The 115,343-nt window shown below is 47.9% G+C and carries 115 protein-coding genes, 4 tRNA genes and 9 pseudogenes (1 of these 128 only partly in view); 50 read left to right on the top strand and 78 right to left on the bottom strand.

Features of this window, described 5'->3' with window-relative positions:
• Positions 1 to 325, top strand: the 3' portion of a protein-coding gene (locus D791_RS05080) for a LysR family transcriptional regulator (protein ID WP_036508579.1). The gene continues 581 nt to the left of window position 1, outside the view; only the last 325 of its 906 coding nucleotides appear in the window; its start codon lies off the left edge, out of view; it ends in the stop codon at positions 323 to 325.
• A 24-nt stretch (positions 326 to 349) separates the two neighbouring features.
• Here the strand turns inward: D791_RS05080 and fdxA are convergent, their stop codons facing one another.
• Complete coding sequence (fdxA, locus tag D791_RS05075) at positions 350 to 673, bottom strand: ferredoxin FdxA (protein ID WP_036508576.1); 324 nt, start codon at positions 671 to 673, stop codon at positions 350 to 352.
• A 321-nt stretch (positions 674 to 994) separates the two neighbouring features.
• Here fdxA and D791_RS05070 point away from each other — a divergent pair, with 321 nt between their 5' ends.
• The gene (locus D791_RS05070; protein ID WP_157682238.1) at positions 995 to 2,080 is read left to right on the top strand and encodes a phytanoyl-CoA dioxygenase family protein; all 1,086 of its coding nucleotides are present in this window, start codon (positions 995 to 997) and stop codon (positions 2,078 to 2,080) included.
• A 300-nt stretch (positions 2,081 to 2,380) separates the two neighbouring features.
• Here D791_RS05070 and D791_RS05065 read toward each other — a convergent pair whose 3' ends face one another.
• The 6 genes and pseudogenes from D791_RS05065 to D791_RS21360 form a co-directional block, all read right to left on the bottom strand.
• Positions 2,381 to 2,821 carry a hypothetical protein gene (locus D791_RS05065; protein WP_036508574.1) on the bottom strand — a complete coding sequence of 147 codons (441 nt, stop codon included), beginning with the start codon at positions 2,819 to 2,821 and terminating at the stop codon, positions 2,381 to 2,383.
• A 2-nt stretch (positions 2,822 to 2,823) separates the two neighbouring features.
• Positions 2,824 to 3,252, bottom strand: coding sequence for a hypothetical protein (locus D791_RS05060; protein WP_036508572.1), 429 nt, complete (start codon positions 3,250 to 3,252; stop codon positions 2,824 to 2,826).
• Between the two features lie 670 nt (positions 3,253 to 3,922).
• Positions 3,923 to 6,355 carry a CehA/McbA family metallohydrolase gene (locus tag D791_RS05055; RefSeq protein WP_036508570.1) on the bottom strand — a complete coding sequence of 811 codons (2,433 nt, stop codon included), beginning with the start codon at positions 6,353 to 6,355 and terminating at the stop codon, positions 3,923 to 3,925.
• A 501-nt stretch (positions 6,356 to 6,856) separates the two neighbouring features.
• Positions 6,857 to 8,127, bottom strand: a pseudogene (locus D791_RS05050) (O-acetylhomoserine aminocarboxypropyltransferase/cysteine synthase family protein).
• A gap of 121 nt (positions 8,128 to 8,248) precedes the next feature.
• Positions 8,249 to 9,175 (bottom strand): serine O-acetyltransferase EpsC, encoded by a 927-nt coding sequence (gene epsC / locus D791_RS05045; protein ID WP_036508568.1) that lies wholly within the window; start codon positions 9,173 to 9,175, stop codon positions 8,249 to 8,251.
• 21 nt (positions 9,176 to 9,196) lie between these two features.
• On the bottom strand, positions 9,197 to 11,449 hold the full coding sequence (locus D791_RS21360; RefSeq protein WP_051514217.1) for a methyl-accepting chemotaxis protein: 2,253 nt from the start codon (positions 11,447 to 11,449) through the stop codon (positions 9,197 to 9,199).
• Positions 11,450 to 11,698: 249 nt separating this feature from the next.
• Here D791_RS21360 and D791_RS05035 point away from each other — a divergent pair, with 249 nt between their 5' ends.
• The 3 genes from D791_RS05035 to D791_RS05025 are packed head-to-tail and all read left to right on the top strand — an operon-like array spanning position 11,699 to position 13,608.
• Positions 11,699 to 12,415 (top strand): energy-coupling factor ABC transporter ATP-binding protein, encoded by a 717-nt coding sequence (locus D791_RS05035; RefSeq protein ID WP_036508567.1) that lies wholly within the window; start codon positions 11,699 to 11,701, stop codon positions 12,413 to 12,415.
• Positions 12,412 to 13,023: an energy-coupling factor transporter transmembrane component T family protein gene (locus tag D791_RS05030; protein ID WP_036508565.1), complete on the top strand. Its 612-nt coding sequence runs from the start codon at positions 12,412 to 12,414 to the stop codon at positions 13,021 to 13,023. The genes D791_RS05035 and D791_RS05030 overlap by 4 nt, the downstream gene beginning before the upstream one ends.
• A 36-nt stretch (positions 13,024 to 13,059) precedes the next feature.
• On the top strand, positions 13,060 to 13,608 hold the full coding sequence (locus D791_RS05025; RefSeq protein ID WP_036508564.1) for a biotin transporter BioY: 549 nt from the start codon (positions 13,060 to 13,062) through the stop codon (positions 13,606 to 13,608).
• Between the two features lie 35 nt (positions 13,609 to 13,643).
• On the opposite strand, the gene D791_RS05020 is transcribed toward D791_RS05025, so the two are convergent.
• The 4 genes from D791_RS05020 to nadC all read right to left on the bottom strand — a co-directional run bounded on the left by D791_RS05020 (position 13,644) and on the right by nadC (position 18,655).
• Positions 13,644 to 16,706, bottom strand: coding sequence for an efflux RND transporter permease subunit (locus D791_RS05020; RefSeq protein WP_036508561.1), 3,063 nt, complete (start codon positions 16,704 to 16,706; stop codon positions 13,644 to 13,646).
• Positions 16,703 to 17,059, bottom strand: a complete 357-nt coding sequence (locus tag D791_RS05015; protein WP_157682236.1) for a hypothetical protein — start codon at positions 17,057 to 17,059, stop codon at positions 16,703 to 16,705. Before D791_RS05015 ends, D791_RS05020 begins: the two co-directional genes overlap by 4 nt.
• Positions 17,041 to 17,697 (bottom strand): efflux RND transporter periplasmic adaptor subunit, encoded by a 657-nt coding sequence (locus D791_RS05010; protein ID WP_036508556.1) that lies wholly within the window; start codon positions 17,695 to 17,697, stop codon positions 17,041 to 17,043. The genes D791_RS05015 and D791_RS05010 overlap by 19 nt, the downstream gene beginning before the upstream one ends.
• 115 nt (positions 17,698 to 17,812) lie before the next feature.
• Positions 17,813 to 18,655: a carboxylating nicotinate-nucleotide diphosphorylase gene (gene nadC / locus D791_RS05005; protein WP_036508553.1), complete on the bottom strand. Its 843-nt coding sequence runs from the start codon at positions 18,653 to 18,655 to the stop codon at positions 17,813 to 17,815.
• A gap of 61 nt (positions 18,656 to 18,716) precedes the next feature.
• Between nadC and ampD the strand changes: the two genes are divergently transcribed.
• From ampD to D791_RS04990, 3 genes are read left to right on the top strand one after another with little or no spacing between them, the layout of a single operon-like run.
• Complete coding sequence (ampD, locus tag D791_RS05000; RefSeq protein ID WP_036508550.1) at positions 18,717 to 19,277, top strand: 1,6-anhydro-N-acetylmuramyl-L-alanine amidase AmpD; 561 nt, start codon at positions 18,717 to 18,719, stop codon at positions 19,275 to 19,277.
• An 8-nt stretch (positions 19,278 to 19,285) separates the two neighbouring features.
• A complete protein-coding gene (gene mnmC / locus D791_RS04995) occupies positions 19,286 to 21,211 on the top strand; it encodes a bifunctional tRNA (5-methylaminomethyl-2-thiouridine)(34)-methyltransferase MnmC2/FAD-dependent 5-carboxymethylaminomethyl-2-thiouridine(34) oxidoreductase MnmC1 (protein WP_036508548.1) in 1,926 nt (641 codons plus the stop codon).
• 50 nt (positions 21,212 to 21,261) lie between these two features.
• The gene (locus D791_RS04990; RefSeq protein ID WP_036508545.1) at positions 21,262 to 21,915 is read left to right on the top strand and encodes a CBS domain-containing protein; all 654 of its coding nucleotides are present in this window, start codon (positions 21,262 to 21,264) and stop codon (positions 21,913 to 21,915) included.
• 3 nt (positions 21,916 to 21,918) lie between these two features.
• Here D791_RS04990 and ligA read toward each other — a convergent pair whose 3' ends face one another.
• The 13 genes and pseudogenes from ligA to D791_RS04935 form a co-directional block, all read right to left on the bottom strand.
• A complete protein-coding gene (ligA, locus tag D791_RS04985; protein WP_420329335.1) occupies positions 21,919 to 24,051 on the bottom strand; it encodes an NAD-dependent DNA ligase LigA in 2,133 nt (710 codons plus the stop codon).
• Positions 23,961 to 24,287, bottom strand: coding sequence for a DNA ligase LigA-related protein (locus D791_RS21975; protein ID WP_420329334.1), 327 nt, complete (start codon positions 24,285 to 24,287; stop codon positions 23,961 to 23,963). The genes ligA and D791_RS21975 overlap by 91 nt, the downstream gene beginning before the upstream one ends.
• A gap of 33 nt (positions 24,288 to 24,320) precedes the next feature.
• Entirely contained in the window at positions 24,321 to 25,661 is a 1,341-nt protein-coding gene (gene zipA / locus D791_RS18805; protein ID WP_051514214.1) for a cell division protein ZipA, read from the bottom strand.
• Between the two features lie 42 nt (positions 25,662 to 25,703).
• Positions 25,704 to 26,954 (bottom strand): c-type cytochrome biogenesis protein CcmI, encoded by a 1,251-nt coding sequence (ccmI, locus tag D791_RS04975; RefSeq protein WP_036508542.1) that lies wholly within the window; start codon positions 26,952 to 26,954, stop codon positions 25,704 to 25,706.
• The gene (locus D791_RS04970; protein ID WP_036508539.1) at positions 26,951 to 27,460 is read right to left on the bottom strand and encodes a cytochrome c-type biogenesis protein; all 510 of its coding nucleotides are present in this window, start codon (positions 27,458 to 27,460) and stop codon (positions 26,951 to 26,953) included. Before D791_RS04970 ends, ccmI begins: the two co-directional genes overlap by 4 nt.
• Positions 27,457 to 27,993 carry a DsbE family thiol:disulfide interchange protein gene (locus D791_RS04965; protein WP_036508537.1) on the bottom strand — a complete coding sequence of 179 codons (537 nt, stop codon included), beginning with the start codon at positions 27,991 to 27,993 and terminating at the stop codon, positions 27,457 to 27,459. Before D791_RS04965 ends, D791_RS04970 begins: the two co-directional genes overlap by 4 nt.
• Before the next feature lie 9 nt (positions 27,994 to 28,002).
• The gene (locus tag D791_RS04960) at positions 28,003 to 29,958 is read right to left on the bottom strand and encodes a heme lyase CcmF/NrfE family subunit (RefSeq protein ID WP_036508534.1); all 1,956 of its coding nucleotides are present in this window, start codon (positions 29,956 to 29,958) and stop codon (positions 28,003 to 28,005) included.
• A gap of 3 nt (positions 29,959 to 29,961) precedes the next feature.
• A pseudogene (ccmE, locus tag D791_RS04955) lies at positions 29,962 to 30,422 on the bottom strand (cytochrome c maturation protein CcmE).
• Positions 30,419 to 30,601: a heme exporter protein CcmD gene (gene ccmD, locus D791_RS19535; RefSeq protein WP_081763734.1), complete on the bottom strand. Its 183-nt coding sequence runs from the start codon at positions 30,599 to 30,601 to the stop codon at positions 30,419 to 30,421. Before ccmD ends, ccmE begins: the two are co-directional and overlap by 4 nt.
• A 1-nt stretch (position 30,602) precedes the next feature.
• The gene (locus D791_RS04950) at positions 30,603 to 31,364 is read right to left on the bottom strand and encodes a heme ABC transporter permease (RefSeq protein ID WP_036508531.1); all 762 of its coding nucleotides are present in this window, start codon (positions 31,362 to 31,364) and stop codon (positions 30,603 to 30,605) included.
• An 8-nt stretch (positions 31,365 to 31,372) separates the two neighbouring features.
• Entirely contained in the window at positions 31,373 to 32,110 is a 738-nt protein-coding gene (gene ccmB, locus D791_RS04945) for a heme exporter protein CcmB (RefSeq protein WP_081763733.1), read from the bottom strand.
• The gene (ccmA, locus tag D791_RS04940; RefSeq protein WP_036508529.1) at positions 32,107 to 32,745 is read right to left on the bottom strand and encodes a cytochrome c biogenesis heme-transporting ATPase CcmA; all 639 of its coding nucleotides are present in this window, start codon (positions 32,743 to 32,745) and stop codon (positions 32,107 to 32,109) included. The genes ccmB and ccmA overlap by 4 nt, the downstream gene beginning before the upstream one ends.
• Positions 32,746 to 33,258: 513 nt before the next feature.
• The gene (locus tag D791_RS04935) at positions 33,259 to 33,846 is read right to left on the bottom strand and encodes a hypothetical protein (RefSeq protein WP_157682234.1); all 588 of its coding nucleotides are present in this window, start codon (positions 33,844 to 33,846) and stop codon (positions 33,259 to 33,261) included.
• Here D791_RS04935 and fliK point away from each other — a divergent pair.
• On the top strand, positions 33,830 to 34,768 hold the full coding sequence (fliK, locus tag D791_RS04930; protein WP_157682232.1) for a flagellar hook-length control protein FliK: 939 nt from the start codon (positions 33,830 to 33,832) through the stop codon (positions 34,766 to 34,768). The genes D791_RS04935 and fliK overlap by 17 nt on opposite strands.
• A complete protein-coding gene (locus tag D791_RS04925; protein WP_036508521.1) occupies positions 34,765 to 35,034 on the top strand; it encodes an EscU/YscU/HrcU family type III secretion system export apparatus switch protein in 270 nt (89 codons plus the stop codon). Before fliK ends, D791_RS04925 begins: the two co-directional genes overlap by 4 nt.
• Here the strand turns inward: D791_RS04925 and D791_RS04920 are convergent.
• The 15 genes and pseudogenes from D791_RS04920 to D791_RS20715 form a co-directional block, all read right to left on the bottom strand.
• Positions 35,031 to 35,456 (bottom strand): SufE family protein, encoded by a 426-nt coding sequence (locus D791_RS04920; protein WP_036508519.1) that lies wholly within the window; start codon positions 35,454 to 35,456, stop codon positions 35,031 to 35,033. The two genes, D791_RS04925 and D791_RS04920, sit on opposite strands and share 4 nt — an antisense overlap.
• Positions 35,457 to 35,479: 23 nt before the next feature.
• Positions 35,480 to 36,001, bottom strand: a complete 522-nt coding sequence (gene sufT, locus D791_RS04915) for a putative Fe-S cluster assembly protein SufT (protein WP_081763732.1) — start codon at positions 35,999 to 36,001, stop codon at positions 35,480 to 35,482.
• 14 nt (positions 36,002 to 36,015) lie between these two features.
• Entirely contained in the window at positions 36,016 to 36,378 is a 363-nt protein-coding gene (locus D791_RS04910; protein WP_036508514.1) for a HesB/IscA family protein, read from the bottom strand.
• A 19-nt stretch (positions 36,379 to 36,397) separates the two neighbouring features.
• The gene (locus tag D791_RS04905) at positions 36,398 to 37,618 is read right to left on the bottom strand and encodes an aminotransferase class V-fold PLP-dependent enzyme (protein ID WP_036508512.1); all 1,221 of its coding nucleotides are present in this window, start codon (positions 37,616 to 37,618) and stop codon (positions 36,398 to 36,400) included.
• Positions 37,619 to 37,635: 17 nt separating this feature from the next.
• Complete coding sequence (gene sufD, locus D791_RS04900; protein ID WP_036508509.1) at positions 37,636 to 38,946, bottom strand: Fe-S cluster assembly protein SufD; 1,311 nt, start codon at positions 38,944 to 38,946, stop codon at positions 37,636 to 37,638.
• 2 nt (positions 38,947 to 38,948) lie between these two features.
• A complete protein-coding gene (gene sufC, locus D791_RS04895) occupies positions 38,949 to 39,698 on the bottom strand; it encodes a Fe-S cluster assembly ATPase SufC (RefSeq protein WP_193364992.1) in 750 nt (249 codons plus the stop codon).
• A gap of 31 nt (positions 39,699 to 39,729) precedes the next feature.
• A pseudogene (gene sufB, locus D791_RS04890) lies at positions 39,730 to 41,174 on the bottom strand (Fe-S cluster assembly protein SufB).
• A gap of 35 nt (positions 41,175 to 41,209) precedes the next feature.
• Positions 41,210 to 42,367, bottom strand: a complete 1,158-nt coding sequence (locus D791_RS04885; RefSeq protein WP_051514210.1) for an IscS subfamily cysteine desulfurase — start codon at positions 42,365 to 42,367, stop codon at positions 41,210 to 41,212.
• Positions 42,368 to 42,409: 42 nt separating this feature from the next.
• Entirely contained in the window at positions 42,410 to 42,910 is a 501-nt protein-coding gene (gene iscR / locus D791_RS04880) for a Fe-S cluster assembly transcriptional regulator IscR (RefSeq protein WP_036508505.1), read from the bottom strand.
• 85 nt (positions 42,911 to 42,995) lie between these two features.
• Positions 42,996 to 43,791, bottom strand: a pseudogene (cysE, locus tag D791_RS04875) (serine O-acetyltransferase).
• A 20-nt stretch (positions 43,792 to 43,811) separates the two neighbouring features.
• Positions 43,812 to 44,564 (bottom strand): tRNA (cytosine(32)/uridine(32)-2'-O)-methyltransferase TrmJ, encoded by a 753-nt coding sequence (trmJ, locus tag D791_RS04870; RefSeq protein WP_036508706.1) that lies wholly within the window; start codon positions 44,562 to 44,564, stop codon positions 43,812 to 43,814.
• 224 nt (positions 44,565 to 44,788) lie between these two features.
• Entirely contained in the window at positions 44,789 to 45,070 is a 282-nt protein-coding gene (locus D791_RS04865; protein WP_036508503.1) for a type II toxin-antitoxin system RelE/ParE family toxin, read from the bottom strand.
• On the bottom strand, positions 45,067 to 45,339 hold the full coding sequence (locus D791_RS04860) for a CopG family ribbon-helix-helix protein (protein WP_036508501.1): 273 nt from the start codon (positions 45,337 to 45,339) through the stop codon (positions 45,067 to 45,069). The genes D791_RS04865 and D791_RS04860 overlap by 4 nt, the downstream gene beginning before the upstream one ends.
• A gap of 107 nt (positions 45,340 to 45,446) precedes the next feature.
• Positions 45,447 to 45,686, bottom strand: a complete 240-nt coding sequence (gene brnA / locus D791_RS04855) for a type II toxin-antitoxin system BrnA family antitoxin (RefSeq protein WP_036508499.1) — start codon at positions 45,684 to 45,686, stop codon at positions 45,447 to 45,449.
• 89 nt (positions 45,687 to 45,775) lie between these two features.
• Positions 45,776 to 45,940, bottom strand: a complete 165-nt coding sequence (locus D791_RS20715; RefSeq protein ID WP_237748522.1) for a BrnT family toxin — start codon at positions 45,938 to 45,940, stop codon at positions 45,776 to 45,778.
• A 205-nt stretch (positions 45,941 to 46,145) separates the two neighbouring features.
• Here D791_RS20715 and D791_RS04845 point away from each other — a divergent pair, with 205 nt between their 5' ends.
• Together D791_RS04845 and D791_RS04840 are read left to right on the top strand one after the other, a co-directional pair.
• Positions 46,146 to 46,391, top strand: a complete 246-nt coding sequence (locus tag D791_RS04845) for a type II toxin-antitoxin system CcdA family antitoxin (protein ID WP_036508704.1) — start codon at positions 46,146 to 46,148, stop codon at positions 46,389 to 46,391.
• Positions 46,301 to 46,708, top strand: a complete 408-nt coding sequence (locus tag D791_RS04840; RefSeq protein ID WP_237748521.1) for a CcdB family protein — start codon at positions 46,301 to 46,303, stop codon at positions 46,706 to 46,708. The genes D791_RS04845 and D791_RS04840 overlap by 91 nt, the downstream gene beginning before the upstream one ends.
• A 189-nt stretch (positions 46,709 to 46,897) precedes the next feature.
• Here the strand turns inward: D791_RS04840 and D791_RS04835 are convergent, their stop codons facing one another.
• The 3 genes from D791_RS04835 to D791_RS04825 form a co-directional block, all read right to left on the bottom strand.
• Positions 46,898 to 48,538 carry a transposase gene (locus D791_RS04835; RefSeq protein ID WP_036508497.1) on the bottom strand — a complete coding sequence of 547 codons (1,641 nt, stop codon included), beginning with the start codon at positions 48,536 to 48,538 and terminating at the stop codon, positions 46,898 to 46,900.
• Positions 48,539 to 48,726: 188 nt separating this feature from the next.
• Positions 48,727 to 49,014, bottom strand: a complete 288-nt coding sequence (locus tag D791_RS04830; RefSeq protein ID WP_000221356.1) for a type II toxin-antitoxin system RelE family toxin — start codon at positions 49,012 to 49,014, stop codon at positions 48,727 to 48,729.
• Positions 49,004 to 49,255 (bottom strand): type II toxin-antitoxin system Phd/YefM family antitoxin, encoded by a 252-nt coding sequence (locus D791_RS04825; protein WP_001250181.1) that lies wholly within the window; start codon positions 49,253 to 49,255, stop codon positions 49,004 to 49,006. The genes D791_RS04830 and D791_RS04825 overlap by 11 nt, the downstream gene beginning before the upstream one ends.
• 410 nt (positions 49,256 to 49,665) lie before the next feature.
• Between D791_RS04825 and D791_RS04820 the strand changes: the two genes are divergently transcribed.
• Positions 49,666 to 50,706, top strand: a complete 1,041-nt coding sequence (locus D791_RS04820) for an IS110 family RNA-guided transposase (protein WP_036508488.1) — start codon at positions 49,666 to 49,668, stop codon at positions 50,704 to 50,706.
• 293 nt (positions 50,707 to 50,999) lie between these two features.
• On the opposite strand, the gene D791_RS04815 is transcribed toward D791_RS04820, so the two are convergent.
• Together D791_RS04815 and D791_RS04810 are read right to left on the bottom strand one after the other, a co-directional pair.
• The gene (locus D791_RS04815; RefSeq protein WP_237748520.1) at positions 51,000 to 51,554 is read right to left on the bottom strand and encodes a methyltransferase; all 555 of its coding nucleotides are present in this window, start codon (positions 51,552 to 51,554) and stop codon (positions 51,000 to 51,002) included.
• An 85-nt stretch (positions 51,555 to 51,639) separates the two neighbouring features.
• Positions 51,640 to 52,314, bottom strand: a complete 675-nt coding sequence (locus D791_RS04810; RefSeq protein ID WP_036508486.1) for an SHOCT domain-containing protein — start codon at positions 52,312 to 52,314, stop codon at positions 51,640 to 51,642.
• Between the two features lie 423 nt (positions 52,315 to 52,737).
• Here D791_RS04810 and D791_RS04805 point away from each other — a divergent pair, with 423 nt between their 5' ends.
• Entirely contained in the window at positions 52,738 to 53,541 is an 804-nt protein-coding gene (locus D791_RS04805) for an inositol monophosphatase family protein (protein ID WP_036508483.1), read from the top strand.
• Positions 53,542 to 53,616: 75 nt separating this feature from the next.
• Here the strand turns inward: D791_RS04805 and D791_RS04800 are convergent, their stop codons facing one another.
• The 11 genes from D791_RS04800 to D791_RS04750 form a co-directional block, all read right to left on the bottom strand.
• Positions 53,617 to 54,918 carry an adenylosuccinate synthase gene (locus D791_RS04800; protein WP_036508481.1) on the bottom strand — a complete coding sequence of 434 codons (1,302 nt, stop codon included), beginning with the start codon at positions 54,916 to 54,918 and terminating at the stop codon, positions 53,617 to 53,619.
• Between the two features lie 37 nt (positions 54,919 to 54,955).
• Positions 54,956 to 56,128 carry an ATP phosphoribosyltransferase regulatory subunit gene (locus D791_RS04795; RefSeq protein ID WP_036508478.1) on the bottom strand — a complete coding sequence of 391 codons (1,173 nt, stop codon included), beginning with the start codon at positions 56,126 to 56,128 and terminating at the stop codon, positions 54,956 to 54,958.
• 97 nt (positions 56,129 to 56,225) lie between these two features.
• A complete protein-coding gene (hflC, locus tag D791_RS04790; protein WP_036508475.1) occupies positions 56,226 to 57,098 on the bottom strand; it encodes a protease modulator HflC in 873 nt (290 codons plus the stop codon).
• Positions 57,098 to 58,309 carry an FtsH protease activity modulator HflK gene (hflK, locus tag D791_RS04785; protein WP_036508472.1) on the bottom strand — a complete coding sequence of 404 codons (1,212 nt, stop codon included), beginning with the start codon at positions 58,307 to 58,309 and terminating at the stop codon, positions 57,098 to 57,100. Before hflK ends, hflC begins: the two co-directional genes overlap by 1 nt.
• Before the next feature lie 67 nt (positions 58,310 to 58,376).
• Positions 58,377 to 59,681 carry a ribosome rescue GTPase HflX gene (gene hflX / locus D791_RS04780; RefSeq protein ID WP_036508470.1) on the bottom strand — a complete coding sequence of 435 codons (1,305 nt, stop codon included), beginning with the start codon at positions 59,679 to 59,681 and terminating at the stop codon, positions 58,377 to 58,379.
• Positions 59,682 to 59,690: 9 nt separating this feature from the next.
• Complete coding sequence (gene hfq / locus D791_RS04775) at positions 59,691 to 59,930, bottom strand: RNA chaperone Hfq (RefSeq protein WP_036508467.1); 240 nt, start codon at positions 59,928 to 59,930, stop codon at positions 59,691 to 59,693.
• Between the two features lie 124 nt (positions 59,931 to 60,054).
• Positions 60,055 to 60,999 (bottom strand): tRNA (adenosine(37)-N6)-dimethylallyltransferase MiaA, encoded by a 945-nt coding sequence (gene miaA / locus D791_RS04770; RefSeq protein ID WP_036508454.1) that lies wholly within the window; start codon positions 60,997 to 60,999, stop codon positions 60,055 to 60,057.
• On the bottom strand, positions 60,999 to 62,909 hold the full coding sequence (mutL, locus tag D791_RS04765; RefSeq protein ID WP_036508453.1) for a DNA mismatch repair endonuclease MutL: 1,911 nt from the start codon (positions 62,907 to 62,909) through the stop codon (positions 60,999 to 61,001). Before mutL ends, miaA begins: the two co-directional genes overlap by 1 nt.
• Positions 62,909 to 64,273 carry an N-acetylmuramoyl-L-alanine amidase gene (locus D791_RS04760; RefSeq protein WP_081763730.1) on the bottom strand — a complete coding sequence of 455 codons (1,365 nt, stop codon included), beginning with the start codon at positions 64,271 to 64,273 and terminating at the stop codon, positions 62,909 to 62,911. Before D791_RS04760 ends, mutL begins: the two co-directional genes overlap by 1 nt.
• Positions 64,274 to 64,282: 9 nt before the next feature.
• Positions 64,283 to 64,756 (bottom strand): tRNA (adenosine(37)-N6)-threonylcarbamoyltransferase complex ATPase subunit type 1 TsaE, encoded by a 474-nt coding sequence (gene tsaE, locus D791_RS04755; protein ID WP_036508447.1) that lies wholly within the window; start codon positions 64,754 to 64,756, stop codon positions 64,283 to 64,285.
• Entirely contained in the window at positions 64,749 to 66,278 is a 1,530-nt protein-coding gene (locus D791_RS04750; protein ID WP_036508444.1) for an NAD(P)H-hydrate dehydratase, read from the bottom strand. The genes tsaE and D791_RS04750 overlap by 8 nt, the downstream gene beginning before the upstream one ends.
• Positions 66,279 to 66,337: 59 nt before the next feature.
• Between D791_RS04750 and queG the strand changes: the two genes are divergently transcribed.
• Positions 66,338 to 67,447, top strand: a complete 1,110-nt coding sequence (gene queG / locus D791_RS04745) for a tRNA epoxyqueuosine(34) reductase QueG (RefSeq protein WP_237748519.1) — start codon at positions 66,338 to 66,340, stop codon at positions 67,445 to 67,447.
• Here queG and orn read toward each other — a convergent pair.
• On the bottom strand, positions 67,437 to 67,979 hold the full coding sequence (orn, locus tag D791_RS04740; protein WP_036508441.1) for an oligoribonuclease: 543 nt from the start codon (positions 67,977 to 67,979) through the stop codon (positions 67,437 to 67,439). The two genes, queG and orn, sit on opposite strands and share 11 nt — an antisense overlap.
• 96 nt (positions 67,980 to 68,075) lie before the next feature.
• On the opposite strand from orn, the pseudogene rsgA reads away from it, so the two are divergent.
• The 8 genes and pseudogenes from rsgA to D791_RS19970 all read left to right on the top strand — a co-directional run bounded on the left by rsgA (position 68,076) and on the right by D791_RS19970 (position 74,620).
• Positions 68,076 to 69,100: pseudogene (gene rsgA, locus D791_RS04735) on the top strand (small ribosomal subunit biogenesis GTPase RsgA).
• Positions 69,101 to 69,136: 36 nt separating this feature from the next.
• Complete coding sequence (locus D791_RS04730) at positions 69,137 to 70,759, top strand: HDOD domain-containing protein (protein ID WP_081763728.1); 1,623 nt, start codon at positions 69,137 to 69,139, stop codon at positions 70,757 to 70,759.
• Between the two features lie 2 nt (positions 70,760 to 70,761).
• On the top strand, positions 70,762 to 71,424 hold the full coding sequence (gene asd, locus D791_RS04725) for an archaetidylserine decarboxylase (RefSeq protein ID WP_337588603.1): 663 nt from the start codon (positions 70,762 to 70,764) through the stop codon (positions 71,422 to 71,424).
• A gap of 74 nt (positions 71,425 to 71,498) precedes the next feature.
• Complete coding sequence (locus D791_RS21690) at positions 71,499 to 71,627, top strand: hypothetical protein (protein ID WP_337588602.1); 129 nt, start codon at positions 71,499 to 71,501, stop codon at positions 71,625 to 71,627.
• A 91-nt stretch (positions 71,628 to 71,718) separates the two neighbouring features.
• Positions 71,719 to 72,753, top strand: a complete 1,035-nt coding sequence (gene ygfZ / locus D791_RS04720) for a CAF17-like 4Fe-4S cluster assembly/insertion protein YgfZ (RefSeq protein WP_051514200.1) — start codon at positions 71,719 to 71,721, stop codon at positions 72,751 to 72,753.
• Positions 72,754 to 72,889: 136 nt separating this feature from the next.
• Positions 72,890 to 73,561, top strand: coding sequence for a hypothetical protein (locus D791_RS04715; RefSeq protein ID WP_036508436.1), 672 nt, complete (start codon positions 72,890 to 72,892; stop codon positions 73,559 to 73,561).
• A gap of 10 nt (positions 73,562 to 73,571) precedes the next feature.
• Complete coding sequence (locus D791_RS04710; protein WP_051514198.1) at positions 73,572 to 74,129, top strand: FlgO family outer membrane protein; 558 nt, start codon at positions 73,572 to 73,574, stop codon at positions 74,127 to 74,129.
• A gap of 173 nt (positions 74,130 to 74,302) precedes the next feature.
• Positions 74,303 to 74,620, top strand: a complete 318-nt coding sequence (locus tag D791_RS19970) for a hypothetical protein (RefSeq protein WP_157682228.1) — start codon at positions 74,303 to 74,305, stop codon at positions 74,618 to 74,620.
• Here D791_RS19970 and ung read toward each other — a convergent pair.
• The 6 genes from ung to D791_RS04680 all read right to left on the bottom strand — a co-directional run bounded on the left by ung (position 74,556) and on the right by D791_RS04680 (position 79,373).
• A complete protein-coding gene (gene ung / locus D791_RS04705; protein WP_036508433.1) occupies positions 74,556 to 75,239 on the bottom strand; it encodes a uracil-DNA glycosylase in 684 nt (227 codons plus the stop codon). The two genes, D791_RS19970 and ung, sit on opposite strands and share 65 nt — an antisense overlap.
• A 4-nt stretch (positions 75,240 to 75,243) precedes the next feature.
• Positions 75,244 to 76,743, bottom strand: a complete 1,500-nt coding sequence (lysS, locus tag D791_RS04700) for a lysine--tRNA ligase (protein ID WP_036508431.1) — start codon at positions 76,741 to 76,743, stop codon at positions 75,244 to 75,246.
• A 32-nt stretch (positions 76,744 to 76,775) separates the two neighbouring features.
• The gene (prfB, locus tag D791_RS04695) at positions 76,776 to 77,870 is read right to left on the bottom strand and encodes a peptide chain release factor 2 (protein ID WP_089503603.1); all 1,095 of its coding nucleotides are present in this window, start codon (positions 77,868 to 77,870) and stop codon (positions 76,776 to 76,778) included.
• 140 nt (positions 77,871 to 78,010) lie between these two features.
• Positions 78,011 to 78,451 carry a c-type cytochrome gene (locus D791_RS04690; RefSeq protein ID WP_036508428.1) on the bottom strand — a complete coding sequence of 147 codons (441 nt, stop codon included), beginning with the start codon at positions 78,449 to 78,451 and terminating at the stop codon, positions 78,011 to 78,013.
• 62 nt (positions 78,452 to 78,513) lie between these two features.
• Positions 78,514 to 79,026, bottom strand: coding sequence for a flavodoxin (locus D791_RS04685; RefSeq protein WP_036508686.1), 513 nt, complete (start codon positions 79,024 to 79,026; stop codon positions 78,514 to 78,516).
• A gap of 17 nt (positions 79,027 to 79,043) precedes the next feature.
• A complete protein-coding gene (locus D791_RS04680; protein ID WP_036508425.1) occupies positions 79,044 to 79,373 on the bottom strand; it encodes a phasin family protein in 330 nt (109 codons plus the stop codon).
• Positions 79,374 to 79,496: 123 nt separating this feature from the next.
• On the opposite strand from D791_RS04680, the gene gloA reads away from it, so the two are divergent.
• The 3 genes from gloA (at position 79,497) to D791_RS04665 (ending at position 81,400) form a co-directional block, all read left to right on the top strand.
• Positions 79,497 to 79,889: a lactoylglutathione lyase gene (gene gloA, locus D791_RS04675; RefSeq protein WP_036508422.1), complete on the top strand. Its 393-nt coding sequence runs from the start codon at positions 79,497 to 79,499 to the stop codon at positions 79,887 to 79,889.
• A gap of 193 nt (positions 79,890 to 80,082) precedes the next feature.
• Positions 80,083 to 80,880 carry a tetratricopeptide repeat protein gene (locus tag D791_RS04670; protein WP_036508420.1) on the top strand — a complete coding sequence of 266 codons (798 nt, stop codon included), beginning with the start codon at positions 80,083 to 80,085 and terminating at the stop codon, positions 80,878 to 80,880.
• A 67-nt stretch (positions 80,881 to 80,947) separates the two neighbouring features.
• Positions 80,948 to 81,400 (top strand): RDD family protein, encoded by a 453-nt coding sequence (locus tag D791_RS04665; protein ID WP_051514195.1) that lies wholly within the window; start codon positions 80,948 to 80,950, stop codon positions 81,398 to 81,400.
• A 38-nt stretch (positions 81,401 to 81,438) separates the two neighbouring features.
• Here D791_RS04665 and lptG read toward each other — a convergent pair whose 3' ends face one another.
• Complete coding sequence (lptG, locus tag D791_RS04660; RefSeq protein ID WP_036508418.1) at positions 81,439 to 82,503, bottom strand: LPS export ABC transporter permease LptG; 1,065 nt, start codon at positions 82,501 to 82,503, stop codon at positions 81,439 to 81,441.
• A complete protein-coding gene (lptF, locus tag D791_RS04655; protein WP_036508414.1) occupies positions 82,500 to 83,609 on the bottom strand; it encodes an LPS export ABC transporter permease LptF in 1,110 nt (369 codons plus the stop codon). The genes lptG and lptF overlap by 4 nt, the downstream gene beginning before the upstream one ends.
• 97 nt (positions 83,610 to 83,706) lie before the next feature.
• Here lptF and D791_RS21685 point away from each other — a divergent pair, with 97 nt between their 5' ends.
• The 3 genes from D791_RS21685 to D791_RS04645 are packed head-to-tail and all read left to right on the top strand — an operon-like array spanning position 83,707 to position 85,657.
• Entirely contained in the window at positions 83,707 to 83,994 is a 288-nt protein-coding gene (locus D791_RS21685) for a M17 family peptidase N-terminal domain-containing protein (RefSeq protein WP_337588601.1), read from the top strand.
• Positions 83,995 to 84,029: 35 nt separating this feature from the next.
• Positions 84,030 to 85,223 carry a leucyl aminopeptidase gene (locus D791_RS04650; protein WP_337588600.1) on the top strand — a complete coding sequence of 398 codons (1,194 nt, stop codon included), beginning with the start codon at positions 84,030 to 84,032 and terminating at the stop codon, positions 85,221 to 85,223.
• Positions 85,223 to 85,657 carry a DNA polymerase III subunit chi gene (locus D791_RS04645; protein ID WP_036508411.1) on the top strand — a complete coding sequence of 145 codons (435 nt, stop codon included), beginning with the start codon at positions 85,223 to 85,225 and terminating at the stop codon, positions 85,655 to 85,657. Before D791_RS04650 ends, D791_RS04645 begins: the two co-directional genes overlap by 1 nt.
• Before the next feature lie 101 nt (positions 85,658 to 85,758).
• Here D791_RS04645 and D791_RS04640 read toward each other — a convergent pair whose 3' ends face one another.
• The gene (locus tag D791_RS04640) at positions 85,759 to 86,220 is read right to left on the bottom strand and encodes a YccF domain-containing protein (protein WP_036508409.1); all 462 of its coding nucleotides are present in this window, start codon (positions 86,218 to 86,220) and stop codon (positions 85,759 to 85,761) included.
• Positions 86,221 to 86,315: 95 nt separating this feature from the next.
• On the opposite strand from D791_RS04640, the gene D791_RS04635 reads away from it, so the two are divergent.
• Together D791_RS04635 and D791_RS04630 are read left to right on the top strand one after the other, a co-directional pair.
• Positions 86,316 to 86,684 (top strand): hypothetical protein, encoded by a 369-nt coding sequence (locus D791_RS04635; RefSeq protein ID WP_036508407.1) that lies wholly within the window; start codon positions 86,316 to 86,318, stop codon positions 86,682 to 86,684.
• A gap of 112 nt (positions 86,685 to 86,796) precedes the next feature.
• Positions 86,797 to 89,633: pseudogene (locus D791_RS04630) on the top strand (valine--tRNA ligase).
• Positions 89,634 to 89,847: 214 nt separating this feature from the next.
• On the opposite strand, the gene D791_RS21355 reads toward D791_RS04630, so the two are convergent.
• Complete coding sequence (locus D791_RS21355; RefSeq protein WP_272944811.1) at positions 89,848 to 89,979, bottom strand: hypothetical protein; 132 nt, start codon at positions 89,977 to 89,979, stop codon at positions 89,848 to 89,850.
• 185 nt (positions 89,980 to 90,164) lie between these two features.
• Here D791_RS21355 and D791_RS04625 point away from each other — a divergent pair, with 185 nt between their 5' ends.
• Positions 90,165 to 90,359 carry a hypothetical protein gene (locus D791_RS04625; protein WP_036508405.1) on the top strand — a complete coding sequence of 65 codons (195 nt, stop codon included), beginning with the start codon at positions 90,165 to 90,167 and terminating at the stop codon, positions 90,357 to 90,359.
• A 28-nt stretch (positions 90,360 to 90,387) separates the two neighbouring features.
• Here D791_RS04625 and D791_RS04620 read toward each other — a convergent pair whose 3' ends face one another.
• The gene (locus tag D791_RS04620) at positions 90,388 to 91,506 is read right to left on the bottom strand and encodes a DUF3541 domain-containing protein (protein WP_051514192.1); all 1,119 of its coding nucleotides are present in this window, start codon (positions 91,504 to 91,506) and stop codon (positions 90,388 to 90,390) included.
• A gap of 332 nt (positions 91,507 to 91,838) precedes the next feature.
• Between D791_RS04620 and D791_RS04615 the strand changes: the two genes are divergently transcribed.
• From D791_RS04615 to D791_RS20705, 6 genes are all read left to right on the top strand, one after another.
• Complete coding sequence (locus tag D791_RS04615; protein WP_036508402.1) at positions 91,839 to 92,099, top strand: hypothetical protein; 261 nt, start codon at positions 91,839 to 91,841, stop codon at positions 92,097 to 92,099.
• Positions 92,100 to 92,184: 85 nt separating this feature from the next.
• The gene (locus D791_RS04610; protein WP_036508399.1) at positions 92,185 to 92,811 is read left to right on the top strand and encodes a paraquat-inducible protein A; all 627 of its coding nucleotides are present in this window, start codon (positions 92,185 to 92,187) and stop codon (positions 92,809 to 92,811) included.
• Complete coding sequence (locus D791_RS04605) at positions 92,804 to 93,433, top strand: paraquat-inducible protein A (RefSeq protein ID WP_036508397.1); 630 nt, start codon at positions 92,804 to 92,806, stop codon at positions 93,431 to 93,433. The genes D791_RS04610 and D791_RS04605 overlap by 8 nt, the downstream gene beginning before the upstream one ends.
• Positions 93,430 to 95,364: a PqiB family protein gene (locus D791_RS04600; protein WP_036508394.1), complete on the top strand. Its 1,935-nt coding sequence runs from the start codon at positions 93,430 to 93,432 to the stop codon at positions 95,362 to 95,364. Before D791_RS04605 ends, D791_RS04600 begins: the two co-directional genes overlap by 4 nt.
• Entirely contained in the window at positions 95,361 to 95,690 is a 330-nt protein-coding gene (locus tag D791_RS20710) for a hypothetical protein (RefSeq protein ID WP_237748518.1), read from the top strand. The genes D791_RS04600 and D791_RS20710 overlap by 4 nt, the downstream gene beginning before the upstream one ends.
• A 29-nt stretch (positions 95,691 to 95,719) precedes the next feature.
• Positions 95,720 to 96,067 carry a hypothetical protein gene (locus D791_RS20705; protein ID WP_237748517.1) on the top strand — a complete coding sequence of 116 codons (348 nt, stop codon included), beginning with the start codon at positions 95,720 to 95,722 and terminating at the stop codon, positions 96,065 to 96,067.
• 36 nt (positions 96,068 to 96,103) lie between these two features.
• Here D791_RS20705 and D791_RS04590 read toward each other — a convergent pair whose 3' ends face one another.
• Positions 96,104 to 97,102: a hypothetical protein gene (locus D791_RS04590; RefSeq protein ID WP_036508391.1), complete on the bottom strand. Its 999-nt coding sequence runs from the start codon at positions 97,100 to 97,102 to the stop codon at positions 96,104 to 96,106.
• Positions 97,103 to 97,346: 244 nt separating this feature from the next.
• On the opposite strand from D791_RS04590, the pseudogene dapC reads away from it, so the two are divergent.
• The 7 genes and pseudogenes from dapC (at position 97,347) to D791_RS04555 (ending at position 102,617) form a co-directional block, all read left to right on the top strand.
• Positions 97,347 to 98,541, top strand: a pseudogene (gene dapC, locus D791_RS04585) (succinyldiaminopimelate transaminase).
• A gap of 16 nt (positions 98,542 to 98,557) precedes the next feature.
• A complete protein-coding gene (locus D791_RS04580; protein WP_036508389.1) occupies positions 98,558 to 98,917 on the top strand; it encodes an ArsC family reductase in 360 nt (119 codons plus the stop codon).
• Positions 98,910 to 99,941, top strand: a complete 1,032-nt coding sequence (gene dapD / locus D791_RS04575; RefSeq protein WP_036508387.1) for a 2,3,4,5-tetrahydropyridine-2,6-dicarboxylate N-succinyltransferase — start codon at positions 98,910 to 98,912, stop codon at positions 99,939 to 99,941. Before D791_RS04580 ends, dapD begins: the two co-directional genes overlap by 8 nt.
• 16 nt (positions 99,942 to 99,957) lie before the next feature.
• Positions 99,958 to 101,093: pseudogene (gene dapE, locus D791_RS04570) on the top strand (succinyl-diaminopimelate desuccinylase).
• Entirely contained in the window at positions 101,094 to 101,951 is an 858-nt protein-coding gene (locus D791_RS04565) for a putative RNA methyltransferase (protein WP_036508384.1), read from the top strand.
• Complete coding sequence (locus D791_RS04560) at positions 101,948 to 102,253, top strand: hypothetical protein (RefSeq protein ID WP_051514189.1); 306 nt, start codon at positions 101,948 to 101,950, stop codon at positions 102,251 to 102,253. The genes D791_RS04565 and D791_RS04560 overlap by 4 nt, the downstream gene beginning before the upstream one ends.
• Positions 102,228 to 102,617 (top strand): hypothetical protein, encoded by a 390-nt coding sequence (locus D791_RS04555; RefSeq protein ID WP_036508381.1) that lies wholly within the window; start codon positions 102,228 to 102,230, stop codon positions 102,615 to 102,617. The genes D791_RS04560 and D791_RS04555 overlap by 26 nt, the downstream gene beginning before the upstream one ends.
• A 3-nt stretch (positions 102,618 to 102,620) precedes the next feature.
• On the opposite strand, the gene D791_RS04550 is transcribed toward D791_RS04555, so the two are convergent.
• Complete coding sequence (locus tag D791_RS04550; RefSeq protein ID WP_036508378.1) at positions 102,621 to 103,064, bottom strand: hypothetical protein; 444 nt, start codon at positions 103,062 to 103,064, stop codon at positions 102,621 to 102,623.
• 182 nt (positions 103,065 to 103,246) lie between these two features.
• Here D791_RS04550 and greB point away from each other — a divergent pair, with 182 nt between their 5' ends.
• Positions 103,247 to 103,732 (top strand): transcription elongation factor GreB, encoded by a 486-nt coding sequence (gene greB, locus D791_RS04545; protein WP_036508375.1) that lies wholly within the window; start codon positions 103,247 to 103,249, stop codon positions 103,730 to 103,732.
• 130 nt (positions 103,733 to 103,862) lie between these two features.
• Here greB and D791_RS04540 read toward each other — a convergent pair.
• The 6 genes from D791_RS04540 to D791_RS04515 form a co-directional block, all read right to left on the bottom strand.
• Positions 103,863 to 103,938: transfer RNA gene (locus D791_RS04540), tRNA-Lys, on the bottom strand.
• 21 nt (positions 103,939 to 103,959) lie between these two features.
• Positions 103,960 to 104,035, bottom strand: a tRNA-Lys gene (locus D791_RS04535).
• Positions 104,036 to 104,061: 26 nt separating this feature from the next.
• A tRNA-Asn gene (locus tag D791_RS04530) sits at positions 104,062 to 104,137 on the bottom strand.
• A gap of 36 nt (positions 104,138 to 104,173) precedes the next feature.
• A tRNA-Ser gene (locus D791_RS04525) sits at positions 104,174 to 104,261 on the bottom strand.
• 108 nt (positions 104,262 to 104,369) lie between these two features.
• Entirely contained in the window at positions 104,370 to 105,305 is a 936-nt protein-coding gene (locus D791_RS18800) for a sensor domain-containing diguanylate cyclase (RefSeq protein WP_051514186.1), read from the bottom strand.
• Between the two features lie 48 nt (positions 105,306 to 105,353).
• Complete coding sequence (locus tag D791_RS04515) at positions 105,354 to 106,409, bottom strand: AraC family transcriptional regulator (RefSeq protein WP_036508372.1); 1,056 nt, start codon at positions 106,407 to 106,409, stop codon at positions 105,354 to 105,356.
• Between the two features lie 223 nt (positions 106,410 to 106,632).
• Between D791_RS04515 and D791_RS04510 the strand changes: the two are divergent.
• Both D791_RS04510 and D791_RS04505 read left to right on the top strand, forming a co-directional pair.
• A pseudogene (locus D791_RS04510) lies at positions 106,633 to 108,581 on the top strand (DUF1302 domain-containing protein).
• 20 nt (positions 108,582 to 108,601) lie between these two features.
• Positions 108,602 to 109,939, top strand: a complete 1,338-nt coding sequence (locus D791_RS04505) for a DUF1329 domain-containing protein (protein ID WP_081763726.1) — start codon at positions 108,602 to 108,604, stop codon at positions 109,937 to 109,939.
• 60 nt (positions 109,940 to 109,999) lie between these two features.
• Here D791_RS04505 and D791_RS04500 read toward each other — a convergent pair whose 3' ends face one another.
• Positions 110,000 to 110,539, bottom strand: a complete 540-nt coding sequence (locus tag D791_RS04500) for an NlpC/P60 family protein (protein WP_081763725.1) — start codon at positions 110,537 to 110,539, stop codon at positions 110,000 to 110,002.
• A gap of 212 nt (positions 110,540 to 110,751) precedes the next feature.
• On the opposite strand from D791_RS04500, the gene D791_RS04495 reads away from it, so the two are divergent.
• Together D791_RS04495 and D791_RS04490 are read left to right on the top strand one after the other, a co-directional pair.
• Positions 110,752 to 112,107: a DEAD/DEAH box helicase gene (locus D791_RS04495; RefSeq protein ID WP_036508369.1), complete on the top strand. Its 1,356-nt coding sequence runs from the start codon at positions 110,752 to 110,754 to the stop codon at positions 112,105 to 112,107.
• A gap of 182 nt (positions 112,108 to 112,289) precedes the next feature.
• Positions 112,290 to 113,216 carry a histone deacetylase family protein gene (locus D791_RS04490; protein WP_036508366.1) on the top strand — a complete coding sequence of 309 codons (927 nt, stop codon included), beginning with the start codon at positions 112,290 to 112,292 and terminating at the stop codon, positions 113,214 to 113,216.
• A 54-nt stretch (positions 113,217 to 113,270) separates the two neighbouring features.
• Here D791_RS04490 and D791_RS04485 read toward each other — a convergent pair whose 3' ends face one another.
• A complete protein-coding gene (locus D791_RS04485) occupies positions 113,271 to 114,665 on the bottom strand; it encodes a TRAP transporter large permease (protein ID WP_036508363.1) in 1,395 nt (464 codons plus the stop codon).
• A 2-nt stretch (positions 114,666 to 114,667) separates the two neighbouring features.
• Complete coding sequence (locus D791_RS04480) at positions 114,668 to 115,216, bottom strand: TRAP transporter small permease subunit (protein WP_036508359.1); 549 nt, start codon at positions 115,214 to 115,216, stop codon at positions 114,668 to 114,670.
• Positions 115,217 to 115,343 lie beyond the last annotated feature (127 nt).

The following is a 115,343-nucleotide window of genomic DNA, read 5'->3' as shown; positions in this document are numbered from 1 at the left end:
AATGGGTGGGCAGCATCGCGGTTGGAGTTTTATTCGCGACAATAAACGCGTCACCATCAAAGTCTCCGGTAATCTAGACTGCAATGACAGTGAACTGCTCTATGACTGGGTTAAACTCGGACTGGGCATCAGTTGGCGTTCGACTTGGGAAATCCAAAAAGAGCTGAACTCCGGCGAGCTCGTGACTTTTTTAGATGAGTACGCTATGCCTGAATACAATATTCAGGCGGTGTACCCTGAGCAGCGCTTTTTACCCGCAAAGATTGCCTACTTTATTGATTTTTTGAAGCGGACCTATAATGAACCCGGTTATTGGGAAAGTTAGTAGAGAGCTGCACGGCATAGCGCTTTAACGCTTCAGGTACTGCAGTTTGCCTGCCTTGCCATCCCAGTCGGCAGCATCAGCGGGTGCCGCTTTGTATTCGGTGATATTTGGCCATATTTCGGCCAGTTCAGCATTCAGTTGAACAAACTCGAGCTGGTCATCCGGTAGATCGTCTTCGGAAAAAATGGCTTTCGCTGGACACTCTGGCTCACAAAGCCCGCAGTCGATACACTCATCCGGATGAATCACCAAAAAATTAGGCCCCTCATAAAAACAGTCAACCGGGCAGACCGCAACACAATCTGTGTACTTACATAAGATACAGTTTTCAGTTACGACAAACGCCATTTGTAACACTCCAATGAATCGCTGAAATCACATTATATAAACGGGTGAACTTTAGCACACTTTGCCTCCCAGAGCCTCTGACGCCGTGCATTTTACTGGGGAGTACAAACCTCGCCTACCAAGGTCTTAAAGTCCCTTCAACGCTAAACATTAAGACAAGCGATTAAAGAAAAAAGTTGGCCTAGTGTAACAGCACTGTTAAGATTCTCGTTGAAGTCTAACTGAGATTTGACGCCATATTCCAGTTAGCCTATTTACTTTGGATCGTTCATTACAGGAGGTACGCGGCCATCTGAGTTGTCGGCTGTGCGAGACTGTCTTTTGTCAATCTCGAACGTGTCAACCCTACTTACGCGTAACATTATGGAAGCGCTTTCACGTCTTTTATCACCTGCTCTACGTTGGTTTATCTGGATAATTGAACCCTTTACTTGGGCAAAAAGCTTCAGTCAAAACCCAATCCTCGGAAACTATTGGCTCAATCGTTGCGGTTTGCATGTCACACGCGTGGTCATCGCTCAAGCCTTGTTTCATCTAAGACTATGGCTCCTATCGCCTCTTGTTCCAGCCGAGCAGCGTCGTCAGTTTATCCGAGAAGGCTATATTTTAATTGAGAACTACTTGCCACCCGAGCAATTTGAACGTTTGCAATCAGAGGCGGTTAACTACTCAGGCTTGATCCGTGAATTTGTTGAAGGAACAACCCTCACGCAACGCAGCTTTATGACGGAAGATATTCGACAGACCCTGCCCGAGCTGAATGCGTTTACACAAGCCAAACCCCTCGATCGTTTAATGCGTTGGTGTTCTTCAAAAAACAGGCCACCTTTTTTCTTTATTGAGAACCTCTGTAATCACGCCAACGTGGTGCCTCAAGCCGACCCTCAGCGCGACTTGCATGCGGATACCTTTCACCCTTGTGTCAAAGGCTGGTTATTTTTAGATCCGGCCAATGATGATAACGGTCCTCATGTGTATGTCCCTCGCTCTCACCGTTTAACCTGGGCAAGATTAAAGTGGGAATACAAAGAAAGCCTCATTGCTTCGTTAAAAGGCGAGGATCGCCCAGCAGGTCGTTACTGGGATGGATCCTTTAGAGTGACACCGCAAGCACTAGAGGAAATGGGCTTACAAGCCACCGCGCTGCATGTTCCGGCCAATACACTGCTTGTGGCAAATGTGTACGGTTTCCATTGCCGAGGTGTCGCTCAAAAACGCAGTCACCGCATGACGGTCTGGATGCAAGCAAGGGACAACCCTTTCAATCCTATTTTCACACCCTTCCCAAAAGCCGCCAGCCGCATTTTCGAGTGGGTATGGAAAGGCGAACTGGCACGCCAAGATCGGGCAAAAATTAAAGAAGGGATTCAACGCAATTATGAAGGGAAGTTTGATCGGAGCCATTGAGCATCCCCTCTTGCTAGAGTGGCGATTCTATACTTCAGAGCTGACTATACGTAGAGCTGATGAGCGTTAACAGATAGGAATGCTGCTAGGCAATTAAGGGTGATATCCATCGAATTCAATGGACTCACCCCATCCTGTAAACAGGACATTTTTATATAACCAAGCTAAACGGCACACCTTTGAGTGCGCCCCTTAGCTTTTGATTATTAACCCGGCGGCAGTTCCTGTCGGTTAGAGGCTAGCCACCATGCGGCTTTCCAATGACATAGTCAGACCTGAATTGCCACCGGTTTAATAGTCTTATTCAGGATATTCGTTTGGGCATTTTGCGCTATCAGAAAAATCTTTTACGTGCTCAACAAAAACAACATGAATATTGTCAATTAGCCAGCGGCCATCGTTCAAGATGTACTTAAGACTAAATATTAACGGGGCATTTTCTTCATCATATCCATTGATGGTAAGACAGCCTTCTTGCTCATTTTTCATTTCATGGTAACTGAATTCCTCCACCATGTAACTCTTAAATAATAACTGACTAACTGCCCCTAAATTTACTCTATAATCCTCACCCAGAAGTGATGGACTAAAAAAATTACCCGCCACTTCAACAACATTATTTTTATTCACACTATTCTGGTACTTTGAATACTCTTGATACAGCACAGAAGAAGAGGCTTGCATAGATACACAGCCTGTTAGAAATAAGATAAGAATGAAATTAAAAAAGATTTTTTGCATTCTTAATGCCCCATTATTCTCTGCAATTCCATATTGTAAGCACGATCTCTACCTTTAAATGCTCGGGCAGCTTGACACAGTAAACCTGAACAAGATGTCATCAATTCTTCTAAATCAAAATCACCCATTACCGATAACTTTATATATTCCAGATCAAAAGTTGCAGTATAATCAACTTTCATTCCTTCCTCATTACGGAAATTTATATTAATCCGCTTGATTTTAGCACCCACATTTTCTAACACAGGCGTTCCACTGAAGGTTAACATACCTGCTGAGCCAGAAAGTGTTGCATTTCCATTATGATCTACAGTTAATTGTGCATTACCCTTTTCTGCCATAATTTTGGCCGTCATCCCTTTATTTTTTGAATAAGCCAACTCAATCAGCTTTGCAATTGTTATTTTTGCTTCTGTTCTTTTAAAATCCATGTTCTTTATCCTTTATTTGAAAATAATGCGAACAATATATTCAGAATATATTGAGCTTTACTTAGTATCGTCTTTCCCCTTTGTAGGGCAACCCACATTTCAATCTATCTATACTGCAACAGTGAAGTTCGGATAACTGAGTTTACCTATAGTGGGCAAACGCACTCTAACGTAGATACCTCACGGTTTTTTACTTTAACTTGTTTAATATAAAGCTTTTTTTCCGATGGATAAGAGTATGAAGTTATAGGCTACTTCTGTGTCCCTTTACAGAGAAATCCTTTATAAAGGAAGCCGATACTTTGCATAGAAATGGAATAACCACATACGTCCTTATCCTTGGATGCTTGAACAAATCGATCTGCATGTGTCAAACAAACGTATGATAAATGATAAGTTTGATGTTTTCTAGTCAATTATTACATGAAGGCAGGGTGTATTTATGAGCTCGAAGTCAGTTCTTGTCGTTTAGATGTCAGCTAGCAGACATCTTTCAGATGACATCGTCAGATGAATTTCCATAGATGAAATCATCTCCGACAATTTATGACACTCTCTGCGTAATCTAGCAGCCTGTCTTTACCTCGCTAAGTTCGACAGGTTGCTAGATAGGGTTAGAGCGGAAATACTAAGCAAAGCAATTGCATTCTAAAAAGACTAAGACTTTCCTTTAGCCTTTAACATTCACCCAAATCGGATTGGAAATAGCAGGCCTTCCGCTCTTATCTTTCACAATCAGGTTATACCAAGTATTCTGAGCAGGTTGCAGGCTAAACTCGACTTTCTGCCGACCTTCGGTGCTCTCTAGAGACCTGGTTTCCAATGGAGAACCTATCTCCGAACCGCTGGTATAGAGCTCAACGCTCTCAAGCCCATTCACGGCAAACAGCTCCACAGCCAAACTCAGCGCCTCACCATTGGTCACCTCATAGGTCTGACCGAACTCCAACTCCTGCGTGAACATCATGGGTCCCATGGACACATAAGAGCGGCCAGCAGCCACAGCATCAACAAAACCCTCCACCGTCAGGTCATCATCCACCTTCGCCAGCGTTCTAATAATGCCCGAATAGAGTGTAGGTGACGTCACTTCGTGAGTGTCCGTACCACCCGTCAGGTAATACACCTTACTATCTCCCGTCAGACTCTCATCCCAAAAGCGCATTGCTTGTGTCAGGGTACGAGTATCGATATTGTCCGGTTTACTCAGATCAAGGGTTGGCTGTAACTCGATCAGATCGAAGTCAGGACTGTATCCGCCCGGCACGATATCGCGGTTATTGAAGTAGCCATAATCCGAGAAAGGATGATTGACGATCACCAAAGCACCCATCTCATGAGCGGCCTTGATGATATCGGCAACATCCATGCTGGAGTCAATGACTTCGTGATTGATTGGCATATTAATCAGATTGAAGTGCCCCCAGCCAGGCGTCACCTCCAAGCCCGGAATAAAAGGGTACCCCCGCTGAAGTGAAAGATCATGAACCTCAGAGTGATTGCTGACTGCATCATGATCACTGATGTACGTTAAATCTAAACGGCTCGCAAGCTGTGACCTCACCACATCAACAGGAGGTGTATTGGCATCGCCGATATCCGTGTGGTGATGAAAATCAACCGCATACCAACCTTCCTGATTTGGCAGCACATCCGATTTCACCGACAAAACCACGTCGCTGACCTCATTAGAGCGCACCGTGGTTTCACTCCTGACGGGCATTGAATTGAAGTGCGCACCTGACAGGACATTGAAGGCAAACTCACCCGTTGCCAACTGAATTCTCGCCACTCCCACCTCGTCCAGCTCTGTAAAATAGGTACGCCGTCCCAGATACTTCACGGCTGGTACTTCACCCTCAACCTCGATGCGAGCATCCACTGGTTCGCCTGTATCAGTATCCGAAATATTCAGCAGGACGACGCCTCCCTGAACAATAGCGTACTCATCTTTGAAGCTCAGGCTTTGCTGCTCGCCTGCTGTTACACTAATCGACTGTTTCTGCGAGGGAGTAAACCCTGCGTCCAGCGCATAAATCTGATATTCACCCTCTGGCACCTGGAAGCTGAAAGCCCCGTCAGCATCACCTACATGCCAAAACAACGGCTGCATATTGACATGCAACTGATCCGATCCAACATTCTGTGCTCCGACAAACTCACCTTTGTAACGCCCTTCGCGCTCAACCACGATCACAGGGCTGGCGTGCACCTCGCCTTGATCGTTATACACAACACCACTGATGGTACTGGACGCCAAGCCTTTTTTCTCAATCATACGTGCCATGAAGGGACTGGTATGACCCACATCAGCAATCTGCAACTCTCCGGTGAAGGCCATGCTCTCGCCCGGGGCCAGATTGTAATGCTTATGCAAATCCTTATAACCCGTTGTACCACGATAGATATCGGGATCATCCATCTGTACAGTGATCGCATAATCCTCTGTGTAGCTCACGGTAAAATCACCCAATGGCTCATCTGCACCCGCACCAATGTAAATATTACGTGCGCGGATATCCGGTGTGTCATAGCCAAACGGACCAAACATAAAGGCTGACAGAGCACTGAGAGAATAACCACTGCGCAGATCTTCATAACTATCAGGACCTGGGTTGGTCACAAGCGTATGCAATTGCAGTACATTGCTGTCTTTTGTCAGTGTATAAGTGGTTACTACATCCAGCGCATTGTCTTTTCCATCGCCCAACCAAGTACTGGTAGCACGTACAATACCCTCCTCAACGCTCGCCTTGACAACCTCAACATCTGCAACCAAGGACCCACCACTGGCAGTCCAAGAATTGACCAGAAACTCCACATCATTAACGATATTCACACCGAATTGATCACGTCCCTGCATCAAGGCTAGGTTAGAGATGGAGCCATTGGTCATCCCCCAGAAATTGGGACTGCCGACGGCAAAGGTGATTGCGATTTTATCGTTATACAGTGTAATGTCCTCAGGGTGAATCAGCACATCTCCTTCAATTGGGGAAGGGCCCGTAACAACCTTAACGTCCGCCAGTGCTGAACCTGCAACTAATATTGCCAGACTCAGTGTACTAAGCGTAAATCTCTTGAAAAATCGATTACTTTGCATATTCATAACCTCTGTTCCGTTGATCTATTGATCTGTTGTGGATGTTATCTACGCACCAAATCCTTCAGTTAAACACCAATGTATTGAAGCGCTGAATCAGAGTTGCAACCATCAAGCTTTCTGGATCCCAGGATGCAAATCGCTAGACGGCCGCCAGCAGTGAAGAGCCCATCGACTTTTCAACTGAAGCGTGAGAGGGGTTGACCACACATGGCCTGCCTTAACGGCTGACTGAACCATATCAACGGTACACACCCGATTTTAAATTATCAAAAAGTAAACTTTACCAAAGAAAAAATAACTTGATATTCATCAAGCGAAATTGATCATACCTTCTGCAACTAAAGTTTAACTACGCCATTTACGACGTTAACTGATGCATCAGCGTCAAATCACGAAAAGAATTGAGAGAGGGAGGAAGGATGTTCACACCAGAATTGACGAGCCTAAAGCGAGAAAAGCCTAAAGCTCTTCTCGCGGCTTGTCAGATTTACACCTGTTTTACACCTGCTGAAACGCCTGTTCAAGATCGGCAATCAGATCCTCTGGATCTTCCAAACCTATCGACAAACGCACTGTTCCTGCTTCACCCCAGCCGCCGCCAGCTCTTCATCGTTTAACTGACGATGAGTGGTCTCAGCTGGAATGGCTGCCAAGGATTTACTATCCCCGATATTCACCAAGCGTAAGAATATCGCCAAGGTATCGTAGAAACGGCGTGTGGCTTCTCGGTCACCGTCGATGCCAAAACTCAGAATGCCCGATGCTTTTCCACCCAAATACTCTTGAACCAACGCATGGTCTTTGTGAGACTCAAGGCCCGCATAATCAACCCAGCTCACCTTAGGATGCGCTTCTAACCAGTTGGCAATCTGCAAAGCGGTTGTCGATATACGCTGAATACGCAACGAGAGTGTTTCAAGCCCTTGCAACAGCATAAAGGCATTAAAGGGCGATATCGCCGCGCCCATGTTACGTAAGGGCACGACGCGTGCACGACCAATAAAGGCGGCAGGCCCAAACGCCTCGGTATACACCACACCGTGATAAGAAGGGTCCGCTTGATTCAATAATGGGAAGCGCTCAGCATGATCTGCCCAAGGAAATTTCCCTGAATCCACGATAATGCCGCCAACGGTGGTGCCATGTCCGCCAATGTACTTGGTCGCAGAGTGAATAACGATATCGGCACCGTCTTCGATGGGACGCCATAAAAAAGGAGATGGCACGGTGTTATCCACAATCAAAGGCACGCCATGACGATGCGCGATCTCTGCAAGTTTACGCACATCAGCAACGCCACCGGACGGATTGCCAATGGTTTCAGCAAAGACGGCCTTGGTTTTCGCATCGATGGCGTTTTCCAGCGCGGCTAGGTCATTTTTGTTGATAAAGCGAACTTCGATCCCTTGACGAGGCAGCGTGTGTGCAAACAGATTGTAGGTTCCACCGTACAGCTCGCTGGTCGACACGATATTGTCGCCAACTTCGGCCAGCGTTTGGATGGCATAGGTGATCGCCGCCATACCCGACGCGACCGCGAGTGCAGCAATGCCGCCTTCTAGTGCCGCAACGCGCTTTTCCAATACGTCCGTCGTTGGGTTCATGATACGAGTGTAGATATTGCCTGGCACTTTCAAGTCGAACAAATCTGCGCCATGCTGAGCGTTATCAAATGCATATGACGTGGTTTGATAGATGGGTACAGCCACCGCTTTAGTGGTTGGATCTATCTCATAACCTGCATGAAGGGCAAGGGTTTCCAATTTCATTTGTTATTGTTCCTTATTCGATTGATTCAAAGAAACCCATTAAAAAATAGGTCTCATTCGTGTTTACACCCGTCAGGATCATACTCCAACAATAGGGGTTTTCAAGTATTGGAGACTTGATTCACTCGCCTTTTGCGCGCTGTTCTTCGCAGCGCTGTTCATGATTCGCTTGGGTAATTTGGCTGTTCGGCGGGACACTGTGCGTCAACCACACATTCCCCCCAATACTTGAACCGCGGCCAATAGTGATCCGTCCAAGCAAAGTAGCGCCTGCATAAATGACCACTTGATCCTCAATCACAGGATGGCGTGCACCGCCTTTGATTAAACTGCCGTGCTCATCAACTTCAAAGCGCTTAGCCCCTAAAGTGACGGCTTGGTATATGCGCACACCTCTACCAATAATGGTTGTTTCACCAATGACGACACCGGTACCGTGGTCGATAAAAAAGGACTCACCAATCGTGGCACCCGGGTGAATATCGATACCGGTTTCAGAATGCGAAATTTCGGCCATAATTCTGGCCAAAAGAGGTAAACCGAGCTTAAACAGCTCATGGGATAAACGATGAAAAATAATGGCGCGCACCCCCGGATAGCACAAGAGCACTTCATCCATGCTGCGTGCTGCCGGGTCGCCCTTATAGGCGGCTTCGACATCTGTGTCGAGTACACCGCGTATATCCGGTAAACGTGATGCGAACTCCCGAATCGCAGCAATGGCTTTTTCACGCGTTTGTACAAAAGGCTCGGGTGGGTTCTGGCCGAACCTCAGTTCTAAAACAGCTTGGTCCAACAAGGTATTCAGTGCTTTATCGAGGGTATAGCCAATGTAGTGGTCTTCAGCCTTAGGCTTAAGATCCGAAGGCCCAAGTCGCATGGGAAACAGCGCAGCAGCCAAGCCTTCACTCACTTGATGCATCACATCCAAGGATGGAAATTCACGGCCATTGATCTCTGGGTCACGTTGGCGAGCACGTCGCCAATGCTCGCGACGTGCCCTGAGTTCACTTACCAATCCGTCCAAGCCCCAGTCCACATTACTCATAGATACCGCCTTATCGACTTTTTAAAACTCTTCCCACTCGTCATCACGAGCAGTTTGTCTGGATAAAGCATTGAGTTTAGCACTAGATGGCGTTGGTGATGGCAGATTTTTTTGTATTTTAGGCGCAGGAAGTGTCCCTGTATTTGTTAGCCCATCCTCCAATTTGAACAGAGCAACACTCGCTTTCAAGGATTGCGCTTGCTCTTCCAAGGACTCCGCAGCGGCCGCCGCTTCCTCAACTAAAGCGGCATTTTGCTGAGTGACTTCATCCATCTGCAACACGGCTTGATTGACTTGTGCAATCCCCTGACTTTGCTCTTCAGAGGCGGCAGAAATATCGGCCATTAAATCGGTGACTCGCTTAACAGACTCAACAATTTCTTGAATCGTGAGTCCCGTTTCTTTCACCAGGGCATTGCCTGATTTAACAATATCCGAAGACTGGGCAATGAGTTCTTTAATTTCTTTGGCCGCCGCTGCAGAGCGTTGAGCCAAGGCTCTAACTTCACTGGCCACCACCGCAAAGCCTCGACCTTGTTCGCCAGCACGTGCCGCCTCAACCGCAGCATTCAGTGCAAGAATATTGGTTTGAAATGCAATGCCGTCGATCAATGACGTAATGTCAGCAATTTTGTTGGAACTATCGGTAATGGCCTCCATGGTTTTTTCAACCGTACTTGCTTTGATGCCGCCTTCTTCAGCAATACGGCTGGCCGTTTGCGCTAACTGATTGGCTTGGCGCGCATTGTCGGCATTCATTTTTACCGTAGAGGTCAATTCTTCAAGGCTAGATGCCGTTTCTTCAAGGCTGGAGGCTTGCTCCTCGGTGCGTTGTGAAAGGTCGGTATTCCCCATCGCAATTTCGGCAGCGGCCGTATTAACCGCCTCAACCGCCAAACGTATCTGCAAAATAACCTCTTGTAGTTTTTCAGCAGTATGATTAGCCGCCGAGGTCAACACCCCTAAATCACCTGGGTATTGTGTCTCGATTGTTTGTGTTAAATCCCCTTTTGACTGCGCTACCATCACTCGACTGATATCTTCAATCGCGTTATGCAAGGCAACGACAGAGGTATTAATCATTTCTTTCAACTTGAGCAGGTCACCGCTGGCGTCTGCATTAACGCGCTCATTAAAATGACCGGATTGAGTCGCCGACATCACATTTATAATATCATTGATGCTATTTCTCAGCGCTTGGGTTCCCTGCGATGCATTCTCCAGCATACGCCGGAATTCACCACTGACGAGATTGGGATTTATTTGGATATCAAACTCGCCCTGCTTAAGCGATTGCATGACTTTTCCAAGCTCGGTCATGGTCAACACAATCGTATCAGCGCTGGCGTTAATCCCCTCTTTCAACCTAGCCAAATCACCTTCGTAGTGGCGTTTTACTCGCAAACTAAAGTCGCCTGAGGCAAGAGCCGCAACGGTTTCACTGGCCTCTTGCAGCGCTTGCTTTTGTGAATCCAGTAGATGGTTAAAGGACTCCACCACCTCGCCCACTTCATCTTTTTTGGAATAGGCGACTTGATGGCTAAAATCACTGCTTTGACTGACGTGCTTCACAGACGTAACCAAGAGCTGCAGCGGACGGGTAATATCTCGGGTGATGCGTATTCCCAAGATCGCCGACAGCAGAACGCCTAGAATCATTGCAATTAAACTGAGCAATTTTAATTGGGCAGCCTTTGCAAGATCATCTTCAACATTAAGCGCGGCTGCATCCATATTCATCTGCACGACATTGTTCAAATAATTGAAGGATTGCGTTTGATACACCAACGTCTGGCCCATCGTTTGCGCGGCTATTTGCTGCTGCAAACCACCAACATCCGCAAGCGCATTTAAACTAAGCTGACGGTCAACCTGCTGATGCAAAGCTAAAATCGCATTATTGGCCTCAACCCAAGCCGGTAGCGTCTCGGTAAAACGCGCCCACTCTCGTGCTTCGTCTTCTGACTTAGGAAGCTGCTCATAGGCGGATAAGGCTTTGCGATAAGCTGCACGACCTGCTTCAATACGCTCATATTCGCGTTGTTTTTCAGTGAGAGTCGCATGTGTATTCATTAAAGTACGCATGCTCGTGACCACTTCTGCCAACGAGACTTGCATTTCTAACACGCTCTGAACACCTGCCAGGCGCACAAGTCCAAGCTGCTCAATCGACGTCTGACTGCGACTCGCACCAAAGTAACCTAAGCCACCCAGTACCAATGCAATTAACGCAACCGCGCTAAATCCTACAGAAATTTTTGTTTTGATATACATGCAACACTCCGCTGAAAATCTGCCATCGCCATTGATGAACTTTACCCCCTAGACCTTAGCCCAACAGAATAGGGGGAATGATTAGGATCATCATAGACGAGTTTTGCTGATAAAGAGCTGTTTTCGATCAATAAATTTAAAACAAGCTCTGCCTTTTGAGTGATCAAGACGCCATTGAGATTGGCAAGACTGGTAAAAATGACAGGCTCTTCTATATACTTTGCCACTTTACATGGGTACGAGAGTACGATGACGCAATCCGTGGGCCAAGAACAAGGCATTTATCTTCACCAGGTCACACTGGTTCGCAACGAACGTACCGTGATTGACCAGCTTTCCCTGCAACTATCCGAGCCGCGCATTGGCCTGATTGGTCATAATGGCTCAGGCAAAAGCTCGTTGTTGCGCTTGATCAATGGCTTATTGCCTGCCAATACTGGGCAAATTTCAGTCTTTGGGCAAAACCCCAACTCAGGCCCTGAAAACATGTCGTCTCATGTCGGTTTTATTTTTCAAAACCCTGACCATCAAATTATTTTCCCTACAGTGGAAGAAGAGTTGTGTTTTGGCTTACTCAATCAAGGGCTTTCTAAATCCACTGCCCTCGAAAATGTGATGTCATTTTTAAGTGAACAAGGGCGCAGCGACTGGGCAAAACGCCCCATTCACAGCTTATCGGATGGTCAGAAGCAATGGGTGTGCATTGTCGCCATCATTTTAATGAATCCGAAAGTGATTCTATTGGACGAGCCCTTCTCAGCCTTGGACTTACCCACGCGTTACCAGCTGCTAGATTTGCTGCACCATTTACCGCAGCAGATCATCATGATCAGTCACGAGCTCGACAGTTTCACAGACTTTGATCGCATTATTTGGTTAGAAGAAGGCAAAATCCGTCAAGATGGCCCCGCAGATGAAATACTCAAGGCCTACTATGCCGATGCAAAACGTGTGCGCGTCAGATGATTAGTCTGTATCTTGAGCAAACAAGCTACTTACACAGGATGCCCGCAGGGATTAAACTGCTTGCCATGGCGGGACTCAGCCTCGCTCTGTATCCTATTGAACAGCTCAGCCTTCTGTTAGTCCTTGCCCTGCTGACTCTATTGATCTACGCCTCGCTTGGACGTCCGGCTATGCGCGGACTCAAGGTATTTCGTTCGCTGGTACCGATTTTTGCACTGATATTTATCATGCAAGCCTGGTCAGTCGGTGTCTATGAAGCCTTCGCACTGTTACTGAGAATGGCCACACTGGTCCTTATTGCCAATTTAATCACGCTCACAACCAAAATGGACGACATGATGACGGCGATGATGCCCATATTCAGACCGCTAAGGCTGTTTGGTGTTGATCCCAAGCGAATTGCCTTTGCGGTTACATTGCTGATTCGCTTTATCCCAGTGCTGATGGGGGTGACTCAATATTTATTGGAGGCTTGGAAATCCAGAGGGGGTGGACGTCAACTTTGGAAGCTTGCCATCCCGCTCACTATTCAGTCCATTCGTTTATCCGATCACGTGGCTGAAGCCTTGGCGTCGCGTGGCGGTATCCGTTCGGTCAAAAAACCTTAACCCTTTTATCAACTCACTCTGAAGTCGGACGTTTGTATGCAAGATAAATCACTGGTTCAAATCGCCTTATACGCGGCACTCATTGCGGCTTTAGGCCTCATTCCTCCTGTTCCGTTTGTAACGGGCATCCCCATTACCGCGCAAACCCTTGGGGTGATGCTCGCCGGTGTTATGCTGGGGCCATGGCGTGGCGCTTTGTCGATGGCTCTGTTTATTTTTGTGGTCGCATTGGGTGCACCGCTGTTATCAGGCGGGCGCGGAGGCCTCGGCGTGTTCGTTGGCCCTACCGCTGGGTTTGCAATTGGTTTTCCATTTGCCGCCTTCGCAACAGGCTACGTCGCCTTGATGTTACGCAAGTTACCCACTTTTCCTGCCACCTTACTGGCCTCTATCGTCGGCGGTATTTTGGTACTCTATGTGTTTGGTATCACGGGCTTCAAGCTTGTCACTGGGCGTGACTGGCTCGATGCCACCAAGATCATGATTGTGTTCATTCCTGGCGACATTGTCAAAGCCGTGATCGCTGCTGCCGTTGCCCAAGCCGTTGTCAAAGGCCTGCCGGATGCAGTTTATACTCGTAAATAGTCTTCAATCCGCTTAGCACCAAGCCAGCGTCGTGATCACCGAGGGCGATCACGACGTGTAAGCTTGTACATCAAGGGGATGGTAAATAACGTCAAGAGCGTTGAGACACTAATCCCCCAGACAATTGCCGTGGCAACCGGGCCAAAAATCAACGACTTCCCTCCTAATCCCAACGCCAGCCCCATTAAACCCGCCATGGTTGTTGCTGCCGTGATTAAGATGGGCACCATGCGCCGACGCGCAGCATAGACAATGGAGTAAATTACACTCATCCCGTCATTGTATCGACTATTGGCCGCCGCAATTAAAACAATGGCCGAGTTAACGGCAATTCCCGATAAGGCAACCAAACCATACAGCGTATACAAACTCAATGGATTCTGGCTAAACCACAAACCATAGGCAACACCGGTAAATGCCATTGGAATGGTTAAGAGAATAATGAAAGGCTGGAAATAACTCTTAAACTGCGCACCCAAAATCAAATACATCAAACCTACGCCCAGCACAAATAAAATCGCCAAGGCATTTAACGACTCTTGAATATCATCCAGCTCGCCCGAAAAATCCAATGATATACCGGGGTGACGATCTTGATACTCAAGCCATGCGCTTTGAATCCGCTGATTGGCCTGCAGTGTGTCCAACTGGCTGCGATCAAGATCGGCTTCAAGCGTAATCGCACGGCTAAAGTTATAATGACGCAGACTGGCAAAGCCTGTCTTAACCTCAAGATTCAAAAGCTCACTAAGTGGCACACTCTGCCCCGACGGCGTAGCAATGCGTGTCGACAGCCATGCCTCGATGTCTTCGGTTGACGTCTGTTGGCTACGAACACGCAAATCAACACTCTCGCCTCGATCATTCAGCTGCGCTACAACTTCACCGTCCGTTAGCAAACGAAGTGTCCGTGTTACACTTCTAGCATCTAAACCTGCACGCGCGATTGCAGGCAGGTTCAAACGCGTCACCAGCTGTTGAGTGCCAGGCGATGCATCGCTGGTAATATCAACAACCCCCGGTATGCCCTGCAGAATTGCAGTCAAATCATCAACGGCCGCCTGAATCAGCCCATACTCATCCCCCCGCACTTTGATACTGATCGGCATGGAACTTGGCGGACCATCGGAAAGCTTCAAGAGCGTAATTTTGCTGGCAGCAGGTGCATGCAATTGAACAGATTCGCGCAGCCCCTCAATGATGTCATCTGCACTCCGCCCACCTAAGTGTCGAGAGGTTAGACTTACAAAAATTTGCCCGTAGTTATCCCCTAATAAAGGCTCTGTTTCCGTAAACATTTGCCCGGCATAGGAGACCAATGAACGAATTTCTTCAGGCTCCATCCCCGCTCGTGCATGCACTTCGACGTCTAACGTGGCATTGAGCGTTTGACGTAGTGTTGACCCTGATGGCATCTCAACGTTGATGTAAAACACAGAAAGAGTGTCCGCTGCAAAGAAATCACGACTGATACGATCCGTGACAAACAAGCCTATGGCTAGCGTAAATGAGCCGATTAAACACACCAAGGTTACCCAAGGATGACGGAAACTTTTAATCAATACACGGCCATAGAGATTGCGTAAGCGTCGTAAGATGCGTTCGCGCCGAGAGATGCGTTTCTGAGTGGGCAGCGCATGCAAGGCGTGCATTTGTGAGGGTAGCATCCAAAAGGCTTGAATCAAGCTGAAGATCAACGCAAATGTCACCACGGTCGGCACAATACGCATAAAATCACCTAGGATACCGGGCAACAGTATCAGCGGTAAAAACGCTGCAATGGTGGTTAACACCGCGGCGAAAATAGGCCAACCGACTTCACCCATCGCACCGATGGCTGCGTCGATCGCGGCCTCCCCCTGCCCCATGCGTTGATGCATGGCTTCTACCATCACAACTGCAACGTCCACCAGCATTCCCAGCGCGATAATAACCCCCAGCAGCACCGTTAGATTGACCGTTTCACCTTGCAGGTTGAGCAGAATAAACACACCCATCAAGGAAAAAGGAATGGCCAATGCCACCAACACTCCAATCCGCCAGCCCAGAAACAACCAACTCACAAGACCCACAAACAAAAGTCCCTGAATTGCATTGGTCTGCATGATATCAATGGCACGCCGCGTTGATTCTGTTTGGTCATCCGCCAACACCAAGGCCAGCCCTCTAGGAGCGATGGTGGGATTGTACTGATCGATGAAGGCTTCTAGGGTTTCAATCAACACCAAGGTGTTGGCATTCCCCTCCTTCATAACAGACATCATGACAGCAGGCTGCTCTTCGTACATCACCAACTGAGTAGGGTCTTGCCGTCTTCGTTCGACCTGCGCCAAGGTTTCAAGACGTAGCTCGCCTCCGGCCTGGGGAATCCATAGCTGGGCTAAGTCTTCTGGAGACGGCGATTGACCCAAGTGCCGTACAAGCCACTGCTCATTTGAGACCGTTAACTTTCCTGCAGCTAAGTCTTGCCACTGACTTGCGATCACGTCCGAGACCGTCGCAGGATGTATACCCGCAGACGCCAGCAACCCCATATCCAACAACACCTGAACTTCTGGGTCCTGCAAACCCGCCGTATCAACTCGATCTATGCCCTTGATGCGTTCCAGCTCTCGTTTAAGCTGATACGCCTCGCTGCGCAGAATTTCATCGTCGGCTTGGCCTTTCAACACTAAGGTCGCTGCAGGAAAGGCGTTGGCACTGGTTATTTCTAAAATAATCGGTTCAACAATATCAGCAGGTAGCTCATTGCGTTTGCTTTGCACCTCTCGACGTAAATCGGTCACGCGCTTATCAAATTGACGTTCATCCAAATCACGAAAACGTACAAGTATATTTGACAATCCAACTCGCGAGGTACTGGAGACAAAATTGACATCGTTCAGTTTACGCAAGGCATCTTCAAGAGGCTGCGTCACACGCATTTCGATATCTTCAGCGCTGGCCCCAGGCAACGCTGTAACAATAATAATCCAATTAAAATTAATGGTTGGGTCTTTCTGCCGAGGCATCAAATTGTAGGACATGGCGCCGATAATCAGCACCAGCACAAACACCAAATTACTTAGAACGGTGTTATTCAGCAAAGCCCGAATCATTGTGTCCGTCCTAGAGCACTTAAGCGGTGCTGACCTGACGTCACAAGTACTTTAGACTGGATGGATAAAGGGGCTGGAAAAGGTCGCCCTTCTTGAGCACCCGGTAGAGGGTAAAATGTGGGCTGATCGTCCTCTAAAACAAACACCCCCATTTGCCCCTCTCTCATGACCATGGTGTGTGCGGGCAGATACGCCAGTTGGTCATCAAGATACAACTGCCCTGTTTCACCTATGGCCACACCTTCGGGTGCTTGAAACCATGCATGAACAGAGCGCGTTGCCGGATCGGCCACAGGTGACTGTCGTAAAAAGGATACGGGATACTCACGTCCATTCACCTTAAATGTGGCCAAGAAGCATCAAGGCTTGTCCCAATGCGTGCTTGCGGTAACTGCACCGAAATTTCAGCGGGAGAGGTTTGGGTTAGCTCAAAAATCGGGCTGCCAACACTGACCCATTGCCCTTCCCCTGCGCGTTGAGCCACCACCGCCGCTGTAAAAGGGGCCAGCACCTGACAGCGGGACACTTGGCGCTGTGCCATGGCATGTTCAACCGCTAAGGCAGCTAACTGGGCTCTGGCACGCACGACATTGGTTTGCGCATCTTCTCGCGACAAACGATCGGAAAACTGTCGACTTTCTAATTGAGTAAAACGTTGAAATAAACGCTCGGCTTGTTCAAGACTGGCATTCAGCTCGCGCTGACGCGCATCCAAGAGTGAGACTGTGTCTTTCGTGTCTCGACAGTCTAGCTCAGCAAGCAGCTGCCCGGCTTTGACTTGATCCCCAGGGCGCACATGCAACCTTGTGATCTGAGCATTGAGCTCACTGATCATTGGAGTTTGATTCAAACTCACCACTTCGGCCGAAACCTGGAGGGGGTTCACGATCTTAATCTCATCAAACGGCTTCAACTCTAATCCTTCGAGTGTTGAAGCCTTTGAGACACCTGACAAAAACAAAAACGCAAGAGCTATGATCGGTAGTCGCATGATTTTTCTAAGTTCCATCCTAGGGGTTATTATCTAACAGGTCTTACGTGCTACATGGGTACATAGGTCTCGATTCGTAAAATTGCGTTTCAACTGAAGGCTTTTAAACAAAGCGTTAAGCTATAAAGCGCATGGATAAATCAATGGCTCGACAATGCTTGGTCAACGCCCCAATCGAAATATAATCAACGCCAGTCTGTGCAAACTGCAACAGCGTATCATCCGTAATATTGCCAGAGGCTTCCAACTTAGCACGACCAGCTGTCAATTGAACGGCGTTGGTCATATCCTCCACTGAAAAATTATCCAACATAATGATATCCGCCTGTGCAGATAAGGCCTCTTCCAATTGCGCAAAGGTCTCCACCTCGACCTCAACGGGCTTACCCGGATGATTGAGACGAGCCGTTTCAATGGCTTGCGTCACACCACCGCAGGCATGAATATGGTTTTCTTTAATCAAGAACGCATCATACAGCCCGATACGATGGTTGGCACAGCCTCCACAGGCAACGGCATACTTCTGAGCCAAACGTAAACCTGGCAGGGTTTTACGTGTATCGAGTAACGTCACACCCGTGCCTTCAACGCGTTTGGCATAGCTGTGACTTAACGTCGCGGTACCCGATAGGGTTTGTAAAAAGTTCAAGGCAGTACGCTCAGAAGTCAGCAATGCTCTTGCAGAGCCTTTCACCTCAAACAGTGTGCTCCCAGCTGCGACGTAATCGCCGTCACTCACTCGCCACTCCACGTCCAACAGGGCGTCGACTTGCCGAAACACTTCATTCACCCAAGCCACACCGCACACCACCATGTCTTCACGCGTAATAATACGTGCGATGGCTTGATCACCTGCGGGTATTAATTCGGCTGTAATATCTCCGCTACCTATATCTTCCCGTAAAGCTTCACTGACTTGTTGAGCAATCGTGGGTTGGATCATTTCAAGTGTTAGCATAGTGGTTGGATTCAGCCTGTGATTAAAGTAGATTAGCTATTTTAACCAGCAGGATAGGTCTGTGCCAGTCCAACCGTCTATTGAAAACCATCTTTTAACCAGCGCCAAATGGTGCCCTTCACCGAATTACAATCACCGTCCAAGTGGCGCGAACATTTCATTACTGGTGATTCACAACATTAGCCTTCCCCCGCGCCAGTTTGGCGGTGAATATATTGAGTCGTTTTTCCAAAACCGCCTTCCTCGTGAAGATCATCCCTACTTTGCTGAAATCGCTGACCTACAGGTCTCGGCACACCTGTTGATTAAGCGAAGCGGAGAGGTGGTTCAGTTTGTGTCCTTTGATCAACGCGCTTGGCATGCAGGAGTCTCGAGTTTTGAATCCGAAACCAATTGCAATGATTTTTCAATCGGTATCGAATTAGAAGGCTGCGATGATCTTCCCTACACCTCTGATCAGTATACGACTCTAATTCAGGTGACTCGCCTTCTGATGCAACGCTACCCATTGATCACGCCCACTCGAATCGTGGGACACGACCAGATTGCCCCTGGACGAAAAACGGACCCTGGGGCCACATTTGATTGGAAACACTATTTAGACTGTTTAACAGGCGAGTAATAATTGTAATGAAGTGCTTAAAACCTGCGAAGATTGAGTGGCATTTACCCAGCCCCTTTTCCAAAGACTTTGACGATGTGTATTTCAGTGATGATGGTGGTGAGGCTGAGAAGCAACATGTCTTTATTGAAAGCAACCAGTTGCGTGAACGCATTCAAAGGTTAGCGCCCTATGAGCATCTCACGATTGGTGAGACGGGATTTGGAACCGGATTGAATTTTTTATTGACGGCTCGTTTGTGGTTGTCTGAATCCTTGCCCACTCAATGTTTGCACTTCATTTCCTTTGAAAAGTTTCCTCTCAGTCGTGCGGACATGACCAAGCTGATGGAGCAACATCACGCACATCACCCACTAAAGGATGCACTCTTAGCTCAATATCCACCGCTACAAGAAGGCTATCACCCGTTATTTTTCGCCGAAGGCCGCATTCGCTTAACGTTAATTTTTGGTGATGTGAACGACACCCTGCCCGAATTACGAGGATGTGTGGATGTCTGGTATCTTGATGGCTTCTCACCGACAAAAAACCCCGACATGTGGCAAGCCTCGTTATTTTCGCAAATGTATCGACTGAGCCATGCGAACACCCATGTCTCCACCTTTACGGCATCTGGAAACGTGCGCCGTGGACTGCGTGATGCTGGCTTTAACGTCCAGATCAGCCAAGGCGCTGGCCGTAAGCGTGACATGCTCGTTGCGCAGGGGGGTAAAAGCGAAGCACAACCGAGATCCACTTCGTCACACGCAATTGTGGTTGGAGCAGGGCTTGCCGGATGCCATACAGCAAGAGCTCTGGCCGAGCGCGGTGTTCGCGTCACACTGATTGACCAAAACTCGCAAATTGCCCAAGGAGGCTCTGGCAACCCTCAAGGCGCCTTATACGCTAAGTTAGCAATGGAGCAAACACCCAGTAGCGAGCTGCACCTCTTCGGCTTGTTATACAGTGTGAACCTAGTGTCGTCGTTGCTTGAGACTCAACCCAATGTCGGTGCCTTGTGTGGCGTCCTCCAGTTGGCCACCACCGACAAAGAACACGAGCGGCAAACACGTCTTTTACAGGCCAATCTTTTTTCCACTGATATTCTGCAAGCCGTCTCCAGTCATGACGCCTCCGAGCTCGCCAATGCCCTGATTGACAAACCTGGGCTGTTTTTCCCTAAAGCCGGATGGGTGTCTCCCGTTGCTTGGTGTGCCCATCTGATCAACCACCCGCTCATCAACTGCCATTTTTCTGAGCAGGTGACGAAGCTAGACGTTCTATCCGCCCCTCGTCGCTGGCGGATTACAACCAACAAAGACCTTTACGAAAGCGAGAGCGTGATTCTGTGCTCTGCCAGCGACACACAGCGTTTATCACCCGTACAACACTTGCCGCTTAAAGCCATACGCGGCCAAACTTCGCAAATCCCTTCAAGTGGATTACCGGATTTAAAAACCGTCGTCTGTGGTGACGGTTACATTTCGCCTGCCCTAAATGAATCCTATTGTTTTGGTGCCACTTTTGACTTGCACGACTTAAGCCGCGAGGTAAAAGTCAAAGACCACCAACACAACCTGCAAAGCCTAAGCCGCGTTTTACCCGACTTTGCCAAGGTCGATCCCAACCAGTGTAACGGACGTGTTGGCTATCGCTGCAGTACGCCCGATTACTTGCCCTTAGTGGGCGAAGTCGGCGACTATGAAAGCTTCGTCAAAACCTACGCACGATTACGTGTAGACTCAAATTGGAAAGATTTTGAAACACCCTTGATGCATCAAGGTCTATATGTCAATGTAGGCCATGGCTCGAAGGGGTTAATCACCTGTCCCATCAGCGCAGACGTATTGGCTGCAATGATCGCAGGCACCCCTTCCCCCTTACCTAACCGATTAATGGAGCGCCTTGATCCTAACCGTTTTATTTTACGAGACTTAATTCGTAATCGAATTTAATGTTTTTTCGTAAAATGCCGATATACTTCAAATGTATTGAGGAGTGAGTTATGTCGCTGATAGTCATTGACCAAGGTAATCGGATTCAAACTCCGCTGAAAACGCTGTTTAAACCTCGTGGGGTCGAACAGGCGGGAGAGGCTCGTAGTTCGGATGGACTGCCTAATTCCGATGATCCAACTCAACCATCGGGCAAGCGTTCATTTCTACGAATATTGGAAGGCGACTCAGGCCAGCGTCGCAACCCAAACAACGCTGGCGCTCACACAGCCTATGAAGAGGCAAGCAAGGCTGGGAAACCCAAGCAAAAACCCACGTTAAAAGCGCAACAGATCATGACCTTTCCCGTGCAAACGGTCAGCATTAGTGTGTCGCTTCGCCAGGCTTGGTTGCAAATGCAAGAGTATTCTATTGCGCATCTGATTGTGGTGGACGAGGATGAAAAGCCGATAGGACTCCTGTCTAAAGAGGACATTCTTGAGCACGGCACAGACTCAACCGTGACCATCGCAGTGGTGTACCAACGCCAAATGATTGCGGCGGCGGTTGACACTGAGCTTTCTCAAATTGCCTCTGTGTTTGTGAATTATCCAGTAGGGGCTTTACCTGTACTGGGTAACCGTAACGAGCTATTGGGCATTATCTCCAGAACAGACCTTGTCAGACTCCTGATTAACGATGCCCAGGTTGAAAGCTGGGCATGAGTTTTAGCCGATGTAGCCTGCCACCAAGTCAATAAAGGCCTGCTCGTCCAGCACCTGCACCCCCAAACTTTCGGCTTTCGTTAACTTTGAACCTGCACCAGGCCCCGCCACCACACAATGTGTCTTAGCCGAGACACTGCCACTTACTTTGGCACCTAAAGCCTGTAATTTCGCTTTTGCCTCGTCACGCGTCAACGTTTCCAAGGTTCCGGTTAACACCCAAGTTTGTCCCATTAAGGGTTGTGAGGCCGAGGTTTGATGATTCGATTCTTCCGTTGAATCATGATCGCCTCCTGCCATAAAACCAAAGTCTTTTAATTGTTCCAGTAATGCTTTGGCTTGTTCGACCTCAGTAGGCTGTTCTAAAAACTTAAGCACGCCTTGACGCGCTCGCGCACTGATACCCGGAATTTGCGACAGTTTTGCAAAGTCGAGATTAAAAAACGCCTCTGGTGTTTCACAGGCGTCCGCTAATGTCTGCGCGGATTTAGGACCTATTGCAGATATTGATAGGCGTGCAATGCACTCAGACAGTGTCACTTGTCCTCTCAACTGATCCGATACACGGCCTGTTTCTTGAAGGGTCACACCGCCCGCCAATAACGCCTTTAATACCGTTTGATTATGCTCATCCTGCATAAAATTATGTATCTCATTGGCAACTTCCAAGCCCACCTCTGGCAACCAAACCAACAAGCCTGGGAGTGCGCGTTGAATACGCTGCAAGGAACCGAGGTGAATGGCTAAAAGCCGAGCCGTTTCTTCGCCAACCTCTGGGATACCCAACGCATAGATAAAGCGTTCTAAACTAACCTGCTTACTTTTTTCTATGGCGTTAAACAGATTTTCAGACGAAAGCTGAGCAAATCCTTCTAGACTCAAAAAATCATCTACTGATAAACGATACAAGTCAGCAGGAGATCGCACTAACTGCTTTTCTACCAACTGATCAACATTTTTTTCACCCAGGCCCTCAATATCCATCGCACGGCGTGACACAAAATGTAAAATTGCTTGTTTGACTTGTGCTTGACAAGCCAAACGCCCCACACAGCGATACACGGCACCAAAACTTTGAATCGTTGGTTTATTTTTACTGTGTTTGTTGATTTGACTGCGCTCAACATCGGAACCGCATACCGGACAATGTGTTGGGATCTCAATCGGATGACGTGGATAATCATCTTGCTCATCGGGCACCACCCCAACAATTTTCGGAATCACATCACCGGCTCGATGAATAATCACACGATCACCCACTTGAATACCTAAGCGTGCAATCTCTTCCATATTGTGTAAGGTCGCATTACTCACCGTTACACCGCCAACAAAGACAGGCTCCAAACGCGCCACCGGCGTTATAGCCCCCGTGCGCCCCACTTGGAACTCAACATTTTTAAGGCGTGTTACCTCTTCCTGAGCTGGGAACTTACGCGCAATCGCCCAGCGTGGAGCACGTGCAACAAAGCCAAGTGACTGTTGGAGTGATCGCAAGTCAACTTTAAACACGATGCCGTCGATGTCGTAACTCAATCCATTACGCTTTTCAGCCAATTGAGTGTAATAACCAAGGCACTCGTCTAGCCCCTCAACCGTTTTCATCTCTGGGTTGATGCGCAGCCCCCACTGCTGAAGTTTTTTGAGGCCTGCGGCATGACTATCCGGCAACTCTCCCCCCCTAACAACTCCGGTACTGTAGGCACAAAACTCTAAAGGACGCTGAGCCGTTATCTTGGGATCGAGTTGACGCAGACTACCTGCCGCCGCATTACGGGGATTCACAAACAGCTTATCACCGCTAAGGAGTGCCTGCTGATTTAATGCCTCAAAGCCCTGCTTTGGCATGTAAATTTCACCACGCACCTCTAACCATTCCGGCCAATCATCGCCCTGTAACTTCAAGGGAATGTTGCGTATGGTTCGAACATTGTGCGTAATATCTTCGCCCGTATAGCCATCACCACGCGTGGCTCCCCGCTTCAAAAATCCATTTTCATACACAAGGCTCACTGCAATGCCATCTAATTTGGGCTCACAAGTAAAGACTAAGGGGGTAGATGCTGGCAAGCGCTCTTGAACTCGACGTACAAAAGCAGCAAGGTCTTCATCATTAAATGCGTTGTCCAAAGAGAGCATTGGCAGCTCATGCGCGACCTCTGCAAAGCCTTATCGGGTTTTGCTCCCACTCGCTGAGTCGGAGAATCAGGAGTGATCAGCTCAGGATGATCCGTTTCAAGCGCCTGAAGTTCTTGAAACAAACGGTCATATTCAGCGTCAGGAATGCTCGGGTGATCCAGAACATAGTATTCGTAATTATGCTGCGCAATACGCTTGCGCAGCTCCTGGAGACGGGCGGTGATGTCCGAATTCATGAAGGGGGTTACCTGCACTCGTGCAAAAATAGACTAACGGATTCGTGAAGGACGGCGAGTTTCCATTTCAAAGTCACGGATACGTTGACGATAGTGCTCTTTCGTTTGCTCACGCATGACTGAGCGATCTTCGTCCAATAAGTCGCCGTCTAAGTGCTTCGCAACGGTTTCAGCCGTTGCAAGCATGCACTCATAGGCCGTCATTGGATCTTTCGGCTCTCGCATTGACATGAAAAAAGACACAGCCGGTGTTTGCAGGCTGTCCATGTTTTGCACATCAAAAATACCCGGATTAACGGCATTGGCCATGCTGAACTGAACAGGTGTCGCGTGTCCCTTACCTTCGAATCGATGAAAAATCGACATATCACCAAACTCCATGCCACAGGCTTCGACAATGGCATGCAATTTACCGCCGTGAAGATTTTTCTTGTCTTTGCCAACAACGGTAATGACAAGCACTTCGGCAGGATCGGGTAAGTCTTCCAGTGTTTTCTTGGCTTCAACCGACTTACTGACGGGTGGCACTAGCGACTCTTCAGCTCTGGATGGGCCTGAAGAGGCCCCAAACAAATCCTGAGTTTCCTCTTCAATAACGGGCGAAGCCTTCTGAGAAGGTTTCGGGGGTTCAATATCCAAGGGCAAACTAAAACTAGGATTCTCGACCGGTCTGCGCTTTGGCCGATTTAATGCTTTTTCATCCTCGGCATTTCGATCAAAATGCACGGGAGTGCGAACAGACGCCCCGTTACGCTTTACCGGAATGGGCTTATCGAAATCCAAGTCTAACGGTAAGTTGACATCCGTATCGTCTGTCTTTTGTTTATATCTGGATTGCACGGCAGGGATGTCATCAAATAAAGGATCTAATTCGGAAAGATCACGCATGTCGTTTGCAGAAGTAGAACTCGACGCTCGTTCGCGCTCTGGCGCAATATACGACTTCGCCTCTGCGTAAGGGTCTTGCACAGAGTCTGGCGCAATCGGTTTTTCATAGGCGGGTTCTTGCCGCTGTGAAGTTGAGACTTGCGGGCTCGGCTGTTTGGAAACGTTGGGTCTAGGCTCTTTGCTCGGTGCAGGCTCGGCACGCGAGACACCACGCTGACGCTTTGGCTCCTCGGAGTAATCTTCACTGAACTTGGGCTCATCTGGCGTGTGTTCGTCAAAAAAATGATCATTTTCAGGACGAACGCGTGCCCCTCCGTTGGGCAATTCGGGATTGTGATAATCATCACTTAGGTCAGACAGAGTCTTATCGATATCAATGCGTAACTTATTACGATTGACCCTGACCCTGCGCCAGCCATCAAAAAGAATCAGCGCAATTAACAGAACCCCGCCAATGATGAGCCACTCTCGCAGACTGATCTCCATGTTTACCCAGTTTCCTAAAACAAATTGAATGTAGTTAAATATTTAATCGATACGTTCGCTAATAATCAAGCGAATGACTTCATCATTGCTGACTTTAACACTGCTGAGACTTCCTTTGAAGTCACCTGGACCTTCTTCTGCATTTCCGGTCACGCTTATTCTTGCAACCAAATCCACTTCTTCAAAATCCGCTAAACTCATATTAGGCATCAATGTTGAATTTTCATCAAGTCTAACTTCAGCAGGCAGTTGATTTACTTGCATTCTTACTGCCGTAATTGGCATTCTCTGCCCCGCAGGTCGTGCAAACACAAAGACTGTCTGGTCTCCGGTAATTTCAGTGAGTATCGACTCATCTAGGTCAATATAAACGCGAACAAAGGCTCCTTCAATGGCTTGATCCGCTGCATCAGGCGTTGCATTTTGCAATTGCATGCGCGCTCGTTCAATGCCATTGCGCAAAGACTCAGCTGCATTGCCCTCGGCATTGCTCAAAGCCGCCTGCCAATATTCAATGGCGCCCGCATAGTTTTCCGCCTCGAATGCAGCAATCCCCAGCAATCCTAAGGAGGTAATCTCCGTTGGATTACGCTGCAAACTCTGATCGGTCAATGCCAATACCTCATCATCCATCTGCCCGCCTTTGGCAAAGAACAAGGCTTGTGCCTGCTGCCCTAAGACACCCGCTAATTCAGGTGATGTCTCGGGTAAATGCAACGCAGATTGAGCAAAAGCCGCCGCTGCCAAATCAAATTGATTCAGGTTCATACGTGTGGTGGCTAATAGATACCATCCTTCAGCATTTTCCGGCCGACGTGTTAATTCGGCTTCTAACTGAGCGATGGCTTCCTCTAGCGTTAGATCCGGATTGTTCAACGAATCATTCCATGCATTCATGCTCAAAGAGGTTTCTAAATCGACAGCACGACCTAAATACGCATACAAACCAAAAGAACTCGCAGGAACCAGCAATGCAAGTAGCATAATGGTCACCAACTGCGAGGAGCCCATTTTCAGCACGGGATCTTTACGCTGATTGGTTTCAGCATCAATTAACAAATTGCGTTCAAGTTCAAGTTTAAGCTCAGTAAAGGCTTCGTCAGACAGCGTGCCTAGAGCGCACTCTTTTTCAAGCTCTGAAAGTCGTTCTTTAAATATTTCGATGTTTTGCTGAGTCCGATCAACATCCACAGGGTGTTGTTTTGACTCTCGATAATTTTTCAATAATGGCCAAAATACGATTGAAACCGCCATTAACGTTAATACGGCAATACCTAACCAAAGCGCAGTCATTTTTGATCATCCTGTTGCAGTAGTGATTGCAGGCGTTTTCGCTCATCATCCGTTAAACCTTCACTTAACGAAGGGGTAGCCTTTGTTGATGACGAGGCCGATTGAGCGGGTTGTCTAGGCTTACGCTTTTTCGCCACGACAAGAACAACGCCTAGGCCGATCAGCATTAACACGATCGGGCCATACCAAAGCAAATAGGTTTCGGGCGCGATTCTTGGGCGGTAATGCACGAAATCCCCATAACGCGTGATCATAAAATCAAGGATTTGATCATCGGTCTGCTGACTTTCAATCATGCGGTGCAATTCCCGGCGCAAATCAGCGGCTAAGGGAGCATCTGAGTCCGATATGTTTTGATTTTGACAGGTTGGACATCGCAGCTCTCGTGCTAGCTGAGCATAACGTCTCTCCCCCTCAACCGAACTGAACTCATAGGTTTCAAAGCCCGCGTGAGATTTTAGGGCAACGACACTCAACATACAGAGCATTAATATAGCGCGAATCATGCATCCTCCTTTTCAATCGTCTGCATGAGCTCTCTTAGGTGCAACCAAACACTCTCGTTGACTTCACCCACATGTCGATAACGGATAATACCTTTTTTATCAATAATATAGGTTTCTGGCGCACCATAGACACCTAAATCAAGACCCAGATAGCCCTCTTCATCAACAATCACTTTACGGTAAGGATCCAAGTAACGCTCCAACCATTGACGGGCCAATTCTGGATCGTCTTTATAGTTCAGACCGTATATCGTCACGCCCTCCTCTAAGCCAATTTTATTCAGCTGGGCATGCTCTTCTTTACAGGTAGGGCACCAGGTGGCCCAGACATTCAAAAGCGCCACCTCACCCTGTAAGTCCAATTGAGTAAGTGTTTCGTCCATGTTGTACAAAGACGGCAATGAAAACTCAGGAAATGGCTTGTCAATCAAGGCCGAGGGCAAAGTTCTGGGATCCATGAACAACCCCTTGAACAAAAAAATGCCCAATCCTAAAAACGCCACCAGTGGAATAAAGACCAATAATTTACGCATTACACCCTCCTAAGCCGCGGCCACTGCACGATTGTTTTGTCGACGGTAACGCTTATCACTGGCGGACAAAATACCACCGGCCGTCATCAACAAAGCACCCAACCATAGCCAACGCACAAAGGGCTTATACTGTAACCGAATGGCCCAAGCACCATTGTCGAGCTCTTCACCCATGGCAATGTACAAGTCTCTAAACAAACCTGGATCCAACGCCACTTCCGTCATCGACATTCCACGTGCTGTGTATATGCGCTTTTCTGGATACATGATGCGGTAAGGCTCACCCTTATATAAAACGCGAATACGACCCATATCCGAGGTGTAATTAGGCCCTTCAACTTTACGCACACCATCAAAAATAAAGGTGTAGTCCCTAAACTCCAGTTGATCACCCGCCACCATGCGCGCATCGCGATGCTCAACAAAGATAGACACCATCGCCACCCCAACAACCAGTACGGCCACGCCAAGATGGGCAAGTAACATGCCGTAATAACTGCGGGATTGTTTGGTCACGGCGGCCCACAGGCTGTCTCGGTTGCGTGCGCGATTCCAGTAGTCACGCATCCAACTGAAGACAATCCAATAGGCTAGGGTTAAGCCTAGGGTTACCCAGAACTCCAAAATACCACTGTAGGCATAACTGCTGATGACGCCCGCTAGAATTGCAAGCACGGCTGGCAACCAGAGTTGCTTGACCAAATAACTTGGCTCGGTATTCTTCCAGCGACTAACCGCTGCGATGCCCATAAAGACAATCATTAAGGACATAATCGGTACAAACAACGCATTAAAGTACGGAGGACCGACCGAAATTTTACCGAGATTCAAGGCATCCATAACCAATGGATATAAGGTGCCAATCAATACCATAGCGCAGGACACAGTTAGCAATATGTTATTGACCAATAACAAAGATTCTCTTGAGGACAGCGAGAACGTGGATTCACTTTTCACCGATCCAGCTCGAATGGCATAGAGCAGCAACGACCCGCCGATGACAAAAATAAGCATCCCCAAGATAAACAAGCCCCGCTCAGGATCGGTTGCAAAGGCATGCACGGACGTCAAGACGCCGGATCTGACCAAGAAAGTCCCCAACAGGCTCAAACAGAAAGCAGAAATCGCCAATAGCACTGTCCAGCTTTTAAACACACCACGCTTTTCTGTAACCGCCAGACTGTGAATCAGGGCCGTGGCAACCAGCCAAGGCATGAGCGAGGCATTCTCAACGGGGTCCCAGAACCACCAGCCGCCCCAGCCTAACTCGTAATAGGCCCACCAGCTTCCCAAACCTATCCCCAAGCTTAGAAAGGCCCACGCCACGTTTGTCCAAGGACGTGACCAGCGCGCCCAAGCGGCATCCAAACGACCGCTTAATAACGCAGCAATAGCAAATGAAAAGGCAACCGACAGGCCAACATACCCCATGTAGAGTGTGGGTGGATGCACAATCAACCCGAAGTCCTGTAACAGTGGATTCAGGTCGGCCCCTTCCATTGGGTAGCCCGGTAAGAAACGGTCAAAAGGACTCGATGTAAACAGGATAAACAACAAAAATGCCGCCGTAATCATACCCATCACGGATAAAACACGACCAATTATATCCAACGGCAAATTGCGGCTTTTCACAGCAACCGCTAACGTCCACACGGCTTGAATCCAGACCCAGAGCAAAAGTGAACCTTCATGCCCTCCCCAAATAGCGCTGATTTTGAAATACCAAGGCAAAGCGGTGTTGGAGCCATTGGCCACGTACACCACTGAGAAGTCATTGGTTAAAAAGGCATAGGCTAAACACACCATTGCGATGCTCAAGAAAAAGAACACCCCTTTACTCAATGGACGTGCATAATCAACCCATAATTTATTGCCCGTATACGCACCCACCATAGGCACAACAGATAAAATGACGGCCAAGCACAAGGCAAGGATGGTCGAAAACGTACCTAACTCTGGAATCATGTTTTAATAACCTTTTGCGGCTTCTGGCATGGGAGGCATTTTACCGGCCCGGGCTAAGGCTTCAGCAACTTCGGGCGGCATGTAGTTTTCATCATGTTTAGCAAGCACTTCGGACGCAATTAAACGACCGTCCGCCGCCAGCATTCCTTGAGCACTATGCCTTGTCCCTCACGGAACAGATCTGGCAAAATTCCGGTGTACTCAACGGTGGTAGCATGCGCATAATCCGTGATATCAAACTCAACACGCAAGCTCGTTGGATCACGGCGAATGCTGCCTTCAACCACCATGCCACCTGCACGAATCCGCGTGTCTTTGGGGGCTTCGCCCATGTAAATTTCACTGGGAGAATAAAACAAATTGATGTTCTGACTCAGCGCATACGCAGTCAAACCTACCGCAACACTTGCGCCAAGAACAATCACTAGTACGAGTGTCAATCGCTGTTTGCGTTGTGCATTCATGATGACGTTTCCTCCTCTCTGCGTAGACGACGCTGTTGCTCAGTGATCAGACGTTTCCGTGTCAATATCGGACTCAGTACACAGCCCAGCATTACGGCTAGACCCAATGCATAACTGCTCCATACGTAAAGGCCATGACCACCCATGGCTAAAAACTCTGAAAAGCTGTCGAAACTCACGTTAACCTCGCATTTGCAGCAATAATTCTCGAACCCAGCTTGTCCGCCGCTCACGACGCAATATCTCATTGCGTAAGCGCAGCATCAGCACAACGGCAAAGAAGCAATAAAACCCTATCACCATGATTAACAATGGAATCCACATTTCCGGTGGCATTGCTGGTTTTTCCGTCACTTTGAACGTGGCGGGTTGATGCAGAGTGTTCCACCAATCAACAGAATACTTAATGATTGGAATATTGACCAAGCCCACTAAGGCTAATACAGCGGTTGATTGTGCTGCAGTAGACTCACTTTCAATCGCAGAGTTCAGTGCAATCACACCTAAATATAAAAAAAGCAGTATTAACATAGAGGTAAGCCGTGCATCCCACACCCACCAAGATCCCCACGTGGGCTTTCCCCAGATTGCGCCAGTCGCCAAGGCCAATACGGCTAGGGCCGCGCCGATGGGAGCACAGGACTTCGCGACCATGTCCGCCACTTTCATCTTCCAAATCAAGCCAATCGCCCCAGCAATAGCCATTGTCAAGTAAATGGACTGCGCCATATAGGCGGTTGGCACATGAAGATAAATGATGCGAAAACTATTGCCTTGCTGATAGTCTGGTGGAGCAAATGCTAAGCCCCATACCGTTCCGATCATCAACAAGAGCACAGCCGCTATTGCAAATCCGGGCAACAAACGTCCCGTAATTTGATAACACCAACGCGGTGAGGCCAGTTGGTAAAACCAACGCGGCATCCAGTTTTTTCCTGCCATATCGCTATCTACCCACTTACTGAAATTCTTAATGCAGCCGCGATGGCTAAGGGTGCTAAGGTTAACCCCAGCACCAGCATCGCGCCTAACAAAGCTAAATGCCCTGCAACAGGCAAGCCTGTCAGTGAAGCCTCAATTGCGGCAGTGCCAAAAATTAACACCGGGATGTATAAGGGGATCACCAACAATGACACCAAGACCCCACCCTTACGCAAACCAACGGTTAATGCTGCACCTATACCACCGACCAAACTTAAGGTCGGTGTTCCTATCAAAAGACTCAAAACCAATCCGCCCATTCCTTCAAACGGCAAAAACAACATAACACCTAATAAAGGAGCCATGAGAGTGAGCGGTAAACCTGTCATCATCCAATGCGACAGAACCTTGCCCAACACCACAAAATACAAAGGCTGTGGACTGACCAGAATTTGCTCGAGTGATCCATCCTCAAAATCCGACCGAAATAAACTGTCCATGGATAGTAAGGTCGATAACAATGCCGCAACCCAGACGACACCGGGGGCAATCGTAGATAGCAATTTTGGCTCAGGGCTTACCCCCAGTGGGAATAACGAAGCCACCATCAAAAAAAAGATGAGTGGATTCACCCAATCACTTTGTCGCCTAAAGGCCAGTTTAACGTCACGCTTTAATGTCGCCAGCAAGATTTTACCGGGACTAAAGGCTTCAGTTTCAAAACCCGGCTTAAGCTCAGGCAGCTTTTTAGTCTGGAAAGCACTCATTTAGTTCCCACTTGCTTATCTAAATTGACTCTGCGCACGAACTGCCCCAAGTTAAGCTCATGGTGGGTCGTCAAAATAACCGCTCCCCCCCGCTCAGCATGCGCAAGTAACAGCGCCTCTTGTGCGGCGACGCCCTGCTTGTCTATCGCTGTAAAGGGCTCATCCAATATCCACAAGAGCGCTTGGCTCAAATACAAGCGCGCTAAGCCAACTCGGCGATTCTGTCCCGCCGACAACATATGGCAAGGCACATCTTCAAACCCACGCAATCCTACCTCAGTTAAGGCATGGCGTATTTGTCCAACATCAAGACTTGGATGCAAAGCCATAAACCAACGAAGATTTTCTTCTGGGGTTAAGACGGCCTTCACGCCGGGCTGGTGCCCTAAATACAATAAGTCGTTGCGATACGTGAGCGAATCATCATGGATGGACGTGCCTTTCCAATAGATGTCGCCTTCGTAGTGTCGACTTAAAGCACCCAGTATTCTGAGCAAGGTTGTTTTACCACTGCCGTTTTGGCCTTCTATTTGAACGACATCACCCGCAGAGACATCGAAAGAGAGTTGATCAAATAAAACGCGATCATCGCGCTCACAAAATAAATTTTTGACAATCAATAGTGGCTCAGACACTCACTGACCCTTACACTGAACAGATCAAACAGGATGGATGATCAACATACTTAATAAATTACAATCTTGGCCGACATAGCTATATCAGCATATTATAAACTTTAGGCGTTCAAGAGTCAGCGCTACTTAGGGCTTTAAAATACCCTTCCTACGTTGCATTACGAGGTTTTAAGTGTTAGCTAACCTAAACATACAGTCGATGCGACTCCTGACTGAGGGCTCAACACCTCGCGAACGGGACCTGAATCAATTGCTACCCGCAGGTAAAAGCTTACCTGCGACAGTCACGAGTGTGACTCAGCATCCAACCCAGATTTCAAGCTATCGAATTCAGGCCGAACTTGCTGGACGTCTAATCGAGCTGATTACATCAAGACCTTTGCCGCAAGGTAGTCAAGTCACGCTGAGCCGAGACGCTCAAGGCAATTTGCAATTACAACTTGCCAACAGCAGTGCAACGGCACGTCCAATGCCCGAAGCTGCGGCCCAAGCCAGTGGACGCGAGGCTGCAGCTCAGGCCAAAACAAACTTACCCACGTTTATTCTTAACATCAGTACAAGTTCGTTACCCAAAGTTGCGACACTACCCTTAAACACGCCACTACCTGGTGTAATTTTGTCGTCACCACAAGACACAGCGATTCGCCCCACTGCACCCCAGATCACGACACCTACAAATACAGCGAATACGACCCCAGCAAGTACTACGAATACGGCCCCAGCAAACGCTACACCGACTAACGTTGCGACAGCCTCCCCGGCAACGACAGCGCCAGCAAATCCGGCTCCTGCTGCACCGGCAAATCCAGCGCCTATCAACACAGCACCACCTACACCTACACCTACACCTACACCTACACCTACACCTGCTACTGCTACTGCTACTGCTACACCGACAACTACAAATCCAGGCCCACCTGTCTCGACGCCCATACCCTCCGAGACCTCAAATCGTCCGCCAGCGGCAACCTCCAACACTGGCACCACGGAGCCCGCAAACAATCGTCCACTGCCTGCGGCTTTACAACCCTCAACGTCTTTACCACGGCCACAAGGCTTTGCCGTGCGTGTGGCTATCGCGGGTATGACGCTTGATCTCATCGCACCACGCCCGATGCAAGCAGGCCAACAAATCACAGCAACGGTCACAGACAATGGCCGCATTATGATTCAAATGCCACAACCCGCACTGCCTATCGCTCAACAGGCACAGACTCAAGCCGTCATGAATCAAGCCTTACGAGAAGTGCTGCCTACTCAACTGCCACTGGCTGATGGTCTAAACCAACTCATGCAGCTAACGGACCGCACCTCGGTTAAGCAAAACTCCGCGTTAAATCAGCTCATTCATTCCATGCTCAGTTTATTCAGTGTGAAGCCTGGCAGCCCTGAAGCCGGTGAAACCATCGCACGAAACCTGCAGCAAGGTGGGTTATTGACAGAGGGACGTCTTAGCCAAACATCGGGGCAAAATCAGCCTGTCGATTTAAAGCAACAGCTCGGGCAACTGCTCAAACTATCAGAACAGCTACCCTCGCAGGTTCGTGAACAACTGACCCAACTTGTAAACGCATTGCTGTCTCGTTCAACCTCGCAACAGATTAGCAGCTTGCAACAATGGCGTGAGCTGCCAGATGGTGGGCAAGAACGTCATTACCGATTGGACTTACCGATTCAACAGCAGGACAAACTGGACAATGCCGAGCTACGAATCACGGAGCATCGTCGTCGCGACGAACAGGGTGAGTTTGTTACCCTCTGGAGTGTTCATTTGCATTTTAACCTTGAGGAAGCCGGTGCTGTCGACGCTGATTTAATGCTGCGAGAAGACATGTCCTTAAGTGCACGCTTTTGGGCTGAGCAGTCAGATACCCTACAACGAATTCAACGTCGCTTAAGTGATTTTGAAACCGACTTAAGACGACAAGGTTTTACGGTCGAGCCCATGCATGTTCGTTTAGGAAAAGCACACAATCCAGTTGCTCCTCTTTTACAAAAGCGATTGGTGGATCTGCACACATGACGGAAATAGACATCAATAAAAAAGCGGTTGCACTCAAGTACGATCAGGAAAAAGGGGCCGCACCCACCATAGTTGCAAAAGGAAAGGGGCTGATTGCCGAGCAAATACTTGCCTTGGCAAAAGAGAACAATATCCATATCCATGAGAGCCCCGAGTTAATCGAAGTACTCATACGTTTAGAACTGGGAGAGGAAATACCGGAAGCCTTATACAAGGCAATCGCCGAAGTGATTGCCTTTGCGTACAACTTAAAAAACACGTCTTAAGCCGCTTGAGCCGCCGCCGTATCTTGAATACGTTTTACCATTGAGCGCAACCCATTCCCACGGCTCGGACTCAGGTGCCGGATCAGATTTAAGGCATCAAAGTAAGCATCAATATCAAATGCCAAAATTTCACTTGGCGTCTTACCATTGTACGCCGCTAAGACCACAGCCAATAAGCCGCGCACAATATGTGAGTTACTGTCGGCTTCAAAGATCAGCTTACCTTGCTCTTTATGCTCAGCTAACCAAACCAGACTCTGACAGCCTTTGACCTGATTAGCTTCGGTTTGAAGCGACTCTGACATCGAAGGCAGCTCTTTGCCTAAATCAATAATATAGCGGTATCGATCCTCCCAACTGTCAAAAAATGAGAGGGTGTCGATAACCTCATCGGCGCTGATGTCGATGCCGAATTGCTTCATACAGTTTTCCTTCAATGAAATGCTTAGTAGAACATGCCCGTCGCAAGCTGCGCTTCTTCACTCATCATATCGCGTTGCCAAGGTGGATCAAAGACCAACTCCACTTTAACCGACTCTACATTCGGAACCTTTGCCACGCGATACTCAACATCACCCACCAACACTGGCCCCATACCACAACCAGGCGCCGTAAGGGTCATTTGAATATCCACTCGCTTACTCTGTTGATCAAGTGCCACACTGTAAATCAAGCCAAGATTAACCAAATCGACTGGAATCTCTGGATCGTAGATGGTTTTTAAAGCATCCCACACTTGCTCTTCTTGAATTTGATCATTCTCGGGGGCTGGAAACTCAAGTTTTTCTGGCTTTAAACCCAGCATCTGAGCATCCGTACCGTCCACCCGAACCATTTGGCCGCTCCAGGTCAGGGTGTAATTCCCCCCCAACGACTGGGTAATGGTCACAAATGTATCCTTCGGAATAACCACAGGAGTCCCTGCTGGAACGATTCGGGCGGGGCAATCAGCCACCGTGACAACCATGCGTCTTTCCATTCTCAGTCACTCACTGTAAAGCTTTCGCCACAACCACACTCACTGGTGGCATTGGGATTAATAAACTTAATTTGACGGTTGATTCCCTCTCGAACAAAGTCGATTTGGGTCCCCGCCACAATCGGCAAACTGGCTTTATCAACCAATAAACGAATGTCATCAGCCACCATCAGGTCAACATCATCCGTTAAAGACTCAGACACAAAGTCCAAAACATACATATAGCCTGAGCATCCGCTGGGCTTTACGCTGAGACGAACGGCTTGGGCTTCAGGCTTACTGGCAAGCTGCTTACGAAAATGACTCAAAGCAGCAGGTAAAACCGTTACCGTCTGAGTTTGCGGATCAAATGATTCCACGGACATGAAACGTCTCCTTTGCTGTTTAAATCAAAAACTCACGGGCTTTTTCTAAGGCTTCAAATAAACGATCCACTTCAGAAAGCGTATTGTAAAAACTAAAACTGGCTCTAACACTGCCATCAACACCTAAGGCTTCCATTGCTGGCTGTGCACAATGGTTACCCGTCCTGACGGCAATACCCTGCTGGTCCAGCAACATACCGAGATCCGCTGAGTGGACACCGTCTAAAACAAAACTTAGCACGCAGACTTTTTCGTGAGACACGCCCAAAACGCGCATTCCCTCAAAGGCCTTTGCCTTTTCTTCTGCGTAGGCCAGAAGTTGAGCTTCATGATCGATGAGTGCTTGCTTGTCTAAGCCATTGAGGTAGTGGATTGAGGCCGCCAAGGCAATCGCGTCCGCGATATTCGGAGTGCCCGCTTCAAACTTAAACGGCAGCTTGTTAAAGGTTGTCCCTGCAAAGCTGACACTCTCAATCATTTCTCCGCCGCCCAACCAGGGTGGCATCGCCTCTAACAGCTCTGCCTTGCCATACAAAGCGCCTATGCCCGTTGGGCCGAAAAGCTTATGACCAGAGAAGGTATAAAAATCGCAGCCCAACTGCTGCACGTCGGCAAGGAAGTGCCCAGCGCCTTGAGCGCCGTCAACCAACACCTTCGCACCCACGCGATGCGCCATCTCCACCATTTTTTGAACGGGATGGATGACACCCAAAGCATTCGAGACATGGGCAAATGCGACCATTTTCACTCGATCATCGAGCAAGGCTTCATAGGCTTGCAAGTCAATAATGCCTTCGTCCGTAATCGGAATAGGCACCACCTCGGCTCCAACCTCTTGCGCAACCAATTGCCACGGCACGATGTTGGAGTGATGTTCAAGCATGGAAACTAAGACCCTATCGCCTTTTGACAGGTTTTGACGCCCCCAACTGTACGCGACAAGGTTAATGCTTTCGGTGCTTCCGCGAGTCCAAATAACCGATCGACTTTCAGGCGCATTAATGAATTCAGCAAGGGTTTGGCGCGCCGCTTCAAACTTCTCGGTCGCCCGATCACTCAACGCATGTGCACCTCGGTGGACGTTGCTGTTATCCAATGAATAAAAATTCACCAATGCATCAATCATCGCTTGCGGCTTATGTGTTGTCGCACCGTTGTCTAAGTAGACAAGGGGACGCCCATTCACCGTCTGATGCAACGCTGGAAAATCTGCCCTTATTTTATCGATATCCAAACTCACTCAATCACCACCTTTCGCTAATCGATAGATTCATCGTGGATCAAATGACGCACAACGTCATCACTCTGGCCAAACGCTTTCGCCATGCGTGGGCGCAACCACTCTTTAATTTCATCTATGGCAATGTTTTCAACCAGCTCGTTGACAAAACCAAAACTGAGCATGACTCTCGCTTCCGCCTCAGAAATACCACGGCTGACTAAGTAAAATAAGGACTCATCGTTCAATTGACTGATGGTCGCACCGTGCGCACACTTCACATCATCGGCGTAAATTTCCAATTCAGGCTTAGTGTTTATTTCTGCGCGATTTGACGTCAAAAGGTTACGATTACTCATCTCCGCTAGTGTTTTTTGAGCGTCCTGATGAATATGAATACGTCCGTTAAAGACCGCTTTCGCCGTATCCGAAATCACCCCTCTAAACACTTCATTGGTCGTGCAATGCGGAACACAGTGCTCAACATTGGTATGGTAATCGACGCGTTGGTTATGCTTAGGTAAATAAATACCCTGCAAATCAAGATCCGCACCCGACCCCAGATGTCGAACATGGTAATCGATGCGCTTCAAACGACTCCCGGTTGCCAAGGTAAAGCCCGTCAGCTGGGAATTGGCATGCAAGGCGGCATGAACACTGCCCAAATGCAAGGCTTGCTCACTTTCCATGCTGATTCGATAATGTTTAAGTTTGGCGTTTTCACCTAAATCGACTTCGGTCACCGCATTAAACATGGGGCTGGCATCGCTCAACGTCACAAAATGCTCGATGACAACGGCCTCGGCACTGGTTTCCAGTGAGAGCAACAGACGCGAGCCCACATAGTCAGAGGCACCAGATCCCGTGTGTATATGCACCACATACACTGGCTTTTCCAAGCGCTGATTGGCACGAAGGTTTAAAAAGACCCCCTCTCCCAACGCCGCTGTGTTGAGTTGAGAAAACAGGTGCTTTTCAACCTTAGCCACTTGATTAAACTTGGCTAAAATCGCCTGTTGTTCAGCGTCTGACGCTTGGCTAAACAAGCTTAAACTTGCAGGCAATTCTGACGAAAACTGACTGGAGAAGTGCCCATTCACAAACACTACGCGAATTGCATCCAGTGCCATTAATTCATCGGGCAGCGCATCTAATGCTGCATCCGATGGCAAAGTCCAAAGCGTCGACTCCAAGGACTGCAACGAAGTATAACGCCAAGCTTCGGTTTTGCGTGTTGGCCATTTTTCAGTTTGCCATTGATCGGCACACGCCTGTTTCGCCTCGTTAAGCCAAGGAAGCCCTGTAGACTGTTGCGCCAATACCAGCGCATGTGATTGAAATTCACTCATCGTCAAACAGCCTCATTTTCTAACCAGCTATATCCCTTCGCTTCTAGCTCAAGTGCCAATGACTTATCACCGGACTTAACGATACGACCATTCGCCAGTACGTGAACATAATCCGGTACGATGTAATCCAGTAAACGCTGATAGTGAGTGACAACAATAAAACTGCGATCGGCTGAGCGCATGGCATTTACACCGCTTGCAACCACTTGCAACGCATCGATATCCAGACCCGAGTCTGTTTCATCCAAGATGCAAAGCGACGGTTCAAGCAGCATCATCTGCATGATTTCGTTGCGCTTCTTTTCTCCGCCTGAGAACCCCTCATTCACACCACGCTTTAAAAAGCTCTGATCCAGATTAACGGCTTTACAGGCTTCGCGTGCCATTTTCATGAACTCAATTGCAGAGTATTCTTCAAGACCTGCATGTGCACGACGCGCATCAACAGAGGCTTTCAGCAACTCCATATTGCTGACGCCGGGTATTTCAACGGGATACTGAAACGCCAAAAACAATCCTTCTCTGGCTCTAATTTCAGGATCCATGTCTAAAAGATCCTGACCTTTAAATTCAACATGACCTGCTGTGGCTTCATAGCCTGGACGTCCAGACAACACATTGCCCAGGGTACTCTTACCCGCACCATTGGGTCCCATGATGGCATGAATTTCACCTGGCTTTACTTCAAGATTTAGCTGGCGAAGAATTTCTTTGTCTTCTACTTTTGCACACAAGTCATTAATTTTTAACATCGTATCACTCACAAACATTTAAATCGGTTGCTCAGTACGGCTTAGCTACTGACCCTTCGAGACTGACTTCTAACAACTTGCCCGCTTCCACAGCGAATTCCATTGGCAGCTGTTTAAACACTTCTCGGCAAAAACCATTCACAATCATGGAAACGGCTTTTTCGGCATCTAAACCGCGCTGTTGGCATAAGAACAGCTGATCATCACTGACTTTAGACGTGGTTGCTTCATGCTCAACAACAGCAGAAGGGTGTGCACTTTCTATGTAAGGAAAGGTGTGTGCGCCACAACGGTCACCAATCAGCAAAGAATCGCATTGTGTATAATTACGCGCACCTTCCGCCGTTGGCCCCATGCGCACTAAACCACGATAGGCATTTTGACTTTTACCCGCCGAAATACCCTTGGAAATAATGGTCGACTTGGTGTGCTTACCCAAGTGGATCATTTTGGTTCCGGTATCGGCCTGCTGGTAATTATTCGTCAAAGCAACCGAGTAAAACTCACCAATACTGTGATCGCCCTTTAGGATGCAGCTCGGGTACTTCCAGGTCACAGCCGATCCAGTTTCAACCTGCGTCCACGAAATCTTGGCGCGGGTATGGCAGATTCCACGTTTGGTTACAAAGTTATAAATGCCGCCCTTGCCTTGTTCATCGCCGGGGTACCAGTTTTGCACTGTTGAATATTTAATCTCGGCATTGTCCAGCGCAACCAACTCAACAACAGCTGCATGCAGCTGATTCTCGTCACGTTGTGGCGCAGTACAGCCTTCCAAATAGCTCACGTGTGAGCCTTCATCGGCAATAATCAAGGTACGCTCAAACTGCCCAGTGTTCATTTCATTAATTCTGAAATAGGTGGAAAGTTCCATCGGACAACGCACACCTTTAGGGATGTACACGAAGGAACCATCGGAGAACACGGCTGAATTCAACGCAGAATAATAGTTATCGCGTTGAGGAACGACTGAACCAATGTATTTTTTAATCAACTCGGGGTATTTGTGCACAGCTTCGCTGATCGGGCAAAAAATAACACCGGCCTCTTCCAGCTTGCCTCTGAACGTTGTCACCACAGAAACAGAGTCGAAAACAGCATCAACCGCTACACCGGCCAACATCTCTTGCTCATGCAACGGAATACCAAGCTTATTGTAGGTTTCAATAAGGTCAGGATCGACTTCATCCAGGCTTTTTGGACGGTCCGCAAGACTCTTGGGCGCTGAGAAATACGAAATCGACTGAAAATCGATCTTCGGATATTTGACGTGCGCCCACTCAGGCTCTTCCATTCCTTGCCAAATTTTGAACGCTTTAAGACGCCAGTCGAGCATCCACTGAGGCTCATTTTTTTTAGCTGAAATGAAACGAATTACGTCCTCATTCAACCCTGGAGCAAAGTCTCAGACTCGATATTGGTGTGAAAACCGGCTGAGTACTCTTTCCTAATTAAACTTTCGACCTGTTCAGACATAACTCTACTACCTCTGCTTGCACATCCGCGCCGGGTTAGGCATCAGTGTTTGTCAATCGAGTGACAACCTGACGGAAATGCTTAATGGCAAACTCGACTTCATCTTCTGTGGTGAAGCGCCCAAAACTGATACGCACTGACGCATGCGCCAGTGCATCAGGGACGCCGATGGCTTTTAAAACATAACTGGGTTCTACGCTGGCTGAGGTGCATGCCGATCCTGTTGAGATGGCGAGATCTTTTAAGGCCATCAACAACACTTCACCCTCAACCCCTGCAACGGCCAGATTCAAATTGCCTGCAATCCGCCGCGAGAAGGATCCGTTCAATTGTACACTAGGTAAATCTTTAATCCCTTCCCAAAAGGTTTGACGATGACGGGCAATTCTCGTCGACTCTTCAAGCATCAATTCCTGTGCGAGCTTTAATGCCTCACCCATTCCGACGATTTGATGGGTCGGCAGGGTGCCCGAACGCATCCCTCGCTCATGTCCGCCCCCGTGTATTTGCGCTTCTATACGCACTTTGGGTTGCTGGCGAACATAGAGCGCACCGATTCCTTTTGGGCCGTATATCTTGTGAGCTGAGATCGACATTAAATCAACGTTCAACTCACTCAAATCAATAGGCAGCTTGCCGACACTTTGCGCGGCATCCACATGAAACAACACACGATGCTCTCGACAAAGATCCCCTATCGCCGCAATATCGGTGACGGTGCCTATCTCGTTGTTCACATGCATCAGCGACACTAAAATTGTGTCATCGCGTAACGCATCACTGACTTGCTGGACATGAATTAGGCCCTGCGCATCAGGCGTCAACCATGTGACTTCATACCCCTCATCCTCAAGATGACGAAGGGTATCAATCACCGCTTTGTGCTCAATTCGCGACGTAATCAGGTGTTTGCCTTTACGCGCACTTTGATGCGCAGCCCCTTTAATCGCAAGATTGTTCGATTCTGTTGCACCGGATGTCCACACAATCGAGCGTGGATCCGTGTTCAATAATTCAGCAACCTGTTGACGTGCTTGCTCAACGGCCTCTTCCGCTCTCCAGCCGTAAATATGAGACCGTGACGCTGGATTCGCAAAGTTTCCATCCATTGTCAGACAGGCCATCATTTTTTCGGCCACTCTCGGATCCACTGGGGTTGAGGCGGCATAGTCGAGATAAACAGGACGCATCATTATTTTCACACTTGTTAAAAAATACCACTGGCAACACAGGCCTTAGTGCCTGCTCGCCACCCTTTCAAACTCACTTTCACGCGAACTGACAATCACTTGATCTAATTTGCGTAAATCTTGACGCGAAGCAACCTGCTGAACATCTTGACGCTGAACCAGATCGGCTAGGGTAATACCTGCCAAAAAGCTGTGTATTTGATCGCTCAAATCACACCATAAATGATGGGTCAAACAGACTTCACCGGCCTGACAATCGCCTTTACTCCGGCAACCCGTGGCATCGACCGTCTCATTGACAGCATCCACAACTTCAGCAACATTAATTTTGTTCTGTGGGCGTTTGAGTTGATAACCACCGCCTGGGCCTCTGACGCTTGAAACCAACTCATTGCGACGCAAACGTGCAAAAAGTTGCTCAAGATACGACAAAGAAATTCCTTGGCGCTCAGAAATATCGGCAAGACTGATTGGTCCTTTTCCTTCGTGCAGTGCCAAGTCCAACATGGCAGTCACCGCATACCGGCCTTTCGTTGTAAGTCGCATCATTCACCTCACATTCACCCAATTAAGTAAGAGGGATTATGCTAAAACCTACAAAAGCAGTCAACTATTTAACCTACTGATTTGATCAAGAATTAGATTCGCGAGTCGATAAGGTGCTTTCGTCTTCAACAGCCCCCTCAAAATCCTCGCCTTTCAGCTCAGGCAACTCCTCATTGCAGTACTCAGGACGCAATTCACACAACACTTGCCCCATGGATTCAACTTTCTTATCCATCGCCTGCATATGGTCTGAAAGACACTGTATGGCATGCGCAACAGGATCTGACACTTCTTCGGTAACGGCGTAGGCATCAAAGCCATTTGATTGGCCATTTTTCGGCGCACGTCTTCGCATTGAGCCGACTCTTGGCCGCGCTTAACAATCCGCGCTGGAATACCGACAACAGTAGCACCAGCCGGTACGTGTTTGGTCACCACGGCATTCGACCCGACACGCGCCCCTTGGCCAATTGTGATCGGCCCGAGAATCTTCGCCCCAGCACCACACACCACACCACTTTCGAGGGTTGGATGGCGCTGCCCCTTATTCCAAGTTGTGCCCCCTAGGGTAACACCGTGGTAAAGCGTGACATCGTCGCCTACGATGCGGTTTCGCCAATAACGACACCCATGCCATGATCAATAAAAAAGCGGCGACCGATTTGCGCACCGGGGTGAATCTCGATACCCGTTGTCCAGCGGGCAAAATTGGAAATCATTCGCGCCAGCCACTTAAAGCCCCGACGCCAAAGCCCATGTGCCAAACGATGCCACCAGACCGCATGCAAGCCCGGATAGGTTGTCACCACCTCGAAGGTACTACGTGCGGCAGGGTCTCGGTGAAAAACAGACGCAATGTCTTCTTTTATGGATGCAAACACACAAATAACCTTTTTAGACGTTAGCCTTTTTTGGGATGATCCGCGCCCACTTTTTCGTCCACGCTTCTTAAAATACCGCGCAAAACGTTGACCTCAACCTTATCCGGCACGGCTCTTAAAAAAAGCCTGCGCATACGGGTCATCAACTGACGTGGGTTTTCAGGATCTAAGAACTCGATCTCCACCAAGGTTTTCTCTAAGTGTTCAAACAAAAGCTCCAGCTCTTTTGCTTGCGCCAACTCGATATCCCACTGCGTTCCCCACTTAGGTGCAGACGGCTCGTCTAACGACTCCTGCAACATGCGCAGTTCATACGCAATCACTTGCACAGCAGCGGCCACGTTCAACGAACTAAAATCGGGGTTCGTAGGAATTTGCACATGATGATGACAGCGATGAAGCTCTTCATTGGTCAGGCCACGATCTTCGCGACCAAAGACAATCGCGACGCGCGTATCAGGAGCCACCTTTCCGACAACACCCGCAAGTTCTCTTGGGTTCATGATCGGCCAAGGGATATGACGCCCACGCGCACTGGTGCCCACCACGAGATGGCAATCCGCAATGGCATCCTCTAAGGTATCCACGAGTGTCGCCGCCGCTAAAATATCGGTCGCTCCCGACGCACGGGCATCGGCCTCAGGATCTGGAAAACGTTTAGGTGCAACCAAACAAAGATCCGCCAGCCCCATATTTTTCATGGCTCTGGCAACCGCCCCAATATTACCGGGATGCGTCGTATTCACGAGAATTATACGTATTTGATCAAGCATCTGTGCAATTTCATAAAAAAATGAGGCCAATATGGTAACAGATAACGCTTGAGGAAGTGCAGAGGTACAGGATAAATAGATGTCCAGGCGCAACGGGATCAATCACAACCCATAAGGTTACATATGACAAGTGCTGATTTTTAAGCTTAACACAGAGCGCACCGGCAACCTTGATGCAGCGAAGCGGAGATAAGGGCGTCCGAGTACCGCGTTTGGTTAAATTGCTATCGTTCACCCTCAAGGCCATGCCACACTCTGAGAATAATGATAGCACTGGCATGAACTGAATATCGAACGACGTATTTTCCGAAAACCATATCTCGAACAGAGTCAGGCACCGGTGCCATTTCAACTGGTGTGCCCATTTTGGGGAATTCTGGAAGTAATTCGATTTTGCCAACCAGTTCGGTGGCAATCCTAGCTGCCGCCGACGGGCTGTGCACCGCAATGAACTCCCTGAGGCGTTTCAAATCATCAATGGCCTCATCCGTGTAAACCAGCTTCACTTACCTGACCTCGGCGCATCTTGCTCGTTTTCGGCTCCCCAGGTATTAAGCCAACTGTGGACCTCGCTGGCATCAACAACCTTGCCTTGGGCAGCAGACTCCATTGCCTCTAATGTTTGTTTCCACCGCTCTTGCTCAAGCTGCTGCCTTTCTATGTATTCCGACAATGCCTGGTTGATTACCCAGCCTTTGCTACGGTGCAGCCTGCTGGCGATCGCTTCCAGATGCTCTTCAACTTCTGCTTGAAGGCGAACTGTGGTGACGCTCATGACTATGACCCTCGAATTTGCTGACTACAATGTATTACAGCATAGTCTACAAGGGTAGGCAAAAAATTTAACGCTCCGCTAAAGTGCAACGCTCGCGGTGTCACTTTTCAGCGGCTGTTAGCAGCTTCAGCACGCAAACGCTCTACTAGCCAAACTTTAATAATGGATTGGCGAGTGACTCCTATTCGAGCAGCTTCGCGATCAAGCGATTCAACTACCCATGCAGGAAAATCAACATTAATGCGCTTTACTTCATGATTTACTCGGCGTGCAGTTGTTACATCAAGATCGCCAATGATGTCTTCTACACTCTCATCAAATTTTGAATCAAATTCATTAGCTTTCATACAACTCTACCTCACTCTTGCGTGAACGTCTTACCGAAATAATTCGTATTTTTTCACCTCGGTATGTGATCACGGCAGACCAGTGCTTATCACCTATAATGACCAATGACAAGGTAACGAGGTTCATCATCTGACTTAGCTTGAATCTCTAGTAAATCTTGGTCTTGCCACAAGGCCTGTGCATCAAGGAAATCAATTCCATGCTTATGGAGGTTCGCTTGACTTTTTTCACCATCAAATTCAAACGTGTTCATGAGTATAAATTATTCCTTTTTTACTCATTTAGCAAGGAAGTGGATATGATTGACTGCTAACGCCCCTCACAAGAGCGACCAAATAAGCGCAGCGTTTTGGCTGTCCCAGCGACCAACGGGAGCGATTGCTGCGGATTGTTATATGCCTTGCCCAACAATGAGTATGCGCATACACTATGCACATTACACATGCGGAGCAACAGCCATGAATTACGCATACAATACCCAAGCCCCCAAGAAACCCACTAATGTCAGTATAAACAGTGATTTACTTGAAAAAGCCAAAGGTCTCAATATCAATCTATCTGCAACTTTGGAGCGTGCCCTGGCTGATCAATTAAGGACTGAACAGCGCGCTCAATGGCTACGCGAGAACGCCGATGTTATTCAATCATACAACCAATTTGTCGAAACCAACGGCACGTTCAGCGACAGTGTCAGGAAGTTCTGATAAGTCAATTTTGCGCATATAAGAACCCCAACCCAGCTACTCGCACCCAATACCCTTACCTGCTGGATATACAAACTGGTTTATTAAGTGAACTGAGAACAACCATTGTCATTCCGCTTACACCTTCAAAAATGGCTGCACAGATAAGCCTATCGAGGCTCAATCCCACATTCATTCTTGATGGTGAGAGCTTCACAGCAATGACACAAGACATTGCAGGTGTAGATCGCAAACAGCTCGGTGTTCAGGCCTATGACCTGACTTCACAACGCGCTGACATTACTGCAGCAGTCGATTTTGTACTCTCTGGCATATAACGAGCCTGTAGAAAAACCTAATCTCGACAAGTTTTTCCGCCAGAGCCCAGTCTATATTATTCATTTCAATTGCTGACTTCAGTCAGCAATCACTTATTTACTTTGTTTTTTTAGCTTTTACTTTTATAGGCCTTAAGCAATTGCCCCTTCAGAGCCTCATTCAGAAGCCATCTTATCCTGATTTTCGCCTCATCCGCTCAATCCACCGTATTTCGCTAACTTCTCTACATTATGCACCAAACAGTACAATTGCCACTGACCCTGTACCTTGTTTTTACCTCGCAGACTAAAACGACTGAGTGCTTTGTTGGTGCCAATGTTGCCGAACAGAGGCTCCACAACAGACATTCGATGGCTATAAATTTGCTTCCCTTTAGGACTATCCACTCGGTGCTTCATCCAGTCAGTATAGGTCGGCGCACGCTGGTCGTTAAGTGCAAAACTGACTTGTCTTCCGGCACCTTTGCGATGATTCGCTGACGCTGGATTCTTCATGCACTTATCTTTTATAGCGCAATGACGGCATTGCAGTAATCGACCTTCAAAATAGGCTGAGCATTGACCACGTTCATTCGTTTTAACTCCCCGATGACTAATCTGTTCACCCGCCGGACATATACATATCATCTCTACTGGATCAAACTGGAACTCGCTAGCGGGAATCAGAGGTTTCGCTTTAGACTTTCTTGAAGACTGATGGCGCTTGCCGTATTTTGCTTTTTGGTGTGCAAACTTGGGGTCGCGGCTTCTAAACTGATTATCAGGAATGAACCCATTAATCTGATTTTCGTGCAAATACTTCATATTCATTACTCGTCTCATCCTGAGACTCGCCCTTCGGGCCCGCTGAAGCGGTTCAAATGTGTTCCAGACACATTTGTCATTCGCAAAGCCAGTATCAGCCGTCACGATAACGCCGCCTGCATATACATTGTCATCAATACCAAGCCGCTGATAACGTGCTTTAATACTCTCTAATACAGGCTCCAAAGTATGATGTTCCTGCCCTTCACCGAAGGCTTGTGCATCAATGATAATTTGATGTTTTTTGTCGACTGCTGCAACACCGTTATAACCTTGAATGGTGCCTTTGCTGGTCGTCATCTTGGCTGACTCTGGATCAGTGATATTGCTCTTCACTTCCTTACTGCGTTTGCCTTTACCCATCCTTGGCTGGTTCTGCTTTAAAAAAGCATCGATCTTATTGGCAGCCGCATCCAGTGTTTGAATGGTTTGAGTCTTACGATTATTACGTTCCAGTGATTCTTCACTTTCACAGGTATCTTTTTCTTGATGCTCACTGAGATGATACTGGATCAAGCGCTTGAGCTTTTGACGTTTCTGTTCCAGTTCTTTAAAGGTGCCAGACCATTCCTTGGATGCATTAGAGCGCATCTTACAACCATCAATGGCAAAGAGTTCATGGCCCAACAATCCTTGTTGATCACAGATGAGTAACACTTGTTCAAATAAGGCTTCTATTGCCTGAGCTCGGCTACTGACAAAGTGAGCAATCGTAGTAAAGTGCGGCACGGTGTCGCAAGATAAGGCTTTGAAGATGATATTCGTTTCGCAGCACCACTGGATCTCACGGCTGGACGTAATACCCTTTGAGTAAGCAAATAATATAATTTTGAGTAGTATCGCTGGGTCGTATGCAGGCCGACCTTCGGCATCATTTTTATAGGGCTTGTGAAAAGCCGATAGGTCGAGTTTTTCAGAGATCAGGTAATGCAGTGAAAATTCAAACGTGCCAGGTTGGATCTGTTCTAGGTAGTTAATCACCACCATCGACATCTGGTTGTAATCGTAATGTTTGAACTTTGCCATCCCAGAGCCTCCGTTTCCTGAAAGTCTTATCAAAGCATAGATGGAGAGGTTTTTCTACAGCCTGAACGCCCGCTTAAGGGGCAGACAACGCTACTACCAAGCTTCCGCATAACTCCGTAATCACAAAAACCAACGCATAGTAAAAATGCCACGCGTTGGCTGTCCCTCTTGAAGCGTTTGTAATGCCGCTAGCTGAAGCGTGAAGCCAGCTTCTTATAAACAGCATCTTTATCTCGTTTACCAACAGCGAGTACATAAACGACAACTTCATTGTCGATGACTTCATAAGCCAAACGATAACCTGATGTACGAAGTTTGATTTTGTAAACAGAATCATAACCCCGTAACTTTGATGATGGAACGTGGGGATTTTCTAGCCTTTCTTTGAGTTTCTTTTTAAATTGACTCTGAATCGTTGGCGCTAGCTTACTCCACTCCTTTTGGGCTGCTGGCAAAAACTTTAACTTATAAGTCATCAATATTGATTTCCACAGCTTGCGACAAATCACCACGACGACTATCTACTATTTGGGAAAGCTCATAATCATCAAGCATATCCATCAGATACTCGTAAGTTTCAGCCGGTACAAGGTAAGCTGCGGGTTTGTTATGGTTAAGGATCGCAATAGCTGAACCATCAGCCTCGTTCAAAAGAGCAGTTGGATTTTTCTTTAACTCTGAAATACTGGCAGAGCAATTCGCTAATACCTGTCTCATAACTTCACCATATAAGCATTAAAATCAGACCTAATTTTAGACCTTAATTTAAGTGATTGCTAGAGATTTACAATAGAGGCATAACGCTTAGTTAATGAGCCGACGAAAGCGCAAAAAAATACCCGTCAGCACCAAATTTAGGATGTATCATCCAATCTATCACTTTCGAGACCTCTTTCTTAATACATGCCGCATAGGGCGGTTTGATTCCTGCATCTGGTTGCCGGAACCGAGGGGCCTACCCTCATCTTTAATACAGCAAGAAAGGGGTTAGCCTTTCGTCATGACACACGAGCGCAGCGAAAAATTTGTCCGGCAGCAGCAATAACATGGACTCCCCCTCACTATCCGGCATCGATGTGCCACACTGAGAGTGTCAAATCAAACAGTCACAAGTGAGGGGAAGTCGCATGGAAAAGTCTATACGTTGTGGGGTCGATATTGCAAAGCTCGTGTTTCAAATTCATGGCGTTAATGCTAAATCTGGTGAAACCGTCATAGTTAAAAAGTTAGCCAGAGGTGAAATGATGCGCTTCTTCGCCAACAAACCACCGATGCTTATCGGCATTGAAGCCTGCGGTGGTGCTCATTATTGGGCTCGTGAGCTGACCAAACTCGGCCATACCGTAAAGCTGATGACGCCGCAGTATGTTGCGCCCTACCGCCGCGGCGGTAAAAACGATGCCAATGATGCCGAAGCCATTTGTGAAGCACTGGCCAGACCCAATATGCGCTTTGTTGCCGTTAAATCAGAATCACAACAAGCGGTATTGGTCATACACCGGATGCGTGAGCAATGGGTGCGTGAGCGTACTTCACTGATGAACCAAATTCGCAGTTATCTGCATGAGTTTGGCATCGTGATTAATCAGGGACGCGCAGCACTAGCCAAGACATTACCCTTAGTGGCTGAATCAGAAACCTTACCGCTGCTGTTTCGCCAAAGCATCGCCGACCTAGCAGATAGATTAACCGATTTAGAGACGCGGATTACTGCACTCAACAAACGGATTGAAGCCTGGAGCAAACAAGATACCACCGCAAAAGCCTTACTTGAGCTCTGTGGTGTCGGTAGCGTTACCGCCAGTGCGGCAGTAGCAACAGCCGGTGATGTGTCAGTATTTAAAAACGGCAGGCAGTTTGCTGCCTGGCTCGGTTTAGTGCCAAAACAGAATTCATCCGGTGGTAAAGCGCAACTCGGTGCCATTACTAAACGCGGTGACCGTTACTTACGAACACTCTTGGTTCAGGGTGCCCGAACCGTCATGCTGGCGGCCAGCAGAGCACAAAAATCAACGCAAACAATACCCATGTTCGAGTGGATTTATAAGCTGCAAGAACGCCGGCCAAACAATGTTGTTGCGGTCGCAATCGCCGCCAAGCAGGCCAGAATGCTTTGGGCAATTATGGCAAAGCAGCAACGGCAAGATGCTTTAGGTTTAGCAACATGATGTAACGGTAAAAGAAGTAAAACAGTAAGTTAACGACAACTCTCAACCAAAGCATTGCACTACAAAGTGGATAAATAAAGCGGCAACGACCGTGCACAGGAAGGGCCTGGTAACAAGGCTGGTATTTATTACCGATGCAGCGATGAGGCACCTGTGCGCGAAAGTTATCAGGCTGGAGCATGGCTAACACCATGAAACTCACGAGCCGAATAGACGTATGCTGCCATTCACCGCCAAGTTTGATCACTTTGTGCTTGCAATAGAGGGGGAGTCCATAGACGCTTTGTTAGGCATCAAATCCATCGGCGGACCGCTGCTGCATATTGACGGTACTCATGTCCAAACTTTTCACGCATGTACCGCTCCTCTGGAAAGATTTGAAACCTATTCATATACATCACGAACAACGGCAGCAGCAAGAGACTTGAGAAGTTCGTTAGAAAAACGCTCCAACCCACAAGCATGAGTAAGAAGCCAACGTACATTGGGTTTCGGCTGATTCGATAGACTCCCTTAGTTACAAGGCTTGAAGATTGATCCGGTATTCTCGGATCCACTGTGGTGCCTGCAGAACGAAACGCCAAAACACCAAGTAGCGCGAAAACCATACCAATTAATGCCAAAACTAGCGCAATGAGCGACGAAGCGAAAAACTCAATACTTAGCGCAGGTAACAGAGCTGCCAATATCCACATGAGAGCTGCGGAGATCGCCGTTTGAATAACAGGTGGGACTTTTAGCTCTAATCTATCCACGATGACTCCTTTGGTGCCTAACGCTTGCATAAAAGGCGGCCAGACAAGGCCGTCCAGTGGAGGCCCACCTGGGCCGGAGCGAATTTGATGCAATTGTTATAACCTTATTATCCAATCGCGAATTAAACCTAGAATATCCCATCATACTGTTAATCACGGCGTAATGATTGGGCCTGTTCTAAAGTCCATCCTTTAAGCGCATCCAAAACCCACCTCTTCCTTTTTTCCACATCAGAAATATAAGCACAAACTCTATCGGAAGTAGGGCATTCGCAACTGCAAACCCCGCAAAATTGGATGGCTCAGACTGTAACCCTGAGCTCAAAATACCCATTATCGAAAATACGATAATTGCAGAAAAAATTGAATTTTCTTTATTCTCTCTAGCGTTATATATTGAATTTCTTCGAAACATCTTTTGAGGCGAAATATAAATGAAAAAAGGCACAAAAATTGAAAGTGCGAAAGCCTTGAAATGCCTCGAATCGTTAAAACCCATAGCATCCTTTATGTCACGCCCAATATCTCCGGGATTCATAAAAATCAAAATAAGAATCAACAAAGCTACACAAACAAAAGACATAAGATAAACCAACGACAGAAAATAGACACCTGTAAGCTTATTGTTTATAGCCATATCCTCTACCGCAGACGAATTATTAGCGCCACCAATTTTAAAACTACTTGCTGAAAATGGTACCTTTGAAGACACGCTGTCTTCCTGCTCGGCATCTGCTTTACCTGAAGAGGTATCCTTGTCCAAGATTTCTTTTACAATTGATTTGTATTCATCAATGGATATTTCACCCTTTGCCAGTCTTTCGTCTAGCAAATCCCTCAATTTTTTATTCATTTTATACCTATATAGATTCGTTATAACATTTTAATAACACGCCAACTCGCTTAGCCAGTCCCACTTCCACCCAAAAACCAAACCTAACCAATTGTTTTATAAAAACTATTACCCCAAAAAAAGCGCCTTACAAAACGAGCCAGCACGGTATTGGAGCCTCACTCAAGCGGGTTATTCTTGGCACTCTATCAATAACGCTTTGATCTTAGTATAGATTTTTGGATACTTCCAGATAAAAGCGAGCCACAAATCATCATAGTTTTTAACAATGCGTGCCAGTCCATTAGTGGCAGATTGGCACGCCCGTCACCTAGCCAGAAAAAACCACAACAGACGGCCAAAATCGCCCGCATGAATAGATAAGAAATCAACACTGCAGTATACTATCCCTTTCGCTCTTGAATAATTTGGACGCTTACTCTGATGCTACCGATAGTTAATATCGCACTTCGTGCTGCCCGTCTCGGCGGTGAACAAATCGCTCGGGCTATTGAACGCCTAGACCTAATCAAATCCGAACAATCCAGCGTTGCTGAGTTCATTAATGACGTGTGCTGCCAAGCAGAACGAACCATCGTTCAAAGTCTTCAGAAGGCGTATCCACACCACACTGTAAACGCTGAGTTTAGCGGCCACTACAAAGCCACTGGCGACGGCCCCACTCACGTTGAGTGGCAGATCAATCCCGTTGACGGCCTGACGAATTTCTCGAACGCACTTCCTATTTTTGCTTTAAGCCTAACAGGTAGAATCAATGGCCGTATTGAACATGCGGTGATTATCAACCCAATTACAGGCGAAGAATTTACAGCCAGCCGTGGTAGCGGAGCACAGTTAAACGGTCGCAGACTCAGAGTCAGTAGCGCAAAAAACCTGACAGGTTCCTTAATTGGCACAGGTTTCTTTAACCGCAAAAGCGACAAGGCATGGTTCCAGACTCACCAAGCCATTGTCGGCCAAATTATTCATGCAGATGGCAACACCTTCAGCAGCGGCTCCACCTTGCTTAACCTTGCCTACACAGCGGCAGGTCGGCTGGACGGTTTCTTTCAAGCGGGCCTCAACGACTGGGAACAAGAAGCCGGCATCCTGTTAATCCAAGAAGCCGGTGGTTTGATCGGTGACTTTAAAGGTGGCAACCAGCACCTGAAAACAGGCGAGCTTGTGGCGGCCAACCCGAAGATGTTTAAGCAATTGCTAAAAACCGTACAGGTCGGCAACCTGTAAGCTCAAACAGTAACATTGAATAAAAAAAGGGGGCGATACCAAAATATCGCCCCCTTTTTTATACGCACTGTTTACTTACGCATCCAAGGCAAATGGATCGCGCAGAACAATGGTTTCATTACGATCTGGGCCTGTGGAAATGATATCCACTGGAGCACCCATCAACACTTCCAAGCGGCTGATGTAAGCACGGGCGTTTTCTGGCAACTGATCCAAGCTTTTAGCTCCGATTGTTGATTCTGTCCAACCCGGCACGCTTTCGTACACAGGGGTGACTTTCTCGTAATCTTCGCTACCACTTAAGGATGTGATCACATTGCCATTCGCATCTTCGTAGCCGATACAGATACGGATCTCGTCAAGCCCATCAAGGACATCAAGCTTAGTGAGGCAGATACCGGATACGGAGTTAATTTCGATGGCATGCTTAAGCGCAACGGCATCGAACCAACCACAGCGACGCGCACGCCCAGTCGTTGATCCAAATTCATGGCCTCGTTCAGCCAAACGTGCACCTGTGTCACAATGCAGTTCGGTTGGGAAGGGACCACCGCCGACACGTGTGGTGTACGCCTTGGTAATACCCAGAATGTAATCCAGATACAAAGGTCCAAACCCACTGCCCGTTGAGGTTCCACCTGCCGTCGTGTTGGACGAGGTGACATAAGGGTAGGTACCGTGATCGATATCCAACAAAGACCCTTGAGCGCCTTCAAACATAATACTGGCACCCTGACGACGCAAGTCGTGCAGAATCCCGGTCACGTCGGCAATCATTGGCAAGAGTTTGGTTGCCATTTCCATGCACTGGGCATAGACCGCATCAAAACTCACAGGCTCAACTTTGTAGTAATTTTCAAGCATGAAATTATGATAACTGATCACTTCTTTCAACTTGGTGGCGAAGTTCTCAGGGTCTTTGATATCCCCAAGACGCAAGCCTCTGCGAGCGACTTTGTCTTCATATGCAGGCCCTATCCCACGACCGGTAGTACCGATCTTGGCTTCGCCACGCATTAACTCTCTTGCCTGGTCCAACGCGACGTGGCAAGGAAGAATCAAAGGACACGCTGGACTTAAGCGCAAGCGATCACTGACAGGGATCCCCTTCGCTTCCAATCCCGCGATTTCCTTAAGCAAGGCTTCGGGGGATAGTACAACGCCATTACCAATCAAGCACAAAACGTTTTCACGCAGGATACCTGATGGAATCAAATGCAAGACTGTTTTTTTGCCATCAATAACCAGTGTATGACCAGCATTATGACCACCTTGAAAGCGTACAACCGCTGCAATCTTCTCGGTTAGAAGATCAACGATCTTACCCTTTCCTTCATCACCCCACTGGGTGCCCAGCACAACGACATTCTTACCCATTGCTGTCTCGAGTACTCGTTAGTTTCTGTTAAACGGATCAGAGGGCTTGAATCACCCACTCGTTATTAATTTTGACCAGTTGTCGATCACATCCAGCCGGGCGCTCAGATTCATCTAGCGCCTGTATCACCCGATGCCCTTGACGTCGGGCCTGCTCAATTGCTTCATGCAAATCAGCACTCCATACTGAAGGGGCCAAAACCGACGGTTCGATCTTCGCCTTAACACCTGCAACATCCAGGAGCGTTTTAAGATCCGTACTAAAGCCAGTGGCAGGTCGAGCACGACCAAAATCCTGACCTATTTCATCATAACGCCCACCCTTGGCAAGCGCTTGACCAAAACTTGGCGTATAGGCTGCAAAGACCACTCCTGTATGATAGTGGTAACCTCGCAACTCTGCCAAATCAAAATAAAAGCGGGTTTGCGGAAAACGGTTTCGGATCAGTTCAGCCAAATCCGAAAGGTATTGGATAGCCTCGGACTCTTCGCTCCAGCCTTCAAATAAACCTGCCGCTTTCTCAAGCACATAAACCGTACCATGCAAGAAAGGTAGCACAGCTAAACGCTCGCGCAAAGACGCTTCAAGGCTCAATTCCGAGAGAAACGCGTCATATTCGGTGAGTGCTTTGCGCTGCAGCAAATCTATAAATTGGCTTTTATCTTCTGCCGAGAGCTTGGCTTTGGCAATCAAAGCGTTAAAGAGCGCGACATGCCCCAAATCAAGTGTAATGGGATCGGAGATACCCGCCACATTGAGGGTTTCGAGCATTAAAGAGATGACTTCAACATCGCTTTCGATACCCGCATGGCCGTATAGCTCTGCGCCCGCCTGCATTGGATTGCGCGTCGCCAGCATATTGGCTGCATGCGTATGCAATACGGAACCGCAATAGCACAACCGGCTGGGTCCTTCCGTCCGTAAACGGTGCGCGTCAATTCTGGCAACTTGAGGCGTAATATCGGCCCTGACACCTAATGAGTGCCCACTCAGACGATCCGTCAGCTTAAACGTATTCAAATCCAGATCATGACCTGTCCCTGTTAACAAGGACTCTAAATGCTCAACCAAGGGCGGCATTACCAAGTCATAACCCCAATTATTATACAAATCCAGCAACCTACGTCGCATCAGTTCTGCCTGACGCGCCTCTGGTGGCAATAATTCTTTGATACCCTCAGGCAGCAGCCATCGATCTGCCAGCGCCATTTACGACCCCCTTTTGTCACAAAAAAACCGGGCAATGACCCGGTCTTTGAAATCATAACACAAAGCAGGTGGTTTACCCACCTACTTTGGTTGTTGCTTATTGAACGCCAGAGCTTCTCATGTAACGGAAAAACTCACTGGTAGGCTCAAGCACGAGCACATCACCCTGACCACTGAAGGATTCACGGTACGCACCAATACTACGAATGAACGAGTAGAACTCTGGATCTTGACTGAATGCTGACGAATAAATACCCGCCGCTTCAGCATCCCCTTCACCTCGTAAGATTTCAGACGTGCTGAAAGCATTCGCGGTAATAACGGTACGCTGACGATCAGCATCAGCACGTATCCCTTCCGCCAACTCAAGACCTCTTGCACGCAGCTCACGAGCCAGTCTTAGACGCTCAGAACGCATACGGTCATACACGGAAGTGGATACTTCGGTTGGCAGGTCGATTCGTTTGATACGAATATCAACGATTTCGATACCCAACTCACGCTCAGCCACCACGCTCAACTGACGGTTAACTTGCTCCATCAACTCTTCACGTTCGCCTGAAACCACTTGGTTCAGTGTTCGCTCACCGAACTGGTTACGCAAGTTGGTTTCGATACGGCTCGCCAACAGGCTGTTCGCACGGTTTTCATCACCTGATGTTGCGGTGTAGTAACGTTCTACGTCCTTCACACGCCATTTAATGAACGAATCCACGATCAAACGCTTGGCTTCTAAGGTCAAAAACGCTTGTGGACGTGAATCCAACGTGATCAAACGCGCTTCAAACTTACGGACTGTGTTAACGAATGGAATCTTGAAATGCAAGCCTGGTGCGATATCAGGCTCAACAATTTCACCAAATCGTAACTTAACAGCTCTTTCGGTTTCTTTGACGATATACACGCTTTCAGAAGCCAACCAAACCACAACGAGTGCTAAAACAAGTACAAATACTGAATTAGGTTTCATTATCGACCCTCCCTCATGCTACCTGCACCTGTCGAGCTTTGACGTGTCCGTGAGGCATCAGTTAATGGATCATTCATTTGCCTAAAACCTAAGTCAGAGGCACTGCTACGCGAACTGCTGCTGGGGTTCCCTCTGTTTTCCATCAGCTTATCCAACGGCAAGAACATGAGATTATTACCACCCTCAACATCCATTAACACTTTTGGATTGTTTGTCATCACGCTTTGCATCATATCGATGTATAGACGCTCACGTGTGACATCTGGCTCATTTTGGTATTCAGACAAGAGCGCCAAGAAACGTTGGCTTTCACCCGTTGCTCTGGCGACCACTTCTTCGCGGTACGCGTTCGCTTCTTCGATCATACGCTGGGCAATACCACGCGCTTCAGGAACAACGCTGTTGGCATAGGCCTCAGCTTCGTTCTTGGAACGTTGCTCGTCTTCACGCGCCTTGATAACGTCGTCAAACGCATCCTGAACTTGGCTGGGCGCTTGTGCATTTCGAACGTTAACGCCTGAAATTCGAATACCGGTTTCATAGGCATCCATGTGACGCTGCAGACGCTCTTGCACAGAAATCGCCATCACTTGACGACCTTCCGTCAAAATTTGGTTCATTTCTGATGCACCAACGACCTGACGCAGAGCCGCCTCAGCCGCTTGTCCCAAACTTTCTTGAGGGCTACGCACCTTCAGCAGGAAGTTTTCTGGGTTTTCAGCCACGTATTGAACGCTGATATCCACATCTACGATGTTTTCGTCTTCCGTTAGCATCAACGCACGATGGTCATGAATACGAACTTGAGTGACGTTAATCTTAGAGACGTCGTCAATCAACGGTGGATTCCATTGCAAACCAGGGTTTACAACTGAATGGAATTTACCCAAGCGCAAGACAACACCACGCTCTTGTTGATCAACGGTGTAGAAGCCCATACCGGCCCAAACAACCAAGGCAATCACAGCGACAATACCAAGCAAGCCAAAGCTTCCTTTGTGGGAGCCACCAGAACCACCAGAGGTTCCAGAGCCTCCGCCCTTGCCACCAAAAATACCGTTTAAACGATCTTGAAGCTTTTGAAGCGCTTCATCAAGATCCGGTGGGCCCTGCTCATTGCCACCACGTTTACCACCGCCGGGATTTTTGTCACCGCCGCCGCTCCACGGATCATGGTTTTTGCCATTTCCGCCAGGCTCATTCCAGGCCATAGTGCTCTCCGCTATAAAACAAAGTTAAAGTTATAATTTTAAAAAGCCCTGCATTCGCATGCAAGGACTACACATAATCGACCGTTTCTGACAAATATCGTTCAAACGGAATCTGCAATCGACTCAACAACTGCCTAAAATCTTTACGCTGAATGCGAACTTTCAGATGCATCTGGCCTTCATCATCGACGGACTCGGATAAAATGGCATTGGCGGCATATAACTGCGCACGGAATTGCCCTTCCGAAGGTGTCAATTTCAACTCACTCTCAAAAACATCATCACTGAGACGTTCGTTGATGGCCTGAAGCAATAGATCGGTACCCGCACCTGTTTGTGCCGACAACCACACGCGAATGGGAACGCCTTCATCATCGCGATCAATTCTCGGCTCGACCTGCTCTAACAAATCGACCTTGTTGTATACAAGCAAGGTAGGGACATCATCTGCGCCTATCTCGGTTAATACATCGTTCACTTGCTCGATGTGAAGCTGACGCTCTTCGTCGTAGCTGTCGATCACATGCAGCAGCAACGTTGCTTCACATGTCTCTTGCAAGGTCGCACGAAAGGCTTCTACAAGTTTGTGCGGTAAGTGCCGAATAAAACCCACCGTGTCAGCCAGAATCGCGGCACCCGCATCATCAAGCTGAATTTTTCGTAAGGTTGGATCCAGGGTTGCGAACAACTGATCAGCTGCATAGACATCAGAGGCCGTCAAACTGTTAAACAAGGTGGACTTACCCGCGTTGGTATATCCGACTAGCGATACCGTTGGAACAGATGCTCGAACGCGCGCACGACGCCCTTGATCACGCTGTTTTCTGACCTTGTCTAAACGTTTTAAGATCGATTTCAAACGAACCCGAAGCAAACGACGGTCGGTTTCGAGCTGCGTTTCACCCGGTCCACGCAAACCTATCCCGCCTTTTTGTCGTTCAAGGTGGGTCCAGCCGCGCACGAGTCGTGTCGACATATGCTCAAGCTGAGCCAGCTCAACTTGAAGCTTACCCTCATGCGTACGGGCACGCTGGGCAAATATATCGAGTATCAAGCCTGTTCTGTCCAGAACACGGCACTGAATCTCGCGCTCTAGGTTGCGCTCCTGAGCTGGCGAAAGCGAATGGTTAAAGATGACCAGCTCCGCTTCATACAGCCTGACCATTTCCGCCAACTCTGCAACCTTTCCCTTGCCTAAGAAAAACTTAGGACTGGGATCTGAGCGACTGCCGGTTAAGAAGGCAACCGGATCAGCGCCAGCTGAAAGCGCCAGTTCTTCTAACTCACGAGGACTTTCTGGTTCAGATTCAGAATAAAAATCAATATGCACCAGTATGGCGCGCTCACCCGACTCAGGACGTTCAAAAAACAATCAAATTACTCACTCTTCAATTTTCTCGTCCGGCTGTGGCAACTTGACCGGTCTAGAAGGTACAACGGTTGAGATGGCATGCTTATACACCATCTGGCTGACGGTATTTTTGAGCAGAATAACGAACTGATCAAACGACTCGATTTGTCCTTGGAGCTTGATTCCATTTACCAGGAAAATTGAGACGGGAACCCGTTCTTTGCGCAAAACATTAAGGTAAGGGTCTTGTAATGATTGCCCTTTTGACATGGGTATCTCCTTTACTGAAACATTCAGTCTTTTAAAATAATTATGGTTAGCATAGTCTGCACAGATTGCTTACGTGTTTCACGCATCTCTCTGGCGCTATTAAAAATTAACGCAAAGCATCTCATTATATAATGGCTTGCTGGATCAACTTCAAGGCATTCGGCAATATATTCTCATTTACACCGTCAAGCACATGCAGATCATCCCAACTTCTTAGCCATGTATACTGACGTTTTGCCAGTTGCCGAGTGGCTACTATACTCTTTTCTCTCATGTCCTTATACCCTAACTCACCATCAAGATACTGCCACATTTGGCGATAGCCAACGGCACGAATGGATGGCATGCTCGGATGCAAATCTTGTCGCTCAAACAAGGATCGAACTTCTGTTTCAAAACCCTGTTCTAACATCTTATCAAAACGCTGTTCTATGCGCTTATGCAAAATCGACCTATCTTGCGGCATCAAAGCCAACGACAGGTAACGAAACGGCAATTCAACCTCGGCTTGTTGAGCCCATAACGACGTCATTGACTGACCACTAAGCAAACACACTTCTAACGCTCTTTGCACTCTTTGCGAATCCGACGGATGCAGACGCTCAGCGGCCACTGGATCGAGCTGCGCCAACTGTGCATGCAAACTTTCGATACCCTCTTGCTGAATACGCGCTTCTAACTCAGTTCGGAGCACTGGATCGGCATCGGGTAAAGTGGCCATTCCTTTAATCAGTGCATTAAAGTACATCATCGTACCGCCCACTAAGATAGGCAGCCGTTGATTGGCAAGGGCGTCATCGATACAGGCGAGTGCATCCTCCCTAAAGGTCGCCGCCGAATAGGATTCGGCAGGATCCATAATATCCACCAACCGATGCGGATAGGCACTTAACACCTCGGGTTCGGGCTTGGCCGTTCCAATATCCATGCCTTTGTAAATCAATGCAGAGTCTACACTAATCAAGCTGGCTGGCAGATGATCAGCAATCCGCATGGCTAAATCGGTTTTACCTGAGGCGGTTGGCCCCATCAACATCACAACCAAGGGCTTTGCCTTGTCCATCGACATTACTGCCCCCGTAAAAAAAGCTTATCAAGATCAGACAGACTCAACGCCGTCCAAGTGGGACGACCATGGTTACACTGCCCGCTGCGTTCGGTGACTTCCATATCACGTAACAGCGCATTCATTTCGGCAATCGACAATTGTCGATTGGCACGAACTGCACTATGACAGGCCATTGTCCCAAGAAGTTCATTTATTTGATTTTCAATGCGCTGACTGCGTCCCTGATGCAACAAGTCCGACAACACATCGAGCACCAGACGTTGCACATCGGCCTTTGCAAAATACACTGGCACTTCACGAATAACCAAGGTTTCGGCCGCCAAACGCTGCAACACAAAGCCTAAGCGCTTAAAGAGCTCTAAAGACTCCTCGGCAATATCCGCTTCCTTCTGACTGACATGAATGGACACCGGCACTAACAAAGGCTGACTTCGCAGAGGTTCATCCTGCAGGGTGAGTTTCATGCGTTCATAGACAATACGCTCATGGGCGGCATGCATATCAACAATAATCAGACCTTGCTCATTCTGAGCCAAAATATACACACCCTTAAGCTGGGCAAGTGCGTAGCCCAGCGGCGGCACATCTGAAGAGTCCGCCGTGTGAACTGTCGCGTTGGGTTGAGCCTCTGCAATCTGCCCCTCTGTATCCGGGTATAGCTGGCGATATTGCTCAATTTGAGACCTTACATCTCGCCCCGAAAAAGAGGTCGACGAGGTGGGACGCGTCGGTGTATGCAAAGGCATTTGCCCTTGAGTATAACTGGGTGACTCGACTGGCCGAACCGGAGGTGCTTGAGGGGGCGTGGAACCACCGCGATCAAGAGCAGCGCCCCCTAGAGGGATTTCGTGTGAGCTGATCTGTGCCTGTCCATCGGGCCGCATATCCGCGATCACTCGATGCAAGGATCTGAAAATAAAGTCGTGCACCAAACGGCTTTCTCTAAAACGCACTTCATGCTTGGTCGGATGCACATTGACATCCACCCAGGCAGGGTCTAATTCAAAGAAGAGTACAAATGCGGGATGACGTCCTCCGTACAGGACATCCTGATAGGCTTGCCGAACGGCATGATTCACCACTTTATCGCGAATAATACGCCCGTTGACAAAAAAGTACTGCTGATCCGGCTGGCTGCGCGAGTGCGTGGGCTGTGTCACCCAACCATAGAGTCTCAAGCCGGACGATTCAGCCGCCATGTCCATCACTAGAGCATGCTCAATAAAAGCAGGCCCGAGTAAGGTTGCTAAACGCTTTTCGCGCTCAAAGTCTGTGGTTGCTGGCTTCAATTGGTAGAGTGACTTTGCGTTATGTGTGAGACTGAAGCCCACATCAAAACGGCTCAACGCCAAACGTCTAACCACCTCTTCTAAATGGCCGAACTCCGTTTTTTCGGTTTTTAGAAACTTTCGGCGCGCGGGGGTATTAAAAAACAAATCACCCACTTCAACCGTCGTGCCCACTGGGTGCGCGGCTGGCATTAAGATCGGCTCCATATCTCGACCTTCGGCCTTTACCGACCACGCGCTGTCTTGGCCCTCTGGACGCGATGTGAGGGTTAAACGCGCAACAGAGCTGATACTGGCCAGCGCCTCACCGCGAAAGCCTAAACTGAGCACGGCTTCAAGATCGTCCAGCACTTTAATTTTTGAGGTTGCATGGCGACTCAGCGCCAAGGCCAAATCCTCCTGTGCAATGCCGCAACCGTCGTCTCGAATCCGAATTCGTTTAACGCCACCTTGCTCGGCCTCTAATGAGACTTGGCTTGCACCTGCATCAAGGCTGTTCTCAAGCAGTTCTTTTACCACGGACGCGGGACGCTCTACGACCTCTCCCGCTGCAATTTGGTTCGCAAGCTGCGCCGATAAAAGCTCAATCGGCGCAGGCTGCTTCTTAATTAAAACGCTCATTAACTTGCTGGAATCCTTAGGACTTGGCCCACGCGTATTTGATCACCCCTGATTTGGTTGGCCTCTCTTAACGCTGCAACCGACACACCATTTCTCACCGCTATAACAGACAACGTATCCCCAGGTTGGACACGGTGGGTTCGGTTTTGCCCCGCAACCATTGCGCCACCCTGATTTTTTCGGGAAGCGATTAAGGTCATATCCGGTGGACGCTGCCAAAAATACTCCGAAATCCCATCAAAAATCGCTTTCGCCATGCGTTGTTGATAGGCAGGAGTTCTGAGCTGTGTCTCTTCTTGCGGGTTGGTAATGAAGCCTGTTTCGATCAAAATAGATGGAATATCGGGGGATCTGAGCACCGCGAAGGCTGCCATTTCAACATTTGGCTTGTGCATGCGGGCAAAATTGGCCATATTCCGGTGGATAATGCCAGCCACGTCACGGCTGCCAGTGCGACTGGCTGTCATGGACATATCCAACAAAACGCTGGCCAGTACATCATCTTTATCATCAAGACTCACGCTGCCGACGCCACCAATTAAATCCGAGCTGTTTTCACGACTGGCCAACCAGCGTCCCATCTCGCTACTTGCCCCTCGCTCAGACAACACCCACACGGACGCACCGCGCGCTGTAGGACTGTGCCATCCATCGGCATGAATTGAGACAAACAAATCCGCATTCGCACGGCGCGCACGGATGGTTCGATCACGAAGACTCACAAAGTAATCCCCATCGCGAATCATCACCGCCCGGTAGCCCGGCTCGGCATCGATGAGTTTTTTGAGTTCTCGACCTATCGCCAACACTATGTCTTTCTCTCGGGTACGATTAGGTCCAATTGCACCCGGATCTTCGCCACCGTGTCCAGGATCAATCGCAATGACGATATCACGCAGCCCTGCTGAAGCCGCCGTTGGCACAGAGGGCGCTGGAGCGGCGCGAACCGCGACCTGAGACTTAACAATCGGTTCTAAGTCGACCACTAAACGATGTCCATATTGCTCATTCGGACGTAGCTCAAAGCTCTTGGGCCTCACTTGTTCACGAATATCCAGCACTATGCGTAAGGTGGTACCCGATTGGCTATGGCGAATCCGCTCAACTGGGCTTTTATCCGAGGCCAACTCACTCAACGAGGCATTTAATGTGGCATTTTCAATATCCAACACTATGCGATCCGGGTTATCCAACGCAAAAAGCTTGTGTTGGATTGGCCCTGATAAATCAAAGACTAAGCGAGTATTGTCCGGTGCTAACCACGTCCGTACGCCCTGCACTTGCACGTTGGCAAATGCATGCAGAGGCAGCAATAACGCCACACAGACAAGACTACAAAGCTTGTAGAGAGTATTTACTTTCACAATGAGCGCTTACCCTTTCAATTCATTTACTATTCTATCGGCTATCATACACCCTTTCTGAGTGTTTTTTGACCATTTAATACGACGTCCTTGCTCAAATATCTCTATAAAAATTTCAAGATCTGCTGGGGGTAGAATTCCCTGCCCCCGCTCGGGCCACTCAATCAGACACAAGGCATCGTCTACCAGATAATCCCGGATTCCCAGAAACTCAAGCTCTTCAGGGTCACCTAACCGATACAAATCAAAATGGTACACGCATTTATTTTGAAATTCATAAGGCTCAACCAGCGTATAGGTTGGACTCTTAACCGCACCTGTATGCCCAAATGCCTGGATGACACCTCGACACAAGGTTGTTTTACCCATCCCCAAATCTCCGTGTAAAAACACGATTCCACCGTCAACTGCTGCATTTGCCAACACCTGCCCGAAAGCCACCGTCTGTTGATCATCTGCCGCGATAAATGCATTCTCAGACACGTTCACCCAACTCCAACCCATTGACAACATACTTAATTTGGTTAAATAAATCCGTCGCTCTCAGACCTCGCTGCCCACTCTGCAAGGCACATAGATCGGCCGATCTCGCATGGGTATAAACCCCTAAACGAGCCGCATCGACTGGCGACAATCCCTGCGCAAGAAATGCCGCGATAATGCCTGACAACACATCACCCATTCCACCGGATGCCATGCCTGGATTGCCTTCGGCACAGACATGCACGACATCTCCGTCGAAGATCACAGTTCCTGCACCTTTCAAGACAATCACACCACCAAAACGCTCGTACAGCAAGCGCACTGCATCAAAGCGGTTATCTTGAATATCAGCGACTGAGCAGTCCAGCAATTGAGCGGCCTCACCTGGATGAGGCGTTAAGACTCTCGCACGTGCTTGCGCTGGAGAATGGCGATACGGCTGCAGGTATTTTAACGCGTCCGCATCGATCACAGAGGGATGCGGACGGCTCATGACCGCCTGTGCCAATTGATCAGCCCAAGCACTGCTGCCAAGCCCTGGCCCCAACACAACCACACTGGCGCGATCTAGCATAGGCTGAAGACGTGCCGAGGCATCCACCCCCAACACCATCACTTCAGGCGTACGCGCCAAGGCAGCACTCACATGAGCCGAGCGCGTCGCCAATGACACCAAACCACTGCCTGACCGCAGCGCCGCTTCGGCAGCCATCATTGCAGCACCGCCCATGCCATGATCCCCACCCACAACCAACACATGCCCATAATGCCCTTTATGGGCTGACAAGGGGCGTGCGGGCAACAAGTCTGATAAATCCTCTGCATCGGTTCTAAACCCACTCACAGGGATTTGTTCATAGAGATCCTCTGGCACCATTAAGCTGTCGAATAACAGCTCGCCCCGCACATCCGGCCCCTGATGCGTCAACAATCCCTGTTTTAATCCAATAAAGGTCAGGGTGAGCGATGCGGCTATCGTCTCCCCCATGCATTTCCCCGTATCACTGCACAAACCAGACGGGATATCGACAGACACCACCGGACGGTGACAGGCATTGATTTTTGCAATCGCTTCTCGCACAGCGCCGCGAACCTCGCCCTGGATTCCGGTACCTAAAATCGCATCCACGATCAGTTCACCCGTAAATTCCACCATTGGACTCCAGGGGCGCGTCACCACGCCTAACGCATTCGCCCATTCCCAAGCTTGCAAGGCTTCCCCTTGCAGTTGCTCATGATAAGGCGTAATACCTAGCGTCAACACCTGAACCTGCCAACCTTGCTGAAACGCCAACCCCGCAACAATCAGGCCGTCACCGCCATTATTGCCTGTACCACACACAAGGGTTAAACGATTGACATCCGGCCACCGTCTTCGGATTTCAGCAAAAACAGCATGCCCCGCTCTCTGCATCAACCGAAAACCCGGGATGCCATATTCCGTAATTGCAGTATGATCCAACGCACGACACTGCTCAGCCGTGTATAATGTGTTGGGCAATCGGGTTCGCTGGGCGCTCATATCGCTCAAGCCTCCTGAGTAATCTATCGATATATTGACATGCATAGCAGACGGAACCAGTGATTTCAGCTTCTTTACATCAAGACTTGACCAACGATTTAGCTCAATTAGCAGATCAAATAAAAATCTGGGCGTCTGAAATCGGCTTTCAAGGCTGCGCAATTACGGGCACAGACTTATCTCAAGAACAGACGTCGCTAACTGAGTGGTTGGACCAAGGCATGCATGGCGAGATGCACTACCTGTCTGAGAATATTGAAAAGCGCTTAGATGCATCCTTATTAGTGCCGGGCACTCAACGCATTATTAGCGTTAGAATGGATTATTTACCTGCTGATATCAAAACGCTTGAACTGCTCTCTCAACCCGACAAAGCATACATTGCGCGCTACACTCTGGGTAGAGACTATCATAAACTGATTCGCCAACGCCTCAAGCAACTCGGCAACAAAATTCAAACATCCACAGGCCATGAAGTGTCGTTTCGCCCGTTTACAGACAGCGCACCTGTATTGGAACGTCCGATTGCACGAAATGCAGGCCTTGGTTGGATAGGAAAACACACTTTACTGCTCAACCGAAAAGCCGGGTCTTGGTTTTTTTTGGGTGAGTTATTTATCAACCTCCCCTTACCAATTGACCCTCCCGAAACAGAGCAACACTGTGGACGCTGCACGGCCTGTTTGGACATTTGCCCTACTCGCGCCTTCCCTAAGCCTTACGTTTTGGATGCCAGACGCTGTATTTCTTACTTAACCATCGAGTACCGCGGCAGCATCCCTACAGAGCTTCGCCCCTTAATGGGCAACCGTATTTTTGGATGCGATGACTGCCAACTCGTGTGCCCGTGGAATCGGTTTGCCAAACACAGCCAAGAGGATGACTTTAAACCCAGACACGGACTCGACGACATCGAACTCATCGAGCTGTTTGAATGGGATGAAGCCACATTTTTAAAACGCACTGAGGGCTCAGCCATCCGCCGAACTGGCTTTGAAGGCTGGCAGCGAAACATTGCCGTCGCACTGGGCAACAGCTCCGGCAACCCTCGCATTATAAAAGCCTTAAACGAGCGCTATCCCCTTGCCTCTCCCTTGGTACAAGAGCATATTGAATGGGCGCTCAACGAACTGGCGTCTAAAGCCCCCAAACCCGACCTTATAACCTAAAAAAATGACGGCGATAGTAGCGCAGCTCTTCAATGGATTCGCGAATGTCGTCCAGGGCCAAATGCGTTCCCTTTTTCTTAAACCCATCCATGATGGAAGGCTTCCAACGTTTTGCCAGCTCCTTGATTGAGCTCACATCTAAATTACGGTAATGGAAGTGCGCTTCGAGGTCTGGCATGTACTTACACAAAAAGCGGCGGTCCTGCCCAATGCTATTACCACACATAGGCGAAGCCCCTTTTGTGGAATGCGCACTCAAGAAACTGAGCATTTGCTCTTGCGCCATGCTCTCGGTGGTTTGACTCTCTCTCACACGCTGCGTCAAACCTGACTGCCCATGCTGGCGCGTACACCATTCATCCATCTGGGCTAACAAGGAATCCGGTTGATAGACGGTAATCACTGGGCTTTCAGCAATGAGATTTAAATCGTTATCGGTCACAATTGCCGCCATCTCAATAATACGATCCCGCTCTGGATCCAACCCCGTCATTTCCAAATCAATCCAGAGTAGTGGTTGCTGCTGCGACATGTGTTCGACTCCTGATATAAAGCTGTATATTTATCTAAGATTAGAATACCTTATTCAGACTTTGAAAAATATCGTCAGGAACCAACTTAAACCAGCATGTCCAAACGTAAAGTATCGCGCCGTCAATCATGGCGAATTGAAAAAATCCAGAAAGAGCGTACAGAACGCGCCAATCGACTCGACACGCTCATCGATGAACGCTTGGAAGGCGGTGAGTTAGGCGTTGAACAAAACGGACTCGTCATTTCCCATTTTGGCAAACAACTGGATGTTGAAGCTCTGGACGGGGATGACGCAGGGCGCATTATTCGCTGCCACATGCGCACTCATTTAGGACAGCTTGTAACGGGGGACCGAGTGGTATGGCGTGCCTCCCCTGATGGCGGTGTGGTGGTTGCTGTAAGACCTCGACACAGCCAATTACAAAGACCGAACAATCACGCGAACTCAAACCGGTTGCGGCCAACATCGACCAAATCATTATCACCTTGGCACCTGAACCCAGAGCGCACGCCAACCTGATAGATCGTTACCTGATTGCAGCCGAAATCTCGGGCATTGAACCGATTCTGCTGCTCAACAAGACCGACCTCCTCAACGATCTTAATCGTGCTTGGCTGGAGCCCCTGCTAGCGCTTTATCAAGACATTGGCTATACCATATTGCATGCCTCGACCACTGAACGCCAAGGGCTTGTCGAACTCAAGGCCAGACTTGATGAACGCATTAGCGTATTTGTTGGGCAATCCGGCGTAGGGAAGTCCTCCTTAGTCAATACGCTACTTCCAGGTGTTGACCTGAGAACAGGTGCACTGTCTGAGCAAAGTGGTAAAGGCAAGCATACGACGACAACCGCGCGATTATTTCACTTACCCGACGGCGGTGACTTAATTGACTCGCCAGGTATCCGCGAATTCGCGCTATGGCACATGAGCCCAGATGAGGTTCTTGAGGGCTTTCGGGAATTTGCCCCTTACGTCGGGCATTGCCGCTTTAGGGACTGTCAACACGAGCGCGAACCCGGGTGTGCACTGAAGCAAGCCATTGAGGAAGGCAACATCACCGAGCAACGCTTCCAGAGTTACAAGATGATTCTTAACTCTGTTGATGAAAAACTATAAACTGAGCGATTATGTGCACGAACGGGATCGTCAACTATGAGTAATACAGTGTCGCCAAAAGGCGTAGACGAGTGGCTCTCCTTCTTAGCAGACAAGCCACTCCCCGTCCGTGCTAGCACACTTACCCGACTAAAAAAGGCCTTACACAGCCCTTCCAGCACATTAGTTACCTTGCCGCCCATTATTAGCCATGATCCCGTACTGTGCTTCCATTTATGCTGTGAAGCACAGCGACTGCTGGCAAGCCGTCATGCCAAAGTCACCAGTTTGAGCCATGCTGTGCAGGCACTGGGATTTGACCGAATCGAGCAATTGGTCGCAAGTTTAACCATTTTAAAACTGAACCCAAACAGTACTCCGCAAAAGATGTACTTTAGAGCGATTGCAGACAGCCATCATGCCGCGACGCAAGTGGCGGACTGGTTGCACTTACGCAATGCAAGCTATCGCGAAGAAGCCAAAATGGCCTCTTTATTCTATGGTTTTATTCATTGGCTCATGTGGCTATACGCCCCTTTTCACAAAGAGGCCTATCAAGAAAAAGTGTACAAACACAATCAGGATGTCGTACTCGCAGAGCACGATGTGTTCGGCTGCACCCTGCAAGAACTGGGGCAAAAGCTAGGCGCTCTTTTACATGTACCCGAACTGACACTTGAGGCGTTAAACCACGATTCATCCCCCACGTCCTCATTGCTCGGCCTTTTGCATCTTAAGGCCATGGGAGATGCGCGTTTGGAGATAAAGGACCTTAGAGAAGTTAACCATTTGATTCAACAACCCTTCTTCCCAGTGAAACTGAGCAATTGGCTATCACTCACAACGACAAGGGGGTGGGATAGTGATAAAGCGAAACGGATTTTTGAGATTATCACTGATTACTTGCAACTTCGAGGATACGAAGCACAAGCACGCTTGCACGCCCAATGTGCTGAATCCGCTCGACAGTATCATCTACCCGGCGTCCTATCGCCAGCCACAGAGTTGTTATGGATCAGCTCAACCCCCTATATTCCAGGCTTGTTTTCAATCACAGAAAAGGCACAAACCGAATCACTGTACCCACCCTTTACGATACCCGTATCCACCCCCATACCTCCAACCTCTGAGGTAGACACCACACAGGAGCGACCTACTCCCGAATTCGCTGATTCCGAACTTTATAAACACATTGCTACCCAGTTTCACTCAGCCGATAGCGGTTACAGCCGCCCTGCACAGGTCTTAAAGGATTTATTGAAGGGACTAAAGCTAGGGCTGGGACTCGAAAGGGTCTTGTTGCTTTCGGTGGACATCCCCAACAATCGCATCCAAACCAGCTATCAGGTCGGGTTTGGCAAAGACCATGAAGTGGCGGCGTTCGAGATGGCCTATGACATCCCTTCGCTACTGAAACGTCTCTGTGAAAAGCCAGCCAATCACGTGTGTCAAAAGTCAAACCGCCAACAAACACACCAAGCGCTTCCCCATGACTTTTTAAGGCATATTTCGCCGAGTGATTTCATCGTGATGTCGATTTTTTGCAACAAAACCCCTATCGGCATAGTCTATGCTGACAGAATACCGAATTCGCTTGAACTGGAAGACTTTTATTGCGAACGCTTTCGCTATCTGTGCTCCTCAGCGACCCTAGCCATGAAATATATGAAACAGGACTGAATGTGAACAAAGCTCTTTTTATCGGTTTCCAAAAACTAGTGCCTCAACATTGCTTATCGCGCCTCGTCGGATCTCTGGCAAATTGTAAAACACCTTGGGTTAAGAAACGTTTTATCCACTGGTTTCATAAGCAGTATGCGATAGACATGAAAGATGCACTGGTAGAAGACATCGATGCTTATGCCTGCTTTAATGACTTTTTTACTCGCGCACTCAAGCCTGATGCTCGCCCCATTGATACCAACCCGCTGAGCATCGCATCGCCTGCGGATGGTGCCATCAGTCAAATAGGTAAGATTGAGCATGGCCGCGTTTTCCAAGCCAAAGGACGTAGCTATGGGGTAACCACGCTGTTAGGCGGCGATGAATCACGTGCTCAGCCTTTCATCAACGGTGATTTTGCAACCATTTACCTGTCGCCGAGAGATTACCACCGAGTCCATATGCCGATTAGCGGCGTATTAAAAGAGACGGTTTACATCCCCGGCGATTTATACTCAGTGAATCAAACCACCGCCGAAGAGGTTGATCAGCTGTTCGCGCGCAATGAGCGTTTAGTGGCCCTTTTTGACACTGAAATCGGCCCCATGGCCATGGTATTAGTCGGTGCCATGATCGTTGCAGGCATTGAGGTTGTCTGGCAAGGACAAGTGCTCCACCTCTGAAACAACCTAGAATCCTAGATCGACAATTTTCACCGCCGATTAATTTAGCAAAAGGCGAAGAAATGGGGCGTTTTATGCTAGGTTCTACCGTCATTTTATTGTTTGGAGAAAATGCAATTGAATGGGCGGATGCTCTCAAGGCCAACAGCCCTGTTCAACTTGGTAAGCCTATTGCACAGTTCAAAACATCCGTGAACACCTAATATCCATGCATTTTATCTGATGATAGTCCATCAGAATCTGTCTAAAATAGTATGAGTTACTTCCAATAAACGAGCAGAGTGTTTGGACAATATGGATTTATCACAGCATGTCTTGTTGAGCCATCTCAATGGTAGCGTTGTAAACGGATTGTTTGAGTGTGAGCAGCCCGCTTCATCATCAAACTGTTGTGTTACGCCACTTATTCATCAAACATTACTGTCTGTTGAAGGCCCTGATGCGCACACTTTTCTTCAGGGTCAGCTCAGCTGCGATCTCCGTGAAGTGGATCAAGACGGTAGCCGCCTAGGGACCCATTGCAACATCAAGGGGCATATTGTCAGCCTGTATCGTGTTATGCGCTCCCCGGCTCAAGGCTATTGGTTACGCGTGCAACACGATATGGCGGATACGGGTTTCAAGCTACTTAAAAAGTACAGTATTTTTTCCAAGGTTAGCCTGCAACCGCTCTTTGAATCTCACTCAGGCTTGGGGTTTTCGGGCGCATCGGCACTTGCCTGTTTAGAGCACTGCCTCGGACAGTCCCTTGCCATGGAAGAAGGCTCGTTCATACGCCATGCCGATTGGACCCTGACACGGACTCCTGGAAATCGTTATGAGCTCTGGGCAACAACCGAGACACTGGTCAGCCTACTACCCGAGGTCCTAACATTGGCCTCACCGGCGCCAACTGAGCAATGGATATTGCAGGACATAGAACAAGGTCTGCCGGATATTCGGCCGGAAACACAAGAAAGCTTCATCCCACAAATGGTCAATCTGCAGGTTTTTAAAGGCATTAGCTTCAACAAAGGTTGCTATACAGGGCAAGAAATTGTGACGCGCTTGCAACACCGTGGGCAACTTAAAAAACCCATGTACCGCGCAAAGGTCACCGCAAAACAGGCACCGCTTCCTGGTAGTCTGATAAATAGCGACTCTAAAGAGGGGGTGGGTCAAGTGGTAATAGCCGCTTCAAACGCTTATGAAAGCCAATATGAGCTATTGGCGGTCATTAACAAAGTAAGCGCCGAAAATGAGCAGCTTTTCCTTCCAACAGGTGAGCCCATATCACTTTTAGAATTGCCGTATCAGCTAGACCCTAGACTCTTTGAGAGCAAGCGCTAAAAAAATAAAAAAAACGCATTTTTAGCGCTTTTTAACGTGAATTTGACAGTGCAAGTTGGAAATAATTCAATTACACTTAATCAAGTCTCACTCTGATTGCGTCAGCAAGCGAACTTATTTTAAGGAAGCGTTAACCATGATCCGGAAGGTTTCTCTAATCGCGTTAGGTTCTGTTCTGTTAAGCGGATGTTTTAATGTACAGACCTCCCAAGCACCGATTGCCACTACTTATCCATTAACTACGCAGCAAAAAATGCAAGCCGCCCATCATTGGGATGTGTTGGCGATGCACCAAGCTGAGCAGATAATGAGCAATGAACTTCTGCTGGCTAGACCCCTTTACATTAGTGAAGATCAAGCTACGAGCCAGTTCACTCAAGCGTTTGGATCGCTTCTGACCAGTCATCTGGTTAGCCGTGGAGCCAGCGTTAAAACAACCGAGGCAAACAGTTTAAGTGTGAGTTTCACGGTACAAGCCGTCAAACACAAAGATCGTGGTTATGTTCGTGCACCTCAAGGCGCATTAACAGCGCTAACCGCAGGGATTGCCGTCGCAACGATTCCGTACAACAAACTCAGCGAGCCAGCGTTAACCCTAATCCCTCTTGCCGCCACTGCCGACCTATTTAGCGGTAACTGGACCAGCAAAAGCGATCAGGAAGTGATTATCACCACGCAAGTAACAGATAGAGACAGAATTTTATATTCAACCTCTAACATCTATTACATCAACGGCGGTGACCATGATCACTATCAATCTCGCCGTGTGACACCCACTCGCACTGTTAACTTAACGAATAATTGGTAAGGAGTACCTAATGAAAAGAATTGGAATTCCTTCGTTGCCGCAAGCAGCCATCCTGTTTTTGGTTATGCTTTTTGCTGTTGGGTGTAGCAGTAATCGCCCTGTAAATGCGGCAAGCCAAGACGTTCAAGTGGATGTTGTCGGTGAGTTGCGTAAAGCGTCCAAGCATCTTTTTGCAGTCACAGCTCCGCTTGATATTAGCCAACCTGTGCTAACGGCCAGCTTTGCGAGCATTGACGACTTGCAACAATCTTCAACGTTCGGTCGTCAAGCGGCTGAAGTCTTCACATCTGAACTTGCACGCACTGGAGTGCCTGTTGTTGAGGTGAAAATGCGTGATAGCCTGTTCATTCAAGAAAGAACGGGCGAATTGATGCTTTCCAGAGAACTTCGCCACCTATCGAGCTCACACAATGCTCAGGCGGTTCTTGTCGGTACTTATGCCGTTGGCGGAACGCACTTGTATGTTAACGTACGTGTCGTTCGCACAGCCGATAATGTCATCTTAGGCTCACATAACTTCAGCCTACCGATCAATCGCGACATTCGAAGCATGCTACCTAGACGCTAAGATAGGCCTTCATCAAAAAAACCAGAGCAATGTCTCTGGTTTTTTTTGCTTCTCACTGACACCCTGATCTCAAAAATGCCCTCTTTTTAACCCTACAAATTACTATTAATGCTATTGATAATAATTATCAATAGTAATAGTATGAGGGTAATCACTCAACTGGAGCTCTCATCATGACCGAACAAACAGCTTGTGACTTATCGGAATACCTGTCGTATCACTATGATGAAATACACGCCTATTTAAGCGGCCGCTTTGGCTCAGAAGGCTTCGCTGAAGAAATCATTAGCGATCTGCTTTTTTATTTATGGAATACGCCTATGACGGCCCTCCCTCAGCAAGCCATGCAGAATATTCTCATGCTCGCAGGCCGATTAGGAAACTATCGGAAGCAGCGCCAAAAGCTGATTAGAGACGATTTACAGATTAAACACTATCAGGTAGCTGCCAGTTTATCGGCGCTTGATGGTGTTGCTCTAAATAAAGGTTAGCCTGACTAAAATGACGACATCCCAAAAAACCACGATGCGCGGATAAAGGCGATGGATGAGGTGATTTAAGCACTAAGTGCTTATTTAAATTGATCACACTTCCCTTTTTTTGCGCATAACTCCCCCAGAGCATAAAGACAACGTTTTCACGCTGCTCATTCACCAACCCAATAATACGGTCGGTAAAAGCCTCCCAGCCTTGCCCCTGATGCGCATTCGCTTTGCTGTGTTCGACGGTTAACACACTGTTGAGCAGAAGCACTCCCTGCTCTGCCCAAGTGTCTAGATAGCCATGTGAAACAGGCCTAACGCCAAGATCTGCTTGCAGCTCTTTGTAGATATTCTGCAAAGACGGAGGCACCCTCACCCCGGGCCGAACCGAAAAACACAATCCATGCGCTTGACCGGGCTGGTGGTAAGGGTCCTGCCCCAGAATCACAACTTTCACCTGAGACAAAGGGGTTGCTTCCAATGCATGAAACCATTCATTGGAAGGTGGAAAAATCACCTTATGGGCATCTTTTTCAGCACGCAAAAACTGCTTTAGCGCCTGCATATAGGGCTTTTGCAGCTCATCGTCCAAATAAACTTTCCACTCAGGTGCTTTTTCCAATGCCATTCGACTATTGACTCCGAGGACGCATCGCAGGAAAGAGAACAACGTCTCTAATCGAAGGTGAATCTGTGAACAGCATCACCAAACGGTCAATCCCTATACCTTCACCCGCTGTTGGCGGAAGACCGTATTCTAGAGCATTGATGTAATCCGCATCGTAATGCATGGCTTCATCATCACCTGCATCTTTTTCTTCGACTTGACGACGGAAACGCTCTGCCTGATCTTCTGAGTCATTTAACTCAGAGAAACCATTAGCAAGCTCACGTCCACCGACAAAAAACTCAAATCGATCGGTTACATGAGGGTTTTCATCGTTTAGACGCGCTAAAGGACTGACCTCGGTTGGGTATTCTGTAATAAAGGTCGGCTGATCTAAATGATGCTCAACCGTTTTATCAAAAATCTCCATTTGCACACGGCCCAGCCCCCAGTTATCCATAAGGCTAATCCCTAAACGCTCCGCTATTTGACGTGAAGCATGCAAATCAGACAGGGCTTCTGGCGCTATATCAGGGTTGTAATGAAGGATAGAATCAAACACACTGATGCGACGGAAAGGTTTAGAAAGATCGTATTCAAAACGCTCCAACACATCACCGTCTTCATTGCGAACAGTATTCACAATCGTCGTCGTACCCAGAATATCCTGAGCCAAGGTGCGCAACATATCCTCAGTCAAATCCATGAGATCATGATAATCCGCATAGGCCTGATAAAACTCAATCATGGTGAACTCAGGATTATGACGAGTTGATAGCCCTTCATTTCTAAAGTTTCGATTAATCTCGAACACACGCTCGAAACCGCCCACGACCAAACGCTTCAAATACAGCTCTGGGGCTATACGCAAATACATTTCTAAGTCCAAGGCATTGTGATGCGTCACAAATGGCTTGGCTGTCGCGCCACCCGGTATGCCATGCAGCATAGGGGTTTCGGCTTCGATAAAGCGACGATTAATCAGGTACTGACGAATACCTGCAACGATTTTAGAGCGAGTTTCAAAAACCTTACGCGACGAGTCGTTGGTAATTAAATCGACATAACGCTGACGGTAACGCATTTCGGTGTCTTGTAAACCCTTGTGCTTTTCGGGCAATGGACGCAAGCTTTTGGTCAGCAACTGAAACTCTGCCATATCAACGTAAAGGTCGCCTTTACCGGACTTATGCAAAATCCCCTTAACGCCGACAATATCGCCTAAATCCAATGACTTAGCGAAGGCTCTCGCCTCTTTATTGACATACAACTGGATGCGACCGGTCATGTCTTTGAGCACGATAAAAGCGCCTCGATTTAACATGATCCGTCCGGCGACAGCTACGGTTATGGCCTCTTCTTCAAGCTCTTCCTTGGTTTTAGCACCATAGGCCACTTGCAAGTCGTCAGCATAGCTGTCACGACGAAAGGTATTTGGAAAAGCATTGCCCTGTTGACGAAGCGCGGTGAGTTTTTCGCGGCGCTCAGCAATAAGGCGGTTATCATCTTGTGTAACTTCAGACATGAAGTAATTACCCTAGCTATCTAAAAATTCAATCAAAGACCGGCTTTCAAGCTGGCAACAATGAACAAATCCAGTTCACCATCCAGAACGCGGTCACAATTCGAGGTTTGCACATTGGTTCGAAGATCTTTAATGCGCTGATCATCTAACACATAGGAGCGTATCTGACTTCCCCAGCCAATATCGGCTTTTGAGTCTTCGAGCTCTTGTGCCGCAGCGTTACGCTTTAACATTTCCATTTCATATAGCTTAGAGCGCAACTGCTTCATACAGACGTCACGGTTTTGGTGCTGTGAACGAGCTGACTGACTTTGAACCACAATTCCTGAAGGTTCGTGTGTAATTCGCACCGCAGATTCTGTTCGGTTAACGTGCTGACCACCCGCACCTGAGGCTCGGTAAACATCGACGCGAAGATCGGCAGGATTGATTTCAATCTCAATATTGTCGTCTATTTCTGGCGACACAAACACGGACGCAAATGACGTATGGCGTCGACCACCTGAGTCAAAAGGCGATTTACGGACGAGACGATGCACCCCTGTTTCTGTTCTTAACCAGCCAAATGCGTACTCGCCTTCAAAGCGAATCGTCGCACTTTTGATACCGGCAACATCCCCATCTGATACTTCGATCAGTTCGGTTTTAAACCCCTTATCTTCACCCCAACGCAAATACATGCGCAGCATCATATTGGCCCAATCCTGAGCTTCTGTGCCCCCCGAACCTGATTGGATATCCAAGAATGCATTGTTGGCATCCGCCTCACCAGAGAACATTCGGCGGAACTCCAGATCCGCCAACTGCACACCGAGCGCCTCGACATCAGCCAACACTTCGGCAAGGATCTCTTCATCCTTCTCTTCAAAGGCTAAATCCAGCAAATCACGCGTATCGGCAATGCCTGAAGACAATTGATCAAGCGTTTGTACTGTATGACTTAAAGCCGTGCGCTCACGACCCAATTGCTGCGCATTTTCGGGCTGGCTCCATACATCGGGGTTTTCGAGCTCTCGCTCAACCTCTTCCAGACGCTCTTTTTTTGCATCATAGTCAAGATAACGCCGCAAGGTAGCCGTGCGCTCAGCGTAATCTTTGAGGTTATTCAGAATAGGGTTAATTTCCATGATAGAACTTACGGACTCAGGGTTCAAATAAAGCCCATAGTTTACCTGAAATGGATCAATCTTTGAATTATAGAAGAGGGACACAGGGGAAAATCTGGCAGGAAAAATCCACAGATTCCAGCCAGATTCGAGACGAAACGTTACTGTCTTTCGCGGAAGTTGTCGTGACAAGCACGGCAGGTTTGACCAAGTTGCCCCACCGCAGGACGCAGTGCTTGCAATTCGCCTTTTTCAGCTGCCGCCACTAGCTCGGCTGCATGCTCCTGAAAACGTTCCATACCCGCCGAAAACTGCTCGAAGTTATTCCATATCTCAGGTTTAGCACCGCCCCCTTGAGTACCCTCACCAAACCCTTCTAGTGGCATGTAACTCAAAGCGGCTACCTGACGTGCATGATGCAGAGCGGCATCCGCGTCAAAGGCTTTATCTCCACGAGCCATGGCACCCAGTGGATCCATGTGCCACTTCACCGCTTTATAAATGGACTGGCGATATTCGATTGATGCATCAGCATCTGCCATTACATGGCCCGCCGACACAAAAGCCACCGAAGCCAACATCGACATTGCAAGCTTTCTCATATTAATATCCTTTTTCATTTTCAGGTTAAACCCATATCAGTTTATACTGATATCGCCTTAGTTTAGATCTTTTCGAAAGCCTTGCATACCTCATCAAGCCACAGAGCAACACGCTCTGCTGTCTCAGCATGCTGACCGTCTTCATCCAGCGCCAATCCAACAAAATGCGTTCCATCCGCATTTAGTGCTTTTGAAGCTTCAAAGCTATAACCTTCGACAGACCAAGGCGCAACGAGTTCACCGCCCCTCTCCAACAACACATCGGCTAACATCCCCATTGCATCGACAAACCATTCTCCGTAGCCTATTTGATCGCCCAAGCCAAATAGGGCAATACGTTTACCCACAAAGGACATGTTTTGCAACGCCTGCCAATGCTCAGCCCAATCCTCCTGAAGCTCACCAAAATCCCACGTGGGTATCCCTAAAATGAGGCAAGGATAATTACCAAGAGCCGATACACCTTCATGAGCAATATCGTGCAGATGGGCAACGTCACCCAATTGCTCAGCGATTAAATGTGCAACATCTTCCGTATTGCCCGTCGTTGACGCATAAAAAATACCAATATCCACGCTGCAATGTGTATCCATTACTTATATTGTGTGAAACGAGTCAGCGAACCCGACGCCAGTTTTTCGACTGCCGCACGAGCATCTTGCATGGCTTTAAGGTTTTGCGCATTTGCAGATCTCAGTGTTTGCTCAAGCTCTTTCGCGTAAGCCTGTTGCAACTCCAATAACTCAGCTGGTGTTTTGCATTTTTGAATCGCTTGCGTTTGCTGCATTGTTGCTTCTAAAAACGCCTTGGTACATTCCATTTGATGGCGACTTAACTCTTCAAACATCTGAGTTTGAATGGACACGAGATCTTTGAACGGCTCCATCGACTCATTCATAAATTTTGTCATATCCTGAAACATGTCATCTCTCCTGCAATCAAATATAATTAGGTGTATCTTATACATTCTTTAATTATCGGTGAATTATTCTTTCTGGCAAGCTTCATTGGAATTCTCTTGCCTAATTTTGTTAGAGGCCACTTTATGAGACTGTTACACACTATGCTTCGCGTCGGCAACTTAGAAAAGTCACTGGACTTCTACACCAATGTATTGGGCATGTCCTTGCATCGACAAAAAGACTATCCCGAAGGTCGATTCACTCTGGCATTTGTCGGGTATGGTGACGAATCTAAACACTCAGCCATTGAACTCACGCACAACTGGGACACAGACGCCTATGAGCTGGGCACAGGCTTTGGGCATGTCGCGATTGAGGTCGACGATGTCTATGCCGCGTGTGAGCGCATCAAAGAAAAGGGTGGAGAGGTGGTTAGAGAAGCCGGGCCAATGAAACATGGCAACAGCATTCTTGCATTCGTCCGTGATCCAGACGGCTATATGATCGAGCTTTTGAGCCCTAAACGCCAAGATTAAACCGAACAACCGCCTTATGGCGGATGTTGATAGGCGTTTTTTTTGGTACTATTCGTTCATTAAAATAATTTAAAATTTTGCCAAGCCTATTAGGCTTGGCTTACTTATATATTGGCTGCTCAATTCGACCTGTACACAAAATAAATGCAGGTAAACTAAATTTGACTCGATCCTATCGAGAGGTATGCGTTTAATGAAAAGATCTACTCTCATGGCAGCAGCAGGCCTCCTGTTTACACTTCAGTTCAGCCCCGTTTCTGCTAACGACATTAAATCCGCCCAAGAAGCCATTGCGTCGCAAAACTACTCTGCTGCGCTAAACATCCTGCAACCCATGACAAGGGACGGCAACTTAGAGGCCGCAAATTTGTTAGGGCAAATCTTCGAGAATGGCTGGGGAGTCACCGAAGACGCGATTGAAGCGGAACGACTCTACAGCATCGGTGCCAACCAAGGCCACCTAGACAGCGTAACCCGTTTACGTGCACTGAAAAACAAAGCCTATGCGGTGGAGTTTAAACGCTTAAGCCCTCTGGCTGAGGCTGGCAATGCCGAGGCACAAAACACCTTGGGTGAAATGTACGAGTTTGGCAAGGGTGTTGAACGCAATACAGAAGAAGCCTATCGCCATTACAGTTTAGCGGCCGATCAAGGCTTAGTTGCTGCTTGGCACAATCTAGGCCGCTGCTACAATTTTGGTACAGGAACTGAGCAAAACTATGAAACCGCTGAGCACTGGTACAGACAAGCCGCTGAGCGTGGTTACACTCAATCTCTTTTCTTTTTAGGTACACTCTATGCCACCGATCATGGCACAGATGACGCTTACAGCAGTGACATTATCGCGTTTGCTTGGTTAAAAAACGCAGCTGACTTGGGTGATAAAACCGCTCAACCGATTGCGCAACGCTTGCTCATGAAACTAAACGATACCGAAGTTGAAACGGCAAAGCAGTTGGCAGAAACCTACAAAGCTCGATACATCAACTAACCTATCAACCGACATGCCTTCTCTTAAAATGAGTTAGGCATGTCGGTTGAAGTTTGGAATAGACTCTATGCTACTCAACTCCCAACGCCCATTTCGCGGACCGCAATCAGACATGCGCCCTGCAAGCCTCGCCAAACGTCTTTTGGCGATGCTCTACGATTTCATGATTATTGTCGCCATCTGGATGATCACAGGCTTTGTGGCTGTTGGCCTTAACGATGGCGAAGCCGTTGAAGGCCCCGCCCTCAAAAGTGCACTATTCATCATTACATTTTTGTTCTTTGGTTTTTTTTGGACGCGCAACGGACAAACACTCGGTATGCAAGCCTGGAGAATTCGAGTCCAGTCACTGGGTGGCTATAAGCTCACTTGGACTCAGTCTTTATTGCGTTTCTTCTTAGCCGCTCTATCCATGCTCTGCTTTGGTTTAGGCTATCTTTGGATGCTTTTCAACGACGAAAAATTGACTTGGCACGACAAACTGTCTGAAAGCTGTGTCGTACAACTGCCTAAGAATTGATACCCGAGACGTCTTTTTCATGCTAAAAAAAGCAGGCTTTAACCTGCTCTTTTTAGCAACAGTGACCCCACAGCAACGCTGATCAGAATCGGCAAAAGCGTTGCAAGCAAGGGAGGAAAGCCGAAAACACTGCTGGCAGGCCCCAGCAAATCCTGTCCAAACTTAAACACCAGCCCCAGCACAACACCTGTAATAATTCGTTGTCCCACCGACACACTTCGTAAAGGCCCAAAAATAAACGAGACACCAATTAAAACTAAGGCCCCGATTGATAAAGGCTGTAACAACTTTGCCCAAAAGGCCAATTGATAGGTGTCTGCATTCACACCTTGGGCTTCTAAATACTGTGAATACTCATACAATCCCGTAATCGACAAATCCTGAGGTTCCACAACCACCACAGACAAGAGCTCCGGCGTCAAACCACTGTCCCATCGCTCTTGCAATCGAGATTCAGATCGGACGTCCTGATCGGATAAAAACGAATGTTCAACTGAACGAAGAAGCCAATACCCCTCTGGTTGATATTCAGCACTTTGCGCGAAACTGCTTTCTCGCAGTTGCTTATTATCATCAAATAAATAGCGCGTAACGCCATGCAGCTTGGCGCCCGACTCAACAGCGTTGATATGAATAAACAAACTGCCTTCTTTATGCCAAAGACCCGCACGTGAAAACACCATGCCGCCGCCCGCCATTGCAACAGCTCTCACACTTTGAGCACGTTGTTCTGTGATTGGAGCGATATACTGTCCCAGCAAAATACCGCCCAACGCCAAAAGTGCGACGGGCTTAAACACGGCCAAGAGAATTCGAGCCGTTGAAAAACCAGCCGCCCTCATGACAGTCAGTTCGCTGTGTGATGCCAGCATACCCAAACCGAGCATAGCCCCCACCAGACTGCTCATCGGTATAAATTCATAAACGCGCCGTGGAAAGGTCCAAGCTACATAGGACATAGCCCCAGACAAGGTGTAGAAGTCATTAAGATTGCTCAACTGATCCAAAAAGGCCATGAGACAGTCAAGTCCAATAATCACCAAGAGCACCAAGACTATTGAGCGCAGGACATGCCCCATGATGTATCGATCCATCAGATTCATGCGACCTCCTTCTTACGCACAACACTCAAGACAAGGCTGACACAATAGCGCCCCACTCGACCCCAAAACTCAGAGAGTGCAATCAAATTAAAGGCCAAACACATAAAGCCAAAATGAACAGCCCAAATACTCGCTGGATGACCGCCTTTTTCGATTGCGGAGCGTGCAGTTGTAAGCAATCCCACATACAGTAAATAGCCCAAAATGGCTGGAATAAGCCGCGCAAAGCGCCCCTGCCTTGGATGTGCATGACTTAAGGGAACCGCAATTAACGCAACCACCAAGGCCAGCACAGGCAATGACAAGCGCCAATGCAACGCAGCAATTGATTTCGGGTCTGACTCTTGCATCAACTGCAAGGTCGGGGTTGCATCCGTATCACTCATTTCATGGCTAAAATCAGGTTCAGGCAACAAAATCCCATATTCACGATAGGCAATTTCAGTAAACGCCAAATCGCCTGGGCGTCCATCGTAACGATAGCCATTATGCAAGACTAAAAAGCGCTGATTCTGCTCTGTCAGCAGTCGACGTTCAGCAGACTCGGCAAATAACAGCACGGGAGCCCCGTCTTTCGTTTGCTGTGCCACAAACACTTGCTTGAGTCGGTCATCTTCAAAGCGCTCGGCATAGGTCACTTGCCCTTGTCCTTGCGACAAAAAGCGCCCGGGGGTGAGCATGTCCAATTCACTGCGCGACTCTTGCTGAAGAAACACCTGATTGGCTTGAGATAAGCCGTAAGGGGTTAACCATAGGGACAAACTGGCCACCAAGGCACTGATGAACAGCGCAGGCCCAAGAGTATAGGTGACCAAGCGACGTGTACTGAATCCAGCCGCCTTCATGACTACCATTTCACTGTCGAGGTAAAGACGACCGTACCCCAATAGCACCCCCAAAAACAGTCCCAACGGGAGTAAAAGCTCAAGAAAACCTGGCATGCGGTAGAGTAAAATTAAAAACACCGCCACAGCCTCGAGCTTACCTGCCGCTGCATCTGCGAGGTATTTCGCCAGTCGTGCGCTGATAATGATTAGCATCAACACCGATGTCACAGCAAAGGTACTGATTCCAACTTCACGGAATAAATAACGAAATAAGATCAAGACATAATCCTAGTCGAGAGCATAGAGATAAAGGATACAAATGGTTTATAGTGGTATTATCTCTTAATCGCATTTGAATGTCTTGCTTGGAGCCCACATGTTTTTTGAAATCGTGAATGACAGCCCTGTTAGTTTAAACGCTGACTGTTTAGTCATCGGCCTCGAAGCCGATGGCAAACTAACACCCACAGCCACTGCTGTTGACCAAGCCTCAAACGGGCACTTAAGCCAACTGATCAAGATGGGCGATCTGACTGGAAAATCAGGCGAACAGCAAATGCTGTTTAACCTGCCAGGTATTGCCAGCCCTCGCGTGCTGGTTGTTGGCTTAGGCAAATCGGATGAGCGTAAAGATCGACACTTTCGCAAGCTCATCAAAGGCTAGATACCCTACTCACTAAACTTGCCTGCAAGCACGTTGTGCTGGCTCTGGACGGTTTAGCCAGTGAACACCAAGATGTTTACCGCCAAACACGCTTACTTGTTGAGTGGATTTCCACTGATTTTTATCAGTACGACACCACAAAGAGTAAAAAAGCTGAGCCGACTCGCATAGAACAGCTATCGATTTACCTTGAAGACAGCTTAACTGAGCTTGGCGAAAGCGCCCTTTTGGATGGCGTCGCTATTTCAAATGGTATCAATGCTGCCAGAGAACTGGGCAACCTTCCGGGCAACATTTGTACACCGACTTATCTTGCCAATAAAGCCAAAGCCCTTGAAAGCGAGTTCGACACCCTCAAAGTCAAGATTCTTGAAGAAGACGACATGGACAAACTCGGCATGCACAGCCTGCTATCCGTAGGCCGTGGCAGTGCCGAGCCGTCTAAATTGATCGTCATAAAATACCTCGGTGGCGATAAAAACGACGCACCTCACGTATTGGTTGGCAAAGGCATCACCTTTGATACAGGTGGCATCAGCTTAAAGCCTGGCGCTGGCATGGATGAAATGAAATTTGATATGTGCGGTGCTGCAAGCGTACTGGGCACTATTGAAGCCGCCGCCGAAATGCAACTCCCGCTGAACATTATTGCCATCGTTGCCGCCGCTGAGAACATGCCAGGTAGCAAAGCCACCAAACCCGGTGATGTTGTGACAACACTTTCTGGCCAAACTGTTGAGATTTTAAATACCGATGCTGAAGGTCGCTTGGTGCTGTGTGATGCCCTCACCTATGCAGAGCGCTTCAAGCCTGCAAGTGTGATCGATGTTGCAACCCTCACAGGTGCTTGCATTATTGCACTGGGGCACCATGCGTCTGGGTTGTTATCAAACAATGACTCCCTCGCTGAAAACCTCCTCAAAGCAGGTGACTACGCATCAGACCGCGCATGGCCTCTGCCTTTATGGGATGAGTACCAAGAGTTGTTGGACTCAAACTTTGCCGATATGGCCAACATTGGTGGACGCTCAGCGGGCACTATCACAGCTGCGTGTTTCTTATCACGTTTCACAAAGGCTTACCCTTGGGCACACTTGGACATAGCGGGCGTTGCCTGGAACAGTAATGGTAAAGAGAAAGGCGCAACGGGCCGCTGCGTTCCATTATTGTGCCAGTACTTGATCGATCTGGCTGAAAGCATCGACATGCCTGAGCATGACCACCACTAATGGCGAGAGCAGATTTTTATATTCTGCCCCAAGCAGATGAACAGAGTCGTTTTACGTTCATCTGCCGGGTGTGCGAAAAGGCACTTGATCAGGGGTTGAGGGTCTTTATTTATACCCGCGACCCAGCTCAAGCTGAGTATTTAGATCGTTTTATGTGGGGCTACCGCGAAGACAGCTTTTTACCGCATCACCGCATTGGGCAAACGCCCAGTGCGCCGATTAGTATTGGCTGGGGGGAGCAAGCGCCCGATCATCGATCACTGTTTATTAATGCCGCCGATCAATTGATTGAGTTGGCCTTTGAGTTCGATCGCATAGCCGAAATCGTTGTTCAAGATCAAGCATTGCTGGATGCGTCGCGCCAAAACTATGTGCGTTGCCGTGATCTTGGCTATGAACTGAATCGTGTGGATATGAGAGCGCGCCAAGGCTAATCCACCTAAGCGCTCGATAATCAACATAAAATTCGCGTATCCTTTCGCACATCAAAAATAGCTAACCACCCCAGATTACTGGGTAAGGTTAGTCACTGTTGTTAGCGCTTGTTACGTAAATGCACGAGGCTTGCGTTCGCATTTTGCATTCGCACAGCCTCTGCCACTTCGCGCGTCACAACGGTTTTACCAATTGGCGCTAAAGCGATGCCCGCAAGTTTTAAGTGCTGAATCGAAAACGGAATACCGATAATCGTCATAAAGCACAACACAGCCGCAAACACATGCCCAATCGCTAACCAAATACCCGCAAAAATGAACCAAATAATATTGCCAAGCCCACCCAGCGCCCCTGTGCCTATATCAGACTGCTGATACAACTCTTCTCGACTGATTGCCTCTTTACCAAACGGAAAAAATGAGAACTGCCCCATCACAAAACATGACCGCCCCCATGGAATACCCACCAGAGTGATAAAGGCAAGTACACCCACAATCCACCATAGCAGCCCCATGAATACGCCGCCCAATACAAACCAAAGAAAATTACCGATAACTCTCATATTTCACTCTATGATTCCTTAACATGTTGGGCGTATGCTATGCCTTTTAGACAGTCGAATCTATTTAATTTATCAAACTGAACCGGAGCACTTCGATGGCACCTCTTACCTTAAAAAATCTTGGATGTATTGGACTACTGCTCACCTTTACACTCAACGTAAACGCTAGCGAATACTGGACAGGTGGTATAGGTTTGGAGTCACGCCAAGAAGCACCACAAAAAAATACGCGTTTTGAGTTTTTTGATCAAAGTCGAGCTTATATTGCCGATATTGACTTTACGATTACCAATTCCACAGGGGATACCCTTATCGAGGGTCTTGCCACAGGACCTTGGCTTATTTTAGAGCTACCGGATGGGCTATACACCTTTACAGGTACGCAGCGCGACACAAAAACACAACGCCGTCATCCTTTCTCTGTTCGTCAGGGTCAGTCCCAAACGCATCGAATACAGTACTAATCCATTACAACGCTACACCCTATCTTGATGAGTCGTTATAATATCGAGTTTTCCGGAACATCGTATTATAACGATCGCCCCCCGGCCCGATTATTAAATGACCGAGAGCAGCATGGATAAGACCTATCAGCCACAAGATATTGAACGCACCTGGTACGAAAAATGGGAAAAAAGCAGTTACTTCGCCCCATCTGGTCAGGGCGAAGCTTACAGCATCATGATTCCGCCTCCCAATGTCACCGGCAGTTTGCATATGGGTCATGCCTTCCAAGATACCATCATGGACTGCTTGATTCGTCATCAGCGTATGCTGGGGAAAAACACGCTGTGGCAAGCCGGTACCGACCATGCAGGTATCGCAACACAAATGCTGGTTGAGCGTAAACTGGCTGCAGAAGAAGGCAAAACCCGCCACGACTTAGGCCGAGAAGCCTTTATCGACAAGATCTGGGAATGGAAAGAAGAGTCCGGCGGCACGATTACCCGCCAATTGCGACGCATGGGAGCCTCCATCGACTGGACCCGTGAGCGTTTCACCATGGATGAGGGCTTTTACAAAGCCGTACAAGAAGTCTTTATTCGCTTGTACGATGACAAACTGATTTACCGTGGTAAACGTCTTGTTAACTGGGACTGCAAACTACATACCGCCATCTCTGATCTGGAAGTTGAAAATAAGGATCAATCAGGGCATTTATGGCATTTCCGTTACCCACTGGCCGATGGCATGAAGACCGCTGAGGGTAAAGACTATATTGTCGTTGCCACCACTCGACCCGAGACCATGCTGGGCGACACAGCCGTTGCGGTAAACCCCACGGACACACGCTATTCATCTCTTCAAGGTCAGTTTGTGGAGCTTCCGCTTGTCGGACGCCGCATTCCAATTATTGCCGATGACTATGTCGATGCCGAATTTGGTTCGGGCTGTGTCAAAATCACCCCAGCCCATGACTTCAACGACTACGAAGTCGGCAAGCGTCATCAACTGCCGATGATCAACATTTTGGACCCTAACGGTGCAATCTTAACCCGCGCCGAGGTTTACAACAGTGACGGCAGTGTAAACGGCGATCTGGACGACAGACTGCCCGAAAGCTACCACCTGCTTGATCGTTTTGAGGCCCGTAAACGGATCGTTGAAGCGTTTGACCAACTCGGTCTCCTTGAAAAAATTGATGATCACGCCTTAAAAGTGCCCTACGGTGATCGCTCAGGCGTTGTGATCGAACCTCTGCTCACAGACCAGTGGTTCGTTGCTGTTGCCGACTTGGCCAAACCGGCTATTGAGGCGGTAGAACAAGGCGATATCCAGTTTGTGCCGAAGCAATACGAAAACATGTATTTTTCATGGATGCGTGATTTGCAAGACTGGTGTATTTCTCGCCAACTCTGGTGGGGACATCGTATCCCCGCTTGGTATGATGACTCCGGCAATGTCTACGTTGCCCGCACAGAAGCCGAAGCGCGTGAAAAGTATCAGCTGGGTCACGACCTCCCCTTAACACAAGACAATGATGTTCTGGACACCTGGTTCTCCTCTGCTCTTTGGACCTTTGGAACCCTGGGATGGCCAGAAAAGACACCTGAGCTGGAAACCTTCCACCCCAGCAGCGTGTTGGTGACAGGCTTTGATATCATTTTCTTCTGGGTTGCCAGAATGATCATGTTCACCCTCAAGTTCACTGATCAAGTTCCCTTCAAAAAGGTCTACGTGCACGGTTTGGTACGTGATCAAGAAGGTCAAAAGATGTCAAAATCCAAAGGCAACGTCCTTGACCCCTTAGACCTCATTGATGGTATTGAGCTGGAAACACTCGTTGAAAAACGCACCGGCAACATGATGCAACCTCAATTGGCTAAGAAAATTGAAGCGCAAACGCGCAAGCACTTCCCAGAAGGCATTGCGCCCTATGGCACAGATGCGTTACGCTTTACCTTCTTATCCTTGGCGTCCACCGGTCGTGATATCAAGTTCGACATGAACCGCATGGAAGGCTACCGGAACTTTTGCAATAAGCTCTGGAATGCAACACGCTATGTGCTCATGAACACGGAAAACCAAGACTGCGGAATTCAGGATGAGCCCGTTGAACTCTCGCTGGCTGACCGTTGGATCATCTCAAGACTGCAAGAAACAGAAGCGCAAATCGCCAAGCATTTTGAAGAGTATCGTTTTGATTTACTCTCAAACGCCCTGTATGAGTTCGTCTGGAATGAATACTGCGATTGGTATCTTGAACTGTCAAAACCCGTACTTTGGGATGAGCACGCCTCGCTGAACGCCTTCGAGGCACACGTCGCACGCTTGTTCGCGTTCTTGAAGCAATACTGCGTTTAGCGCACCCCATGATGCCCTATATCACTGAAGAGATCTGGCAAAAAGTCGGTCCTTTAGCAGGCAAAACAGGCGATACTCTGATGCTTCAGCCTTATCCTATCGCTGAGCCTCATAAAATAGACAGCCAAGCGAGTAGCGATATAGAGTGGTTAAAGGGCGTCATGCTCGCTATACGCAATATCCGTGGTGAAATGAATATTGGCCCAGGAAAGGCCATTTCAGTGCTTCTGCGCAACACCGACGCTGAAGATGAACGACGCCTCAAAGCAACCGAATCTTTGTTAATTAAACTGGCAAAACTCGACAGCATTGAGCGCCTGGCTACCGATGCTGATGCACCTATGTCCGCAACTGGACTGGTGGGCGCAATGGAAATCCTGGTGCCCATGGCAGGCTTGATTGATAAAGATGCTGAGCTTGCCCGCTTGAATAAGGAAGTTGACAAACTCAATAAAGAAATTGAGCGTTTGGCTGGCAAATTGTCCAATGAAGGCTTTGTCAGCAAGGCCCCTGCTGAGGTCGTTGCTAAAGAAAAAGACAAATTAGCAGATATGCAAGCGGCTTGCTCTCGCTTATCAGAGCAAAAAGCATCAATTGAAGCGATGTAAACTGGAAGCAATGTAAAGGTTAGGAGCCTCAAGGCGCTGATCTCTTTAAAAGGAGCAGTGCCTTGACTGGTGAACGAACGCCGAAGCAAAAAAACTCCCTGCTCGTCTAACACCAGCAGGGATATGTAGCGTCTCTCGCCCAACTCTCAACAGTCTTTTTAATTGACGATCAAACGACCCATACAAAAAACGAATTCTGGCACAGTAAACGCGTTTACTTCTTTTGATCTTCATTCATTAGTTGACGCATTTTTACACCCGCCCAAATCATAGCAGCAGTAATGCCCACCACACCGATCAAACTTGGAACCAGAACTTCTAAACTGTGAACATCGATACCAAACATAACCCACCTCTCTCAGACTCTTTAGCGTATGAGAATAGGTTACTTGGATTGAACTGGTCATATATTGATCTAACTCAACGAACGAGACTATTCTGCTTAATCCGTTCAAAGACGCTTTCCTTTACCTCATTACGATTCAAGCTGGTCTATACTGAACATGAATGAATACGTTTTTGGGAGGACATATGAGCAAACTTAATCAACGCTGGACACCCGAACAGCTTTTGAAAATGAATGAAGAGAGCTTTATGGTGGAAGTGCTCGACATGATTAAATTCTCACCTGAAATAGATGATACCGACGCTCAGGTGAATACGATGAAACAGAAACTAACCCTGATTGAGGAGATGATTCAAACAAGGTTAGCCACGAAAAAATAACTCAACTCACAACCCACGAGGAGGTGCGCTACTCTTCTTCAATTAATATCCACTGCTCGGGTAAGGAAATCTGCTCAGGCAAGAACCTAGGCCCTGATACCAACACATCGGGCCAGGCTAGCAGCATAATGGCCAACACATTACGATGTTCCCCTCGTTCCAGATGGAATACACCTTCTGGCGAGGGGATCATCCGGTGTTCGACATCAAAACTCTGTATCAAGGCCTGTTGAATCTGTGTAACAGCCTCTGGCTCGGGATTGCCTAGCAGCATCAAACTGATGCCAACCTCCGCCAGTATATCCTCTGTCGTATCGCGTAAGAGTTGTTCCCTATTGGCGATAAAATAGTCTGCAATCCAGCCCAACGCCGCCTCATCGGCTGGCTGTTGATAGTAACGGCTGTCAGCAATAACGACATGGGTTAACCCATAAATTTTATTTCGATACTGATTCAGGCTCAGCACAGCATCACGCTCGGATGGGTATATATGCTCGAAAGCTGACAAAAATTCATCGCGATAGTCAGCAATACCTAATTGGTGCAAAAACCAAGCAATATTGGCCGCTTGCGCCGCATAATGTTGAATCGCATTTGGATGGGTCACAAGCCCTAAAAAATCGGCCTCTGTCAGCACTTGATACACACGCTCAGATTCGTCACCCAGCGCCCAGTCGAGAAGTCCGTAGTACTCAAGCTGAATCATTCTAAACAGCAAACTGCGCGCAAACGCCATGCCTTCAAACTCTGACAATAGCTGTGCCCGCTGAATTTGCCGTTCAGTTCTTCGCGGCATGGATTCAAGCATCGTTTGGTTGCGGCTTTGAACATAGTACTCATCAGCCAGCAACTCATCGATATCTTGACGCACACTTTTCACTAGGTTTCCAGCGTATAAACGATTGTAAAACAAATACTCTGGATCCCCTGTGATGCGATACAAGCGTTGCGCATAGTGACGTTGTTTAGAGAGAGGCAAGCTGTGCATTTCAGACTCATATCGATCTCGAATGAGCTCGGCCACCTCCAACCGGGTGAGCGACTGCGAGGTGGATGCTCCCGTGCACCCTGTCGCAAGCAACAGGATAAGCATAACCACGCCGAACAATCGAAACGACACACACGACCACGGACTTAAACGGCGCATACATTCTCCTAATACAACAAACTGTTGTTTGTCATATTAAATCAGACCATCAAATATTTAAAACAATATTTTTTAAATAGAAATTGAATAGTCAAAAAAGAATTAAGATCACTCAAAATCTATTTTTAATCAAACACGTAGCGCAAAAACATCTTGTTATTCATTACCTTACCCACATAAAAATCTCTAAATACATTTTACAAAGACCACAAATAACATTTAAAATCAAATACTTAAATAGACACAAAAATCTATTTTAATTTGCAAGCTATCAATAAGTTCTTTAAAATAGTCATAAATTAGTTTAGAGCATTCGAGATAGGCTTTTAATCATGCAAGAAAAGGAAATACGATTGCTTTTTAAGGCAGGCGTCTTTGAGTCGTGTCAGGCTATTCCTGTCTCTATGTCACGAGGATGGACTCTCAAATTTATTACCAAAGACAAAGAAGTGATTACGCTCAATCTTCAAAGGGCTAACTCGGAGCGAGAGTTCAAAAGCTTAGACGGTGCATCCGCTGTCGCCAAACGCATTGGCTTTGATTGGCTAAACGTGCAAATTGGCGAGTTGCAATGGCGAGAAAAGGTTTCTTAAATGTAAGCGCTCCCTCTTTGGCAACGCCAACACTAACCATACCGCGCTTGATTTTGATGAGTTAAGGCTGACATGTTGAATGTAAATGGACAAAATCACGGACACTGAGCATTTGATCGCCTGCAATGAATGCGATCTACTCTTGGAGCGGCCTGTTATACTGGACAGCCAAAAAGCCAAGTGCCCTCGCTGTGGGTCGACGCTTATTTCCGCTCGTCACAATAGCATTGAACGCACACTGGCCTTATCCATTGCTGGCATGATCTTAATCTTTCCAGCCAATCTTTTCCCGCTCCTCACATTCGAACTCATGGGGCGCACTCAATCCCAAACAATTTTTTCAAGCGCCATGGGCTTTTACTATGATGGCTTGTGGCCCTTGGCAGTTCTTGTCTTCATGTTTACGATTCTTGTGCCTGCTTGCAAACTGTTGCTGCTGTTCTGGGTCAGCTTTTCATTGCAATTTTCAATTCGATTGCCCGCAAGGCGCTTTGCGCTTCGCAGCTATCAACACCTTGATGAATGGGGGATGCTCGAGGTCTATTTAGTCGGTGTACTGGTGTCAGTCATCAAGCTAGTATCGATGGCGACCCTTGTTCCAGGCATCGGAATTTTTTGCTTGGGCGCGTTAATCTTAGTGACCACAATGAGTTCATCAATGCTCGACACCGACCTGTTCTGGCATAAAATTGCAGAGGCTGATCATGATTAACACCGGACAATCTGCAGCATCTCAAGGCTTGCTCAGCTGCCATGACTGCCACGCACTCTGGAAACAATCTGAACAACACACGCACTGCCAACGCTGCGGCTCGGCATTGCATCTACGCAAACCCAACGCCATGCCCTTAACCTGGGCACTGTTATTAACCAGCACCTTTTTACTTGTCCCTGCCAACATGCTGCCCATTATGATGATTACCAGTCTTGGCCGTGGCGAGCCTGCCACTATACTGGGAGGTGTGATCGAACTCATCAATTTAGGGATGTATGGCATTGCCTTTGTCGTGCTTGCTGCCAGCATTTTAATCCCTGTCGGCAAGATTATTGGCTTGTTGATTATGCTCGTCACCCTTCAATTTGGCTTGACGACCAACATGCAGCAGAAAATGATGATGTTTAGAATGGTACACTGGATAGGCCGCTGGTCGATGCTCGATATTTTTGTGGTTGCGGTTTTGGTGGCGTTGGTTCAAATGGGCAATTTAGCCCAAATCAGTGGCCAACTGGGTGCAACCGCATTCGCAGGTGTTGTCATCTTCACAATGCTTGCCGCCAATGCGTTCGATACCCGCTTAATATGGGATAAACATTCGGGAACTGACTCAGAATGACAGATTCAGATACAACCACGCCCCCAAATCGGGCTGTTATTCGACAACATCGGGGCCCTTCTGTGGTATGGCTCCTTCCTCTATTGGCCGCCATAATTGCTGGCTGGCTGGTGTATAAAAGCTATACTGAGTCGGGCATCATGATTTCTGTTGTATTTGACTCAGCCGAAGGTTTGGAAGCGGGGAAAACCCGCGTCATGTACAAAGGACTGCCAGCAGGTGAAATTCGTCAACTGACACTCAACGAAGACTTGCAAAGCATCACAGCCCTTATAGAAATGAATATCAACACCGAGGATATGCTCACCGACAACACTTTATTCTGGCTTGTAAAACCTCAAGTGTCCCTATCCGGCGTCAGCGGTCTCGAAACACTCATATCGGGTTATTACATTGGCATACAGCCCGCTGAAGGTGAGTCAAAACGGAGTTTTACAGCCCTCACTTCGCCACCGCCTCCGGAGCGCGATGAGCAAGGACTCTATATCACACTCTATACCGACAGTGCCCGTTCGATTCAAACAGGGTCCCCTGTGTATTTCAGAAACATAGAAGCAGGTCGTGTGATCGAATACAGTCTCTCCCCCTCAGGTGAAGAGGTGTTGATCGATGTCTACATCCAACCCGAATTCACCGCTTGGGTCACAGAGCGCTCTCGTTTTTGGAATGCCAGTGGCATCGAAATTGACAGCAACCTCCCTGATTTTTCGGTGCGAGTGGGCTCTTTAATGTCGATCTTAACCGGTGGGATTCATTTTGACTCACCCGCCTTTGGTACACCTAAAGCGGCCGTGAATGGAGATAGATTTCCGCTCTACCCCGACCTCGAAAGCTCGCGGGATGATCTGGCCTATCAACCGGCTGGCTTTGAGGGTATTTCATTCAGATTACGTGCAGACAGCCTTGGCTCTATCCAAAGCGGCTCACCGATTTTATTCAAAGGGATTAAAGTTGGACAAGTAACAGGCTATCAACTGAACACCTCTGATCACTCTGTCACGATTTATGCAAGTTTACGTCAGCGCTACAGCTCACTCGTCAAACGCGACTCACGTTTTTGGAATGTCAGCGGTATTCGTTCCAGCTTTAACTTACAGTCTGGATTTTCGTTTGAAACCGATGGGCTTAAACCACTGATATCTGGCGGAATTGCATTTGATACGACGGACGGTCCATCGGCTCAGGCAGGCCAAATATTCACCCTGTTTAATTCAGAGGCAGAGAGTCTTAGTAATACATTGGCGATCACCTTGGAGTTCCCTCCGGGTCCCAGCTTACTGGCTGGAAGCCAGATTCGATTCCGAAATCAACCCGTTGGCGAAATAGTCTCTGTCGAACTGTCTGGATCCGATGGCAGTCTTTTTGCGCGCGCGCTTCTATTCGAACAGGGTTTCTTTTTAGCGCGACAAGGGACACGCTTCTGGATTGAAACACCTCAAATTGGTCTTTCGGGTATTCAAAACCCCACGGGGCTGGTGTTTGGCAATCACGTTAGCGTTGCACCGGGTTTAGGGGAAAACTCACAAACGCACTTTGTCGCCCTGACGGAAGCGCCGGTATTCCAGCCGCAACCGGGCCTCAACTTGGTTTTAACAGCCCCTTCTCTTGGGTCACTCAATCAAAACAGTAAGCTTTTTTATCGCGGCATCAGCGTCGGTAAAGTCATCGGCTTTCAACTCAGCCGAGAGGGGCATAGAGTCGAAATCTATGTCAATATTTCACCCCGCTATCAACATTTGATTACCCAATCAACGCAGTTCAGGAATATTGGCGGTATTCGCGCCAGCGCCAGTCTCTTCAAGGGAGTTGATATCGATGCGCCCAGCATTGAAGCGCTACTATCAGGCGGCATTGAAATTGAGATTCCCTATGAAGATGCCCCTGCAACTGAAGGGCTTCACTTTCCGCTACAACCCGCGAGCCGCCAATGATTCAGATAAAATGTCTTTTCCACAGCCTAACCCTTATGTGCATCATAACCTTAACAGGCTGCAGCACCCCGGCAGGGGATCGCCCCTTTTACATTAAAAATCTTGCGAAATCTGACATAGATTTAGTGGCCGACGCACACATTGATGAAATTAATCGTTTGTCGCGTGAGCTCACCATTAAGCTTTACCAGCGCAATCCACGCGAATTAGCCAAGGCGCCAGCGGAACATCCATTGATGACCGGCTCGCCTTACTCTTTAACTCTCCTAGGGTTATCAACCATCCAGAGCTTTTCTATCGATACGGCGTCGATAGCTTTCCGTTAGTTTTTGATCCGAATTTCACAGGCGACCGCGTGTTTGCTTTAATGATTGGGATCAGCGGTATGTTTCACGCGTCTTACAATTATCAGGACGAGTTTTATTTATTCGACTCACTGGATCAGCAAAAACTTTACAACAGCGCACGCAATCTTGAAATTATCATTTGGCGCTTAAGCCATTTAAAACTCCCGTCTGGTGAGCCCTTCTTGTTGACCAATGGTATCAGCGACGACGGCATTTTTAATCTGAGTTTCGAGCGACTGTTCGGAAAGATGATTGCCCATCAAGACATGATGGCTCGCATTATTTCGGACAAAACCAACCGAACCATCAACAAAGCCTTTTTCAGTTTAGCCACAACGGCACTCTTTCCAATCTAACATCGCCTTTTGGTTATGCTCGAATAGGATGCGCCGTTATTGGCGTATCCATTTATTAATTCGAATATCATCAATTTTATGATTCGAATTAAGCCTTAATGTTAAATCAGCCCTGGCTGGCATCTCCGACAGCATAAAGCGCGTCAAACGCTCATAGTGTTGAATAAAACGCACAATTTCTTCCTCATCCATAATTCTGAGATGATCCGTCGGCTGCTGCGTGTCGTGAATATAGCGCATACGCTCCGCCAGCTTTTTTTCTTGCAATGAACGCCACTCAAATACGGACTGCATACTTGGGACCTGCAGCATTAACATCAGATCAATTTTCGCAAAGAGCTGTGCATAGTCGGTTTTAAGATGATGATTAACATATGCACGCCAAATGCCCTCGGCATCCTCTTCCTCCTCTAAACGGTTCACAGGCGTTTTTAGTGCGTCATCGTCTTGGGCAATAGCACCCACGCACCATCCCTCAAACACAATAATATCGGCAGAGCCTGTCCATTCCTGCCAAACAGCTGAAGAACAGCGATCATCTATGGACTTGTCAAATACCGGAATCTTCGTGACGGTGGTCGGCTCGGCCTGAACAAGTGACTCAATGATTTCAATTCCCAAGGCGACATCATGGGTTCCGGGAACACCGCGCGTCTTGAGCAAGGGATGCACACTTTGCGACAAATACTCACGCTCGGATCGCACTTTGTATAAGTCATCTAATGAAAAGCCCACCACCCGCAAACCAAAGGCTTCGGTCAAGGTGACTTCCAATAAGTTAAACAGTGTCGACTTACCCGCCCCTTGGGCACCATTGATACCCAATACGAGAGGCCCTTTTTTTTGCTCCTTCCAATGCACAATCCATGCACACATGGGCACATAGAGTTTTTCAACCATTTCGCTCAGGCCAATATCCACTCTCAAGCTTTCAAGTGTTTTGGCAAAAGCCGCTTCAACCGCCTTAACTGCTTCACTCAAATCCGTATCAGACACGCACATTTGCTTTTCAGGCCACTTTACCAGAACACTCATACCTGTTTACCTCTACATTCTGTAGCCAAAGTTAAAAACCGTCGTAGCACAACCGTCTGTAATGCAAAAAAATTCCGTGCAACGCAAAACGGGCCAAGCCGAGACCAGATAGGCTTAACCTTACTCGAAATTCATCCGTAGAAAAACACGTCAGAATTGGTTCATGCGTAGCCTTGGGGTATACTAATGCCCCTTGTCAGGCAGATAATCCCCTTGCTTTTGTACAGAAAATACAGGATTTACTATGAATCACGATCTGAACAAACTTCACCCCTACCCTTTTGAGAAGTTGGCTAGCCTGACGGCGGATGTCCTCCCAAACCCCGAGCTTGCCCATATTTCGCTCGGAATTGGTGAACCTAAACATCCAGCACCTGGCTTCGTTGCTGAGGCCATCATTCAAAACCTGTCTGGATTATCCACCTATCCGACGACCAAGGGGGTGCTGGCACTGCGCCAAGCGATCGCATCCTGGCTGAACGACGCTTTAGCCTGTTGGCTGGCAGTCTTGATCCAGAGCAGCACGTACTTCCCGTTAATGGAACACGTGAAGCCATTTTTGCCTTTGCTCAAGCCGCCATTGATCGCAAACCCAATGCCTTGGTGGTTTCGCCCAACCCTTTTTACCAAATATACGAAGGCGCGGCCTATCTTGCAGGTGCTGAGCCTTGGTATTTAAATTGCACAGCAGAAACAGACTTTATACCTGATTATGATGCCGTCCCGGCTGACGTATGGGAACGTTGCCAAATTCTGTTCATTTGCTCACCTGGCAACCCAACAGGTGCGGTGCATTCGATTGAAACACTCAAAAAACTGGTGGCACTGGCAGACCAGTATGATTTCATTTTGGCATCGGATGAGTGCTATTCTGAGATTTATTTAGATGAAAGCCAACCTCCAGCCGGGTTGTTGGAAGCCTGCGCTCAACTTGGACGCCATGATTATAACAAGTGTGTTGTTTTTCACAGTTTATCCAAGCGCTCTAATCTACCCGGAATGCGCTCAGGGTTTATTGCCGGCGATTCAAAACTGATTATGCCGTTCTTGCAATACAGAACCTACCATGCTGTTCAATGCCCGTGCAACACCAAATCGCTTCAATTGCTGCGTGGAAAGATGAACAACACGTTTTGGACAATCGTAATCAATACCGTCAAAAATTTGATGCAGTGATCGACATTCTAGCGCCCGTAATAACGCTCACACGCCCCGAGGCCAGCTTTTATCTTTGGGCGAAAACACCGACGGATGACACCCTGTTCAGTAAAGGTATCTTGGCAGATCAGAACTTAACCTTATTGCCCGGAAGCTACTTATCCCGCGAAGTGGATGGTATCAATCCCGGAAGCGGCTATGTGCGCATGGCATTGGTGGCTGAAGTAGATGAATGCGTAGAGGCGGCAACACGTATTCGTCGCTACATTGAGTCTCTGTGATCAAAAGGACACGTACATGTTAACTCTCTATGGTATTAGCAATTGCGATACGGTACGCAAAGCACGTAAATGGCTTGATGCTCAGAACATTGCGTATCAATTCCACGACTTTAGAAAAGATGGCCTGTCAAGCGAGCACATTCAGCGCTGGATTGAGCAGATTGGCGTTGACACATTGGTCAATAAACGCGGAACAACCTGGCGGCAATTGCCGAGCGACAAACGCGATGCAGCAAGCCCTCAAGACATAGAAGCCTTGCTGCTTGAATCCCCGACATTGATCAAACGCCCTCTATTAGAGGGTCATGGTATTTGCCATGTAGGGTTTTCAGAAACAACCTATACCGAATTAACTAATGGAGTCTGCGATGAGTAATTTTGCTTTTGGATTAGGAATTGGAACCAAGTCTGCGACGGGTCAATGGCTTGAAGTCTATTACTACGCCCCTCTGCTGAACGCAGACGATGCGCTGATTCAAGCGGTTGCTAAGGCTGTCAATTATACAGGTGGCAATCAAACACTTGAGCTGGCTGAATCTCAGCTCAAACACTTAGAAGCGGCTTTTTTGTCAGTTGAAAACGAGCAACAAGCTGAACTCACTGAGATCCTTGAAGGAACCCAGCAGCCGCTTGTGCTTTGCATTCTGGAAACAGACGCTGAGCCACAAAGCACGCCCGAAGTGTACTTAAAGCTTAGCCTGCTTTCTAACCGTCTAGTGAAACCGCATGGCGTCAACTTGACGGGTATGTTCGGACTCTTACCAAACGTTGCTTGGACGTCTGAAGGCGCCATCGCTCTGGACGAGTTAGCGAAACGCCAGCTTTCTGCCCGTGCACAAGGACGGGTTCTGGATGTTATCTCCGTCGACAAGTTCCCTAAAATGACTAACTATGCCGTCCCTGCAGGTGTCCGTATTGGCGATGCTTCACGCATCCGCTTAGGCGCTTATGTTGGCGAAGGCACGACAGTCATGCACGAAGGATTTATCAACTTCAATGCAGGAACCCTGGGCGTCAGCATGGTTGAAGGTCGGATCTCAGCAGGTGTTGTCGTTGGCAATGGTTCTGATTTAGGCGGTGGCTGCTCTACTATGGGCACCTTATCGGGTGGAAACAATGTTGTGATTTCTGTCGGCGAAAACTGCTTGATTGGTGCCAACGCAGGCCTAGGCCTTCCGCTTGGGGATCGTTGCACAGTCGAAGCAGGCCTGTATGTAACGGGCGGATCAAAAGTCACTGTTCTTGATGATCAAAACCAAGCCGTTGCGATTGTCAAAGCCGCTGAACTGGCAGGAAAGCCGGATCTTTTATTCCGTCGTAACTCGCAAAATGGCCAGATTGAAGTGAAAACCAATCGCTCTGCAATCGAACTTAACGCTGAATTACACAAGCACAACTAATTTGTAGGACGTTTAAATGCCCGCTATCTCTGCCACACTTGAATTGGCTCAAGACTTAATTCGTCGCCCATCCGTCACGCCTGAAGATGCAGGCTGTCAAGCCCTGCTGATTGAACGCCTGACGGCTTTAGGTTTCACCATTGAGTCAATGCCCTTTGAAGACGTCACCAACCTTTGGGCACGACGTGGCAGTGAAGGCCCAGTCTTTTGTTTTGCGGGACACACAGACGTTGTCCCCAGCGGCCCGGAGGATCAGTGGACTTACCCTCCTTTTGAACCCACCCTTAAAGATGGATATTTATGGGGGCGTGGCGCCGCCGACATGAAAGGCAGCATTGCGGCATTTATAACGGCCCTAGAGCGCTTTATCGCAGAAAATCCCGATCCAAAAGGCTCAATCGCGCTGCTAATTACCAGCGACGAAGAAGGCCCGTTTATTAACGGTACGACGCGTGTCATCGACACCCTGGAAGCCAGAAACGAAAAAATCACTTGGTGCATAGTGGGTGAGCCCTCCAGCAGTAACCGTGTTGGCGATGTCATTAAGAATGGTCGACGCGGATCGATCAGTGGCGACTTAACCATCAAAGGTATCCAAGGACACGTGGCTTACCCTCACTTAGTCAAAAACCCCATACACCTCGCCGCGCCTGCCTTGGCTGAGTTATCGCAAACGCTTTGGGATGAAGGGAATGATTTTTTCCCACCCACCAGTTTTCAGATTTCAAATATCCATGCAGGTACCGGTGCCACAAACGTTGTACCCGGCACACTAACGGTGGCTTTAATTTTCGATTTTCGACGGAGTCCACCGCACAATCGCTACAAGACCGAGTCAGTGAAATTTTAACGCGGCACGAACTCGATTGGCATATTGATTGGAGCCTATCTGGACACCCATTTTTGACAGCCGCAGGTGATTTAGTCGATGCGGCTTACGCCGCCATTCAAGAAGAAACAGGACTTGCCACAGAGCTATCAACGGCAGGTGGAACTTCGGATGGGCGCTTTATCGCGCCAACCGGTGCACAGGTGGTTGAACTCGGCCCCGTCAACGCAACCATTCATAAAATTGATGAGCGCGTCAAAGCGGACGATTTAGACACGCTGTCATCCATTTATGAGCGCATCTTGAATAAGCTGTTGAAGTAAATGGAATCTATCCCTTTTCGCTGCCCCGTTTGCCAAGAACCCCTAGCGTTCTTTTCTGAAGAGCGTCCAGCCGGTTTAGGCTGCTCAAAGGGTCATCGTTTTGATCAAGCACGACAGGGCTATTGGAACCTGCTCCTGCCACAACGCAAGCGCTCAAAAGCACCGGGCGACAACGCCGAGATGGTATTGGCCAGACGCGCATTTTTGGATCAAGGGTTCTATGAACCCCTTGCCGTCAAGATTGCAGATACGATTAGCGAAAAACTGGCCAGCAGCCCAACAATGCACTTCAATCTACTCGATTTAGGCTGCGGTGAAGGCTATTACACGCAATTAATTGAGTCTAAATTGAAAGCAGCTTGTCTGCCCACCAACGTCATTGGACTCGACATTTCCAAAGAAGCGATTCGCAGTGCTTGTCGCCGAAGCGCGTCGATTCAATGGCTTGTCGCAACAGGCGCTGATATTCCTCTACTGCCCGAGTCAGTTGATGTAGCAACACTTATCTTTGCACGCCTTTTGCCAGAACCAACCGCCAGAGTATTAAAACCAGGCGCCTTGTTCATGGTTGTTTGGGCAGGAATCGATCACTTAAGGGAGTTACGCGCCTTAATCTATAAAGACGTTCGTGACTCAGACTTGAACCCAGATGCCCAACTCGTTGATCATTTCACACCTATCGAAACGATCAATCTCACCTATCCTATCAACATTCAGGGCAGCGCAAACCTAGAAAACTTGCTGATGATGACCCCACATGGGCAAAGACTTACAGCAGAACGACGACATGCCCTCATGCAACTTGCATCGCTCGAGGTCACGGTGGATATTCGGATTAGCCTGTATCAAAAACGATGAAATACCTTAAGCCTACGTGGCAAACGTTAAAAAACCTGTTAAAACGGCGTGCGGATAACCCTAAAGAAAACTTCATGCTGCTTTTAATTGGCTTTGGTGTTTTCATGCTAGGGCTTTTAATCATAGGCTATGCGCAGTACTTTATCTGGCATGACTTAGCCGCAGAACTTGTTGCCTTAGCTGGCTTAATACTACTCATTGGCGGTATGATACTGGCCGCTATAGGTTACATTAGCCTGAGTGTACTGAGAATTTTGCGCTTTCTGGATTCTGACGATGACAACACAAACACACCATCCTGACATTGAAATTTACATCAAAAATGCCGAGCATGCTGATATTGTTAAATGGCTTAGCCAACGCTTTGACACCTTCACCAGCCTAGGCAACAAAGGGGTTTTACACACCTGGCGTGCCAGCTATCAAGGTCACACCTTTAAGGTCGCGATTCATGAACGGGCATTGGGGAAGTCTTGGTCTAGCGTTTGGTTCCAATCCGACAAAACACCTTGGCCCGTTGACTTAGACTGCGCTCGTGAAGCCGCCAAGACTTTAAACCTTCAGGTCCGCTGCATAGCATCAGGTTGGCAAGAAGGCGACAACCCAGACGAGTGGTGGAAACTGGAAAATGGAACCGAAGAAAAAATAGAATGGAAAACCGACTAACGCTTACGCCACCGCGCTGAATGAGGGAAAGTCGCTTTTTCGGCTGTCTTCTATCTGCGCTAACATCTGACCACCGAGCGAAGCCAATCCTAACTGTGCAAAACGATCATTATTAACAGCACTGCCAGATTCAGGCATGCGCGAACGCACATCTAAATGACTCACCAAATAGGCATACTCGCCTCGTTCATGATGATTAATCGAATGATTGAGTCGTCCCACAATTTCGTGCGTAAACAGGGTGTCAGGGTGGGGATACTTTTTTGATTCAGATGCCAGCGCGAACTCACCTTGCGAAGCAGCTGGCACAGGCTGGAAGACTCTTTCTTGATTGGACGCAATCAAACTCAACAGAAAACCAAACGATGCACTATTCGGACTTCTAACCGCCTGCGGCAGTATCGACGTATAGGTTTCAATATTGGCCTGAATTTTTTCTATCGACATTCATTGCATCTCCAAAGACATACAGAATGTATCGGCCAATTACGTCAAAGCTTAAGTAAAATATCACCCTCTCCGTCCATACCATCCCCCATAAAAAATTATTCGCCCAAACAAAAATCCAGTAGAATGTCGCCTTACGGTCTGATCAGATCGCCCCAACCACTCTTTAATCGATGCACATGATGAAAACCCCTTTAATTACACGCACAGGCTTTCAAAAACTAAAAGATGAACTGAACCAGCTCTGGTATGAAGAGCGCCCTGAGGTCACTCGAAAGGTCACCTGGGCGGCCAGCTTAGGGGATAGAAGTGAAAACGCTGATTATCAATACAATAAAAAACGCTTGAGAGAAATCGATAGGCGCATTCGTTACCTAACCCGCTGCATCGAGAATTTGAAAGTCGTAGACTACAGCCCTGAGCAAGAAGGCCAAGTATTTTTTGGTGCCTGGGTCGAAGTTGAAAACGATGATGAAGAGGTTCGACGCTTTAGAATCGTCGGCTATGATGAAATTTTTATGGATCCGCGCTATATCTCGATCGACTCTCCTATGGCTCGAGCACTCCTTAAAAAGGGTATTGGGGACGAAGCTATTGTGGTCACACCAAAAGGTGAAGGATACTGGTACATCAATTCAATCGAATATGAGAAATCCGAGTCGATATAAACACATCGGCTCTACTCAAAGCAGGCATTTAAAATAAGAATCATAGAAATGATTTCAATAAAACAAATAATTTAACATTAATATAATATATTAATGTTTTAATACTGGTATTGAATCTAGAAAATAGTAATGGTGGGTCGTGCAGGATTCGAACCTGCGACCAATTGGTTAAAAGCCAACTGCTCTACCGACTGAGCTAACGACCCTTACGGGAAAGTTGTGATTAATGGTGGGTCGTGCAGGATTCGAACCTGCGACCAATTGGTTAAAAGCCAACTGCTCTACCGACTGAGCTAACGACCCATATCATGTACAAACTGGTGTGTTGTTGGCTCCCCGAGCAGGACTCGAACCTGCGACCAATAGATTAACAGTCTACTGCTCTACCGACTGAGCTATCAGGGAACAACTCTTACAACAACTTTTCTGCGTTTCATCCTTTGGCGGAGGGACAGGGATTCGAACCCTGGGAGCCTCTCGACTCGTCGGTTTTCAAGACCGGTGCTTTCGACCACTCAGCCATCCCTCCTAAGGATGGGCGCAGATTTTACAGTCTTTTACGAACTTGTCAACATGTTTTTTAAACTTTTTAAAAATCAGTTGAGGGCGGTTTCGCTCAAGACCTGCGTATAATATCTTAAGCACTGATAATAGTACAGTTTTTTCCTGCCGCTTTTGCAGAATAAAGTGCGTTATCGGCTCGACCCACTAATGTCGTCTCTTGATCGCCTTCTTTGTACTCTGTGATGCCTATGCTCACGGTAACAGGCTTCACCCCTGTATCAAGAAAATGTTGTCGCAAGACAAGTGATTCACGGATACGCTCAGCCACCACAAACGCACTCTGAGTCGTGGTATCGGGCAAGAGAATCAAGAACTCCTCACCACCAAACCGAAAGGCACGATCTTGCTTACGTAAATTTTCTTTAATGATGTTGGCAAAAAACTGCAGCACATCATCACCGGCTAAATGACCGTATTGGTCATTCACATTTTTAAAGTTATCCAAATCCAACATGCAGATACTGAACACTTGACCTGAGCGCGATGAGCGGGACAACTCTTCTTGGAGTTGCCGATGGAGGTATCTAGAGTTATACACGCCTGTTAACTGATCGGTAATACTGAGTTCACGAAAATGCCGCTCACGCTTAATTAACAAGGCTGCAAAGTGCTTTTGCTCCGTGATATCGATAACCGTTTCAACGGCTCCACACCGATTTCCATACTGGTCATAAACCACTGACGCGGAAAACGACATCCATTTTGGCCCTTGAGGCATATTCGGGAAATAATCGGTCGCACTAATCGCACCAGAGACAACGTCACAGTGCTCATAACGCCCAGAATAATAGAGCTCAAGCTGCTCGTTCAGATCAACCTCTAACACCAAGTCAGCCAAAACCGGACGTTCCTCAGAATAAAATGCCTTCCACTGAGTCTTTGTCCCTAACATTTGCTCACGACTCAATCCGGAAAGCGCTTCCATTGCCGGATTCCATCCAATCACTTTATGATCAACATCTAAGAAAAATGCAGGTATTACGATACGATCGAAAAAGTTAACCAGCATTTTTAACCTCCCTGCACTTAAAATCGCTGACCAGCAGAGTTGCTTACCCTACTGGTAGAGCTGCGTATAGTTTTCGCTTCTGCGATACTCTCCCGGCGTCATCCCAGTCCATTTTTTAAAGGATCTAAAGAACGCTGAAGGCTCATCGAACCCCATAAGCCCAGCGATATCATTTATGGAAAGCTGAGGTGAGTTCATATAGTTAATCGCTGCCACTTTACGCTCATCATCTTTGATTTTTTGATAGGATGTTCCCTCTTCAAGCAAACGTCGGCGTAGGGTTGATACGGACATGTGTAAGGCATGAGCCACCTCCTCCGCCGTGGGCAACTCCCGACTAAAGTCTTTACCTAGTATAGACACAACTTGAGCTTTTAAACTTTTATCATCATCAACCATCACAATTAGCTGATAGGGGGCCGTTTTCAAAAAGCTTCGCAAGGTTTCTTCATTTTGTGCCACTGGTAAATCTAAAAACTTTGCCGGAAAGACAATGGCATTTTCATGTTGATTAAAACGAACCTCTGATTGAAACAGCTTTTTGTACTGCTCTTGTTCTTTAGGATCCGAGAATCCAAAGTAAGCGGCTTTAAGCTCTAAACGTCGGCCAATTAACCAACTGATGAAATGATGCCACATGGATAAAGATGTTCGAATTCGCAATGGAGCCTCATCCTCCATTAATCTACGGAAGTCGTCTTCAGTTACATTTTCCGTGGGTGCAAATGAAATCTTAGCGTAACGACCTTTTCTTACCAATACAGGTTTAATCAGCGATCCTCTGCAAATTTCATAAAAGTCGCTGCAACGCCATAATGCTCGTTCTAAAGTTTTACAATGAATAATGCAATGGCACATCATGCGGAAAGTGCCATTGGGTACACGCCCTCCACTCAGCATCCCGAATGACTCATCTTGAGCAATCCACATTATGTGTTGGTAGAGCAACCCAAACTTTAGGGCGGGCAGCTCCGCTCCCGTTTCCAATTCGGTTCGACTGATTTGAACATGGCGAAGTAGTTCATCAATATCAAACCCTTGCGTTGCAGCCATACTTAATAAATGATTTGCATACCCTGCAGGAACGGTGATCGTTTTTTCCACACTGGCCTCTCTTATTCTATTGATAAACGGATGACTCTCATCATCACAAACCTGTTCGCACGTATTTGTTACTTTCTATGATGCAATTTGTCATTGTCATATACTAGTATTTTACTGAGACTAGATCAGAATAGGTTATTATTTACATAACCCATAGATTAGACCGATTCTAGTGTTTTTTTCAAACAACTGAGCATGCGTTACACAATAATAACAAGGCGGAATGAACGAAATGGCAACTATCTATCAGCGAAAAGCCCGCACTCTCTCTAAATCATCTCCCTTTTTTGCTCCCTCAATCTTGGCTGGCATTGTCGCTGCATCCATCAGCGCACAGAGCCATGGCCTTGATTTTCAACTGGGAGAGATTCAAGGGCGATTTGACTCTAATCTCTCGATTGGCACAAGCGTGCGCTTAAAAGATGCAGATCAAAGCTTAATCTCGCCACCCAATGGCGGTACAAGCCGTGGCTCAGGCAGCTACGATGACGGCACCCAAAACTTCAAGAAAGGAAAACCCTTCTCAACCGTTGTGAAAGGGGTACATGACTTAGATCTTCGTTATAACAACCTAGGTTTTTTGCTCGCGGCAAATATTGGTACGATTATGAACTGAAAAAAGGCAGCCGAGCGCACGGACATGCACCCAATGGCTATACGCCAAATGCTCGACTCAATGACAGTGATTTTAATAACTTTGCCAAATCAGCTGGAGCGGAGCTGCTGGATGCCTATGTCTACGGTGGTTTTAATCTAGGCAGCATGCCGCTTGATATCCGCTTGGGTCGACAAGCGATTAACTGGGGGGAAAGTACGTTTATACAAGGGGGAATTAACTCGTTCAACCCAGTGGATGTTGCTGCGTTCAGAAGACCTGGCGCTGAAATTAAAGAAGGACTACTTCCTTTTGCCAGCGCCTTTGCCTCACTGGGTTTAACGGACAACCTGAGTATAGAGGGCTTTTATCAGCTAAAATGGGAGCCTACAGTTATTGATGGGTGTGGCACGTATTTTTCAAGTAATGACTTTGCACCGCAAGGCTGTGATGGAATACGTGTAGGTGCCGGAACAGGCTTTGCTGGAATCAATGACCAAATCTATTACAATAATTTGAATCCGTTTGCCCCATTGGCAGGCTTAGCCGCAGTCAATCCGATTTTCTCTGAAATCAGTAGCTATACGCCAGTTGTGTATCGCGCACCGAATGGACGCCGAGAAGCGAAGAATGAAGATCAGTTTGGTTTAAATCTTCGTTATTTTGCTGAAAACCTCAACAACACCGAGTTTGGCCTCTACTACACGCAATACCACAGCCGACTGCCAATGATTAGTGGTGTCAACACCCCTATATCCGCCCAGGACATTGCTGGCTTACCGGCTGCTCTCCCCCCTCCGTTCCCACCAGGACTAGACCCACAAGCAGAAGCTGTACGAGCCGCCCCCTTTGGGAGCACTTATTTTATCGATTACCCCGAGAAAATACGCTTGGTCGGTTTAAGCTTCAGTACAAACCTAGGAGATATTGCCTGGTCAGGTGAAATCAGTCACAAGCAAGACATGCCCATTCAAGTCAATGGACCTCTTCTTGTCGGCGCCATCCTTCGCCAATTTGCACCCGGAGGTATTGGCAACTCATCAGCCGATGCCTTAGTCCGCAATGCGGGTGCAGGCGGTACGATTCGTGGTTACGGACTGTTTGATGTAACCCAGGCACAAACAACCTTCATTAAGTTCCATGATAACGTATTGGGCGCGAGCCGTCTTAGTACCATCGCAGAACTCGGATGGACGCATGTCCATGGTCTAGATGAGAGTGCCAACGCGCTCAAATACGGACGCTCTGGCATTTATGGCTATGCGGCTGGAGATACCTCCGGCTTTGTGACCAAAAACTCCTACGGCTATGTACTCAGAGGCGCTCTAGAGTATCCAAATGCCTTTGCGGGTGTCACTTTAACGCCCGAACTGAACTTTAGACATGGCGTTAAAGGGAACGGGCCTGAACCGGGTGCTGCATTCCGCGAAAATGAAAAAGCCATTAACTTGGGCCTTACCGCTGACTATATGAACAAATATCGCTTTGGAGCTTCCTATACCACGTTCTTTGGTGGGTCCTTCAATGCAGACAAGGATCGAGATTTTATTTCACTTAGCGCATCGGTTGCGTTCTAACTTTCAGCTGGAGAATAATAATGACAAGCTTGAGAACACCCAAGCTCATATTGAGCACTGCCCTAGCCCTCTTGCTTTCGGCACATGTATCTGCCGATCCCAATCGCCTTGGACAAGACCTAACCCCTGTCGGCGCCGAACGCGCGGGCAATGCTGAGGGCACTATCCCTGAATGGACGGGCGGTCTCGCTCAAAGCAATGATCGCCACACGAATCCATTTGCAAACGAGCAACCCTTGTTTGTGATTACTGCGGCAAATGTTGATCAATATCGAGACCGCTTATCCGATGGTCAGATCGCCATGTTCAAACGCTATCCAGACACGTTTAGAATGCCGGTCTACCCGACACATCGAACCGCTTCCTATCCGGATTCAATCTACGCTAAAGCTAAGAATAACGCGGCAAATGCGCGGTTAGTGGATGGTGGTAATGGCATCGCAAACTTTGATGAGGCCTTTGCCTTCCCGATTCCCACAAACGGACTTGAAGTGATCTGGAATCACATGACACGTTACCGTGGGGGCGCTCTTGAGCGTAACTTTGCACAAATTCCCGTGCAAGCAAACGGAAGCTTCACGCCTGTAAAGATTAACGAGAAGCTCTCTTGGCCTTCGTATCTAAAATCAGGCAGCGAGGATGCTCGCTACGACAACATTTTGTTTTACTTCGTTCAAGAGGTCACAGCACCTGCTCGCTTAACCGGTAATATTCTGCTGGTTCACGAAACAATGAACCAGATTACCCAACCTCGACAAGCCTGGACCTACAACTCAGGTCAACGGCGCGTTCGCTTAGCCCCTAACATCGCCTACGATGCCCCGGGTACGGCGACTGATGGACAACGTACCACGGACAACCTGGATATGTTCAATGGAGCTCCTGATCGCTACGAATGGAACCTTGTGGGTAAGCAAGAGCTTTATATTCCGTATAACAGCTTTAAGCTAGCCGACCGCTCACTAAAATACAGCGATATTTTACAAGCAGGTCATATCAACCCTGATGTGACACGTTACGAACTTCACCGAGTGTGGAAAGTGGAAGCAACGCTTAAAGACGGTCAACGCCATGTTTACGCCAAGCGTGTGTTTTTCATCGATGAAGACACTTGGCAGGTTGCCACTGTCGATCATTATGATGGACGTGGTGAGCTGTGGAGAGTTGGAGAGGCACATCACTTCCCATACCGAGATGTGCAAGTGCCTTGGACAGCCGCAGAAGCTTTCTACGACTTACAATCCGGTCGCTATCTCGTCGGTGCTTTAACGAATGAAGAGGGTGCTGGATATGATTTCAGCCAACGCTTCGATTACAACGACTTCACCCCGCAAGCCATCCGCAGAGCCGGTCGCTAAAAGCAGAGGACGTTAAAACAAAAAACCCAGCATCAGCTGGGTTTTTTGTTTGATTGCTCGCTATAAACTAGCTAATTGAACAACCTCTTCTGCGCGTCTTGCTGTCCAGTAATTACGCTTCCAGTAAGGATTATCAAGCTTTGAAATAATTACACCACGACTGGTAGACGCATGTAAAAACTTACCTTCACCTAAATAGATCCCAACGTGACGCTGGGTACGCCCCGTCTTAAAGAAAATCAAATCAGACGGTTTAAGTTCTTGGCGCGCAATTTCTTTCCCTAACGTCACCTGTTCATCCGTGGAACGAGGCAACTGGACATTATAAATGTCTCCAAATACCTCTCTCACAAACGCCGAGCAATCGATACCACTGCGATCCGCTCCACCTAGACGATACGGAGTACCTGCCCAACTCATGTACTGCTGCTCTAATGCCAAACGTATTTCAGTCGCTTGAGGCACTAAGGGACGAGCCGTGCTGGGCACTAAAATTTGTGTATGCTTTGGCGTGACAATTTGCAATTGATTAACACTGCGACTGTTGGAAAAACAACCTGTTAACGCAATACTGAGAGTGATAATTAAAATAGAGCGCATAAGATTCAGATTACTAAAGAGAAAAGAGGATATATAAACCGACTTTGCGCCATTTGACAAGTACTAATTATTGCACTTGCACATTTTTCATGTTGGAAAAGGAATAAGCCCATACCTAAAGGTTGCTAACGAGGATCAAACGAATCAAACCGACAGTTCATTCTTTTTCTGGTACAATTTCAACATAGATTATCAGTCAGAGAAGCGCCCAAGTGTTCACCGATATCATTTTGCACGAACGTATACAAAAAGCTCTGGATGCCCAAGGCATTAAAGAAGCCACTCAAGTCCAGGCACAAGCCATTCCACTCGCCATTCAGGGCAAAGATCTTTTAGTCAGTGCTGAAACAGGTAGCGGTAAAACCTTTGCATTTTTATTGCCTATGTTACAACGTTTCCTTGAGCAGCCTGCACCTAACCGTGGTACACGAGCACTGATTTTAGTTCCCACACGCGAACTCGCGGAGCAAGTCACTCAGTCTTGCATAAAACTGGCCGCCTTCACCCATATCAAAGCACTGACAATCTGCGGTGGTAGTGGTTTCAAAGAACAAGCAGCAAAACTGCGCAAAAATCCCGAAATTGTTGTAGGGACACCCGGTCGAATTAAGGAGCATTTGGAATTAAACAGCCTGGTGCTCTCTGATATCGAGTTTTTGATACTTGATGAAGCCGATAGAATGCTCGACATGGGTTTTCGAGAAGACGTTACAACCATCACCTCGAGTTGTGGCACCGATCGTCAGACAATGCTGTTTTCTGCAACCTTGAAAACGCGTGATATCGAAGACCTCATTGAGCAAGTGCTCAAATCACCTGAGCGATTAATTCTCAGCACCGCACAAGATCAGATCTCCACGATTGTCCAACAAATTATTCTAGCGGATGATATCAAGCACAAAGAGCGTTTGATCAGTGCCATTTTAGACGAAGAAAAGCCAGAAAGAGCCGTGGTATTTACCAACACTCGCGCCGCTTCAGTGCATCTGGGCAATGTCTTGAAGTATCACAAGCATAGAACAGCATCTCTGCATGGTGAGATGGACCAAGTTGAACGCCGCAAAACCCTGCGTTTTTTTAGAGATGGCCATGTGCAGGTTCTCGTTGCCACTGACGTTGCCGCACGCGGCTTGGATATTGACGGAGTGGATCTCGTCATTAACTTTGAAATGCCACGCTCTGGAGATGAATACGTTCACCGTATCGGTCGTACTGGGCGTGCAGGGAAATCAGGCACTGCAATTACACTGATCGCGCCGTCTGAGTGGAATCTAATGAGAAGCGTCGAGCGTTATCTCAAACTGTCATTTACTCAGCGCACCATTGCAGGTTTCCTAGGCCATTACAAAGGCCCTGAAAAAGTCAAAAGCTCAGGTAAAGCAGCTGGCAGTAAGAAGAAAAAAGAACTTAAGGATAAACTAGATACTAAGCCTAAGGTGAAAGAGCGTCATCGCGACAAGAAAGCCATCGGCAAACGTCGTGCACCGACATCGAATGCAGAGTCAGCAACCCCTATTGACCAAGGTTTTGCGCCTCTGAAAAAAAGAAAAGCGCCGGATGCTGGGTGACACACCGACGCCTAAAAGTACAGTTCTATGCTGTAGATACATCCTACAGTGGGACTCAAAGCTAAAGCTTGATCTGAATCAAGCTTTAGCACAGTTTGAAGTTTTTTCTAAAAATACAACTTTCGCCTAACCTTAATTAATTCCTTTATACTCTAAAATAGGGAAGTTGAAGGAGAAAAATAATGACGGCAACGGCGTACATCACTCATGAAGACTGCATGCTCCATAATATGGGGCCAGACCATCCAGAAAGCCCAACGCGACTGCAAGCCATACACAAAGTGCTCAGTCGAACTGGACTACTCGATCATTTAGATCAACTTACTTCGGTGCATGTAACTGAAGAGCAAATCAAACTCGCCCATGCAAATCTTCACCATAAAAAATTAACGATGAAGCTGCCAAGAGAGGGAGTTGTATACACAGACGATGATACAGCACTCTGCCCCGACTCATTGCATGCCGCCAGCTTAGCGGCGGGAAGTGCGATACTGGCAACCAATCGTGTTTTAGCGGGAAAAGCGAAAAATGCGTTCTGCGCGGTACGCCCACCGGGGCATCATGCCGAGTACAACATGGCCATGGGCTTTTGCTTTTATAACAATGTCGCTATCGGTGCCTGTCATGCCCTAACCCACCCATCCATCTCCCGCGTGGCGATCTTGGATTTCGATGTGCATCATTGCAATGGCACCGTGGATATTTTTAAAGATCGACCAGAGGTGTTGGTCTGCTCCACTTTCCAACATCCTTATTATCCCGAGCGATATTGCTCAATTGACCGCCCGAACATTGTCAATTGTCCACTCGCAGCACACTCTGATGCATCCCTGTTCCGTGATGCCATTGAACAGCAATGGCTGCCCGCACTCAGGACACACAAGCCCGATATGATTTTTATTTCAGCAGGGTTTGATGCACACAAAGAAGACCCAATGGCTGATTTAAATTTAGATGAAGAGGACTATCGCTGGGTTACTCAGAAAATTATGCAAATTGCGGATGAGTTTTCTGAAGGGCGAATCGTGTCGGTACTTGAAGGTGGATACAACCCTGTATCACTTGCGTTTAGTGTTCAGGCACACTTGGAAGTCTTAGCTGGTTTTTAGAAAAGCCCCCTAGCGCCTACTGTACGAGACGCTAGGGGCAATGTCTATATCGTGTTAACGACCGTAAATCATGTCCGGCAACCAAGTCACTAAGCCTGGGAACAGAATCAACAAGCCAATAACCATGACTTGCAAGAAGACAAACGGCATAGCACCTTGATAGATATGGCGTGTTGTAATGCTATCCGGAGCCACGCCTCGCAAATAGAAGAGCGCAAAACCGAAAGGCGGTGTTAAGAAACTGGTTTGCAGATTCACTGCAACCATTACCCCTAACCAAATCGGATCGATGTCCATCATCAGCAATATCGGCGCCGTAATTGGAATTACCAAGAAGATGATTTCAAAGGTATCCAGAATAAAGCCTAGAATAAACATCAACAGCATCACAAAAATGATCGCCCCCACCTTACCTCCCGGTAAGCTGTTGAGGAAATCACTGACCAGCTCTTCTCCGCCCATCATTCTAAATACCAACGAGAAGACAGAGGCGCCAATCAGAATGATAAAGATCATTGCGGTTGTATTGGCTGTTGCAAACATCACGTGACGCAAGTTGGCAAAGGTCAGTTTACGTTTAACTGCAGCGAGTATCATCGCCCCTATCGCGCCAACGGAAGCCGACTCAGTAGGAGTCGCAATTCCACCTAGGATAGAGCCCAATACCGCAATAATTAGCAACAAAGGTGGCAAGAGGGTAAAGATGACGTCTTTAAACAGACGTGCACGCTCTTCATCTGTCACCTCAAGCGCTGGACAGGTTTCAGGGTGGCGCACAGCTTTATAAATCATAAATGCCATGTAAATAGCTACCAGCATGAGTCCAGGAATAAACGCACCTGCAAACAAATCACCTACTGAGACGGGTGTCGGTGCAAAGTTTCCTTTCGACATTTGCACTTGCTGATTCACACCCGCCAACATGTCTCCCATAAAGATCAACACCGTTGATGGCGGTATGATTTGTCCAAGTGTTCCGGATGCACAGATCACACCCGTTGCCAGCTTAGGGTCATAGCCCGCACGCATCATTGCTGGCAGCGATAACAGACCCATTGTAACAACTGTCGCACCAACAATACCTGTAGAAGCAGCTAATAAGGCGCCCACGATGATGACCGACAACCCCAGCCCCCCCCGCAGCTTACCGAACAAACGCCCCATGGTAATCAACAGTTGCTCGGCTATCCCGGAGCGTTCAAGCATCATCCCCATAAAGATAAATAAGGGAACGGCTACCAACACCTCATTCAGCATGACGCCTATATAACGTGGAGCTAAACTCGAAAAGTTAGATAGATCAAATACACCTAACATATGCCCAAGGGTGGCAAAGATGACCGACGTACCGGCTAAGGAAAAAGCAACCGGAAACCCCATCATCAACACACCAATAATGGTGAAGAACATCAATAGGGAGAGCATCTCACCTAAAAACACTGGATCCATGCTTAACCCCCTTCTTTATAACGATAATGCTCAGGCACGAGGTCTTCGCGTCCTGATAGAATTAACACACTGCGCAGCACCATCGCGATGGCCTGCAAAGCAACCACACCTACAAAGACTAAGATGAAGGATTTAACAACATACAACCCTGGCATTCCGCCAAAGTTTGAAGAGCCCTCCATAAAGCGCCAAGAGCGTTGCACATATGGCAAACCGTAGGTGGTGACGATGTATAAAAAAGGAGTAACGAATACAATACAGCCAATCATATCAATAATGGCTTTTCGCCTTGCATTCGCAGGTCGATAAAAAATATCAACCCTTACATGGCCATTCTGCATCAGGGTAAAGCCTGCAATGCCCATAAACATCATGCCATTTAGCCAGACGTATAGATCTTGCATCCAGACATACCCCGTTGAGAAAAAGTAGCGAAGTACTACAACGGTGAAACACGTCAATACGATTCCTAATGAGAACCACGAAAAGATATTGCCCAAGATGAGGTTAATCCGACAAATCAGTCGAACTAAGAGTGAGACAACTAACATAGCATTCCTCAACATTATTTTTATGCGCCCTAAGGCTGTTTTTACAGTTTACATCATCTACTCTAGAGACGTATTTTTCTATTCGTATGAATACCGAAAAATATGCGTAGAACTACGTAAAGAACTC

The organism is Nitrincola nitratireducens, assembly GCF_000585235.1.
GTDB lineage: Bacteria > Pseudomonadota > Gammaproteobacteria > Pseudomonadales > Balneatricaceae > Nitrincola > Nitrincola alkalisediminis.
This window is presented reverse-complemented; position numbering and strand designations above follow the sequence as displayed.

Coding starts and splice junctions, on each gene's coding strand:
- fdxA (WP_036508576.1), bottom strand. CDS start 673: ATGGCGTTTGTCGTAACTGAAAACTGTATCTTATGTAAGTACACAGAT.
- D791_RS05065 (WP_036508574.1), bottom strand. CDS start 2,821: ATGCAAAAAATCTTTTTTAATTTCATTCTTATCTTATTTCTAACAGGC.
- D791_RS05060 (WP_036508572.1), bottom strand. CDS start 3,252: ATGGATTTTAAAAGAACAGAAGCAAAAATAACAATTGCAAAGCTGATT.
- D791_RS05055 (WP_036508570.1), bottom strand. CDS start 6,355: ATGCAAAGTAATCGATTTTTCAAGAGATTTACGCTTAGTACACTGAGT.
- epsC (WP_036508568.1), bottom strand. CDS start 9,175: ATGAGTAATGTGGACTGGGGCTTGGACGGATTGGTAAGTGAACTCAGG.
- D791_RS21360 (WP_051514217.1), bottom strand. CDS start 11,449: ATGTATATCAAAACAAAAATTTCTGTAGGATTTAGCGCGGTTGCGTTA.
- D791_RS05035 (WP_036508567.1), top strand. CDS start 11,699: ATGACGCAATCCGTGGGCCAAGAACAAGGCATTTATCTTCACCAGGTC.
- D791_RS05030 (WP_036508565.1), top strand. CDS start 12,412: ATGATTAGTCTGTATCTTGAGCAAACAAGCTACTTACACAGGATGCCC.
- D791_RS05025 (WP_036508564.1), top strand. CDS start 13,060: ATGCAAGATAAATCACTGGTTCAAATCGCCTTATACGCGGCACTCATT.
- D791_RS05020 (WP_036508561.1), bottom strand. CDS start 16,706: ATGATTCGGGCTTTGCTGAATAACACCGTTCTAAGTAATTTGGTGTTT.
- D791_RS05010 (WP_036508556.1), bottom strand. CDS start 17,697: ATGCGACTACCGATCATAGCTCTTGCGTTTTTGTTTTTGTCAGGTGTC.
- nadC (WP_036508553.1), bottom strand. CDS start 18,655: ATGCTAACACTTGAAATGATCCAACCCACGATTGCTCAACAAGTCAGT.
- mnmC (WP_036508548.1), top strand. CDS start 19,286: ATGAAGTGCTTAAAACCTGCGAAGATTGAGTGGCATTTACCCAGCCCC.
- D791_RS04990 (WP_036508545.1), top strand. CDS start 21,262: ATGTCGCTGATAGTCATTGACCAAGGTAATCGGATTCAAACTCCGCTG.
- ligA (WP_420329335.1), bottom strand. CDS start 24,051: ATGCTCTCTTTGGACAACGCATTTAATGATGAAGACCTTGCTGCTTTT.
- D791_RS21975 (WP_420329334.1), bottom strand. CDS start 24,287: ATGAATTCGGACATCACCGCCCGTCTCCAGGAGCTGCGCAAGCGTATT.
- zipA (WP_051514214.1), bottom strand. CDS start 25,661: ATGGAGATCAGTCTGCGAGAGTGGCTCATCATTGGCGGGGTTCTGTTA.
- ccmI (WP_036508542.1), bottom strand. CDS start 26,954: ATGACTGCGCTTTGGTTAGGTATTGCCGTATTAACGTTAATGGCGGTT.
- D791_RS04970 (WP_036508539.1), bottom strand. CDS start 27,460: ATGATTCGCGCTATATTAATGCTCTGTATGTTGAGTGTCGTTGCCCTA.
- D791_RS04965 (WP_036508537.1), bottom strand. CDS start 27,993: ATGCGTAAATTATTGGTCTTTATTCCACTGGTGGCGTTTTTAGGATTG.
- D791_RS04960 (WP_036508534.1), bottom strand. CDS start 29,958: ATGATTCCAGAGTTAGGTACGTTTTCGACCATCCTTGCCTTGTGCTTG.
- D791_RS04950 (WP_036508531.1), bottom strand. CDS start 31,364: ATGGCAGGAAAAAACTGGATGCCGCGTTGGTTTTACCAACTGGCCTCA.
- ccmB (WP_081763733.1), bottom strand. CDS start 32,110: ATGAGTGCTTTCCAGACTAAAAAGCTGCCTGAGCTTAAGCCGGGTTTT.
- fliK (WP_157682232.1), top strand. CDS start 33,830: ATGACGCTTGATCTCATCGCACCACGCCCGATGCAAGCAGGCCAACAA.
- D791_RS04935 (WP_157682234.1), bottom strand. CDS start 33,846: ATGAGATCAAGCGTCATACCCGCGATAGCCACACGCACGGCAAAGCCT.
- D791_RS04925 (WP_036508521.1), top strand. CDS start 34,765: ATGACGGAAATAGACATCAATAAAAAAGCGGTTGCACTCAAGTACGAT.
- D791_RS04920 (WP_036508519.1), bottom strand. CDS start 35,456: ATGAAGCAATTCGGCATCGACATCAGCGCCGATGAGGTTATCGACACC.
- sufT (WP_081763732.1), bottom strand. CDS start 36,001: ATGGTTGTCACGGTGGCTGATTGCCCCGCCCGAATCGTTCCAGCAGGG.
- D791_RS04910 (WP_036508514.1), bottom strand. CDS start 36,378: ATGTCCGTGGAATCATTTGATCCGCAAACTCAGACGGTAACGGTTTTA.
- sufD (WP_036508509.1), bottom strand. CDS start 38,946: ATGAGTGAATTTCAATCACATGCGCTGGTATTGGCGCAACAGTCTACA.
- sufC (WP_193364992.1), bottom strand. CDS start 39,698: ATGTTAAAAATTAATGACTTGTGTGCAAAAGTAGAAGACAAAGAAATT.
- D791_RS04885 (WP_051514210.1), bottom strand. CDS start 42,367: ATGATGCGTCCTGTTTATCTCGACTATGCCGCCTCAACCCCAGTGGAT.
- iscR (WP_036508505.1), bottom strand. CDS start 42,910: ATGCGACTTACAACGAAAGGCCGGTATGCGGTGACTGCCATGTTGGAC.
- trmJ (WP_036508706.1), bottom strand. CDS start 44,564: ATGCTTGATCAAATACGTATAATTCTCGTGAATACGACGCATCCCGGT.
- D791_RS04860 (WP_036508501.1), bottom strand. CDS start 45,339: ATGAGCGTCACCACAGTTCGCCTTCAAGCAGAAGTTGAAGAGCATCTG.
- brnA (WP_036508499.1), bottom strand. CDS start 45,686: ATGAAAGCTAATGAATTTGATTCAAAATTTGATGAGAGTGTAGAAGAC.
- D791_RS20715 (WP_237748522.1), bottom strand. CDS start 45,940: ATGAACACGTTTGAATTTGATGGTGAAAAAAGTCAAGCGAACCTCCAT.
- D791_RS04845 (WP_036508704.1), top strand. CDS start 46,146: ATGAATTACGCATACAATACCCAAGCCCCCAAGAAACCCACTAATGTC.
- D791_RS04840 (WP_237748521.1), top strand. CDS start 46,301: ATGGCTACGCGAGAACGCCGATGTTATTCAATCATACAACCAATTTGT.
- D791_RS04835 (WP_036508497.1), bottom strand. CDS start 48,538: ATGGCAAAGTTCAAACATTACGATTACAACCAGATGTCGATGGTGGTG.
- D791_RS04830 (WP_000221356.1), bottom strand. CDS start 49,014: ATGACTTATAAGTTAAAGTTTTTGCCAGCAGCCCAAAAGGAGTGGAGT.
- D791_RS04825 (WP_001250181.1), bottom strand. CDS start 49,255: ATGAGACAGGTATTAGCGAATTGCTCTGCCAGTATTTCAGAGTTAAAG.
- D791_RS04820 (WP_036508488.1), top strand. CDS start 49,666: ATGGAAAAGTCTATACGTTGTGGGGTCGATATTGCAAAGCTCGTGTTT.
- D791_RS04810 (WP_036508486.1), bottom strand. CDS start 52,314: ATGAATAAAAAATTGAGGGATTTGCTAGACGAAAGACTGGCAAAGGGT.
- D791_RS04805 (WP_036508483.1), top strand. CDS start 52,738: ATGCTACCGATAGTTAATATCGCACTTCGTGCTGCCCGTCTCGGCGGT.
- D791_RS04800 (WP_036508481.1), bottom strand. CDS start 54,918: ATGGGTAAGAATGTCGTTGTGCTGGGCACCCAGTGGGGTGATGAAGGA.
- D791_RS04795 (WP_036508478.1), bottom strand. CDS start 56,128: ATGGCGCTGGCAGATCGATGGCTGCTGCCTGAGGGTATCAAAGAATTA.
- hflC (WP_036508475.1), bottom strand. CDS start 57,098: ATGAAACCTAATTCAGTATTTGTACTTGTTTTAGCACTCGTTGTGGTT.
- hflK (WP_036508472.1), bottom strand. CDS start 58,309: ATGGCCTGGAATGAGCCTGGCGGAAATGGCAAAAACCATGATCCGTGG.
- hfq (WP_036508467.1), bottom strand. CDS start 59,930: ATGTCAAAAGGGCAATCATTACAAGACCCTTACCTTAATGTTTTGCGC.
- miaA (WP_036508454.1), bottom strand. CDS start 60,999: ATGTCGATGGACAAGGCAAAGCCCTTGGTTGTGATGTTGATGGGGCCA.
- mutL (WP_036508453.1), bottom strand. CDS start 62,909: ATGAGCGTTTTAATTAAGAAGCAGCCTGCGCCGATTGAGCTTTTATCG.
- D791_RS04750 (WP_036508444.1), bottom strand. CDS start 66,278: ATGAGCGCCCAGCGAACCCGATTGCCCAACACATTATACACGGCTGAG.
- orn (WP_036508441.1), bottom strand. CDS start 67,979: ATGTCGCAGCAGCAACCACTACTCTGGATTGATTTGGAAATGACGGGG.
- D791_RS04730 (WP_081763728.1), top strand. CDS start 69,137: ATGAGTAATACAGTGTCGCCAAAAGGCGTAGACGAGTGGCTCTCCTTC.
- D791_RS21690 (WP_337588602.1), top strand. CDS start 71,499: ATGCTAGGTTCTACCGTCATTTTATTGTTTGGAGAAAATGCAATTGAA.
- ygfZ (WP_051514200.1), top strand. CDS start 71,719: ATGGATTTATCACAGCATGTCTTGTTGAGCCATCTCAATGGTAGCGTT.
- D791_RS04715 (WP_036508436.1), top strand. CDS start 72,890: ATGATCCGGAAGGTTTCTCTAATCGCGTTAGGTTCTGTTCTGTTAAGC.
- D791_RS04710 (WP_051514198.1), top strand. CDS start 73,572: ATGAAAAGAATTGGAATTCCTTCGTTGCCGCAAGCAGCCATCCTGTTT.
- D791_RS19970 (WP_157682228.1), top strand. CDS start 74,303: ATGACCGAACAAACAGCTTGTGACTTATCGGAATACCTGTCGTATCAC.
- ung (WP_036508433.1), bottom strand. CDS start 75,239: ATGGCATTGGAAAAAGCACCTGAGTGGAAAGTTTATTTGGACGATGAG.
- lysS (WP_036508431.1), bottom strand. CDS start 76,743: ATGTCTGAAGTTACACAAGATGATAACCGCCTTATTGCTGAGCGCCGC.
- prfB (WP_089503603.1), bottom strand. CDS start 77,870: ATGGAAATTAACCCTATTCTGAATAACCTCAAAGATTACGCTGAGCGC.
- D791_RS04690 (WP_036508428.1), bottom strand. CDS start 78,451: ATGAGAAAGCTTGCAATGTCGATGTTGGCTTCGGTGGCTTTTGTGTCG.
- D791_RS04680 (WP_036508425.1), bottom strand. CDS start 79,373: ATGTTTCAGGATATGACAAAATTTATGAATGAGTCGATGGAGCCGTTC.
- gloA (WP_036508422.1), top strand. CDS start 79,497: ATGAGACTGTTACACACTATGCTTCGCGTCGGCAACTTAGAAAAGTCA.
- D791_RS04670 (WP_036508420.1), top strand. CDS start 80,083: ATGAAAAGATCTACTCTCATGGCAGCAGCAGGCCTCCTGTTTACACTT.
- D791_RS04665 (WP_051514195.1), top strand. CDS start 80,948: ATGCTACTCAACTCCCAACGCCCATTTCGCGGACCGCAATCAGACATG.
- lptG (WP_036508418.1), bottom strand. CDS start 82,503: ATGAATCTGATGGATCGATACATCATGGGGCATGTCCTGCGCTCAATA.
- D791_RS21685 (WP_337588601.1), top strand. CDS start 83,707: ATGTTTTTTGAAATCGTGAATGACAGCCCTGTTAGTTTAAACGCTGAC.
- D791_RS04645 (WP_036508411.1), top strand. CDS start 85,223: ATGGCGAGAGCAGATTTTTATATTCTGCCCCAAGCAGATGAACAGAGT.
- D791_RS04640 (WP_036508409.1), bottom strand. CDS start 86,220: ATGAGAGTTATCGGTAATTTTCTTTGGTTTGTATTGGGCGGCGTATTC.
- D791_RS04635 (WP_036508407.1), top strand. CDS start 86,316: ATGGCACCTCTTACCTTAAAAAATCTTGGATGTATTGGACTACTGCTC.
- D791_RS21355 (WP_272944811.1), bottom strand. CDS start 89,979: ATGTTTGGTATCGATGTTCACAGTTTAGAAGTTCTGGTTCCAAGTTTG.
- D791_RS04625 (WP_036508405.1), top strand. CDS start 90,165: ATGAGCAAACTTAATCAACGCTGGACACCCGAACAGCTTTTGAAAATG.
- D791_RS04620 (WP_051514192.1), bottom strand. CDS start 91,506: ATGCGCCGTTTAAGTCCGTGGTCGTGTGTGTCGTTTCGATTGTTCGGC.
- D791_RS04615 (WP_036508402.1), top strand. CDS start 91,839: ATGCAAGAAAAGGAAATACGATTGCTTTTTAAGGCAGGCGTCTTTGAG.
- D791_RS04610 (WP_036508399.1), top strand. CDS start 92,185: ATGGACAAAATCACGGACACTGAGCATTTGATCGCCTGCAATGAATGC.
- D791_RS04605 (WP_036508397.1), top strand. CDS start 92,804: ATGATTAACACCGGACAATCTGCAGCATCTCAAGGCTTGCTCAGCTGC.
- D791_RS04600 (WP_036508394.1), top strand. CDS start 93,430: ATGACAGATTCAGATACAACCACGCCCCCAAATCGGGCTGTTATTCGA.
- D791_RS20710 (WP_237748518.1), top strand. CDS start 95,361: ATGATTCAGATAAAATGTCTTTTCCACAGCCTAACCCTTATGTGCATC.
- D791_RS04590 (WP_036508391.1), bottom strand. CDS start 97,102: ATGAGTGTTCTGGTAAAGTGGCCTGAAAAGCAAATGTGCGTGTCTGAT.
- D791_RS04580 (WP_036508389.1), top strand. CDS start 98,558: ATGTTAACTCTCTATGGTATTAGCAATTGCGATACGGTACGCAAAGCA.
- dapD (WP_036508387.1), top strand. CDS start 98,910: ATGAGTAATTTTGCTTTTGGATTAGGAATTGGAACCAAGTCTGCGACG.
- D791_RS04565 (WP_036508384.1), top strand. CDS start 101,094: ATGGAATCTATCCCTTTTCGCTGCCCCGTTTGCCAAGAACCCCTAGCG.
- D791_RS04560 (WP_051514189.1), top strand. CDS start 101,948: ATGAAATACCTTAAGCCTACGTGGCAAACGTTAAAAAACCTGTTAAAA.
- D791_RS04555 (WP_036508381.1), top strand. CDS start 102,228: ATGACAACACAAACACACCATCCTGACATTGAAATTTACATCAAAAAT.
- D791_RS04550 (WP_036508378.1), bottom strand. CDS start 103,064: ATGTCGATAGAAAAAATTCAGGCCAATATTGAAACCTATACGTCGATA.
- greB (WP_036508375.1), top strand. CDS start 103,247: ATGAAAACCCCTTTAATTACACGCACAGGCTTTCAAAAACTAAAAGAT.
- D791_RS18800 (WP_051514186.1), bottom strand. CDS start 105,305: ATGCTGGTTAACTTTTTCGATCGTATCGTAATACCTGCATTTTTCTTA.
- D791_RS04505 (WP_081763726.1), top strand. CDS start 108,602: ATGACAAGCTTGAGAACACCCAAGCTCATATTGAGCACTGCCCTAGCC.
- D791_RS04500 (WP_081763725.1), bottom strand. CDS start 110,539: ATGCGCTCTATTTTAATTATCACTCTCAGTATTGCGTTAACAGGTTGT.
- D791_RS04490 (WP_036508366.1), top strand. CDS start 112,290: ATGACGGCAACGGCGTACATCACTCATGAAGACTGCATGCTCCATAAT.
- D791_RS04485 (WP_036508363.1), bottom strand. CDS start 114,665: ATGGATCCAGTGTTTTTAGGTGAGATGCTCTCCCTATTGATGTTCTTC.
- D791_RS04480 (WP_036508359.1), bottom strand. CDS start 115,216: ATGTTAGTTGTCTCACTCTTAGTTCGACTGATTTGTCGGATTAACCTC.